91 protein-coding genes, 1 tRNA gene, 1 rRNA gene and 1 riboswitch (2 of these 94 only partly in view) are annotated in these 115,343 nt (G+C 44.7%); of the genes, 52 read left to right on the top strand and 41 right to left on the bottom strand.

What is annotated here, in order from left to right; translation table 11 throughout:
- The 10 genes from HQ29_RS07465 to HQ29_RS07510 form a co-directional block, all read right to left on the bottom strand.
- A protein-coding gene (locus HQ29_RS07465) for a hypothetical protein (RefSeq protein WP_036790101.1) crosses the window boundary here: on the bottom strand, positions 1 to 469 show its 5' portion. 470 nt of this gene lie to the left of the window's left edge; only the first 469 of its 939 coding nucleotides appear in the window; its start codon is at positions 467 to 469; its stop codon lies off the left edge, out of view.
- A gap of 43 nt (positions 470 to 512) precedes the next feature.
- Positions 513 to 977, bottom strand: coding sequence for a YkvA family protein (locus HQ29_RS07470; protein WP_052079515.1), 465 nt, complete (start codon positions 975 to 977; stop codon positions 513 to 515).
- A gap of 43 nt (positions 978 to 1,020) precedes the next feature.
- Positions 1,021 to 1,815, bottom strand: a complete 795-nt coding sequence (radC, locus tag HQ29_RS07475; RefSeq protein ID WP_082226854.1) for a RadC family protein — start codon at positions 1,813 to 1,815, stop codon at positions 1,021 to 1,023.
- Between the two features lie 19 nt (positions 1,816 to 1,834).
- Positions 1,835 to 2,401, bottom strand: coding sequence for an elongation factor P (gene efp, locus HQ29_RS07480; protein WP_036790107.1), 567 nt, complete (start codon positions 2,399 to 2,401; stop codon positions 1,835 to 1,837).
- Positions 2,402 to 2,434: 33 nt separating this feature from the next.
- Positions 2,435 to 4,561 (bottom strand): alpha-L-fucosidase, encoded by a 2,127-nt coding sequence (locus tag HQ29_RS07485; protein WP_235318033.1) that lies wholly within the window; start codon positions 4,559 to 4,561, stop codon positions 2,435 to 2,437.
- A 4-nt stretch (positions 4,562 to 4,565) separates the two neighbouring features.
- Positions 4,566 to 5,682 (bottom strand): peptide chain release factor 2 gene (prfB, locus tag HQ29_RS07490; protein WP_152566507.1). Its coding sequence is split into 2 segments (ribosomal slippage): positions 4,566 to 5,618 and positions 5,620 to 5,682, totalling 1,116 coding nucleotides; the frame shifts between segments, so codons are not numbered across the junction.
- A gap of 80 nt (positions 5,683 to 5,762) precedes the next feature.
- The gene (locus tag HQ29_RS07495) at positions 5,763 to 7,139 is read right to left on the bottom strand and encodes a zinc-dependent metalloproteinase lipoprotein (RefSeq protein ID WP_036868815.1); all 1,377 of its coding nucleotides are present in this window, start codon (positions 7,137 to 7,139) and stop codon (positions 5,763 to 5,765) included.
- Positions 7,140 to 7,949: 810 nt separating this feature from the next.
- On the bottom strand, positions 7,950 to 9,494 hold the full coding sequence (gene rny / locus HQ29_RS07500) for a ribonuclease Y (protein ID WP_152566508.1): 1,545 nt from the start codon (positions 9,492 to 9,494) through the stop codon (positions 7,950 to 7,952).
- Positions 9,495 to 9,608: 114 nt separating this feature from the next.
- A complete protein-coding gene (locus HQ29_RS07505) occupies positions 9,609 to 9,965 on the bottom strand; it encodes a cell division protein ZapA (protein WP_036790122.1) in 357 nt (118 codons plus the stop codon).
- Positions 9,966 to 9,973: 8 nt separating this feature from the next.
- Positions 9,974 to 10,297, bottom strand: a complete 324-nt coding sequence (locus HQ29_RS07510) for a hypothetical protein (RefSeq protein WP_152566509.1) — start codon at positions 10,295 to 10,297, stop codon at positions 9,974 to 9,976.
- Positions 10,298 to 10,377: 80 nt separating this feature from the next.
- Between HQ29_RS07510 and HQ29_RS07515 the strand changes: the two genes are divergently transcribed.
- The 6 genes from HQ29_RS07515 (at position 10,378) to HQ29_RS07540 (ending at position 16,949) form a co-directional block, all read left to right on the top strand.
- The gene (locus HQ29_RS07515; protein WP_152566510.1) at positions 10,378 to 10,593 is read left to right on the top strand and encodes a hypothetical protein; all 216 of its coding nucleotides are present in this window, start codon (positions 10,378 to 10,380) and stop codon (positions 10,591 to 10,593) included.
- A 41-nt stretch (positions 10,594 to 10,634) separates the two neighbouring features.
- Positions 10,635 to 12,281: a diphosphate--fructose-6-phosphate 1-phosphotransferase gene (locus HQ29_RS07520; RefSeq protein ID WP_036869019.1), complete on the top strand. Its 1,647-nt coding sequence runs from the start codon at positions 10,635 to 10,637 to the stop codon at positions 12,279 to 12,281.
- A gap of 356 nt (positions 12,282 to 12,637) precedes the next feature.
- Complete coding sequence (locus HQ29_RS10305; RefSeq protein WP_152566511.1) at positions 12,638 to 13,021, top strand: hypothetical protein; 384 nt, start codon at positions 12,638 to 12,640, stop codon at positions 13,019 to 13,021.
- Positions 13,005 to 13,940 carry a DMT family transporter gene (locus HQ29_RS07530; RefSeq protein WP_052089969.1) on the top strand — a complete coding sequence of 312 codons (936 nt, stop codon included), beginning with the start codon at positions 13,005 to 13,007 and terminating at the stop codon, positions 13,938 to 13,940. Before HQ29_RS10305 ends, HQ29_RS07530 begins: the two co-directional genes overlap by 17 nt.
- Before the next feature lie 113 nt (positions 13,941 to 14,053).
- Positions 14,054 to 15,754, top strand: coding sequence for a glycosyltransferase (locus tag HQ29_RS07535; RefSeq protein ID WP_036869024.1), 1,701 nt, complete (start codon positions 14,054 to 14,056; stop codon positions 15,752 to 15,754).
- Between the two features lie 142 nt (positions 15,755 to 15,896).
- On the top strand, positions 15,897 to 16,949 hold the full coding sequence (locus tag HQ29_RS07540; RefSeq protein ID WP_036844886.1) for an RHS repeat domain-containing protein: 1,053 nt from the start codon (positions 15,897 to 15,899) through the stop codon (positions 16,947 to 16,949).
- 296 nt (positions 16,950 to 17,245) lie between these two features.
- Here HQ29_RS07540 and nadA read toward each other — a convergent pair whose 3' ends face one another.
- Genes nadA through nadB form a run of 3 tightly spaced genes read right to left on the bottom strand, consistent with a single transcriptional unit; the run spans position 17,246 to position 20,667 of the window.
- Positions 17,246 to 18,235, bottom strand: coding sequence for a quinolinate synthase NadA (gene nadA / locus HQ29_RS07545; RefSeq protein ID WP_036868827.1), 990 nt, complete (start codon positions 18,233 to 18,235; stop codon positions 17,246 to 17,248).
- A 9-nt stretch (positions 18,236 to 18,244) separates the two neighbouring features.
- On the bottom strand, positions 18,245 to 19,087 hold the full coding sequence (nadC, locus tag HQ29_RS07550) for a carboxylating nicotinate-nucleotide diphosphorylase (protein ID WP_036790143.1): 843 nt from the start codon (positions 19,085 to 19,087) through the stop codon (positions 18,245 to 18,247).
- Between the two features lie 2 nt (positions 19,088 to 19,089).
- The gene (gene nadB / locus HQ29_RS07555; RefSeq protein ID WP_036868829.1) at positions 19,090 to 20,667 is read right to left on the bottom strand and encodes an L-aspartate oxidase; all 1,578 of its coding nucleotides are present in this window, start codon (positions 20,665 to 20,667) and stop codon (positions 19,090 to 19,092) included.
- 202 nt (positions 20,668 to 20,869) lie between these two features.
- Between nadB and HQ29_RS07560 the strand changes: the two genes are divergently transcribed.
- Positions 20,870 to 22,096 (top strand): NADase-type glycan-binding domain-containing protein, encoded by a 1,227-nt coding sequence (locus HQ29_RS07560; RefSeq protein WP_036868831.1) that lies wholly within the window; start codon positions 20,870 to 20,872, stop codon positions 22,094 to 22,096.
- Between the two features lie 471 nt (positions 22,097 to 22,567).
- Here the strand turns inward: HQ29_RS07560 and gcvT are convergent, their stop codons facing one another.
- Positions 22,568 to 23,656 (bottom strand): glycine cleavage system aminomethyltransferase GcvT, encoded by a 1,089-nt coding sequence (gene gcvT / locus HQ29_RS07565; RefSeq protein ID WP_036864845.1) that lies wholly within the window; start codon positions 23,654 to 23,656, stop codon positions 22,568 to 22,570.
- Between the two features lie 39 nt (positions 23,657 to 23,695).
- The gene (gene pepT / locus HQ29_RS07570) at positions 23,696 to 24,934 is read right to left on the bottom strand and encodes a peptidase T (RefSeq protein ID WP_036790153.1); all 1,239 of its coding nucleotides are present in this window, start codon (positions 24,932 to 24,934) and stop codon (positions 23,696 to 23,698) included.
- A 126-nt stretch (positions 24,935 to 25,060) separates the two neighbouring features.
- Here pepT and HQ29_RS07575 point away from each other — a divergent pair, with 126 nt between their 5' ends.
- From HQ29_RS07575 to HQ29_RS07640, 14 genes are all read left to right on the top strand, one after another.
- Positions 25,061 to 26,215, top strand: a complete 1,155-nt coding sequence (locus HQ29_RS07575; RefSeq protein WP_036868834.1) for an iron-containing alcohol dehydrogenase — start codon at positions 25,061 to 25,063, stop codon at positions 26,213 to 26,215.
- 335 nt (positions 26,216 to 26,550) lie between these two features.
- Complete coding sequence (locus HQ29_RS07580; protein WP_052089973.1) at positions 26,551 to 27,426, top strand: helix-turn-helix transcriptional regulator; 876 nt, start codon at positions 26,551 to 26,553, stop codon at positions 27,424 to 27,426.
- 159 nt (positions 27,427 to 27,585) lie between these two features.
- On the top strand, positions 27,586 to 27,903 hold the full coding sequence (gene rplU / locus HQ29_RS07585; RefSeq protein WP_036790157.1) for a 50S ribosomal protein L21: 318 nt from the start codon (positions 27,586 to 27,588) through the stop codon (positions 27,901 to 27,903).
- 43 nt (positions 27,904 to 27,946) lie between these two features.
- The gene (gene rpmA / locus HQ29_RS07590; RefSeq protein ID WP_036790158.1) at positions 27,947 to 28,198 is read left to right on the top strand and encodes a 50S ribosomal protein L27; all 252 of its coding nucleotides are present in this window, start codon (positions 27,947 to 27,949) and stop codon (positions 28,196 to 28,198) included.
- A gap of 185 nt (positions 28,199 to 28,383) precedes the next feature.
- Positions 28,384 to 28,962, top strand: coding sequence for a C40 family peptidase (locus HQ29_RS07595; RefSeq protein ID WP_052089976.1), 579 nt, complete (start codon positions 28,384 to 28,386; stop codon positions 28,960 to 28,962).
- Positions 28,963 to 28,980: 18 nt separating this feature from the next.
- A complete protein-coding gene (locus HQ29_RS07600) occupies positions 28,981 to 29,658 on the top strand; it encodes an HAD family hydrolase (RefSeq protein WP_036868837.1) in 678 nt (225 codons plus the stop codon).
- Between the two features lie 27 nt (positions 29,659 to 29,685).
- A complete protein-coding gene (locus HQ29_RS07605; protein WP_161781569.1) occupies positions 29,686 to 30,468 on the top strand; it encodes a TrmH family RNA methyltransferase in 783 nt (260 codons plus the stop codon).
- Positions 30,465 to 31,178 (top strand): SAM-dependent methyltransferase, encoded by a 714-nt coding sequence (locus tag HQ29_RS07610; RefSeq protein ID WP_036844927.1) that lies wholly within the window; start codon positions 30,465 to 30,467, stop codon positions 31,176 to 31,178. The genes HQ29_RS07605 and HQ29_RS07610 overlap by 4 nt, the downstream gene beginning before the upstream one ends.
- A gap of 22 nt (positions 31,179 to 31,200) precedes the next feature.
- On the top strand, positions 31,201 to 31,821 hold the full coding sequence (locus HQ29_RS07615) for an L-threonylcarbamoyladenylate synthase (protein ID WP_036790164.1): 621 nt from the start codon (positions 31,201 to 31,203) through the stop codon (positions 31,819 to 31,821).
- A gap of 238 nt (positions 31,822 to 32,059) precedes the next feature.
- On the top strand, positions 32,060 to 33,211 hold the full coding sequence (locus HQ29_RS07620) for a CD0519/CD1768 family membrane protein (protein WP_036790166.1): 1,152 nt from the start codon (positions 32,060 to 32,062) through the stop codon (positions 33,209 to 33,211).
- 1,015 nt (positions 33,212 to 34,226) lie between these two features.
- Positions 34,227 to 35,851 (top strand): 16S ribosomal RNA (locus HQ29_RS07625).
- 166 nt (positions 35,852 to 36,017) lie between these two features.
- Positions 36,018 to 36,091: transfer RNA gene (locus tag HQ29_RS07630), tRNA-Ala, on the top strand.
- Positions 36,092 to 36,596: 505 nt separating this feature from the next.
- Positions 36,597 to 36,779 (top strand): hypothetical protein, encoded by a 183-nt coding sequence (locus HQ29_RS07635; protein ID WP_036868841.1) that lies wholly within the window; start codon positions 36,597 to 36,599, stop codon positions 36,777 to 36,779.
- A 28-nt stretch (positions 36,780 to 36,807) separates the two neighbouring features.
- Positions 36,808 to 37,371 carry a hypothetical protein gene (locus HQ29_RS07640; protein WP_036868843.1) on the top strand — a complete coding sequence of 188 codons (564 nt, stop codon included), beginning with the start codon at positions 36,808 to 36,810 and terminating at the stop codon, positions 37,369 to 37,371.
- Positions 37,372 to 37,600: 229 nt separating this feature from the next.
- On the opposite strand, the gene HQ29_RS10420 is transcribed toward HQ29_RS07640, so the two are convergent.
- Complete coding sequence (locus tag HQ29_RS10420) at positions 37,601 to 37,771, bottom strand: hypothetical protein (RefSeq protein WP_161781570.1); 171 nt, start codon at positions 37,769 to 37,771, stop codon at positions 37,601 to 37,603.
- A gap of 290 nt (positions 37,772 to 38,061) precedes the next feature.
- Here HQ29_RS10420 and HQ29_RS07645 point away from each other — a divergent pair, with 290 nt between their 5' ends.
- Positions 38,062 to 38,481 carry a hypothetical protein gene (locus HQ29_RS07645; protein WP_152566513.1) on the top strand — a complete coding sequence of 140 codons (420 nt, stop codon included), beginning with the start codon at positions 38,062 to 38,064 and terminating at the stop codon, positions 38,479 to 38,481.
- A gap of 272 nt (positions 38,482 to 38,753) precedes the next feature.
- On the opposite strand, the gene HQ29_RS07650 is transcribed toward HQ29_RS07645, so the two are convergent.
- A complete protein-coding gene (locus HQ29_RS07650) occupies positions 38,754 to 39,578 on the bottom strand; it encodes a hypothetical protein (RefSeq protein ID WP_036868847.1) in 825 nt (274 codons plus the stop codon).
- Between the two features lie 308 nt (positions 39,579 to 39,886).
- Between HQ29_RS07650 and hpf the strand changes: the two genes are divergently transcribed.
- The 4 genes from hpf (at position 39,887) to HQ29_RS07670 (ending at position 48,370) form a co-directional block, all read left to right on the top strand.
- A complete protein-coding gene (gene hpf, locus HQ29_RS07655) occupies positions 39,887 to 41,188 on the top strand; it encodes a ribosome hibernation-promoting factor, HPF/YfiA family (protein ID WP_152566514.1) in 1,302 nt (433 codons plus the stop codon).
- A 1,120-nt stretch (positions 41,189 to 42,308) separates the two neighbouring features.
- On the top strand, positions 42,309 to 45,485 hold the full coding sequence (locus HQ29_RS07660) for a SusC/RagA family TonB-linked outer membrane protein (protein WP_052089980.1): 3,177 nt from the start codon (positions 42,309 to 42,311) through the stop codon (positions 45,483 to 45,485).
- A gap of 56 nt (positions 45,486 to 45,541) precedes the next feature.
- Complete coding sequence (locus HQ29_RS07665) at positions 45,542 to 47,428, top strand: RagB/SusD family nutrient uptake outer membrane protein (RefSeq protein ID WP_036868849.1); 1,887 nt, start codon at positions 45,542 to 45,544, stop codon at positions 47,426 to 47,428.
- Between the two features lie 33 nt (positions 47,429 to 47,461).
- Complete coding sequence (locus HQ29_RS07670; protein ID WP_082226855.1) at positions 47,462 to 48,370, top strand: discoidin domain-containing protein; 909 nt, start codon at positions 47,462 to 47,464, stop codon at positions 48,368 to 48,370.
- A 671-nt stretch (positions 48,371 to 49,041) separates the two neighbouring features.
- Here HQ29_RS07670 and cobM read toward each other — a convergent pair.
- From cobM to HQ29_RS07715, 8 genes are all read right to left on the bottom strand, one after another.
- Positions 49,042 to 50,820: a precorrin-4 C(11)-methyltransferase gene (cobM, locus tag HQ29_RS07680; protein WP_036868852.1), complete on the bottom strand. Its 1,779-nt coding sequence runs from the start codon at positions 50,818 to 50,820 to the stop codon at positions 49,042 to 49,044.
- An 8-nt stretch (positions 50,821 to 50,828) separates the two neighbouring features.
- Positions 50,829 to 52,016: a bifunctional cobalt-precorrin-7 (C(5))-methyltransferase/cobalt-precorrin-6B (C(15))-methyltransferase gene (locus HQ29_RS07685; RefSeq protein ID WP_036868854.1), complete on the bottom strand. Its 1,188-nt coding sequence runs from the start codon at positions 52,014 to 52,016 to the stop codon at positions 50,829 to 50,831.
- Positions 52,017 to 52,027: 11 nt separating this feature from the next.
- Positions 52,028 to 53,437, bottom strand: coding sequence for a precorrin-3B C(17)-methyltransferase (cobJ, locus tag HQ29_RS07690; RefSeq protein ID WP_036868856.1), 1,410 nt, complete (start codon positions 53,435 to 53,437; stop codon positions 52,028 to 52,030).
- Between the two features lie 44 nt (positions 53,438 to 53,481).
- A complete protein-coding gene (locus HQ29_RS07695; RefSeq protein ID WP_036868858.1) occupies positions 53,482 to 54,396 on the bottom strand; it encodes a sirohydrochlorin cobaltochelatase in 915 nt (304 codons plus the stop codon).
- Positions 54,397 to 54,400: 4 nt separating this feature from the next.
- Positions 54,401 to 56,275, bottom strand: coding sequence for an amidophosphoribosyltransferase (locus HQ29_RS10425; RefSeq protein ID WP_036868860.1), 1,875 nt, complete (start codon positions 56,273 to 56,275; stop codon positions 54,401 to 54,403).
- Between the two features lie 183 nt (positions 56,276 to 56,458).
- Positions 56,459 to 57,001, bottom strand: a complete 543-nt coding sequence (locus HQ29_RS07705; RefSeq protein WP_036868862.1) for a histidine phosphatase family protein — start codon at positions 56,999 to 57,001, stop codon at positions 56,459 to 56,461.
- Positions 57,002 to 57,036: 35 nt separating this feature from the next.
- A complete protein-coding gene (locus tag HQ29_RS07710) occupies positions 57,037 to 57,456 on the bottom strand; it encodes a hypothetical protein (RefSeq protein WP_081966355.1) in 420 nt (139 codons plus the stop codon).
- Between the two features lie 412 nt (positions 57,457 to 57,868).
- Positions 57,869 to 59,545, bottom strand: a complete 1,677-nt coding sequence (locus HQ29_RS07715) for a hypothetical protein (RefSeq protein WP_036868864.1) — start codon at positions 59,543 to 59,545, stop codon at positions 57,869 to 57,871.
- Between the two features lie 305 nt (positions 59,546 to 59,850).
- Between HQ29_RS07715 and rsmH the strand changes: the two genes are divergently transcribed.
- The 10 genes from rsmH to HQ29_RS07765 all read left to right on the top strand — a co-directional run bounded on the left by rsmH (position 59,851) and on the right by HQ29_RS07765 (position 72,248).
- Complete coding sequence (rsmH, locus tag HQ29_RS07720; protein ID WP_036868865.1) at positions 59,851 to 60,807, top strand: 16S rRNA (cytosine(1402)-N(4))-methyltransferase RsmH; 957 nt, start codon at positions 59,851 to 59,853, stop codon at positions 60,805 to 60,807.
- A 32-nt stretch (positions 60,808 to 60,839) separates the two neighbouring features.
- Entirely contained in the window at positions 60,840 to 61,178 is a 339-nt protein-coding gene (locus HQ29_RS07725; RefSeq protein ID WP_036868868.1) for an FtsL-like putative cell division protein, read from the top strand.
- 27 nt (positions 61,179 to 61,205) lie between these two features.
- Positions 61,206 to 63,446, top strand: a complete 2,241-nt coding sequence (locus HQ29_RS07730; RefSeq protein WP_052089984.1) for a penicillin-binding protein — start codon at positions 61,206 to 61,208, stop codon at positions 63,444 to 63,446.
- Positions 63,447 to 63,509: 63 nt separating this feature from the next.
- Positions 63,510 to 64,967 (top strand): UDP-N-acetylmuramoyl-L-alanyl-D-glutamate--2,6-diaminopimelate ligase, encoded by a 1,458-nt coding sequence (locus tag HQ29_RS07735; protein ID WP_036789270.1) that lies wholly within the window; start codon positions 63,510 to 63,512, stop codon positions 64,965 to 64,967.
- Positions 64,968 to 65,000: 33 nt separating this feature from the next.
- Positions 65,001 to 66,263, top strand: coding sequence for a phospho-N-acetylmuramoyl-pentapeptide-transferase (gene mraY, locus HQ29_RS07740; RefSeq protein WP_036789268.1), 1,263 nt, complete (start codon positions 65,001 to 65,003; stop codon positions 66,261 to 66,263).
- Positions 66,260 to 67,624, top strand: coding sequence for a UDP-N-acetylmuramoyl-L-alanine--D-glutamate ligase (gene murD, locus HQ29_RS07745; protein ID WP_036868871.1), 1,365 nt, complete (start codon positions 66,260 to 66,262; stop codon positions 67,622 to 67,624). The genes mraY and murD overlap by 4 nt, the downstream gene beginning before the upstream one ends.
- 9 nt (positions 67,625 to 67,633) lie before the next feature.
- Positions 67,634 to 68,962 (top strand): FtsW/RodA/SpoVE family cell cycle protein, encoded by a 1,329-nt coding sequence (locus tag HQ29_RS07750; RefSeq protein WP_036868874.1) that lies wholly within the window; start codon positions 67,634 to 67,636, stop codon positions 68,960 to 68,962.
- The gene (gene murG / locus HQ29_RS07755) at positions 68,959 to 70,074 is read left to right on the top strand and encodes an undecaprenyldiphospho-muramoylpentapeptide beta-N-acetylglucosaminyltransferase (RefSeq protein WP_036868877.1); all 1,116 of its coding nucleotides are present in this window, start codon (positions 68,959 to 68,961) and stop codon (positions 70,072 to 70,074) included. The genes HQ29_RS07750 and murG overlap by 4 nt, the downstream gene beginning before the upstream one ends.
- Complete coding sequence (gene murC / locus HQ29_RS07760; protein ID WP_036868879.1) at positions 70,071 to 71,489, top strand: UDP-N-acetylmuramate--L-alanine ligase; 1,419 nt, start codon at positions 70,071 to 70,073, stop codon at positions 71,487 to 71,489. Before murG ends, murC begins: the two co-directional genes overlap by 4 nt.
- Positions 71,490 to 71,495: 6 nt before the next feature.
- Positions 71,496 to 72,248 carry a cell division protein FtsQ/DivIB gene (locus HQ29_RS07765; RefSeq protein ID WP_036789258.1) on the top strand — a complete coding sequence of 251 codons (753 nt, stop codon included), beginning with the start codon at positions 71,496 to 71,498 and terminating at the stop codon, positions 72,246 to 72,248.
- Between the two features lie 3 nt (positions 72,249 to 72,251).
- Here the strand turns inward: HQ29_RS07765 and HQ29_RS07770 are convergent, their stop codons facing one another.
- The 5 genes from HQ29_RS07770 to HQ29_RS07790 form a co-directional block, all read right to left on the bottom strand.
- Positions 72,252 to 74,522, bottom strand: coding sequence for a GH92 family glycosyl hydrolase (locus HQ29_RS07770; RefSeq protein WP_036868881.1), 2,271 nt, complete (start codon positions 74,520 to 74,522; stop codon positions 72,252 to 72,254).
- A 14-nt stretch (positions 74,523 to 74,536) separates the two neighbouring features.
- Positions 74,537 to 75,376 (bottom strand): deoxyribonuclease IV, encoded by an 840-nt coding sequence (nfo, locus tag HQ29_RS07775; RefSeq protein ID WP_036868883.1) that lies wholly within the window; start codon positions 75,374 to 75,376, stop codon positions 74,537 to 74,539.
- Positions 75,377 to 75,519: 143 nt separating this feature from the next.
- The gene (locus HQ29_RS07780; protein WP_036789254.1) at positions 75,520 to 76,059 is read right to left on the bottom strand and encodes a pyruvoyl-dependent arginine decarboxylase; all 540 of its coding nucleotides are present in this window, start codon (positions 76,057 to 76,059) and stop codon (positions 75,520 to 75,522) included.
- 157 nt (positions 76,060 to 76,216) lie between these two features.
- Complete coding sequence (locus HQ29_RS07785; RefSeq protein WP_036868886.1) at positions 76,217 to 76,585, bottom strand: hypothetical protein; 369 nt, start codon at positions 76,583 to 76,585, stop codon at positions 76,217 to 76,219.
- Positions 76,536 to 77,309 carry a Dor-1 like family protein gene (locus tag HQ29_RS07790; RefSeq protein WP_036868888.1) on the bottom strand — a complete coding sequence of 258 codons (774 nt, stop codon included), beginning with the start codon at positions 77,307 to 77,309 and terminating at the stop codon, positions 76,536 to 76,538. Before HQ29_RS07790 ends, HQ29_RS07785 begins: the two co-directional genes overlap by 50 nt.
- Before the next feature lie 260 nt (positions 77,310 to 77,569).
- Between HQ29_RS07790 and HQ29_RS07795 the strand changes: the two genes are divergently transcribed.
- Complete coding sequence (locus HQ29_RS07795; RefSeq protein ID WP_052089986.1) at positions 77,570 to 78,409, top strand: helix-turn-helix domain-containing protein; 840 nt, start codon at positions 77,570 to 77,572, stop codon at positions 78,407 to 78,409.
- Positions 78,410 to 78,559: 150 nt separating this feature from the next.
- Positions 78,560 to 79,174 carry a DUF417 family protein gene (locus HQ29_RS07800; RefSeq protein WP_152566520.1) on the top strand — a complete coding sequence of 205 codons (615 nt, stop codon included), beginning with the start codon at positions 78,560 to 78,562 and terminating at the stop codon, positions 79,172 to 79,174.
- A gap of 346 nt (positions 79,175 to 79,520) precedes the next feature.
- Here HQ29_RS07800 and HQ29_RS07805 read toward each other — a convergent pair whose 3' ends face one another.
- The 7 genes from HQ29_RS07805 to HQ29_RS07835 all read right to left on the bottom strand — a co-directional run bounded on the left by HQ29_RS07805 (position 79,521) and on the right by HQ29_RS07835 (position 85,735).
- Complete coding sequence (locus HQ29_RS07805) at positions 79,521 to 81,011, bottom strand: phytoene desaturase family protein (protein WP_036868893.1); 1,491 nt, start codon at positions 81,009 to 81,011, stop codon at positions 79,521 to 79,523.
- Positions 81,008 to 81,751 carry a tetratricopeptide repeat protein gene (locus HQ29_RS07810; RefSeq protein WP_036868896.1) on the bottom strand — a complete coding sequence of 248 codons (744 nt, stop codon included), beginning with the start codon at positions 81,749 to 81,751 and terminating at the stop codon, positions 81,008 to 81,010. Before HQ29_RS07810 ends, HQ29_RS07805 begins: the two co-directional genes overlap by 4 nt.
- Positions 81,752 to 81,764: 13 nt before the next feature.
- A complete protein-coding gene (locus tag HQ29_RS07815) occupies positions 81,765 to 82,874 on the bottom strand; it encodes a glycosyltransferase (RefSeq protein ID WP_036868898.1) in 1,110 nt (369 codons plus the stop codon).
- Positions 82,871 to 83,488, bottom strand: coding sequence for a lysophospholipid acyltransferase family protein (locus tag HQ29_RS07820; RefSeq protein ID WP_036868901.1), 618 nt, complete (start codon positions 83,486 to 83,488; stop codon positions 82,871 to 82,873). The genes HQ29_RS07815 and HQ29_RS07820 overlap by 4 nt, the downstream gene beginning before the upstream one ends.
- A gap of 1 nt (position 83,489) precedes the next feature.
- Entirely contained in the window at positions 83,490 to 84,128 is a 639-nt protein-coding gene (locus tag HQ29_RS07825) for a carotenoid biosynthesis protein (RefSeq protein WP_082226856.1), read from the bottom strand.
- Positions 84,129 to 84,314: 186 nt separating this feature from the next.
- Positions 84,315 to 84,878, bottom strand: coding sequence for an isopentenyl-diphosphate Delta-isomerase (idi, locus tag HQ29_RS07830; protein WP_036868902.1), 564 nt, complete (start codon positions 84,876 to 84,878; stop codon positions 84,315 to 84,317).
- Positions 84,875 to 85,735 carry a phytoene/squalene synthase family protein gene (locus HQ29_RS07835; protein ID WP_082226857.1) on the bottom strand — a complete coding sequence of 287 codons (861 nt, stop codon included), beginning with the start codon at positions 85,733 to 85,735 and terminating at the stop codon, positions 84,875 to 84,877. The genes idi and HQ29_RS07835 overlap by 4 nt, the downstream gene beginning before the upstream one ends.
- Positions 85,736 to 86,612: 877 nt before the next feature.
- On the opposite strand from HQ29_RS07835, the gene HQ29_RS07845 reads away from it, so the two are divergent.
- The 5 genes from HQ29_RS07845 to HQ29_RS07865 are packed head-to-tail and all read left to right on the top strand — an operon-like array spanning position 86,613 to position 91,841.
- Complete coding sequence (locus HQ29_RS07845; protein WP_052089990.1) at positions 86,613 to 87,560, top strand: pseudouridine synthase; 948 nt, start codon at positions 86,613 to 86,615, stop codon at positions 87,558 to 87,560.
- 29 nt (positions 87,561 to 87,589) lie between these two features.
- Positions 87,590 to 89,572, top strand: coding sequence for a protein-disulfide reductase DsbD family protein (locus HQ29_RS07850; RefSeq protein WP_036868904.1), 1,983 nt, complete (start codon positions 87,590 to 87,592; stop codon positions 89,570 to 89,572).
- Between the two features lie 12 nt (positions 89,573 to 89,584).
- Complete coding sequence (mazG, locus tag HQ29_RS07855) at positions 89,585 to 90,394, top strand: nucleoside triphosphate pyrophosphohydrolase (RefSeq protein ID WP_036845400.1); 810 nt, start codon at positions 89,585 to 89,587, stop codon at positions 90,392 to 90,394.
- Positions 90,395 to 90,419: 25 nt separating this feature from the next.
- Complete coding sequence (locus tag HQ29_RS07860; protein ID WP_036868906.1) at positions 90,420 to 91,235, top strand: ABC transporter ATP-binding protein; 816 nt, start codon at positions 90,420 to 90,422, stop codon at positions 91,233 to 91,235.
- A gap of 15 nt (positions 91,236 to 91,250) precedes the next feature.
- Positions 91,251 to 91,841: a histidine phosphatase family protein gene (locus tag HQ29_RS07865; protein WP_052089992.1), complete on the top strand. Its 591-nt coding sequence runs from the start codon at positions 91,251 to 91,253 to the stop codon at positions 91,839 to 91,841.
- Positions 91,842 to 91,895: 54 nt separating this feature from the next.
- Here HQ29_RS07865 and HQ29_RS07870 read toward each other — a convergent pair whose 3' ends face one another.
- The gene (locus tag HQ29_RS07870; RefSeq protein ID WP_036868909.1) at positions 91,896 to 92,924 is read right to left on the bottom strand and encodes a patatin-like phospholipase family protein; all 1,029 of its coding nucleotides are present in this window, start codon (positions 92,922 to 92,924) and stop codon (positions 91,896 to 91,898) included.
- A gap of 559 nt (positions 92,925 to 93,483) precedes the next feature.
- On the opposite strand from HQ29_RS07870, the gene HQ29_RS09970 reads away from it, so the two are divergent.
- The 7 genes from HQ29_RS09970 (at position 93,484) to HQ29_RS07905 (ending at position 105,305) form a co-directional block, all read left to right on the top strand.
- Positions 93,484 to 94,320 carry a GLPGLI family protein gene (locus HQ29_RS09970; protein ID WP_052089998.1) on the top strand — a complete coding sequence of 279 codons (837 nt, stop codon included), beginning with the start codon at positions 93,484 to 93,486 and terminating at the stop codon, positions 94,318 to 94,320.
- A gap of 36 nt (positions 94,321 to 94,356) precedes the next feature.
- Entirely contained in the window at positions 94,357 to 96,990 is a 2,634-nt protein-coding gene (locus tag HQ29_RS07880) for a carboxypeptidase-like regulatory domain-containing protein (RefSeq protein ID WP_036868912.1), read from the top strand.
- A gap of 436 nt (positions 96,991 to 97,426) precedes the next feature.
- Positions 97,427 to 99,943, top strand: coding sequence for a DNA gyrase subunit A (gene gyrA / locus HQ29_RS07885; protein WP_036868915.1), 2,517 nt, complete (start codon positions 97,427 to 97,429; stop codon positions 99,941 to 99,943).
- Positions 99,944 to 100,031: 88 nt separating this feature from the next.
- Positions 100,032 to 101,252 carry a tetratricopeptide repeat protein gene (locus tag HQ29_RS07890; RefSeq protein ID WP_036868917.1) on the top strand — a complete coding sequence of 407 codons (1,221 nt, stop codon included), beginning with the start codon at positions 100,032 to 100,034 and terminating at the stop codon, positions 101,250 to 101,252.
- 101 nt (positions 101,253 to 101,353) lie between these two features.
- A complete protein-coding gene (locus tag HQ29_RS07895) occupies positions 101,354 to 102,604 on the top strand; it encodes an ABC transporter permease (protein WP_036868919.1) in 1,251 nt (416 codons plus the stop codon).
- A complete protein-coding gene (locus HQ29_RS07900; RefSeq protein WP_036868921.1) occupies positions 102,605 to 104,863 on the top strand; it encodes a GH92 family glycosyl hydrolase in 2,259 nt (752 codons plus the stop codon).
- Positions 104,864 to 104,870: 7 nt separating this feature from the next.
- Positions 104,871 to 105,305 (top strand): GtrA family protein, encoded by a 435-nt coding sequence (locus HQ29_RS07905; RefSeq protein WP_052090000.1) that lies wholly within the window; start codon positions 104,871 to 104,873, stop codon positions 105,303 to 105,305.
- Between the two features lie 35 nt (positions 105,306 to 105,340).
- Here the strand turns inward: HQ29_RS07905 and HQ29_RS07910 are convergent, their stop codons facing one another.
- The 3 genes from HQ29_RS07910 to HQ29_RS07920 form a co-directional block, all read right to left on the bottom strand.
- On the bottom strand, positions 105,341 to 107,335 hold the full coding sequence (locus HQ29_RS07910) for a TonB-dependent receptor plug domain-containing protein (protein WP_161781571.1): 1,995 nt from the start codon (positions 107,333 to 107,335) through the stop codon (positions 105,341 to 105,343).
- Positions 107,336 to 107,658: 323 nt separating this feature from the next.
- Positions 107,659 to 108,627: a DUF4249 family protein gene (locus HQ29_RS07915; RefSeq protein ID WP_036868927.1), complete on the bottom strand. Its 969-nt coding sequence runs from the start codon at positions 108,625 to 108,627 to the stop codon at positions 107,659 to 107,661.
- A 78-nt stretch (positions 108,628 to 108,705) separates the two neighbouring features.
- Complete coding sequence (locus HQ29_RS07920) at positions 108,706 to 109,401, bottom strand: hypothetical protein (RefSeq protein WP_036868928.1); 696 nt, start codon at positions 109,399 to 109,401, stop codon at positions 108,706 to 108,708.
- 2,330 nt (positions 109,402 to 111,731) lie between these two features.
- On the opposite strand from HQ29_RS07920, the gene HQ29_RS07930 reads away from it, so the two are divergent.
- Complete coding sequence (locus HQ29_RS07930; protein WP_036868933.1) at positions 111,732 to 113,693, top strand: DUF4954 family protein; 1,962 nt, start codon at positions 111,732 to 111,734, stop codon at positions 113,691 to 113,693.
- A 111-nt stretch (positions 113,694 to 113,804) separates the two neighbouring features.
- Positions 113,805 to 114,050, top strand: a riboswitch (cobalamin riboswitch).
- Between the two features lie 440 nt (positions 114,051 to 114,490).
- Positions 114,491 to 115,343, top strand: the 5' end (the start) of a protein-coding gene (locus tag HQ29_RS07935) for a TonB-dependent receptor (protein ID WP_161781572.1). It continues 1,547 nt past the right edge of the window; the window shows 853 of its 2,400 coding nt (coding positions 1-853); its start codon is at positions 114,491 to 114,493; its stop codon lies beyond the right edge, outside the window.

Consider the following 115,343-nt stretch of genomic DNA (forward strand, 5'->3'; position numbering starts at 1 on the left):
CAATCTTGGAAGTTTCATGTCCAAGCATATGAGGAATTCTGGTTATGTTTTCTGCAAACTTAACCTCGTATCCCGAATAGACTCCATCTGCTCCTTTTTGCAGCGAAGCGGTGAGATATGGCTTTGTCTCATTGAGCTTTTTTATATTAGGAATGGTTCTTATCTCTACTTTATCCTCTCCTGATCTTACATAACTAAGGGTTGTATGATACTTGATGTCCGGACGAAACAGATCGAGAATATTTGTATTTTCCAATGATAGGTGTCCTTCTTTCCACAATTGTTCTTGCACAAATATCGGAGTATCATCTGAAAAAAGATATTCACGAATCACTACGGATGAGATGTTAAGAGTCTCGGGAGGTGGAACGGGATTTGGGGTCGGATCCGGACCTTTCCCCCCCAAACAACCGGATAAGAGGGAAGTGGCAAACAGCAATCCAACCAGTCTAATAAAGTTTGTGTTCATAGTGCTTTTATGGTTTTTAGATTGGTAATAGTGTAACCAAGTTTTACAAAGAAGACCCTTCGGTTGGGAGGGGATCTGTTATCGTGTCATTCTTAGACTCTCCGGATAAACTCCCTTTTCCTCTCTTACATATTACAAGAGAGTCATAGAATCTCCTGCTTTTCTCTTCTATTTCCGGTGTGAGGTTGTCATTAACCAACTTCAGAACTAAAGTTGCCACGGCAAGGTCATCCGTAAAGCCGAGAATCGGGATCAACATATCCGGAATAATATCTATCGGGAGAATGAAGTATCCTAAAGCTCCGGAGATGTAAATCTTCTTTGCTATGGGAGTAGAAGGTGCTTTCATGACATAGTAAAGCCGTATCATGGGAAGCAAAACACTCTCTCCAACAAGATGTTTCACCTGCAAAAGCTTCTTTCCCCAATCACCTTCCGAGAAGTGAGATGCATAGCTTTTGATATCGCGTAAGCCCTTTATAGCCATCTTTGCATGTGATAGTTTCATAGCTTTTTTGCGTTCTATACACCCCAAAGGTAAGAAAAATCTTCTATAGTAATCCCTCTTCTGCGTAGCTATAATATCCGTAATCAGAGTAGATGAGGTGGTCTAATAACTTAATTCCGATCATTTGGCACGCTTTATTTAAGGATTCTGTGAGTTGGTCATCCGCAGAAGATGGTAGTAGAGATCCGCTGGGATGGTTGTGTACAAGTATGATGCCGGTCGCATTATGGTACAGAGCCTTTTTGAGGATAACCCTTATATCCGCCACCGATTCAGTCATTCCTCCGGTAGATATTTCCAAAGGTGGAATCGTAAGTTTTTGACTGATGTTAAAGCATAATAGCCAAACACTTTCCGTAGCTAAACCAAAGAGGTATCGTTTCATATAGTTATAGACCTTTTGGCTGTCGTTCAATATCTCTTCCTTTGCTCTGTAAAACTCTTTGTCTTTTTCCAGACGCACTCCAAGCTCTAATGCTGCCAATATCTTTGCTAATTTTGCAGGACCTATTCCTCTTATCTTACTGTCCGATACACGTTCGGCGTGGGTTTTATACATGGAATAGAGGTTGTTGTCATGACTCTTCAAGATATTTCGAGCCATCTCTATTACATTTTGCTCTTTTGTCCCCGTATTAAGGATGAGCGCAAGAAGCTCCGTTGTGTCCAGATTTTTTACTCCATATCTGAGGAGTTTTTCTCTTGGACGCTCCTCTTCCAACATCTCTTTTACTTTCAGATGAAGGTTGGTTTTCTCCTGATTAAACATAAGGAATACGCTAAGTGGTAAAAAGAAAATGACATCTGCCTTCGTATTTTGTGTAAAGGCAGATGTCATTTATACTATTGGAGCACTTTTATTCTTTAGCTCTACTTACATACGAGCCGTCACGAGTGTCTATCACAATCTTTTCTCCTTCTGTTATGAATAGAGGAACACGAACCGTAGCACCTGTTTCTACCGTTGCAGGCTTCAGAGCATTTGTTGCGGTATCTCCTTTAACACCGGGTTCTGTGTATGTTATTTCAAGGATAACATGGGGTGGAAGTTCACAGGTTAGTATTGTCTCATTACCTGCATGTACCATAGCTTCTACCATATCTCCTTCTTTCAGAAACTCCACACCGGAAATGGTCTCTCCCGGAATTTGAATCTGCTCAAATGTTTCAGGGTGCATGAAGTTGTATCCCATATCATCCTTATAAAGGTATTGGTATGGTCTGCGTTCGATACGCACTTCTTCCACTTTTACACCTGAGTTCCACGTCTTTTCCAATACTCTTCCGTTGGAAAGGTTTTTGAGCTTTGTACGTACAAAAGCAGGACCCTTGCCCGGTTTAACATGGAGAAATTCTACGATCGTAAAGTACACGCCATCAATGTCAAGGCACATACCATTGCGAAAATCTGCTGTTGTTGCCATTCTTCTAAAGTATTTAATGTTATTATTCTATTTCTATTCCTCAATGATGAGATCAAAGTCAGAGAGAATAATTCTCTCCACGTTGTCCACAATCTCCTTTGCCACAAGTTTTACCTTTTGTCCTTTGACCGGATGGAATTGTACTGTTTGCAGAACCGGATTGTTCTTGATATTGGAAAACTCTCCTTCCAACACTTTTGTGTCATCTATGTACAGAACATAAGAGTGGATATGTCCTCTTCCATCCCTTTGTTGATTTGGTAACAGTCTGAAACCCGAGATTTTATAAGGAGTATCAAGAAGAAGCTCCAAGCTCCTTTCTCCCTTTGGAAAGTGAAGTAGAGAATAGGGCTTGCCGTCGAGGAGTTTTTCTTTTGCCTCTTTCTCTTGTGGCGAAAGTAGTGTTATCCTGCTTGCAGAAAGGTAGAATGTCCGCTCTGCCATATCTCCGCTTGTATGGAAGTCGGAGTCATAGGCAATAGCTTTCACCACACCGTGATCTTGCAATCTGAATGGTTTACTGTACTTAATCCCATTCGAAACGGAGGGAGCGGAGCCGTCCGTTGTATAGTATATCTCCAATCCGGGAGAAGACAAAGAGATAGACACTTCATCATTAAGATCTCTGCGTATAACCGGAATATCCGAAACTATCGCCGGAGCCATATAGGCTTCCACCTTATTGATACAGATAGGACCTCGACTCTCTTCAAACAGAATCTTCAAGCCGTCTGTCTTTATGGAATTGAATCTTAACAGTCTTTTGTAGCCTATTGTAGTGGTCTCTTCTGCAAACGAAACAGGCAGCCAGTTCTCTCCATCTTTATAGAAGACCGAGAACTTACGTACTCTTTGTCCTAATGGGATGTACTCTTGAAGCATAAGTCGGTTAATGGCTTGCTTTGTTGGAAGGAAAAAGACTAGCTCTCCGGAAGAAACGCCATCCGCCGTTGCCCAATAGCTGTCATAGTTATCGTCTAGAACATTAGATGCAGACCATTGCTCTCCTCTTACGTTGCTTGCTTTCGCAGAAGCCTTGCCGAGAAGAAGAGGAGAGGCAAATTCACGGTCGAGTAGAGCTTTCCACTCCATGATGCTTGTACTATCCTTAGGATGAATAGTGCCATTCAGATCAACCGGGAAGTTAAGAAGCAGAGTGGCATTACGCCCGACACTGCCATAATATATATCCATCAGTTTGGCAGGAGACTTCACTTGATGATCCTCTCTTTGGTGATAGAACCATCCCGGACGGATAGAAACATCACACTCTCCGGGAAGCCAATCCTCACCATGTTCCTGTCCGACCATATTTTTACGTCCACCTTCTTCTCCAATGGTCATGGGGCTCCAGTTGGTTGTCCCTGCATAACCTATCTCGTTTCCTATCCAGCGAATATCCGGAACAGTCCCTCCGAATATCATTGCTGTAGGATGAAGCTCGCGGATGATCTTCTTGGCATCTTCGTAGCGGTAGTATGTCTTAGGGTCTATATTCCTGTGCGTATCTGCTCCTCCATACCAACCATCCCCTCCATTGGCTCCATCGAACCAGTACTCGAAGATCGGACCATATCCTGTCAGGAGCTCTCTCATTTGCTCATGGAATATATCCACGTACTCCGACATTCCATAGTGTTTGCTGTTTCGATCCCAAGGAGAGAGGTAGATGCCGAACTTTAGGTCGTATTTCCTGCACGCCTCGGAGAGATCTTTGACCAAGTCTCCTTTCCCATCTTTCCATGGGCTGCTCTTCACACTGTAATCCGTAGTCTTTGTAGGCCAGAGGCAGAAGCCGTCATGGTGTTTTGCCGTCAGCAGTATACCCTTAAAACCGGATGCTTTTATGATTCTTGCCCACTGATCACAGTCGAGACGCTTCGGATTGAACGTCGATGCCGGAGTGTTGCCATAGCCCCACTCCAGATCGTTGAACGTATTGAGTCCGAAGTGGACAAAGGCATAGGTCTCCAGTTTTTGCCACTCCACCTGTTCGGGTTTTGGTATAGGGAATATTGGAGCCGGGGCTTTAACTTTGGCTTGCGGCTGTAAGAGAGAGCAGCCTCCCACGATAGAGGAGAGGGCAATAGCAGCCAAAGAGCCCCATAAAGCCTTCATCGGATGCGAACTATTCTTCTTTTTTATGTCGGATATTTTCATCTTCCTACTTTTCTGTTTGGGCAAACTCCATCAGGTAAGCCTTTATGAAGTCATCTATATCTCCATCCATGACACCACTCACATCCGATGTTTGGTATCCTGTTCTGTGATCCTTCACGCGGCGATCGTCGAATACATAGCTGCGTATCTGCGAACCCCACTCTATTTTCAGCTTAGAGTCTTCTATCTCATTCTGTGCACGACGACGGCGTGCAAGTTCAAGATCGTAGAGCTGACTCTTCAAGAGGCGGATGGCATTCTCTCTATTACCGAGCTGCGAACGGCTTTCGGTATTTTCGATGGCAATCTCCATCGTTTCTCCCGTATCGGGATCTTTGTAGGTATAATGCAGGCGAACGCCGGTTTCTACCTTATTAACGTTCTGTCCTCCTGCACCTCCGCTTCGGAACGTATCCCACGTAATGTCGGAAGGATTGATGTTGATCTCTATACTGTCGTCCACCAACGGAACCACAAATACAGAGGCAAAAGAGGTCATCCGCTTCCCTTGAGCATTATAGGGAGATACGCGCACAAGGCGGTGTACACCGTTTTCGCTTTTGAGATAGCCGTATGCCATTTCGCCTTCTACCTGCAACGTACAGGTTTTTATGCCGGCTTCATCTCCGTCTTGCCAGTTGGTAATGGTAACGCTGTAACCTTTATCCTCACACCATCTCTGGTACATTCTGGCAAGCATGGAAGCCCAATCTTGTCCTTCCGTACCGCCTGCTCCGGAGTTTATCTTCAGTACTGCTCCAAGATGATCCTCCTCTTTTCGCAGCATGTTCTTCAGTTCCAGATCTTCCGTCAGCTTCAGAGCATTGGCGTATGCTTCGTCCACCTCCTCTTCGAAGATGATTCCCTCTTTCAGGTACTCTAAAGAGAGAGCAAGCTCTTCGGTTGCAGTGTCTACCGCATCGAATCCGTTGAGCCAGCCTTTCAGCTCTTTTACTCGTTTCATTACGCTTTCGGCACGTTTTGCATCCTGCCAAAAGACGGGATCTTGCGTGCGAAGCTCTTCTTCTTCTAATTCGATACGCTTCGTATCGACGTCAAAGATACCCCCTTAGCGCATCTCGGCGCTCCAACAAGTTGCTTAGTTGGTCTGTTGTTATCATGTTTATGATAGGTGTTAATACTTAAATTTTCAATTATTTGAACAGCAAAAATAGTAAAAACTTGCCAATACGGGGGAGTTTTACTGTATATGTTCCAAGATATGAACGTCATGTTCAGGACAATCCGATATTCTGGGAGCCTCCATGTCTTGAGGAACGTCTCCTCTTCCCACTCTCACTCCGCCTCTATACTTGGCTCCCGGAATCAACAGACCATGATAGAGAACCTGCCTCACCCGGCTTCTCTGATCGGCGGTAAACCCAAGGTTTCGACAGTAGAAGTAGTCCATTATGTTGAAAGAGGTAAATATACCCTGAAAATCACACTTGTCCCGTTCAAACAGACGCTTGATATGCTCCGGGTTATTTTTATCAAAAGAGGGAGACGAGACATACTCCTGTACCTTCTTTACGTAGTGTTCTCTGTCGTACTGTTGGGTATCCGGGCAGTAATCACTGTCTGTGCAGGGAGGAGGTGGCGGGCTACTTTCTTTATCTTTTTCCGTGAAGGCATGATACAGACCTACATAGTGTCCGAGTTCATGCGCAAGAGTGTTGCCCACATAGGTGGCTATGTGGTTGGAGTTGTATTTAAGAAAATCGCTGTTGATCACGACACTGCTGGCATAAATCCAGTTTTTGCTTGCAATGTAGTTCGTATTGACCTGCGAAAGACCCTTTACGGGATGAGATTCGGGCATATATGGAAGAGTTGCCACTCCCAATGTTACCGTATTGCTGTTCTTTTTTCTTGTGAATTTGAAGATGAATACATTGATGTACGCATTGAAATCCCAGCACATGTCTATCACATTCTGCGTTTTTGTGCCGACAATCTCATCGAATGGTGTCTCCGCTTTGTGCCATACATGTCTCTTGATACCCTTTTCCGGAAGAGGTTTTCCATCAGAATCCACAGATGCCAAAACAAACTCGACATTGTTATCAACGGTGTTTCCTCCCAAAGCTCCCCGATATCTTTCATTGACATGTTTAAGGTACTCTTCAAGTTTTTCTGTTTTTACGGCTGCAACCTCCGGAACATCTTTGTGTGTAAGGAGATGGAAGATAACCGGAATTTTGTATCGTGCACTCGCTTTGTCAAGAGGCAGTCCGGACTGCTTTATCTGCAGGTTATCGGAATATATCCCTGAAGAGACCTTTATTGTTCCTTGGCGCTCTAATGAGGAGTCGAAGGAGTTTACGGATACCGTCAGCACGGTGTTGCCTTGTCCGCTTAGAGGATATAGCTTGATCCAATGAGGTGGCTCTTCTATTTTCCAAGCTCCTTGACTTTTTATGGTTACTCTTTTGGTGTTGCTGTTGAAGTCGAAGTCGATACTTTTTTCGGAGAACGACAAAACTTTATCATTTATTTCGTTTCTGTTTTTCGATCGACACCCTCCAAGCAGAAATATGGATGTCAGGAATAGGAGAGGGAAAAGATATTTTCTCATTATTGCTATGCTTTTGGGTTAGATTTTACAGCGGCAAAGAACGCAAAAAAAAGCCATAGTACAATCTTTGCGATCTGTACGGCAGAAAATATGTTCCGATTTCAGCCTTTTTCCTATTGGAGAGATGACCATTCGCAGGGAGCTTTTATATAAAAACGGATGGGTGCGAGATCATCCTCCGAAAACTCTTGGGAGAGCATTTTAGAGAATCGAGAAAGTTTTCCTTTATTTATATCGTTGGTTGTGAGAGGTATAGTGAAAATCGCGAATTTGGAAAAAATTTTTTCTCAGTCCGTTTGATGAGGCTTTTTCGCGTTAATAAGCATGAAATTTAACGCCTGTCTCTGTAAACGTTTACTAATAAGGAAATCTGCCTTTTCAAGGGCTTTTTAGGGTGAAAATACGTAGTTTGCTGATTATTAGCGTTTTGATGTTTTTGGCTAAACACGTTAATCGAATCCGGTAAACGTATTAAATGAAATCGGTAAACGTGTTCATTGAAAAATTAAATACGTTAAGCCGAAACAATATGCTTGTTTAGTGTTTTGAGTGAACAGGTATCGGAATTTGTGTTAATAAAACGGGGTAAATTTAACAATTCGTTCGTGCTCTGAAAATGACTCCTCCGAGCAAAATAGAGAGCAAGAAAAAAGCGGGAATTTTTCGGGATGGAATATATAAAAATGAGGGACGGGATGACCCACTTGAATGGGATAGAATAAAAAGAGATCCGGCACACTCGAACCCCCGAAAAGGAGAGCCGAATGTGTCGGATCGGTATCATCGGTCGGGCATATAAGCCCGGATCATTTACTTGGCGTAGCTTACGGCTCTGGTTTCGCGGATTACCGTAATCTTTACTTGTCCCGGATAGGTAAGCTCGTCCTGAATCCGCTTTGCGATGTCTGCACTCAACATGTCTGTGTCGGCATCTGTAACCTTATCGGATCCAACGATCACACGAAGCTCTCTACCTGCTTGGATGGCATACGTTTTCACCACTCCCGGATAAGATAGAGCCAGCTCTTCGAGGTCTTTGAGACGCTTGATGTACGCTTCGGCTATCTCTCTGCGTGCTCCCGGACGCGCTCCGGATATGGCGTCGCACACTTGTACGATAGGGGAGAGTAGGGATGTCATCTCTATCTCATCGTGGTGAGCACCTACGGCGTTGCAGATGTCCGGTTTCTCTTTGTACTTCTCGCAGAGCTGCATACCGAGTAGAGCGTGTGGAAGTTCCGGTTCGTCATCGGGCACTTTGCCTATATCGTGTAGCAGACCTGCACGTTTTGCCTTCTTCGGATTCAGCCCCAGCTCGGCAGCCATAATGGCACAGAGGTTGGCTGTTTCGCGAGAGTGTTGCAGAAGATTCTGCCCATAAGAGGAGCGGTACTTCATTTTTCCCACAAGACGGATAAGTTCGGGGTGGAGACCATGTATACCCAAGTCTATCACCGTGCGCTTACCGGTGTCCACTATCTCGTCTTCTATCTGTTTGCGAACCTTGGCTACCACCTCTTCGATACGTGCCGGGTGGATGCGGCCATCCTGAACCAGCTGGTGAAGTACAAGGCGAGCGATTTCACGGCGAACGGGGTCGAAGCAGCTGAGGACTATCGCTTCCGGTGTGTCGTCGACGATGATTTCGACTCCGGTTGCTGCCTCCAATGCTCTGATGTTTCTGCCTTCACGTCCTATTATTCTACCTTTAATCTCATCCGATTCTATGTGAAAGACGGTGATGGAATTTTCGATGGCCGTTTCTGTTGCAAGGCGCTGGATGGATTTTATTACCACTTTCTTCGCTTCCATGTTGGCGGTAAGCTTGGCCTCTTCCATGATATCGTTGATCGTTGCAGAGGCTTGAGTGCGTGCTTCGGCTATTTGAGACTCTACGAGCTTTTCCCTTGCCTGCTCTGCGGTAAGGCCGGCTATGTGTTGGAGTTCCAGTAGCTGTTGTTCTTTGATTTGGGCAAGCTCGTCTTCCTTAGCCGTGAGCCCCTCCATGCGCAACTCCAGATCTCTTCTCAACTGTTCGTTGGATTCGATCTTTCTGTTGAGCTCTTGTTGTCTCTCAGAGAGCTGTTCGTCTCTGTTCTTGAGCTTGCTTTCTATGCTTTGGATCTTGGATTGTCTCTGTGCCACTTCGCGTTCGAGAGCGGCTTTTTGCTTTATGAACTGCTCTTTTACCTCCAGCAGTTTGTTTTTCTTTATGACTTCAGCCTCCTCTTTGGCTTTTTGCAGAAAGTGTTGGCTGCGTGTCCGAGCTGCATCGGAAAGGAACTTCCAAAGCAATACTCCTCCGATGACGAGGATAGCAATACAGATAAGTACAGGAATAACAATATTGTTCATTCTACTCAAATATAAGGGTGTAACACTGTCTCCCTCTGTGGGAAGACCTTTGTAAGTAAATGAACAGGATGAATAAAACAGTGATAAATAGTTGTGCCCCTTTTCCCAATAAATTCAGGCGGTAGTATGACGGTCTTCAAAACTCTCTAAGGAGTGGCGACGAAGCCTGTCGATGATGCTCTCTATCCGTGTTGCCAATGCTGTCTGACTATCTTTCTCGGCTTTGTTCTCCTCTACCAACGTGGCAAAGTGAAGGGCGACAAACAGAAGAAGCTTGGTGTCTGAGATGGTCGGGAACTTCCTTTTGTAGGCATTGATAAAGTGATTGACTTCTGTCTCAGCCTTGCGAAAGAATATTTCTTCCTCTCTCTGAATGTTGAGCGAGATCCGTTCTCCCATTAAAGTGAGATGGATGGTAAACTTGTTTGCAGGTTTATCCACACTGTTTTCACTCTGTTTAGGGACAGACATAGGGAGGCTCAAGGGTTGTTATTATTTATTGTTTTTATGCATTCTGCCACTTTGCCGGACAACTCTCGAAGGTGATCCCTGTAATCCACAAGGTGTGCCACGGATGTGGGACTCTCTTCCAGGTAAGACTCGGCAATGCTGAGTTTTCGCTTGAGATCCTCTGTCTCTTCATCCTGTTTCCGGCACTTTAAGGAGAGAGCTTTATTCTCTATTTGCAACTGACGCATCCGGACAGACAAATCACTATTTTGCCTTAATAGCTGTCCTATCCTCTCCTCAAGTTCTTCAAGCAGTATGTTGTAGTCTTTCAGTACCATTACACGAAAACTCAAACAAAATTAGCAATTTAACCTTGAAGCACCAACTTTTCTCCCATTTTTCTATATCTTTGCTCCGTACAAAGTATTTAGGTATGAATCCGACAGTTCTGAAAAAAATAATGATAGCTGCCTCTGTTCTCGGATTGATGCTGTTACTGGCAGCCGTTGTATGTTATTTCGTTATGGAAGGATGGCGTCAGTTGTTCTTTTCTTTTGCCGGAGCGATTCTGGCGTTGAATATGTTTTTCATCTTTTTCATGGCAAGAACCAACTATCGGAAGCTTGCTCGAAAAGGAGATCAAACGTGATTCTATTTTCAAGACAATATATAAACACAAAGATTTAGATGATTAAGAAAAGTGCATTACAAGTGGCTCGCGCATCTTATATGCCAAAGATGCCTAAGGCACTTAGAGGACAGGTGATTGCCGTAGAGGGCAATGCCACTCAGTCGGTAGCGGATCAGGATGCTATCAAAAACTTATTCCCCAACACTTACGGACTTCCTATTATAGAGTTTCAACCGGCTAAGGAGACGAGAGAATATGCTCCCATCCACACCGGAGTGATTCTGTCGGGCGGACAAGCACCGGGCGGACACAACGTTATAGCCGGTCTCTTTGACGGACTTAAGGCTCTGCATCCGGACAGCAAGCTGTACGGTTTCCTGATGGGACCAAGCGGACTTGTGGAGCACAAGTACATGGAACTCACGGCAGATATCATAGAAGAGTATCGCAATACGGGCGGCTTCGACATTATCGGTTCCGGACGGACTAAGTTGGAGACTAAGGAGCAGTTCGATAAAGGTTTGGAAGTTCTCCAAGAGCTGAATATCGGAGCTTTGGTCATCATCGGAGGAGACGACTCCAATACCAACGCTTGTGTTCTGGCAGAATATTATGCCAAGATAGGAGCCGGTGTACAAGTGATAGGCTGCCCGAAAACGATAGACGGAGACCTTAAGAACGAGCAGATAGAGACTTCCTTCGGGTTCGATACTGCCTGCAAGGTGTACTCCGAAGTGATCGGCAACATCCAAAGAGACTGCAACTCTGCAAGGAAATACTGGCACTTCATCAAGCTGATGGGGCGTTCGGCATCTCACATCACTTTGGAGTGTGCTCTTCAGACGCAGCCCAACTATGTGATTATCTCGGAAGAGGTCGAGGCTAACAACCTTTCGCTCGATGACGTGATCACTCGCATCGCACAGATTGTGGCAGATAGAGCTGCGGCAGGGAACAACTTCGGTACGGTGCTTATCCCTGAAGGGCTTATCGAGTTCGTACCGGCAATGAAAGCACTTATAGCGGAGCTGAACGACTTCCTTGCCGAGAATGCCGTGGAGTACGCACGTATCAAACGTTCGGAGCAACGCAACTATATCATTTCCAAACTCTCTGCAAAGAACGCAGCTGTGTTTGCTTCCCTCCCTCACGATGTGGCACGACAGCTCACGCTCGACAGAGATCCGCACGGCAACGTACAGGTGTCTCTCATCGAAACCGAAAAGCTCGTTGCGGAGATGGTAGGCGCGAAGCTCAAGCAGTGGAAAGAGGACGGGCTTTATGTCGGAAAGTATCTTGCCCAGACGCACTTCTTCGGTTACGAAGGAAGATGTGCCGCTCCGTCCAACTTCGATGCCGATTACTGTTACAGCCTCGGCTACAATGCCGCCTGCCTTATAGGTGAAGGCAAGACCGGATACATGAGTTCGATCTCCAACACCACCGCCCCCGCATCCGAATGGAAAGCAGGAGGAGTGCCCATCACAATGATGATGAACATGGAGCGACGTCATGGCGAGATGAAGCCCGTTATACAGAAAGCTCTCGTGAAGCTCGACGGTGCGCCGTTCAAGACAATGGCTGCGGAGCGTGAGATATGGGCGAAGGAGACACTCTATATCTATCCCGGACCCATCCAGTATTTCGGTCCGACAGAAGTGTGCGACCAGCCTACGAAGACGCTTCAGCTGGAACAGCAAAAATAATGCCCACCATCTGAGACCTTTGCATTTCGCTTAAACGTGTTGAGTGGAAGCGCAGAGATTTATACTATAAATATTAAACCAGAGCGGAGGTCGTGCGATGAATAGCCATCGGCGACCTCCTTTATTTATATATCCCTTTCCCATATTGTTCCCGAGAGATCTCTCCGGAGGGAAATCCCCTTGCGGAGGGAGAAATATTTTCATCCGAACGAAAAAATATCTGCTTGCGGAAGGGAAAATATTTCTGCATATACGAAAAAATATTTCTGCATATACGAAAATTTATTTTTGCATATACGAAAAAATATTTCTGCATATACAGAAATTTATTTACGTGCGCACAGAAAAAAATTTCTATGGGCATGGAAAAAAATTTCTATGGGCATGGAAAAAAATTTCTATGGGCATGGAAAAAAAATTCTATGGGCATGGAAAAAAATTTCTATGGGCATGGAATTTTTACCCCCTGCCGAAGGCGTTTTTTCTGCATAAGTTTCCGCCAAAAGTTTCTACTCTTTTTGCGGAGAGTTTCGAGGGCTCTTGATTCGCTTTGTTTGCAAAACATTGTGCCGGTTCGCTGCCCGGTTTCAGGCTGTCCGATGCCGGACTTGCTCTATTTTGTCGCCACAACCGTCCTCCTTTCTGAAATCTATTGTGTAATTTTGTGCCCGAACCGGATCGTACAAATGCCCGCCGGAACAGGCAAAACAACTCAAGACTCCAATGCTGAAAGAACGTAAAGACATAGCTCCCGCCTCGTTTGGCCCCGAACAGCTCAAAGGACACATGGCAATACTGGGGGCAAACATCATTTTCGGTGTCAATACGGCTGTAACAAAGATGATTCTCCATCCCGGAGCTTTGGATCCGCTCAGTATATCGTTCCTGCGGTTCGGCGGAGCCATGCTGTCGTTTTGGATCCTCTCTCTGTTCCTCCCGAAAGAAAGGGTCGCCCGGAGAGACTACATCTATATCGCGTTGGCATCTCTGTTCGGTGTACTGGGCAACCAGATCGCCTTCCTCGTCGGGCTGCAGCAGACCTCTCCCACGAATGCCGCGATGATCGTCTCTTTGGGCCCTGTCGTGGTACTGATCCTCGCCACGGTCGTGCAGAAAGAACCGCTTACTTTCAGGAAAGGGTTCGGCGTCCTGCTGGGAGCACTGGGGGCTATCCGGCTGGCTCTCATGGGCGGTACGGTGGATTTTTCGTTCGGAGGCGACTCTTTCGGCATACTCCTCCTGTTCGTCGGATCGCTCTTCTATGCCTTCTATCTCACTCTGTTCAAGCGGATCATCATGACCTACTCACCGGTTACGCTGATGAAGTGGATGTTTCTTTTCGCCACGGTCGCTTCCGTACCCTTTTCGGGCGTGAGTCTGCTCCGCAGCGACCTCTTCGGACAGACTGCTTCCTACTACGGCATGCTTGCCTATCTCGTCTTCGGTGCCACGTTTGTGGCTTATCTGCTCATCCCCATAGCACAGCGGAAGATCCGCCCCACGGTCGTGAGCATGTACGGCTACATTCAGCCGATACTCACCATCGGCATCGCCATCTTACTCGGCTTGGACAGCTGGCAGTGGAGCAAGCTCCCCTCCATGGCTATGATCTTTCTGGGAGTCTATCTCGTAACGACAAGTAAAAAACGTATCGCCTGACAGACGGGAAAGAGTCCGCTCCGAGACCACTCTCCTTCCCCTCTTTTATAGGAATATTCAACAATAAAACGTATCTTTGATAAAGGCAAAGTACCAACTAAATGGAAGAAATTATGAAGAATCTTAATAACAACAGCAGAAAAAACTCCCTGTCGGCAAGTTTCGTTTTTGAAACAAGTTGGGAAGTGTGTTACAAAGTCGGAGGCATACATACGGTCCTCTCCACACGTGCTCGCACAATGGTGGAAGAGCACGGAGCCGATAATATATTATTTGTAGGACCTCTGTTCGGAGACGGAGATCTTGCCAAGCGCGAATTTGTTCCTTTTTCTTCCAAAAGAGGTAAGCACGGCAAATGGTTTTCTTGGGCGGAAGAAGCATCCGAAAGGCTGAATCTCCCCATACGGGTCGGGCAGTGGAATGTTCCGGGACAGCCGTTCGTCGCTTTGGTGGATCACTCCGCGCTGTTCGAGCAGAAAGGAATCCTTTACTACGAAGCGTGGGAGAAATACGGCATAGACGGCAATGTCGGCTACGGTGATTATGACGAGAGCTGTCTCTTCTCCACCGCTGCGGCGATGGTGATGAAAGATGCGTACGACCATCTTTTGTCTCAAGAGCAGAAAGCAAACGCCCTGGCGATCTTCAACGAATGGATGACCGGCTTCGGGCTGCTGTATCTCAAGACACATGCTCCTGAAATCAGACGGATATTCATTACTCATGCCACCTCAACGGGACGTTCCATCTGCAGCAATGGCAAACCTTTGTACAGCGAACTGCCTGCATACAATGGCGATCAGATGGCTTGGGAACTCAACATACAGGGTAAACACAATATCGAAAAGGCAGCAGCACACCATGCCGATGGCTTTGGAACGGTGAGCGAAGTAACGGATAAAGAGTGCGCCCAGCTGCTTCAGAAAAAGGCGGATGTGGTACTGCCCAACGGCTTTGAACCGGACTTTGTCCCTGCAACTTCCGCATCGAGAAGTCGCCTTAGAAAGCGTGCCAGAACGCGCTTGATAGAGATAGCATCCAAGCTCTACGGCGAAGAAATACCGGAAGATACTTTTATAGCCATCACCTCAGGGCGAGGAGAGTTTCGCAACAAGGGGTTGGATATGTTTTTGGACGTGATGGGACGGCTTAGCGAACAGCTGCCGGAGGGAGCATCGGTACTTGCTGTGATCCTTGTTCCCGGCTGGATAGAAAGTCCGAGAGCCGATTTGGAATATGCCCTTACCGAGAAAAAGACGCACACCGCCCCCATGCAACACAGATACATAACGCACTGGTTGCATAACCTGCATGCGGATCAGATCGTGAACAAAATAGAGGAGATGAACGGCTACTGGGATAGAAGTGTCAAGGTACTCTATATCCCGTCCTATCTGAACGGACACGACGGTATTCTTAATCTCTCTTACTACGACACCTTGGTCGGTGCCGATCTTTCTCTCTTTCCCTCTTACTACGAACCTTGGGGCTATACACCGCTCGAAAGTCTTGCGTTCGGTGTCCCTTCCATAACCACAGATCTTGCCGGTTTCGGCTCTTGGGTCAATACTCTGTCGGAGGATCAGCCCAAGCTCGATACGGGAGGATGCTTTGTGGCACACAGGGAAGATTATAACTATAATGCCTCTGTGGATCAGATCGTAAGCGCAACGCTCTCTTATCTGAACTGCTTCTACGACAAGAAGACACAGAAGATAGCCAAGTCTGCTCGTACTATTGCCTCTCATGCCGAGTGGAGTAAGTTTTACAAGCACTACTTGGAGCTTTACAGCCGTGTACTAAGCAACGAATGATACAGCCTTATCGAGGCGAAGCGATTTTGTTTTTATTACTTCATGCTCCTGCTTCTATGCTTCATAGGAGTGGGAGCATCTCTGAAAAAAGATGCGCATACCCCGCAACCGGATATTCTTAACAACTAAATACAGATCTATTATGAAGTGGTACAATACGTTGATGGTGAGTCTGCTCTTATCGGCTTTTGGCTTCACTGCCTGCGGAAAAAAATCCTCTGCAACAGAAGAAAAAGCGCAGACAGACTGCGAAAAAGCCGGATATAAAGGTAAAGTGAAAGAGGTGCGAATGTCGAGATATTTCGCCCCGACAGAGGATGAAGAGGATTGGTACACCACTCTCGGTCCTGTGGTTACGATCTTCAACGAAGATGGCAGCCTTAAAGAGGAGAAGTCTTATAGCAATCTTGATGTCGTGATGTACGGCGATTCCCTTGAATATAAAGACGGTAAGCTGGTTCGGAAGGTCTCTCTTTCCGAGTCTTTAGACCCCGAAGAGACACTCTATGCCTATGATAATGCCGGCAACCTGATAGAGAAAAAGACCATAACAAGGGAGATGCCCGAAGAGGAAGGACGGGTTACGGAGCATATCCTCTACTCTTATGACGGAGAAAATCGTCTCATAAAGAAGAGCTCCATCGTATATGAGGGTTACGAAGATCCTTATGCCACCGAGATAAGATACACATACGACGCGGCAGGTCGTAAGATAGAGGAGCATATTCGCTATGCTCTATCGGAGAGTAAACCATTTACGGATGTTATAACATGGAAGTATGATGCAAAGGGGCAACTCTCGGAGAGGTTTTACAAAACCGAAAGATCGGAAGAGTTTGGAAACACTCTCGATCGCTATGAGTATGATGAGCATGGCAACATGACAAAGTCCGTCTGCTTCTCAGATGGAAAAGAGCTTTACTCGTACACCTACAGCTATGTCTACAAGAACGGACGCATCATTGAAAAGACGCAGCAAACCTCCGAAGGGAGTAAGATAGTTAGCTCTTATGATGAGAATGGAAATCCCGTTTGGGAGCAGACTTATGGTTTGGATGGAGTGCTCCTCTCAAGGATAGAGTATGTCTGCGATGCAAAGGGAAATATCATAAAGAGCTCCCTCTTCTCATTGGATGATCGTGGCGTCCTTTGTGAGACAACGAGAGAAGAGTGGATTATTTCCTATTATGAATAGGTTCGTTAAATCTGTTTGACCTTTTTATATTTTATCGCAAACAGATTCAGAGTTCGTAATCGAGGCTTGGTTGGTGAAAATCAAGCCCCGATTTGTTTGGAGCAAAGTTTGGTTTCCATAAAACGAACCTTGATTTTCAAAGTTGAACGGATTCAGCCTATTTTCCGATGCCGTTAAGAAGAGCTTTCAAACAGCTTCAAAACAACTCTTTTGAAGCTTCAACACGAAAGAGAGCCCCGACCTTCATGTACAAGATCCGGGTTCTCTTTTATTTTTATATGCTAAGATCTGTATGATCAGAGACCTAAGCGATCCGATATTTCCAGCATCCTCTGTATCGGTTTTGCTGCTCGCTCTATGACATCGGCAGGGAGAGTTACTTCGGGACACTCGAACTTCAAAGTGTTGTAGAGCTTGTTGAGAGTGTTCAAGCGCATATAGTTGCACTCGTTGCAGGCAGAAAGATTTTCGTCCGACGGCACGGTGATGAACTCTTTACCCGGAGCCTCTTTCTTCATTTGGTGTAAGATGCCGCTCTCGGTAACTATTATGAATGCCTTTTTATCGCTTCGAGAGACAAACTTCAGCAGTGCTGCCGTTGAGCCGATGACATCTGCAAGATCCAGAATATCTTTTTTGCACTCCGGGTGTGCTAGTACGGGTGCATCAGGATAGCTCTCTTTCAGTCTCTTCAGTTCCGTTACGGAAAATCTCTCATGGACGTGGCAACCTCCGTCCCATAGCAGCATCTCTCTTCCGGTAATGCTGTTGATGTATCTGCCAAGGTTGTAGTCGGGTCCGAAGATCAGCTTTGCATCCTTTGGAAAACTCTCCACGATCTGGCGTGCATTGCCCGAAGTAACCACGACATCGGTAAGCGTCTTTATCGCGGCACTTGTATTGACATAAGAGAGGACGGTATGGTCCGGATGTCTCTTGACGAATGTCTCGAACTCGTTTGCCGGACAGCTTTCAGCCAAAGAGCAGTCTGCATTGAGATCCGGCAGGAGTATCTTCTTGTTCGGACAGAGGATTTTGTTGGTCTCAGCCATGAAGTGGACACCGCACATCACTATGATGTCCGCATCCGTACCGGCTGCCACTCTCGCCAAACCGAGGCTGTCTCCCACATAGTCCGCAATGTCCTGAATCTCTCCCTCTGTATAGTAGTGCGCCAGAATGATGGCATTCTTCTGTCTGCACAGCTCTCGGATTTCGCTTTTAACATCTATATCGCCGGGGACAGGCTCATCGACAAAGCCTTTGTAGCTCCACTCTTGTTTCATTTTTACCGATTAAAAGTTCATACTGATGTCCAAAGCACGTACACTGTGCGTGAGGGATCCTACACTTATATAGTCCACGCCGGTCTCGGCAACGGCTGCAATGGTTCCTTCGTTGATATTGCCGGATGCTTCTGTCTTGGCTCTGCCATTGATTATAGCCACTGCCTCTTTCATGGAAGCGGTATCCATGTTGTCCAACATAATCACATCCGCTCCGGCTTCGACGGCTTCCACCACCTGCTCCAGCGTGGATGTTTCGACCTCTATGCGTATCGAAATGGGCGTAACTTTGCGTACCTGCTGCACGGCAGGAGTGATACCGCCTGCAGCCTTGATATGGTTATCTTTCAGCATTGCCATGTCATAAAGCCCCATCCGATGGTTTGTTCCTCCACCGTGTCTTACTGCCATCTTATCCGTTAAACGGTGTCCGGGAACGGTCTTTCTCGTATCCAGCAGTTTGGCGTTGGTGTGTCCGATCAGCTTGACCAACCTGTTTGTGGCTGTGGCGATACCCGACATTCGTTGAAGAAAGTTGAGCATAATGCGTTCGCTTTTTAGCAAGTGATCGTACCTTGCGCGTATTTTGAGTATATCCTCTCCTTTCTTAACCTCGTCTCCATCCTCTACAAGAGGAGTAAACTCTGCTTCTCCAAGATATGCGATGATACGTTCGGCAATTTTCAGACCTGAGATTATTCCGTCCGCTTTTGCCGTAAGAGTTGCTACCTTGTACTCTTCTTGCGCCATGATTGCTTCCGTTGCGATGTCTCCGGAAAAGAGGTCCTCCTCAAATGCGAGAGAGATAAGCTGTTCCAAGTGTTCGTCTTGAATAGAGTTGAAGATCTGCATGATTATACTGATTGATGTGTGATACTGTTTTCTTTGATAATGGTGTGATATGCCTTTTGAGGGGAAAGCGTTTCGGGATAGTCTTGTCTGTAATGTCCGCCACGGCTCTCTTCTCTCAAAAGAGCAGCTTTCGTGATGATGAGTGCTACCTGATGCCGTTTGTACAATAGCCTGCCATGGAATGAGGTGTCCTTGAACGGCTCAAGCTCTTTCAGGCGATCTTCTATCTTTCTGATACCCTCGTTGAGAGCTTCGCCCTTTCTTACAATGCCGACATTCTGCATCATGGTGTTGCCCAAGACACGCATCATGGACTCTCCTTTGGTTTTAAGTTCAAGCTCCATCTGCATAGAATCGAGCGTGAATGGCTGTTGAAGAGCCGAGGTGTCCGGGGTAGGGAGGGGCTGATTGTGGATATGATCCGCAATGCGTTTACCGAAAACGAGACACTCTATAAGGGAGTTGGAGGCGAGTCTATTGGCTCCCATCACCCCCGTAGCGGCTACTTCTCCCACCGCATACAGCCTGCCGATGGAGGAGAGACCGTTCCGGTCTACCTTTATACCGCCTACCGTGTAGTGCGCAGCGGGAGCAACCGGAATTTCGCTACTTAAATCCAGACCGTTTCTTCGGCAATACTGCGTGATGGTAGGGAATCTTTCCGCGATGTGTACGGGGTCGAGATGTTTCAGCGATAGTGTTACGTAGGGCATCTTACTCTCTTGCATCGTGTAGAAGATCTCTCTTGCCACAACGTCTCTTGGGGCCAACTCCGCAAGCTTATGCCTTGTAAGCATGAACCTGTTGCCGGTATGATCCAGAAGATGAGCACCTTCTCCTCTCACGGCTTCACTTACCAGGAAAGAGGAGTTATTGGGTATATAGAGAGCGGTAGGGTGAAATTGTATAAACTCCAAGTCCATCAACTCCGCTCCTTGTTCGTATGCCAATGCCAGTCCGTCTCCTACACTTGTAGAGGGATTGGTGGTAGGATTATAGATTGCAGCCGCTCCTCCCGTGGCGAGAACCACTGCAGATGCAAAGAGAGGTGCGATGAGGTGGTTGGCTTCATCATAACACCACACGCCCCGACAACCACTATCTCCCAAGATAAGGTCTGTTGCCGTATGATGTTCCAAGATGGAGACCTTGCCCTCTTTGAGTATAAGCTCCGTGATAAATGAGGTAACAAGACGCCCCGTAGCATCTCCGCCTGCGTGCAGGATGCGTTTGTGGTTGTGTCCGCCCTCTAATCCCAAAGCAAGATGTCCATTCTCCAGATCGAATTTCATACCCAACTCTATCAGTTCGGCTATTCTATCTGGAGCTTCTTCCGTGAGCAGACGCACGGCTTCCTCGTTACAAAGGCCTCTTCCGGCCTCTAATGTGTCCAATAGATGAGCGTGCCGGCTATCGTTTATATCGGTTACGGCAGCCATTCCACCCTGAGCCATATATGAGTTGCTATCGATCAAAGATGTCTTGGCAAGCAGTCCTATACTTCCTTTATCAGATAAAAGGTAGGCGGTATATAGCCCTGCCAATCCTCCTCCAACTACAATATAGTCGAATGTGTGCATATCTACGTGGTTATTTTACAGGGAGCAAAAGTATGAATAAAAACTCAAGTTTCCCAGCCCGAAAGTGGAATGAGAGTTTCTTCGACTCTGTTTTATATAAAGATTGTTCTATTCTCTCTCCGTCGACAATCTTTTCAAAAGAATTTATTCGTAAATTGCCGCTCCATTCGGAATAAGGAAAACCAATTATTAAAATATCAATATGAAAAGAATCTATCTGCTCTTGGCTCTGCTTCTCTTCGTTCAAGCCACTCCTCCCGAAGTGAAAGAGCTTAACCCTACATCTGTGGAGATTTTGAACCTAAGCTCGCAAGCTGCCAAGGAGTACAGCCAAAAACGGGAAAAAGCACGTGAGATATCGAGCAAGCTGTCGGATAAAGTAACTTACGAAAGCCTCAGCAAGGCAGAAAAGGAGATCCTTGAGAGCTACGACGAAATGGCTTCAGATAACTACTGGGATATACTGGGAGATGGGTGTTCCTGGTACTGCGGAGGAGGTCCTAAAGCAGTAACCGCGTCCAGTACACTCAAACCGCAAGGGAAAGTAAACTATAAAGCTGAAAACGCACATGACCTCAACTATCTGAACGTATGGGCTGAAGGAGCAAAAGGATATGGAATAGGAGAGTATCTGCTATATACTTTTGGGGCAGAGAGTGCGAGAATAACCGAAATAATTGTAGTAAACGGATATGTCAAAAGCGAGGCTGCGTGGAAGGACAATTCGAGGGTAAAGAAACTCAAAGTCTATATCGACAACAAGCCGTATGCGATACTGAACCTGAAAGATGTACGGGGCAGCCAGACATTCACAGTGCCTCCGATAGGAAAGCTAACCGGTAAAGAGGACGAAGATCTGAGCGCTCAGCCGGACTGGACGATAAAGTTTGAGATCTTGGAAGTATATAAAGGCGATAAGTACGATGACGTTGTAATATCCGAGATTTTCTTTGACGGCATAGATGTTCACTGCCTGGCAAAAGGAACGCCGGTATTGATGTCCGACCGGTCGGAAAAGCCTATCGAGGAGCTTAAAGTGGGAGACGATGTGGCTTATTGGGATTCAGCCTCCGGACAGATCAAGAGTGCGAAGGTGGAAAAACTGGAAAAAGCCGTACACCATGCACTGGTAAAATACAGATTTGAAAGTGGCAGAGAGATCATCACAACGCAGGATCACCCTTTCATGCTCAAGGAAAAAGGCTGGGCTTCGCTCCGTCCGCAAAAGTCCGCACAGTATAAAGGTTTTGAAAATATAGGCAAGATAAGAGTGGGCGACCTCTTCTCCATCATGGGCGGAACGGACAGACTCATTGCCATAGACAAGGTCGAGGGAAGCCAAGAGACCTATACTATCTCTAAAATGAGCGCCGGAGGTCATTTCATCGCAAATGGTCTGCTTGTGGGAGTAGAGAGTCTGAAAAATTAGGAAATTACTCTCCGTACAAAACCGGATATAGAAGATCTTCTACTTTTAAGAGGTTCTATTCGAGACAGAAACGCAGTCCTTCGGGCTGCGTTTTTTTGTTTTGAGATTTCTTTTGCCTTATTCTTAAACTCCGGTTATCACTATCAAAAGTGGAGCTAAAAGGGTATAAAAGTTTCTTCAAAGCCGTTCAGAGTTGAAAATCAAGGCTTGATTTTTACGAATCAGGGTTTGATGGATAAAAAGCGAGACTTGATGTTTACACATCGGAGCTTGATTTTGAATTTTGAACAGGTTAAAGGGAAAAAATAAACGGGTTCGGGGGATTTTCTTAATACGTACAGGAAACATTACAATCCCATAAAGAGAAAGAGAGAGTCCGAAACCGGAACTCTCTCCTCCATATTAACCCAAATTTTTAGACAAGCGAAAAACGTAGCCGTCTAAGGGTCTTAGCAAGACCCTAATATCTTATTATTTGCGGAATGGCAGCTTTATCACCTTTGCTTCTATCTGCTTTCCACGAACCACAATGAATATCTTGGAGTCCGGAGCAGTGTAAGCTTTTTCCAAGTAGCCGAGTCCGATACCTTTCTTCAAGGCAGGAGACATGGTGCCGGAAGTAACATGACCTATGATTTTGCCCTCTTCGTTTGCAATCTCATAGCCGTGACGAGGAATACCTTTGCCCACCATTTCAAATCCTGTAAGCTTCTTTTCAGGACCATTGATCTTGGTTGCTTCCAAGATCTCACGTGATGGAAGGTTCTTCTTGTCGTCGGTCAGCTTGGTTACCCAACCGAGTCCGGCTTCGAGCGGATTGGTTGTTTCGTCGATGTCGTTGCCATACAGACAGTAGCCCATCTCCAAACGAAGTGTGTCTCTTGCACCAAGACCGGTAGGCTTGATGCCTGCATCTTTTCCTGCTTCAAAGAGTGCATTCCAGATGGTAACGCCGTTTTCAGGGTAGAAGTATAGTTCAAAACCGCCTGCTCCGGTATAGCCGGTGTTGGAGATGATGACATTCTTCACGCCCGCAAACTCCCCTACTTCAAACGCGTAGAAAGGGATATTGTCAAGGTTTACCGAAGTGAGGCTTTGCAACACAGCCTTTGCCTTTGGTCCCTGTACGGCAAGGATACCGATGTTATCGGATCCGTTTTCGAGGATTACACCGTCCGTAGAGTGCTTTTGCAACCAGGCAAAGTCTTTCTCGATGTTGGAAGCGTTTACGGCAAGCATATACTTGCTCTCTTCGTAATGGTAGAGGATAAAGTCGTCTACAATACCTCCCTTATCGTTTGGCATATAGTTGTACTGCGCTTTGCCTACTGCCACCTTGGAGATGTCATTGCTACAAACATTCTGAAGAAAAGGTAGAGCGTTTGGCCCGGATACCCATAATGCTCCCATGTGAGAGACATCGAACACGCCCATGTTCTCGATAACATTGAGGTGCTCATCGGTAATGCCGCTGTATTCTATGGGCATGTTGAAGCCCGCGAATGGTGCCATCTTGGCGCCCAACGACTCATGAATGGATGTAAATGGGGTTGTTTTCATTTTGTTGTTGTATGTATATAAGTAATTTGTATGTAGTATCTATTTGGTTTGTTCGGCTGCAAGCTTGGCTATTTCGCAAACAACCTCGTAGCTTTTAATGAGCGATGGAATGGGAATAAACTCATATCTGCCGTGGAAGTTGTGTCCACCTGCAAAGATATTGGGGCAGGGCAGTCCCATGAAAGAGAGACGAGAGCCGTCCGTACCGCCTCTGATGGGCTTGATGTTCGGTGTTACTCCCACACGCTGCATCGCTTCGGAGGCAAGATTAACGATCTCCATGCGAGGTTCCACTATCTCACGCATATTATAATATTGGTCTTTCATCGAGAGCGTACACTTGGCTGTCGGGTATCTTTTATTGATTGTCTCCACGGCTTGAGTGAGTTGCTCTTTCATCTTTTCAAACTTCTCTCTGTCGTGATCTCGTATGATGTACTGTACGTTGGCATCTTCCACGCCTCCTTCTATCCCGATAAGGTGAAAGAATCCCTGGTATCCTTCCGTATTGGCAGGCGTGATGGGCGGAAGGAGCGAATTGAGTTCCATCGCCAAGAGGAGAGCGTTCACCATCTTGCCTTTGGCATATCCGGGATGCACATTGACGCCTCGTATGGCAATGGTTGCACCTGCCGCATTGAAGTTTTCATACTCCAACTCTCCTATTTCTCCACCATCGATGGTGTATGCAAAGTCTGCTTTGAACTTCTCTACATCGAAAAAGTCTGCTCCGCGACCGATCTCTTCGTCCGGCGTGAAGCCTACCCGAATGGTACCGTGCTCTATCTCCGGATGCTCTTTGAAGTAGTGAAGCATCTGCATGATGGCTGCCACACCGGCTTTGTCATCGGCTCCCAAGAGAGTGTGTCCGTCCGTAACGATAAGCTCTTGCCCTTTATACCTGTTCATTTCGGGGAACATGGCAGGGGAGAGCAGGATCTGCTCTTTTTCGCAGAGCGTTATGGCTTCTCCCGTGAAGGGGACTATTCTTGGCTTGACATCCTTACCGCTCATGTCGGGAGCCGTATCCATGTGTGCCACAAAGCCTATGGTCGGAACTCCTTTCTTGCTTGTGTTGGCAGGAAGAGAAGCCATGAGGTAGCACTTGTCGTCTAATGAAATGTCTTCCAAACCGAGTGTCTCCAACTCCTCTTTGAGTAGCTTGGCAAGGTCGAACTGCTTCTTGGTGCTGGGGGTATCGTTTGAGGTAGGATCGCTCTTAGTATCTACAGATACATATCTTAAGAAACGCTCCACTATGGGATGATGAGTATTCATAATAATTTGTATTACGGTTTTACTGAACGGTCCAAGTATCTTTTATCGTACAAACATACTAAAAAAAGCATAGACCTGTCATATCTTTTGGCTATATTTGCTAAACACGAAAACATATATTGAACAATGAAGAATTTTTCTTTTCACAATCCTACTCGAATCGTTTTTGGCAAAGACTGTGTAGCCAAATTGAATAAGTTTATACCGGAAAAAGAGCGCGTTTTGGTCTGCTTCGGAGGTGGATCTGTCCGCTCCAATGGAGTCTATAATCAGGTAAAAGCCACTCTGTCGGGATATACGGTCCATGAGTTTTGGGGTATAGAGCCTAATCCATCAGTGGAAACTGTGCGTGCGGCTGTTGCGGAAGGAAAATCTTTTAATGCTACCTGCGTGTTGGCTGTGGGCGGAGGGAGCGTTCTCGATGCTTGTAAGCTGATAGCGGCAGCTCTTACAACGGATGTGGATCCATGGGAGATCACACGAGCCGGAGTATGTAAGACATATCTTCCTTTATATACGGTGCTTACGGTACCCGCAACAGGTTCGGAAATGAACAGTGGTGCGGTGATCTCGAATAAGGGGACAGGGGAGAAGTTTCCCGTCACTTGCGGTTTCCCCGTAGTATCATTCATGGATCCCTCTTTCTGCTTAACGCTGGGGCAGAGACAGCGTGCATGCGGTATTGCAGATGCTTATGTGCATGTCTTGGAACAGTATCTTACTTTTCCGCAAAGCGGTATCATGGACAGAATGGCAGAGGGTGTGCTGAAACAGTTGATAGATATTGCACCGAAATGCGTCAAGGAAGAGTTGGATTATGATACTGCTTCGGAATATATGCTGACGGCAACCATCGCTCTAAATGGATTCCTCGGCATGGGGGTGGTACCGGATTGGGCTACTCATTTTATCGGACATGAGATAACGGCTCTGACTTCTATCACTCATGCCGAAACGCTGACGATGATTTTGCCGCATCTGTGGTATGTTTTGCTTGACCATAAACAGGAAAAGCTGGCTCAGTATGCACGGCGAGTTTGGCATATTACAGATATAAAGGATGAAAGGAAGCTGGCTCTAAGGGCAATAGAGCGTACCGTAAAATTCTTCCGTGATTTAGGTCTAGCAACATCCATGCTTGAAAAAAATGTCGATCCGGAGGTGGAAAATGAAATTATTGAGCGTTTTTATAAAAGAAATACATCTTTGGGAGAAGGTCAAATATGTACTCCCGAACTGATAGAAGCTGTAATAAGACGATCGCAACAGGTGAAATTTTGAGAAGAATCAAGCTGAATAAATATTAAATTATAACCAAAAGTTTTCTTATTCGTGCTTTTTGCGTAATTTTGCCAAGCAGAAATTCTAAAGAGAGACACTATATGTAATTTCAGGAGGGGATGTGGCTGGGAATAAGGATGGTAAAAGCACTGTCCTTCTATTATTACACTAAGTATTGTATAAGAATCAGTCAGTATTGTTCTGTATAATGGGACTTCCTCTCAGCTTGTTAGTTAAATGGAGGAGATCTCAATTAAAAATTTGATATAAAGTTATTACCCGTTTCCGGCTATCTCTATTGGTAATACAGATAACCGGAAAAACAGATGTTTAATATGGTACAAGAAAGATGTGTTCCGGATCTTCAACACCACTTTGAGTGTAAACACTATGAGCAAGAGTATTCCTGCTCTTTTGAGTGTGTAAGCGGAGAGGAAGGTAGTGTATTTTACGTGGATAGAAGCGACTTTTACGGTATCGTCTTCTTAAAGAGTGGTCGCCTGCGCTACTCGGATAGCGAAGAGAATAGTATTTTGTTGACAGAAAATACAATGGTCTTCATAGACAAGGTGGTCTCTTATGCTTTTACATTTGAATCCAATTGTGAATTGTATTATTTGCAATTTTATCGTCCGGCTCGCTTGTGCGAGAACTTTAACATAAGAGCTCTCAAATGTTATGCTCCGACTTCGTATGAAGTGTCTGTGCTGTCGATCGTAGAGCCTCTCAACGTTGCTCTCCAAAGTCTTAAGATGTACAGAGAAGATGGTTTGAAGTGTGGTGTCATAATGGATGCCAAACTTCGAGAAGTGTTCTTCGTTCTGAGATCTTATTATGAGAAAGAACCGTTGGCTTCTTTCCTTGCTCCTCTACTCAGAGAGGAGATCGACTTCAAGGAGTTTGTCTTGACAAACTATCTGCGAGTGAATACGGTACAAGAGCTGGCACAGAAGAAAGGGATCACATTGCGCCTGTTCAACAAGCTGTTTAAGGAAGCATTCAATGCAACTCCTTACCAGTGGATGTTGGAGCAAAAGGGCGAGGTGATAAAAGAACGCCTTTCAAGAAGAGAAGTTCCCTTTACAGATATAATAGAGGAGTTCGGTTTCTCTTCTCCTTCTCACTTTACGGTCTACTGCCGCAAGCAGTTCGGTGAAACGCCTTCAAGACTAAGAAAGAAGCTGATCCGGGAATCGAGAGAGGGGATTTGAGGCTTTCTGTTCCCAATTGTTTGTATGATACGTAAATAATACTTACCTTTGCAGCGAATTTCCCTTGTAGGGTCAGATAAGTAGAACTGTTCTTATGGTGCTTATACCGACCGAATAAGCTCACCCTCAAGGCTGCTAACTATACAATATAATATATAAATGTACGTAATTGTAGAGATGCAGGGCCAGCAGTTCAAAGTAGAACAAGGCCGCAGACTGTTTGTTCACCACATCGCAGATGTAGAAGCTGGTGCAACAGTCGAGTTTGATAAAGTCCTTTTGGTGGATGTCGATGGAGCTGTAAAAGTAGGTGCTCCGCACATAGAAGGCGCTAAGGTTGTATGCGAAGTAATCTCTCCATTGGTAAAGGGAGATAAGGTTCTTGTCTTTAAGAAGAAGAGAAGAAAAGGTTATCGCAGACTTAAAGGTCATCGTCAGCAGTTTACAGAAGTTACTGTAAAGGAAGTGGTGGCATAACGTTTGTCCTATTTTTATACACTTAAAAGAAAGCATTTGAATCATGGCACATAAAAAAGGTGTAGGTAGTTCTAAGAACGGACGTGAGTCGGAAAGTAAACGACTTGGCGTTAAGATTTATGGTGGTCAAACTGTAAAGGCAGGAAATATCATCGTTCGTCAACGTGGTACAAAACATCACCCGGGTAATAATGTGGGCATGGGTAAAGATCACACTCTTTACGCTCTTACTGACGGAGTGGTAGTATTTACTCGTAAGAAAGACGATCGTTCGTTTGTTTCTGTTGCTCAATAAGAGAGTATAGGTAAACTCACGAACTCAAGACCAAATCTCCGGAAACTCTTATCGGAAATGTGAAAGAGAAATGGAGAAGAGGCATATATAAATATCATAATAAGGTCGCTCCCGAAAGAGTGACCTTATTGTGTTTATAGCAAACAGTATTAGCGGTTTTGCTGATATCTTAAAGAGTATCTCCCATGAATCGTAAAGTCTGGCTTTTTATCGTATGTCTGTATATTGTTACCGTGAGCTCTTGTAGAACAACAAAGGCTCCCGTTCAACATGTTACGTTTCCGCCCGAAGTGAGATTGTCTCAGATAGAGGCACGAGAAATGGCAAATCTTGCTCAAGAAATATCTGTAGAGATAGGTATACCGGTTACTCAAGAAGACAATCTGCTGCTTTATGCTTTTATAGCCGATTGGAGAAACGTTCCTTACAGATATGGCAGTGTCGGGAAAAGAGGAACAGACTGTTCCGGTTTCGTGATGAGTCTTTATGAGGCGGTTTATCAAATTCCCATCGGACGAATGTCTGCCGCATCGCTTATGGATAAAACCGTTCCCATAGAAAGAGCCGAACTCAAAGAGGGAGATTTAGTCTTCTTTAATATCAACAACAGAGCCGGAGGTCGAGCATCTCATGTGGGTGTTTATCTGCGCAATGATCTTTTTGTGCATGCAGCCACTAAGACCGGTATCACCATAAGTTCGCTTTCGGAAAGATATTATAGCAGAACCTATTTGGGAGCAGGACGAATCAGAGAGAGAACCTAAAGCCTATACTATCCGGATATGTATCCCAAAGAAGTTTCTACAATACTGTTTGATATGGATGGTGTCCTCTTCGATACCATGCCTGTCCACGTTTCGTCTTGGCTGGAGACTACCAACAATTATGGACTGAAAGCCGAGCCGGAAGAGTTTTACCTGTTTGAAGGTCAGCCGGGAAGAGAAACCATTCGTCATCTATATCTGAGAACATTTCAGACAGAGCCGCCACAGCATCTTGTGGAAGAGATATACAGCTATAAGACTTCTCGCTTTATGGAGAGTGCGGATGTGAATACACTCATTCCGGGGATTACGGATATTTTTGAATTTGCCTCTCAAAAAAGATGGAACATAGGAGTGGTAACCGGAAGTTCTCAGCGAGCCTCTCTTGATAAGTTAAAGCATCATTTTGGAGAATATGTTTCCACCTCCCATATTGTCACAGGAGATGATGTGAAGAGGGGAAAGCCTTCTCCGGAACCATATCAGAAAGGCATGAAGATGTTTGAAGCACTTCCGGAGGAGACTTTGGTTATAGAAAACGCTCCGTTTGGAATCCAGAGTGCATCCTCTGCCGGTGCTTATACAATAGCAGTTGCTACGGGTCCTATACATGATGAAGTGTTAAGAGAGAACGGAGCAGACAGAGTATTCCCCGATATGCCTGCTTTGAAGGAGTGGTTGCAGAGCCACTATTGATCGGAGTACCCATTTATGCAGAATCAGATGAAGCCGATAACGAACAACGAAGTCAAGCTGATATCTTCTCTTCAACACGCTCGATATAGACACCGGCATGGGCTTTTTGTGGCAGAGACATGGAAAGTAATCAAAGAGTTACTGCCTTATTTTGATCTCCATCTCATCGCTTGTCATCCCTCTTATCCTGTTCCGGATTCTGTTTCCCTGCCTTCTTTGGCAGTAAGAGAGATCGATGATGTCCGGCTCAGAAAGTGTTCTTCTCTTCAAACACCGCGGGAGGCTGTTGCGGTATTCTCTTTGCCCTTACAGAAAGAGCTTGATTTTCAAACCCTACCTAAAGGTGTTATCCCTGTTTTAGATCGAATACAAGATCCTGGTAACATGGGCACTATCATCCGTTTGTGCGAGTGGCATGGTTGCTCTACTCTTATTTTGGGAGAGGGATGTGTGGATCCTTTTTCTCCCAAAGTGGTGCAGTCCTCCATGGGAGCTCTTGCAGGGGTAACGCTTTACAGAGATGTTGATCTGCCCGGTTGGATGTCTTTCAATAAAGATAAATCGACATCGGAGATTATTGCTACGGATATGACCGGCACGAGTCTTTACAAGTGGAAGCCGGAAAGGGATACCATCTTTCTCTTATTGGGAAATGAAGGAGGAGGACTCTCCTCCGAACTGAAGCAGTTGGCAGATCATACAATTACAATTCCCCGTTCATCTCGCTCTTTTTCCGCCGAATCTCTCAATGTCGGAGTAGCTTCCGCCATCATATTGTCTCATCTTACGGCACACTCTTCATTATCGTGAAAGGAAAACTTTATCTTATTCCCTCCGCGCTGTCGGAAGTATCATCTTCCCATTATATCCCACCATACAATATCGAGGTGATACGCAGTGTGAAGCACTTTATTGTGGAAAATGCTCGCACGGCAAGGCGTTTCTTGAAGTTTGCACTGCCGGAGCTGAATATCTCCGAGCTGGTTATAGTAGAGATGGACAAGCACAATCCACAAGAAAGCGTTGCAGAGCTGGCAGAACCATTGCTTCAAGGGTATAGTGTCGGACTGCTTTCCGAGGCAGGTTGTCCTGCTGTTGCCGATCCCGGTTCTCGCATAGTGGAGTGGGCACACAAGAAAGGAGTAGAGGTGATACCTTTGGTGGGGCCCTCATCTATCCTGTTGGCACTTATGGGATCCGGCTTTAATGGGCAACGCTTTGCTTTCAAAGGCTATCTCCCGATAGATGATAGAGAAAGAGCATCGGTGTTAAAAGAGATGGAGCGAAGAATATCCAAAGAGGACGAAACCCAGATTTTTATAGAGACTCCATACCGTAACGTAAAATTGATAGAAGAGTTAGTCAGACAGCTTCCGTCACAGCTGCGTTTATGTGTTGCCGTGAATCTGACGGACGATAAACAACAAAAAGTAGTAACAAAAAGCCTTACCGAATGGAAGAAAGAGAAGGATCTCTCCGATTGGTTGCACAAACATCCTGCGATATTCCTTCTTTTTTAATCCTGACGAAAAATAAATCCTTATGTTAGTTAGAGTTTTTGAAGATAATCCCCAAAGCAGTGTTATCGCTCAAGTAGATGAGATTTTGTCTCACGGAGGAGTTGTCATCATGCCCTTGGATGGGCGTTATTGCCTTGTTGGAGATGCACTCCAGCCGCATGCTGTACAGACAATTTGTGATATAAAAGGGCTCATCAAATCCGTCAAAACGCCTTTGACCATTGTTTGTAAAGATCTTTCCCAGGCAAGTACCTATGCCAAGATAGACAACGCCTCTTTTTCCATTATGAGGCAGAATGTTCCTGGAGCATTTACTTTTGTATTGCCGGCGGGGGGAAGTCTGCCTAAGATTTTCAAGCAAAGGAAAGAAGTCGGTGTTCGTATCCCTCAAGGAGGTATCATTAACGCACTTTTTGCTCTCAGGGATGAGCCTCTCATTACGGCTTCTCTACCTTCTGCAAAAGCGGATGAAGATGAAGCATATCTTTACCATCCCGAACTTATAGAAGAGGAGTGGGGAGAAAAGGTGGATTTGATTCTGGATGCAGGAGAGGGAGCAATGGAGAGAACCACCATTGTCAGACTGATGGATCCGGACGAGATAGAGATTATAAGAGAAGGGGCAGGAGAGCTACAACTCTAACCCTAAGTTAAGAACAGATCCATTCTAACTTTTTAGAGGAAGAAAAAAGATATTAAAATTTGCACATCCTTCCGATTGCCGATTGCAAAAATAGTTGTTACTTTGCAGGCGATTTGGAGGATGTTTTTCTTTGGAAACTAAGCTTTTCGTTCACTCGAAAGGCATGCTGCAAATCCTTTACCTTTAGCCGGTAGAATCTTGAATCGAAAAAATATAATACGCTTATCTGAATAAATTTATGAATCCAACTTCCAAAAAGAATTCTCAATTCTTGCGTCACTTTTTAGAGGCAGGGATCTTTCTTTTGCTCTTCTTTGCTGTTTTCGGCTATATAGGCTCTCAGATGGGATTGGCAAATATGCTGAACACCATCATGAACACCTCTTTTCGTCTGCTTATAGATACCGTCTTCTACATCATGGGTATTACCGTATTGAGTGGTGCGCTCGGCAGTTTGTTGGTCGAGTTTCATGTGGTGGACATGCTGGAGCGTGTGCTCCGTCCGTTGATGCGTCCTGTCTACAATCTTCCGGGTGTCTCTGCTTTGGGTGGTATCCTGACATTCCTTTCGGACAATCCGGCTATCATCTCTCTTGCAAAGGATCGTAAGTTTTGCAGATACTTCAAGAAGTATCAGCTCGTATCCTTAACCAACTTCGGTACAGCCTTTGGAATGGGTCTTGTGGTTATTATTTTCATGGCGAGTAAAGGCTATGCATCGGGTGCTTTGGTCGGACTCTTCGGAGCACTTTGTGGTAGTATAATATCCACGCGACTCATGCAACGCTTTACTCTTAAACGGTATCCCGAAATGGACTCGGCGGTAGATCTCGAAGGCACCGAACACGTCGAAGCGGAAGAGAAAAAAGAGAATGCTTTTCTCCGTATGCTCAATGCTATTCTGGATGGAGGTAAGACAGGGGTGGACTTGGGTATCGCTATCATTCCCGGTGTACTCATTATCTCTACTGCGGTAATGATGCTGACAAATGGCCCTGGTGCGGATGGTGCTTTCAATGGAGACGCTTTTGAGGGAGTGGGATTGCTTCCTGCCTTGGCAGACAAAGTGGACTTCCTGTTCAAGTGGCTTTTCGGATTTGAAGACTCACGCCTTATAGCTTTCCCGATAACAACGCTTGGAGCTGTTGGAGCCGCACTTGGATTGGTGCCTAACTTTGCTGAGCAAGGAATATTGGACGGAAACGCCGTGGCGGTCTTCACTGCAATGGGTATGTGTTGGAGTGGTTTCCTAAGCACTCATACAGCCATGCTCGACTCTCTCGGCTACCGCAAGCTCATATCTCAAGCCATTGGAGCTCATGCCATTGGCGGTCTTATAGCAGGCGTTATTGCTCACTGGCTTTTCGTCTTGGTCAGCATGATCTTTTAAGTGGGTTTGTAATCAGTTTTTAATACCCGTATAGAGGCAAAATCGTATCACGATTTTGCCTCTTTTTGTTGGGAGCTTTTATATAAAAATGGAGTTGATAACGGCTCCTCTAAAAGTTTCTTCTTTCATCGTCTTTTGGGATTGCTAAAAATTGGAGTTGCCTTATCTGTTTGTCGATTAGCTTATTACTGAAAATCAATTCTTCTGAACTTTTCTCCTCTCGGACGGATTTAGGGCTTGTTTTTGAGTTAATATGTGTTGAATTTTGAGTGGTTTGATGTAAATATTTTCTAATTTAAGAAGGTGCCGTAAAATCTCTTCTTTTGGTGTCTAAAAATCTAAATCATTAGGAATGAATACTATAAGGAAAATTCTAAACACGTTAATCGAATTCGGTAAACGTGTTTAATGAAATCACTAAACGTGTTTACTGAAAAATTAAACACGTTAAGCCGAAACAATATGCTCGTTTAGCATTTTTGATGACTTTTTCTGGTTAATAAATGTGAGTAAAATAAGGGCGATTTAACATTCTGATCAGCCTCTGAAAACAACCCTTTCGATCAAAATAGAGAGCAAGAAAAAAGTGAGCATTTTTCGGGATGGAATATATAAAAATGAAGTCTCCAAAAACGGATTCAAACCAACTCTTTTTATCGAAAAAAGTGGTTGAAGAAGTTTTTGAAGCAAAATCCTTGCTCTGAAAATAATTTTATGCAATTTATTATCCTATTCTTCTATTTGATAAACAGGTGGTTGGGTGTTTCTTGTGGATATTTTTGCTGCTAAATTACTTGGAGGTATTTGTACGTTCAAGATATTCTTCCTACCTTTGCATTCGCTAACGGGAAATCCCGGTGGCAAAGACAAGATCATAGATATATTGGATACAAGATTTTCAACAAGTAGTACAAGGGAAATATCTCTATGTTAAGTAGAGGACATTACCCGTCAACTATTACCTGGGAAATAGAGTAAGGATACTGAGCATAGGAATAAGTAAAAAAACAAAATGACAAAGAAGAGTTTGATCCTGGCTCAGGATGAACGCTAGCGATAGGCTTAACACATGCAAGTCGAGGGGCAGCATAAAGTCAGCTTGCTGATTTGGATGGCGACCGGCGGATGGGTGCGTAACGCGTATGCAACTTACCTGTCAGAGGGGGATAACCCGGAGAAATTCGGACTAATACCGCATACACNGATGGCGACCGGCGGATGGGTGCGTAACGCGTATGCAACTTACCTGTCAGAGGGGGATAACCCGGAGAAATTCGGACTAATACCGCATATACTTGAGATGCTGCATGGTATTTCAAGGAAATATTTATAGCTGACAGATAGGCATGCGTTCCATTAGCTAGTAGGTGAGGTAACGGCTCACCTAGGCGACGATGGATAGGGGAACTGAGAGGTTAAACCCCCACACTGGTACTGAGACACGGACCAGACTCCTACGGGAGGCAGCAGTGAGGAATATTGGTCAATGGGCGAGAGCCTGAACCAGCCAATTCGCGTGAAGGATGACTGCCCTATGGGTTGTAAACTTCTTTAGTAGGGGATTAAAGTTTGCCTTGCGAGGCAATTTGCAAGTACCCTAAGAATAAGTATCGGCTAACTCCGTGCCAGCAGCCGCGGTAATACGGAGGATACGAGCGTTATCCGGATTTATTGGGTTTAAAGGGTGCGTAGGTTGCTTTTTAAGTCAGTGGTGAAAAGCTGTGGCTCAACCATAGTCTTGCCGTTGAAACTGAGGAGCTTGAGTGTAGATGCTGTAGGCGGAACGCGTAGTGTAGCGGTGAAATGCATAGATATTACGCAGAACTCCGATTGCGAAGGCAGCTTACAAAGTTACAACTGACACTGAAGCACGAGAGCGTGGGTATCAAACAGGATTAGATACCCTGGTAGTCCACGCCGTAAACGATGATTACTAAGAGTATGCGATATAATGTATGTTCTACAGCGAAAGCGTTAAGTAATCCACCTGGGGAGTACGTCGGCAACGATGAAACTCAAAGGAATTGACGGGGGCCCGCACAAGCGGAGGAACATGTGGTTTAATTCGATGATACGCGAGGAACCTTACCCGGGATTGAAATGTGCATGACGTAAATTGGAGACGATTTATACCCTTCGGGGCATGTATGTAGGTGCTGCATGGTTGTCGTCAGCTCGTGCCGTGAGGTGTCGGCTTAAGTGCCATAACGAGCGCAACCCACATTGTCAGTTACTAACAGGTAGAGCTGAGGACTCTGGCGAGACTGCCGGCGTAAGCCGTGAGGAAGGTGTGGATGACGTCAAATCAGCACGGCCCTTACATCCGGGGCGACACACGTGTTACAATGGTGAGGACAAAGGGCAGCTACCTGGCGACAGGGTGCGAATCTCCAAACCTCATCTCAGTTCGGATCGGAGTCTGCAACTCGACTCTGTGAAGCTGGATTCGCTAGTAATCGCGCATCAGCCATGGCGCGGTGAATACGTTCCCGGGCCTTGTACACACCGCCCGTCAAGCCATGGAAGTCGGGAGTACCTGAAGTACGTCACCGCGAGGATCGTACTAGGGTAATACCGGTAACTGGGGCTAAGTCGTAACAAGGTAGCCGTACCGGAAGGTGCGGCTGGAACACCTCCTTTCTGGAGCGAAGTATTCGTGTCTGTTGTTTATATAAAGGACAGATAACTATTACTTGGGTATGACGCAGGTAAGCACACAGATGAATGATTAGTAAGGAGCAGGCATCTTCTACTCCCTTCTACTTAGTTGGTTTTTGTTTCAATATCTCTTTCATATACACACGCTGGGGGATTAGCTCATCTGGCTAGAGCGCGACGCTGGCAGTGTCGAGGTGATCGGTTCGAGTCCGATATCCTCCACAATAAATTTTGATAATCAGGATTATAAGAAAATCGAACACGATGCTAAATGTAAGACGCTTCAAAACGCAGGTTTTTGAGGCGTTTTTTGTTTATAAAAACAGGGACGAGAGCACAACACTCTCGTCCCTGTTCTATAATAGCCCGATCTGGAACTACTATCGTAAACAACCCACTCAAACCCAATCAATTTCAATCCCTACTACTTCGGTGGTGGGGATTGTTGTATATACAACAGAAATCGAAAAAGTCTTAATTTTGTTTTGAAATAGCAAGATTGTTTGCTATCTCTATGGTGTAATAGTAAGAAAGTTACAGCGGTTACTTCTTCTCACCTAAAGCAGAAGAAAATAACTAAAGCAGTCTGATTATGAAGGTAACCATCTCATTCAGATTTGGCAAGCGAAAAGTTACCTTATCGGTACATATTCGCAAGTAAGTCCAACAAAGGTAGGGGCGGCATCCCCTGCCTTTGACTGCTTTAGTCAGTGCAAATATACTAATTATGTCTGAACATCAAAATTGGGGTGGAGCTCGCAAGGGTGCCGGGCGACCTAAAAAAGGTACTAAGTACTACAATTTTATGGCTCTTCCTGAAGTGGATGCTATCCTGTCGTCCTTAAAAGGGAACAAGAGCGAGTATATCAACAAGGCGATACTTTCTTATGCACAAAAGAAAGAAAATTGATTATATTTGCAAAAACACTTATACAACTATGAAACGAATTTTATTTTTGATTATAGCGATTTTCGCTTTTGTGTCTTGCAAAAAAGACGATGTAAAACGTATCAATTTTGATACAAATGCCAAGATCCACATCAAGGAGGCTAAAGGGCTTAGAGCCGAAGAAACAGCACAAACGCTTACATGGGCTGAAATATTGAGAATGCCTGTTGTGCGTTTCGGGTCGATTGACGTAGGGGAAGACCAGCACGGATATATGCGAATAGAACACTATATAGACCTCGAAAAGAATGAGATTGTTCTGCCATCCGATCTTGCAGTTCAAGCCAAGTCTAATGGAACTTACGAAGTGTCTAAAGGCTTCCTATCAGCAAGGGATATGATTATCACTATTAAGAGAGACGCGACCGATAAAGAACAGGAAATAGTAGCCTATATCCCGAACGCTGGGCGTGCCGAATTGATAGCCAAGATAGAGCAGCTATTCAAGGAGGGCAATTCGGAAGAAATATATCGCATTTTTAGAGAGTACTTTAAGGCTCGCAGATGTACAGAGGCAGAGTACAAGGAGCTGAAAGAAAAAGGACTTAATTAGTAGATTTTTACATACTTCCTAAAGGTGGGCTGTCGCACAACGCGGCAGCCCCTTTTATTTTAGTTTTTACCTGTTATTAGGAAGTCGAACGCACCATTATACGCTGTTCCGTTCCACTGCACCTCAATAACACAATATGTGGTTGATTTCGTGATAACTCTTCCTATCAGTTTGTCGTCGCCATTTTGGCAAAGCTGCACGAAGTAGTTAGTGTGCCCGATCGTGTGATCTATCCTGTACCTACCTCTTGCTGTAACCGGCTTGCATCTGTTGCTTTCCCATAGCTTCCGGATTGTAACTCACCGTAGTAGTCCACAGATCCCGAAGCGAGCACGCCCGGCATATCGACCTTTCCTTTCACGCTGAGGAACGGCTCTTCTTCTTGTGCCTCTTTTATCATAACCGAAATTCAATTTTCCGGAAGTTTGTACTGTCGGTTAAGAATACTTGTTCTGAAAAAAAACAAAAGACGGGGCTTATTGTTTTATGAGATTTATATATTTGAGAATCGTTAACTGTAAACAATGAGAAAATCATTATTTACATCAATCGCTTTTGTGGGCATCATGACCACGGGCAGTTGTGTGAAAAGAAACAACCAATACACCATTCGGAAGTATTAAGCAAGTACATACAACAGAATGGACTGTAGAATTATGTTGCAGAATTGCCACAAAAGGGCGGAAGAGTATGCAACAGACTTTTGAAATAATAAATGACAGGAGAGTTATGAATAAGCATTCAATGGCAACCTCATTTGCCTTAATCGGCTTTGGTATTGGAGGTTTTCTTTCCGATTTTTCAACGGTTGGAGTAATGTGTGGATTAGGTTTGGGGCTGCTTGTAGGATATTTTATTGCCGGTCTCACCACGGCAAAAGGGTACATGTTGCAAGAAGACTTTGTCGCAATGGGTAATCTTGCAGGTAAAACATTAGATGAAATCAAAGAAAAGGTTGGTGCCCCCAGAATAATACAAGCCTGTACTGTTGCGGATACAGGGAGAAAAGGGACTCTATGTACTTGGGCAGAAATGCCTTATATTATTATACTGCTATTTGACGAAAACAATATCTGTATTGGTGTAAATAAAGAAATGATAATGGATTGAGGGTCTTTAATCTGTTGTTCAATTCAAAACATTGCAGATCTCTACTATCTTATACCATCTGAGGGCGACTTTACAGATTAGTAACCTCCAGAGATATTTCAGAGAAGAGGATAGATATGAAGATATTCTGCTTTCTTGCAGAGACCTGATAGTTATGATTTAATACCTAAAAAGCCGAAGCATAATTGCTTCGGCTTTTTTTAGTATCATTATTTCACCCAACACTTTTGTTCTAAGGCGTTTTGCCATTGAAACTCTTTATTAAGGTCAAACTATTCCGACAGTTTTTGATTTTCAGTGCCCGAAATAATACGATCAAGCACACTGACAAACTCGTTCAGTCCATCTTCTACGTGGAGTATTTCGGGCTTATATCCGGTATCAAATTTTAGTAACAACGGTTTCCTGTTCGGTATATGGATGAGGACACCATCTTGATAAAGATTGTAGTAGAGCACACTCTCGATCGGTATTGATGCTGTTACATTATTTCGCATTCCGATGAACAATATACGTTCATTAGAGATGAACAACCTCCCAATATCCATAAGAGAGAAGCTTGTAATCTCATTACCGATAAAAGAGATGCTTCCGGCGTGCAGCAAACCACTTTCCCACCGCACTCCCGAATAAGCTATATTATAATGAGTAGTCTTTTCTTCATGAAGCTCCACGCCATATATCACGTGATATGCTGCTTCCCCTTTTCGCAGGTTAAGCCCATGTTGCGAAGCGTCAATGGGCTCCAGTTTATCGTGTTGCAGATCATAGCGTTGGGCAACAGCCCATTGATAGGAGGTGAAAATATCGTAGCCGTTATGCCTTGTCTCGTTCTTGTCGAAAGGGAATGCTTGCTTTACTGCTTCTGCATTCTTAGAGTGTGCTATTTCTTTAGGCATTCCGCACTCTACAAAAATATCTAAAAATGATACGGTTCTATTTTCTTCAAAGATCGACTTTACTTTTTGTATCCACCGCTGTTGCTCTTCTGTGAGGGCGGATGCCGTTGGTTGTGGAGATGTCGAGTTGCCGGATGCAACCTTCACTATTGCTACAAAAAAGATGATGGCAACTACTGCAATGAAAAAGTATAACATAACGAATCAAATTAAACAGTGGATGAGATATAGGCTCTCGTCCGATGTAATAACTCTTTCTACAAGGGCGATTGCCGTAAATAACACATTTTGCCGTCTTATTATTTGGCTTTAAGGATTGTAAATGTATGTATATTAGGTTAATTTTCAAAAAAACTATTCCGGAGGTATTGAGACGAAGCCTTGTCTGTCTTAATTTTTGCTGCACACAGACACTCATCTTATTATCATAACCGATAGCAACAATTCCCTTGCTGTCGGTTATTTTTTTGTCTTCTTTCCAAACTCTTGCTATATTTATTCCTCGCATGGGAGAGTCTTTTCTATTTCCGGGCTATCCTTGTTTGTTCGGCAGCAGAGCCGGTTATTTCAAAGAAGTTTATCTCAGGCAGATTAAGATGGAAGAGTTGTTTCGGTCCTACATAGACTATTTGAGGTATGAGCGCAATGCTTCCGCTCACACCATTCTCGCGTATGAGAGAGATCTTGCGGACTGGTTGGCTTTTCTTGCGGAGCTGTTTGGAGAGGGTGGAGAAGAGCGTTATGCAGATATTTCTTCCAAAGAGGTGCGCAAATGGATGCTGAAGCTCTCCACCTCCAATCTCAAAGCCACGACCATCAAGCGGAAGATCAGTGCCGTCAGAAGCTGGTACTCCTATCTTCGGGTACAGGGAAAGATCGGGCGGAATCCTTGTCTCGGACTTTCCATGCCCAAAGAGGAGCGGAAGCTGCCTGCTTATGTCAGAAGCGAAGTGCTACTGCACCTCATTTCGGATCTGTATGATGTTTATGCTTCCTCTCATCAGCACAAAGATCTCAACACTGCTTTTGTCGTGGATATGCTTTATCAGACCGGATTTCGCAGATCCGAGCTGTGCGGCATTAAGGTCGAAGACATCCATTTGTCGAAGATGGAGATCAAAGTTTTAGGTAAACGGGATAAAGAGAGAATTGTACCTTTTGGTTCTTGTTTGCTAAAAAAAATAGAGTTATATTTGTGTAGAAGGGAAGACATAGCACCTTCGCATCCATATCTCTTGTGTACAGAGAGTGGGGGGAGTATATCTCCCACACAGCTTTATACTATGGTGAGGGGTGCACTTGGGGCTGTTGCCGGACTCACAAAGCGTAGCCCTCACGTTTTGAGGCACTCATTTGCGACGTCGATGCTTAATAACGGATCCGAGTTGCTCAGTATAAAAGAGCTGTTGGGGCATGCCGACCTTTCAACCACAACTATTTATACGCATACTTCTTTTACGGAGTTGCAAAAAATGTATCACGCTCATCCCAGAGCAAAAACAGTAAAGCGTATGAACATTAACATCCAAGCTAACCATTTTGAGCTTAGCACTCAGTTAGAAGCGTTTGCAGAAAAGAAGGTCTCAAAACTTGAACGCTTTTTAGGAGACATCATCAGGGTAGATGTTTTGTTTTCTCTCATAAAACCGGAAACGAATAGTAACAAAGAGGCGAAGGTGCTTGTCGCTGTTCCGAACAGCGAATTGGTGGCGGTGAAGAGTGCAGACTCTTTTGAGCAGGCTTTGACAGAGGCACTGGAAGCAATAGAAAAACAGATAGATAAATATAAACAAACGCATAGACGATAATAGACTCTTTTCATGGTACCGCTTAGAAACGAGAGGCGCGATGCCTTGTCTTTGAAGTGTGTATCTCTCAGTTTGATAGACTGATTGGCTGGCGCAAAACAGCTAAAAGTACAAGATTTTTAATGTATGAGCCCACATTCACCGTTGAGGTAAGTGTGGGCTTTTGTTATGTGCGGGGCTTGAAGAAACAGACTGTTTATCAATCTTTGATGAACCGATTGAAAAAAGACGTTAGTCCTGTTTACATCTTTCTCTGAATCTTATAAGAGTATCCGTTCAGGGCTTGGTTGGTGAAAATTGCCACTTGCTGTCTGCCATTCAAGCCTTGCTTTTGGGAAACCGAGCCGTGTTTTTTGAGAATCAAAGTTTGATCGGAAACATTTTAAGCGTTCAGAGCTGTTTTTATTCACGTATAACAACTTTTACGAATAGGTTTAGAATAGAAATCTGTCTCTTATCCGAGATTGATTTTATATTTTAATCCCATTTTTGCGTCATTAAAAGGATGATTGTGATAACTCTTAATTTTCTCAAAAAACGCCTCTTTTATTCGCAGTAACGAAAATATTGTTTGATGTTTAAGGATGTCGATCGGAAAAGTTGCATTAACATTTCCTATCGTGGAGATGGGTCTTTTACCTCTTATACCGTTTGGAGATGCTGGTTGGGTGGATTGGTGTTTTGGAAACAGGGGCTGAGAAGAGTCTGTTTTGTCTAAGTTTACACCTTTTTGTCGTTGAGGAAATGCCTGCTTTTAAGGGATGAATATCTTTCTTTTTCTTGTCGAAAACAGATGAAAATAGAGGTGTTAATTTTATTAACATGGTTAACATCTATCGTTAACATATAGTATAAGTGTAGGATATATGCGACATAAAGGTGTGTGAAGATTGTTTGAAAGTGTAATGGAGTCTTATTAAAGTTGTTGGTCTTAATAATAATAACTACTTTTGACACGAATATGGGTATGTTCTTTACAGAATAAGTCTATGTTCCACAAAGGATTTAGCTAATGACCGCTCTTTTTTGTTGAGGATTTATTAATAAACAAAAAAGGAGGTGAATTGGAAGTATGTTTAACACAATTATAACAGTTTACCAAAAATCACTTTTTAGAGATATGAAGAAACAATTTCTATCACTATGGCCGTGCAGGATTGCTCTTGCAGGGGCTATATGCTTGGGTGGTTTGAGCATTGCTCCTGTTGCATACGCTGCTCCTAATGGAGATGCTGCCGTAACAACGGAGGCGCAAGCCAATCAAGGAAAAACGATCAAAGGTAAGGTAGTGGACTCTAAGGGAGCACCGCTCGGCGGCGTGCGTGTGCGCGTTGCGGAGATGCCTTCAAAGGGAGCTATTACCAATGCCAAAGGGGAGTTTACGATCAGCGGAGTGGCTGAAAACCAACATCTGATCTTTACTTCTGTCGGTTATCGCAACGAGCGTTTGAGCGTTAGAGGCGTACAGAATGTAAATGTTGTGCTTCAAGAAGACGTCCTTACAGCAGAGGATGTTGTCGTAACAGCGTTTGCCACAGGTCAGAAGAAAGCTTCTCTTGTAGGTTCTGTGCAGACTGTCCGTCCGGCAGAGCTTAAAGTGCCGGCTTCCAACCTTTCTGCATCTTTTGCAGGACGTCTTGCCGGGGTGGTTTCTGTTCAAAGAACAGGAGCTCCGGGTGCCGATGGTGCCGACTTCTGGATTCGTGGTATCTCTTCCGTAAACGCCAGCTCTCCACTTATCATCCTTGATGGTGTGGCGGTGTCAGCGGGAGACCTTAACGCTCTCGACCCTGAAGTTATCGAAGGGTTCTCTATCCTTAAAGATGCTACGGCTACTGCGCTTTACGGTTCTCGTGGTGCAAACGGTGTGGTTATCGTTACCACCAAGACAGGTACAGATCTTCCGAAACCGATTATCAATGTACGTGTGGAGGGATATGTAAATACTCCGACCCGTCTGCCTAAGTTTGTGGATGGCCCTCGCTTTATGGAGCTGTTCAACGAAGCATTGGACAACCTTCCTACCGGTGACGTTAAGTACACACGTGAGAAGATCGAGAACACTCGCGCAGGGGTTAATCCTTACGTTTTCCCTAATGTAATGTGGTACGATGAGCTGTTCAAGACAGCCGCTTTCAACCAAAAGGCAAACTTCAATATACGTGGTGGTGGTAAGAAGCTCGACTATTTCATGTCCGTTACAGCCGACCATCAGACAGGTATGTTGAAGAATAGAAGTTTGGAGCATAGCTCTTTTGATAACTCTCTCAATGTTTATCGTTACGCATTCCAAAACAATATCCGAGTGAACTTTACGGAGACTTCTTCTCTTGCACTCCGTTTGAATGCTCAGATAGGACAGAGCAGAGGTCCGAGAACAGCGATCAACGACATCTTTGGACAGGTAATCAACTCCAACCCGGTAGATTTCCCGATAGCTTATCCTGAGGATGGCGAAACGCTTTATACCAAATGGGGAGCAAGAAAGATCGGTCCTTCAATGATTCCTAACCCTTACGCCACAGCTGTTGCGGGTTATACAGACAACTTCAACTCTACGGTAATCGCTAATCTTGAGTTTACACAAGATCTCAAGATGATCACTCCGGGTCTTAAGTTTACTGCCTTGGCTTCGTTTAAGAACTGGGCTTCCACAAGCACAAGCCGTTTCCGTGATAACAACTATTTCGAGTTGACAGGGTACCAGTTGAATCCAAAGACCGGTGAGTACGACTTTACACTCAACCGTTTGGCTGATGAAGTGAACACAAACTTGAAGTCTGCCGGTGGAAACAACGGAGACCGCCGTTTCTATGCGCACGCTATGTTGCTATGGAATCGCAATTTCGGCGGACACGACATGGGGGCTATGTTCAACTATAACCAGGAAGAGACTGCCAATAACCTCTCTAACGACAACATCTTGCACAACTTGCCACGTCGCAAACAAGGTCTTGCAGGTCGTTTCACATACAGCTACGACAACAGATATGTCTTTGAAGCCAACTTCGGTTTCAATGGTACCGAAAACTTTGCAAAGGGTAAGCGCTTCGGTTTCTTCCCTTCTGTGGCTCTTGGTTACAATGTTTCCGAAGAGAAGTTCTGGGAACCGATCAAGGAGTATATCCCTCTCTTCAAGCTTCGTGGTTCTTATGGTCTTGTGGGTAATGAGGCTATCGGTGGAGACCGTTTCGTATACCTTCCCGATGTGAACCTGCAAGGTGGAGGTCCTTCTTATACTACCGGTTTGGATCAACAGTATGGTTTGACCGGTCCTGATATCAGACGCTTCGGTAATCCTGATATTACTTGGGAAGTCGGAAAGAAAGCAAACGTCGGTATCGACCTTCAAATCCTTAAAGGTCTTCGCCTTAATGTAGACCTCTTCCATGAGTATCGTACCAACGTATTCCAGCAACGTGGAGCTGTTCCAAGCTATATGGGTACGGCGGCAACCAAGATCTATGGTAACCTTGCCGAGATTAGCAACCGTGGTATAGATGCTGCGCTTGACTTCAATAAGAATGTAAGCAAAGACTTCTGGTACAATGTTCGTGGTACATTTACCTTTGCTCGCAACCGTGTAGAGAAGTGGGACGAACCGTTCTTCTTGGAATACCCTCTTCTTTCACAAGTTGGTCGTAGCTTGAATGTCTGGACAGGATATGTTGCAGAGCGTCTGTTCATTGACGATGCTGAGGTTGCAAACAGCCCGGATCAGTCTTCATTTGCCAATGGAGCCAAGGCAGGAGACATTAAGTATAAGGATCTTCCGGATAGAGATGGCAACTACAATGGCCGTATCGACTCTAATGACCGTATGCCTATCGGTTATCCTACAATCCCTGAAATCATTTATGGTCTCGGCTCTAATATGAAATACAAGAATGTGGATTTCGGTATCTTCTTCCAAGGTGTTGCTAATACCTCTATGATGCTATCCGGTTTCCACCCGTTCGGTACACAGTCTAACCGTAACGTATTGCAGTTTATTGCTGATGATCACTGGAGTGCTTCTAACCAAAATATACATGCCGCTTATCCTGAACTTACTAAACAAGATAAAGCTGTCAATACTGCTGTTTCCACTTATTGGTTGCGTGACGCTTCATTCTTGAAGTTAAAAAACATAGAGCTCGGTTATACTTACAAGAATGCAAGACTTTATGTCTCTGCTCAGAACGTTTATACCTTCTCTAAGTTTAAGCATTGGGACCCTGAAATGGGTGGTGGTAATGGTCTAAAGTATCCTACTCAGACTACTATAAACGTGGGTCTTCAAGTGTCATTTAAGTAATTGGCAGAGAGGTGTACATACATATATGATCACAAATACGATTTAGAGAATTAGACATGAAAAAGATATATAACATACTATTGGCTCTGCTTCTTATGGGAGCAATGGGAGCATGTAACTATTTGGACGTGGTTCCGGATGAGACAGCTACCGTAGAAGACTCTTTCAAGAATGCAAAGTCTGCAGAAAAATTCCTTTATTCTTGCTACGGATCTCTTCCAAGACTTTCTGCTACAGTAAGTGGGCTGGACTTCCTTACCGGAGATGAAGTGGTTACATCTTTTGAACACGAGCTTTTTGCAAGATTCCCGAAAGGAACTTATACTGCCAGCGATCCTGTTATCTCCTATTGGAACAGCCTCTTTACCGGTATTCGTTACTGCTACATGCTATTGGACAATATAGATAAGGTACCCGGTATGGAGAAAGACAAAATAGAGGACTACAAGGCACAAGCCGAGTTCCTTATCGGTTTTTATCACTATCTGCTTATTCAAAACTACGGTCCTACCATTATCGTGACTAAGGTGGAAGATCTTAACACAGACGCTAAAGACTTCTTGCCTCGCCGTCCGTTGGATGAGTGTGTTAAGTTTGTTGCAGACAAGTTTGATGCTGCGGCTGCAAAACTTCCTAAGGAACGTACCGGTAGCGAATATGGCTTGGTTACAAGCACAGCGGCTAAAGCTCTCAAGGCTAAGCTCTATGTGATGGTGGCTTCTCCTCTGTTCAATGGTAACTCTAAGTTCTATGCCGATCTTAAGAGCCCTGATGGTACGCAGCTTATGCCTTTGACATTTGATGCAAGCAAGTGGACAAGAGCCGTACAAGCACTTAGAGAAGCCATTGCTCTTGCGGAAGCAGACGGCTTTGAACTCTATGTGGCAAAAGAGGGAGCACTATCCAGCTTGCCTGAACCACAAGATCCTGTCCAACGCTCTTTGCGTTTTGCGATTCTTGATAGAGATAATACCAAAGAGATTATCTGGGGTGATACCAGACAACAAGGCTGGTATGACATCGCAGCTAAATCTGCACCATACCACGGATCAGACAATGCATATTCGGGTGTAGGTGTTACGCTCAACATGATGAAGCGCTTCTACACAGAAAATGGTCTGCCTATCGACCAAGATCCTGAGTTCTTTGCAGAGTCTGATTGGTGGAATCTTATGGACGTTCCTTCGGGTTATGCCAATGCCGAAGGCCGCATTCCTAACTTCCTTTTCAAGCGTGAGCCTCGTCTTTATGCTTGGGTGGCTTTCCAAAATGGCTACTACGAGATAGACAACAAGGACGAAAAAGGAAACTATGCACGTAATCTTCGCAGAGGACAGAATAGTAAGAAGGTTGTGATGAAGATGCTTGCCGGAGAGCCCGGAGGTAGAGGTCCTGTTAACAATCTGCGTAATAACGACTACTGTCCGACACTCTTCTTGAACAAGAAACTGGTTTCTCCTGCCAAGCGTCCGGGTAACAACCCTCAGTTTATCTATCCGTTCATCTCTCTTGCAGATCTTTACCTCCTTATGGCAGAGGCTTCTGTGGAGACAGGAGACCTTACTACCGCAAAGACCTACTTGGATAAGATCCGCACACGTGCCGGTATCCCTACTGTAGATGAAGCTTGGGCAAGAGCAAAAGAGCCGGGCAAAGCCAACTCTCAAGAAGGTCTGCGTGAGATTGTACGCCAAGAACGTATGGTGGAGATGTACCTTCAAGGACAAAACTTCTGGGATATGCGCCGCTGGTTGCTTGCAGAGACCTACTTCTCTCAACAGCCAAAGGGTCTTAACATGAAGGCTGCAACGTTGGAAGATATGTGTCAGGTGATGACTGTGGACGTACAACGTTCATTCGTTTCTCCTCGCAACTATCTCATGCCAATCCCTCAAGGTGAAATCAATAAGAACCGTAACTTGGTTCAAAACGTGGGTTACTAAGATTCTGACCATTAAATAGATAAAGACAATACAATGAAAAGAATAAAAGTAATGATGCTCGCCCTTATGCCTCTACTGGCTTTTGCTTTTGCTTCATGTAAGGACAAGCAAGATATGCCTACGGTAGAGCCTATCAGCATCTCCAATTTAAGATATGAGACAACTCCGGGACAGATAGTGCTTCACTGGGATAAAGTGGAAGAAGCAGGCAAGGACTTGCTCTATGTCAGAGTAAGCTACTTCGACCCTTATACCAATAAGAACACTACCCGTCTTACCAGCAACTACTCCACTTCTTGTGTTATACCCAAGACTTTCAAGGTAGCAGGAGAATATACGTTTACGGTGACTGTGGTGAGCAGTTCGGGTAAAGAAGGTGCAAGTCAGACTCTCAAGGCTACATCTGCTCCCGTAGCACCTGTAACATCATTCTCTACGGAAGCTATTCCATTGACTGTTGCAATGCTTTCTACCAATGCTCAAGAGCCTTCGGAAGGACCTATTGCCAATCTTATTGATGGAAACGATGGCACATATTTCCACTCCAGATGGAGTGCTCCTCAGACTACCGATGCACACTATCTTCAGATAGCTATTCCTCAAGAGCAGAAAGCATTTAAGTTCTGGTACAAGAACCGTAATAATGGCAACGGAAAACCTCAAGACATTATCGTATCCGGTAGTGAGAACGGAGAGGATTGGAGAGAGCTTACTCGCATCAACAGCGGTCTTCCTACCGGTGCTTCTTCTGTTTACGATTCTCAGCCAATAGATGCAGATCCTGCTATTAAGCATCTTCGTCTTACTGTAATGAGAACCAACAGTGGCGCAGCTCCTACGTTCTTCAATATGGCAGAGTTTAAGCTTTACAAGGTTATCTATCAGATCTATGACGCAGAAGCGGAAGCGAAGAAGATTATCGACAGCTACGGTAACAAGTAATACTCCGCAAGAGATTACTATCTAAAGCTATATATGAATGGAGGAGAGTTCCCGACTTGTCGGGGACTCTCCTCTTTTTATGCACTCTTGTCGCTCTCGGATGCTTGGGTGGAAATCTTTTGAGGTAAAGTTCTTTGCCCCAAAGATCCCTTTTCAAAGCTCTCTTTAAGCTGTTCAAAAGGTTCTGTTACCCTGTTCAAAACTTCTCCCAAACGGATTAAATTTTCACGTTCGAGGCTTGGTTCGTAGAAATCGGCACTTGGTTGCTGCTCTTCAAACCTTGACTTCCGGGAATCGTGCCTTGATTTGCAGATCTGTTCCTGCTTAATGGAACCATTTAACGGGATAAGAGAAACTTTTGAATGCTTTCAGTTCATCTTCAATAAAGCATTGCAGCTTCATCGAGACCTTTGCACGCCATCTCATCTACAGAGTTGCTTTCGAGATTCGGGCTTGCTATCAGACGTGAGTACACTTCCGTCCTTCTCGCTCTTCGTGTCTTGTCTCTGAAGTGCTCCGCAAAATCTCTTTTGACAAAGTGTACTTTCCCGAAAAAATAAAAGCCCCTTGAAAAGATCAAGGAGCTTTTATCTCTGTTTTCTATCGGCTTTGTCAAGGAGAGTTTATACTTCCCTGCCGATTGGAAGTGTCTTTATCTGCTCTTTTATCGCTTATGTCCTGAACAGATGTTTGAACTCATCTGCATAAAGTCTCGATAATCCGTGCCGGTTGTCTATGGCTTCTCCAACCACAATCATGGTGGTTAGGGTGAGGTTGTTCTCTTCCACGATTTTTGCCAAGTCTTTCAGCTCTCCCCGGTAGATGCGCTCATCTTTCCACGTAAGTTTGTAGCAGGCAGCCACCGGAGTGGTTGGCGGATAGTGCTCCAGGAGTTGAGCCTGAACATCCTTCACGATGCCGGCACTGAGGAAGATGCACATGGTGCTCTGAGAACGTGCCAGCAGGTGGAGCTTCTCCTTTTCCGGCATCATGGTACGCCCTTCTCCACGAGTGAGGATAATGGTCTGCACCTTTTCCGGAATGGTAAACTGCGATCGAAGAGCCGCTGCCGCCGCTTGGAATGATGAGATTCCCGGTGTGATGTGATACGACATATCGTGGGCATCGAAGAGTGCCATCTGCTCTTGGATGGCGCCATAGATGCAAGGGTCACCCGTATGCAGACGAACCACCAAAAGCCCTTTGTCGTAAAACTCTTTCATGATCTCAAACTGCTCTTCAAGGCTCATCGACGCGGAGCTACGCACTGTGGCTCCCGCTTTGGCATAGTGGGTCAGCTCTATGGGTACGAGACTGCCGGCATAAAGAATAAGATCCGCCTGTTGCAGAAATCTTTTCCCTTTGACCGATACAAGCTCCGGATCTCCCGGACCGGCACCTACAATTTCTATATGACCGGCGCGAACAGATGCTCTATCCTGCGCCAATGCGAATGTGAACTCATTCCCGGCGGAAAGTGCCCCTTTCTGCTTCTCCAACAGTAAAGCTCCTCCCTTTGCAGCCATAATGGATGAGGCTTCCGATACACTCGGTACGGATGTTACCTCTTCTACTTTCTTGGAGGGGTTGGGTACTTCCACACCGTCCAACTCTCTGTCCGAAAAGATATGGAGAGGCGCACCAAAATGCGTGGCAAGCTCGTGCAGCATCGGCTCATCTTTCTTTAGCTCTATGGACGATAGTGATGCAATGGAGAGGGGAGAGTAGCCAAAACCTGTAAGGGCTTCTTCCAGATAGCCGGCTACTCCGGTAGAGGAGCATTGGCGACGGCATCCCATGCCGAGGTGCAATACACTCGGACGATAGTAGATGGCAGGGACAGGCACCTCTCTGTATATCTTCGGTGTGACGGCTATGAACAGCTCGTACTCTTTCCACTCTATATCCGCAATGTTGTAGAAGAGATCTACGTGCGGCGGTTTGGTACGCTCCATGTATGCCGTTCCGCTATCTTTGATGTCGAGTAGAAGGGCTACCCGCTTGTCATTAACAAATAGCGTGATGGGTGCATTCAGGTTGGCTTCGGAGGTTTCTGTCTTCCAACCGTACTTTTTACCTATCGTGTCCAATGCCCATAAGCCGAGACCATCGCTTTGAGTGGTGATCACCTCTTGTGCTCCAAGCACTCGCGCCAAAGCTGTGGAGAGTTCGTTTGCTCCTCCGACATGCCCGGAGAGAACAGATACAACGAACTGCCCCGTGCTGTCTATATTGACAATGGCAGGGTCTGTGTATTTGTCTCTGATATATGGTGCGATAGTCCTGATACAGATACCCATAGCCCCGATGAAGACTAAGGCATCGGATTTGGAAAATAACTCGCCGACATGGGTGAGCGGATGTATCTCCGCGTCGGGATATTCCTTTAGAATGGTTTCGGCAAGGTGTCGGCTACGCTCGGAAACCAGTATGATTGCAATGGATTTCATCTGTCGTCTTATTGTTTAACAGCCCTCATGACTTCTATCGGATTGAAGTCGTCTATCGTGATTCGGGTACTCTGCATCTCTCCGAAGCCGTGTGCCCCGCACGCATCAAGGAACATCTGCCTGCTTTCGGGAGATACGGCGTTGAAGACCAATATGCTGCCCGAAGCCATTTTCGCGGATAATTTCTCTACGATTTTGCTCATCTTGCCCCCGTGTCCACCGATAAAAGCAGCATCCGGAGCAGGTAAAGCATCCGTCTCGGTCTCTGTGAAGTCTCCGATAAACGCATTGATGCCGGGCGTTCCGAACTTTTTTGCATTTTCATGGATGAGCATCCGCCCCTCTTCTCTCTGTTCAAAAGCATAAACCTGAAGGTGTGGAAACTGGAGTTTTGCCTCTATCGAAACGGAGCCGGTACAGAATCCTACATCCCAAAAGACACTCCTTTCCCGAAGCTCCAATGCACTCAGGGAGAGAAGTCGGATAGGCATTTTTGTGATCATCTTGGCTCTACCATTGAGCAGATGAAAGTTCCCTTCATGAAGACCAAACGGTCGGGGACGGGTGTATTGCTTGTGGAGGATGATGTTGTTGGGGAATGCAAACGACTGCGAAGCGATCTCTTCCAAACCATGAGTGGTAACACGCTCCGCTTCGGTATTGCCCAGCAGTTCGCCTACGGATATCTTGTAGTTGTCATATCCATACTCCAGCATCCGTTTGGCTATGGTCTGAGGGGTATGTTCTTTGTTATCCGTGAGTATGCCTATAAGGTCATATCCGAGAATGAGAGCTTCATCGAACTTGTGCCAAGGACGTCCCGTGAGAGAGACAATCTTCATATCCTGATAGGGGAGCAGGAGGCGATGAGCGTGTAGCTGCAAAGAGTTGAAGTAGGGATAGAGATCAATCTCCGCTTCGGGCATTTCTCGCAGAACAGTATTGGCAAATCCGAAGAAGAGCGGATCGCCTGAGGCAAATATCACAACCTCTTCGTGCCGGCGATATGCCTCGAAAACTTGAGAGAGAGGAACTACTATCGGAATCCAACTATACCCTTCGGGCAGGTAGGGATCCATGATCTCTTTATGACGCAATCCGCCCGAAAAGATACTGTTTCGGGCTATACGCTCCCGAAGATGAGGGGAGAGATGCTGCTCTCTATTGTCATCTATGCCAATGATAGTGAACTTCATTTTTTCGTTTATTACACGTCTCGTCCGGGGCGAAGCTGTTCGGCATCGTCGAGAGTCAGGATGGAGTTTACAAGTGTAGCCGCCAGATTGCTTCCGCCTTTGCGTCCCTCCACTATGATTTTAGGGATGGAAGGGAAAGACTTGAGCATGTGTTTCGACTCGCAAACATTCACAAACCCGACCGGAGCACCTATCACCCCGATAGGTGAAGCCTTTCCTTTTCGGATCAGATCGCATAGTTCGATAAGTGCGGTAGGGGCATTGCCGAAAGCGTAGAGCGCATCAGGGTGCTCCTCTACCGCCAATCGGATGCCGGCTTGAGTACGGGTAATGCCTTTCTCCGTAGCCATCTGTGCCACTCTCGGATCGTGCAAATAGCATTTGGCCTCTATACCCAAACGCTCCAATGCTCCCTTTCTGATGCCGGAGACAACCATGGTAACATCCGTGATGATGGTACTTACTTTCTTGGAGATAAAGGCTTCATGAAGCTGCTCTACGGCTTTTTCATCTGTGTAGAGTACTTTCTCCATGTCAAAGTCTGCGGTTGTGTGGATGGAGTGGAGCAGAGCCCACTTGTGATCCAACGGGATATTTTTGTTTGCCAACTCGCTTTCAATGGTCTGAAAACTGCGGATCATGATATCCTGTCCGATCTTATCCGCCTGCATACCTCTGTTGCGATAATAGCCGCGAGGGGTTATCATCTTACCGTCGGCAGATTTATAAGTCTGGGAATTGCCTAACAGAACAAGCGTGAACATATCTATCTCTTCCGGATCAAACGCTTCCAATGTGGTAAGAGTGATATTCTGATCTTCTCTTCCTGCCTGACGGACGTATCCCACAGGCGTTTGAGGATCGCGGTGTTTAAGGAACAGCTCTTTCAGTCGGTACAGTTGCCAATACCTGCCATTACTCTTGGGGTTATAGACGGCAGTGATAAAGTCTGCCATTGCTGCGGCTTCTATTCTCTTCTCAATGGTAGCCCAGGGAGTCATGAGATCGGATAGAGAGATCACGCAAAAGTCATGTCCGATGGGAGCACCCAGCAAAGCAGCCGCTTTTTGAAAGGCACTTATACCGGGTAATACCTCTACCTCGATGTCGCTATCGCGTTCATCTTTCATCTCATATACCAGTGGCGCCATGCCGTAAATACCGGAATCGCCGGAGCTGATCACTACCACCGTCTTGCCTTCTTCGGCAAGATCGAATGCCTGTTCGGCTCGCAACTGCTCTTTCTTCATGCCTGTATCTATACAGACCGTGCCGGGAGAGAGAACAGACTCTATAAACTGAAAATAATATTTGTATCCCACGACCACATCTGCCGTCTTTACGGCATCCAATACAGCCGGTGATATATCTTCTTTACTGCCCGGACCTATCCCGGAGACTACTATTTTTCCTTTCTTCATTCGCTATGCTCTACTGTTCTTAAGGTATCAAACTGAAAGTCTTTCTACTTCATCTTCTTTCCTGTGGAGATATAAAGGCTCTTCTTTTGCATGATTCCGATCTTTCGGTATCGGGAATAGAAGGTGAGAAGTTCAAGGAAACGCTCCTGAACGGCAGGCAGCTCTCCAAGCCCGAAAAGGTGAAGAACCACTTCGTATCCCTCTTCTTCCAACATCTCTTTCCAGTCTTCCGCAATATCGTTCTTGGCATGCTCTCCGGCTACCAGCATAAGCGGTTGAAGGTGTACACGTTTGATGTCCAACCTGCGTAGTTGTGAGAGAGCCTGCTCAAAGTAAGGATAACCTTCGATACAGCCTATGATGTGATTGGGATAACCGAGATCTTTCAGCTTATAATCGAGCATCGCATACTGTGCTGTAGATACATCGTAAGTGCCGTGACCGACCCAAAGATAAACTTCATCCTCTTCTGTCTCAGCCGTCATAGCCTCTATGAGCGCATCATAATCCTCTTCATACGAAAGAAGTGGCGAGCATAGACGAACCTCTTTGAACCTGTCTCGGATCTCCTCGACGTCTATGCAGAGACTCTCCATCTCTACTCCCCAGATGATTGTCGTAGGCTGTACTATGACATGAGTGTATCCCTGATCTGCCAAAAGCCTTAGAGCTTCCGAAGGTAACATCTTCTCCATTCCTCTATCCTTGAGACGCTTCACGATGATACGCGATGTGTACGCCTCGTACATATCTATCATCGGATAGTGAGCCGTAACCATATCATTTATTATATCTATGGTCTTCTCTCTGGTATCCTCATGAGTGGTTCCGAAGTGCGCCATAAGAATAGCCACTTTATCTCCATCCGTTACATGATCGAAGATGTTATCCTCTTCAAAAACCTTGTTCCCGGCTTTCGAGTGAGTCAGTAGTTTTTTATCTTGATTGTTATCTGTCATAGTGTTATCTGTTCTTATAGAAATTGATGTACGCTCTGTTTACCAAAACATTTCCGCCTTTGGTCGGATAGTTACCTGAGAAATACCAGTCGCCCGGATGGTTCGGAACAGCTTCGTGAAGCCCTTCCATGGATTGGAATACCAGCTCGACAGGAATATCTATACCCTCCGGCATCAGGAGCTCAAGCATCTTTGTGTTCAGCTCATCCACAGAGAACGGAGCATAAAGACGCTTCACAAAATTCTGTTCCGTGAGTCTGTTCTCCGCTTCTGCCTTGATGATGTCCGAGTAGATCTCATCCAACACTGCGGTTTGGCCTCTCTCTTCGAGCAGCGCAACAGCTGCACGGAATGCGACGAACTCTTCCAGCCTGCTCATGTCTATACCATAGCAGTCCGGATAACGCACTTGAGGTGCGGATGATACGATTACGATTTTTGTGGGACCGAGACGATGAAGAATGGTGATGATACTCTCCTTTAACGTTGTTCCCCGAACGATGCTGTCGTCGATAACCACCAGCTTATCCTCGTTTCGGTTCAAAGAGCCGTAAGTAATATCGTATACGTGTGCCGCCAACTCCTTTCGGCTTTCGCCCTGAGTGATGAATGTTCTCAGCTTGATATCCTTTACCGCCACCTTCTCAGCCCTTATGCGCTTGTTGAGGATAGTGCTCAGCTCTTCGGATGTAGGGTTGGAGAGCTCTTGGATAGCCTTTAGTTTTTGTTCGTTGAGTACTTTATTCAGACCCTCCACAAGCCCGAAATAAGCCACTTCGGCAGTATTCGGAATAAAGGAGAATACGGCATGATCCAAGTCGTAATCTATACTCTTCATCACCTGTGGAACGAGATTAGCTCCTAACGCCTTGCGCTCTTTATAGATGTCTCTATCGCTACCTCTGGAGAAGTATATGCGTTCAAACGAGCAGGCTGCATTGGGTGCTTGTGGCAGGATCTCGAATATATTGACCTGCTCACCGCTTTTATCTATCGTGATGGCGCTGCCTCTCGGAAGCTCCTTAACCTTATCGAAAGTAAGGTTCATAACGGTTTGGATGACGGCTCTTTCCGATGCAACGACAACGATTTCGTCATCTACATAATAGAAAGCAGGGCGTATCCCCGCAGGGTCTCTCATAACAAAAGATTCTCCGCTTCCTGTCATACCGCACATGGCATACCCGCCTTCCCATAGTGGCGAACACTTTGAGAGCGGATTGCAAAGGTTGATATGGCTTTCTATATGGTCGGTAATGTCCATGCCTTCAAGCCCCATACCCTTGGCGATTCTGTACACTCGCTCTATCTCTCTGTCCAATGCGTGCCCCATCTGTTCTATGACGATGTGAGTGTCGGACATGTTTCTCGGATGCTGTCCTACGGATGTGATGGACTCGAAAATCTTATCCGTGGAGGTGAGATTAAAGTTTCCGCACAAGAGCAGACTCTTTGCTCTCCAGTTGCTACGCCTCATCATCGGATGGACAAAAGCCATACCTCTCTTGCCGGTAGTACTGTATCGAAGGTGTCCCATGTAGCACTCTCCTGCAAAGGGAACATGCTTGGAGATGCTGTCTATACTCTCGAAAAGCTCTTCCGGAGTGGAGTCTATATCTTTTCTGACATCCTCAAACACTTCTGTGATGGCACTACTGCCTTGAGCTCTATGCCTGAAGAAGTACTCTTCACCGGGAGGAGTGTTCAGTTTAACACAAGCCATTCCGGCTCCTTCTTGCCCTCTGTTGTGCTGCTTCTCCATGAGAAGATACATTTTGTTCAGTCCGTAACGCCACGTCCCATATTTCTCATGATAGTAGGAGAGAGGTTTGCGTAGTCTGATGAGGGCGATACCGCACTCGTGCTTCAATGTTTCCATTACGATGTATTGTAGATCTTATTGGTTTGTAAGCCGAAAGACACCTGCCGAAGATGCCTTCAGAGTTTCAAGGTGTAAAGTTACGCAATCGGGAGCGCAAATGAAAATGCTCCCGACCATAGATTGTCCATGGGCGAGAGCATTTCTATCAAGTTTTACAAGCATCTGTTCCCGATGTTTCGCTTAGTGGGAGATGGATATGATCTCACCATGCTTCGGGGTGAGCTTGAATATATCATCGTACCCGATCTGTCCGGTAATGTACTGGGCGGTATTGATGACACCGCCATGGCAGAAACAGATAATGTGGGAGTAGCCTTTCTCTTTGCAGGAAGAGATGAACTCTTCTACCCTTAAAATCATATTCTGGAGAGTCTCTCCATCCGGTATCTCCAACTGATGCCACGTGGCAAACCAGAGATCTTCATTGCCCAGTGCAAGATCCGAAATATCGTACCACGGCCTCATCTCCCAACTTCCGAAGTTAAACTCCATAAGCCGGTCGTCTCTGATGGCATCGCCATATCCGCAGTAGTCTGCAAGCAGTGTCGCCCTGCTCAGAGGGGAAGTAAAAGAGGCATCATACCTGTGTCCGAGAGCATCCAACTTCTGTTTGACCTGCTCGGCTTCGTGTTCAAAGTTTTTGGATACGGGAACATCCGTTTGTCCGTAACAGAGTATGGGGTCTATGCTTAAAGAGGTGTGTCTTATCCAGTCTATTGTCATATTATCGGGGTTTCTGCATCAGGGGGGACGGGGCATCACCCTTTCTTCATTCCGCCAAGGCGTTTAGCTTCACGATAGCTCTCTTTCGGAGCTTCGGTGTTCTTGCCTTTTCTGTTTGCCCCCTTAGTGCCGGAGCTGATCTTTCTTCCTTTCCTTAGTTCTGCGCTTTTCGGAGAAGAGAAGCGTATGCCATCTCTATCGTCCTGCTCGTCCCTGCCAAAACGGACAAATACATCTTGAGAGGAGCGAGCTTTTTCTCTACTTACTTTTCTGAATATGCCTTTTAGGGGAACAGACGAGTGGTCCAAACGCACATCATCATCCACACAGGCTTTGTCGCCGATACCCACTACTTCGTTATTCTTAGTCACCCGACCGGCACGGATGAGCTCTTCTGACTCCTTTCGGGTAAAGTCGTAGTATTCGCTTAGAATACGACTGATACGAATTTCCATAGTATCTTTTTTCTAATACTTTTACGGGCACAAAGATATATTAAAATGTGGAAGTTGAAAATAGTAGTTTTAAGATTATTGCACACTCCTCTCCGCTCTTTTCTGCAAGTCTTTTCATTCTTCTCTTTTCCGTGTTCAAAAGTTGTTCTGAACAGGGATATTTTCTTCCTCTAACGGGTTAAAATTTTCAAACCAAACCTTGACCGGGAGCAATCAAATCTTGATGGCTGCAAATCGAGCCTTGAATCCTGCAAATCAAGTCTTAACTTCTACAAACCGGCTCTTGATTTACAACTGTATAAGGCATCACATCATCTTTTGTAAGTGTATAGTCTGTTTTGTGAACGGATATAAAAGAGGCACCGACTACTGCGGTGCCTCAAAATACAGAATTGTGAAATAGTAGCAAGGATTAAATAGTATAGCAGAAATACCTCCACTCACTCCACGGACAGAGTATATCTCCTACTTTTGCTCTGACACGCCAACGGCCTCTTTGAGCTCCAACGAACAGATGATCAAGGTATGTTTTAGATGTTTTGTAGGTGTAATTGTGGCTTTTACCGCTCTCAATTGCTTGGTCGGAAGCCCAACCGCAACAGAAATGATCCGTCTCCACGTGGTATTCAACAGGAACACCTTCTACTGCAACGGGAGTCCATTCAAACCTTGTATCTCTTGGGTAGTGGCTGAAAATCTGGTAGGGGAATGGGCTTATTTGTTTTGGAACAACACCGCTCCACCAGTTTAGTGTCGGGTCTCCCAATAGTACCAAGCCGTAGAACCAGCCTATTTCCCAGTCTTCATGTTTAGCTCCCAAGCATTTCCACCATTCTACAAAGGCTTCTCCTATTGTCATGCCTTTGCCCATCGGGCCATAGAAGTTTTCAAAGAAGAGCATCGACCCAGACTTTGTACTACCTATTGCAGCCATACCCGGATTGATACCGTTGCCGGGCTTGTCAAAAATGTACCATCCTGCCATATAATCCGGCTGAGTAAACAGGGCACTGCTGCATGCAAAGAGGTTGTAGAAGTTTGCTTGAGGAGGATTTTCGTCTTTGATGTATTTGACTCTTATGTAGTTGTCCTCCTCCTTGAATGGTTCGTTAGGGATAGAAAAACGGTGGAGATAAGGGTTGGAGTGAGCACAAACCTGAGCCCAACCGAAATGTTTAGCCATCTTTGCCTTGTAGGTGTTGGCATTGGTTTCTTTTTTGTCCGTGCAAACGTCGATGTTACTGCTTGGAAGCATCATATCCATAGCACAATCTCCGAATCCTGCCCAGTCGTCATCCACGATGGTCAGACCTTTATTGGATTGTCCTAAGAGTCCTTTTCTAAAGTAGTGATTGCGAGCAAAGTACTGATTTATAAGCCGGGCGTTGTTGCCGTTCATGTCGGGAGTCCATATTCTGCCCACCCATATCTCGGCATCTATATCTCCGGCGTGTATATTGTAGTCTCCATCTTTGTCTTTGTCTTTCCATCTTCCATTGGCATCCATGAAGAAAAGATCACAAGGAAATACCGAGGAGTGACCTCTAGCTTTATGCTCATACCATGCAATGGGAAGATTCCCAACGAATACTACACCTCTGAGAGCTGCTTTTCTCTTTCTGTCTTTTTCGTTTTTCTTTTCTCCCTTGCTTTCTCGCGGATTTTCAATAAATCTCTTTCGGTTTCGGATAATGAATTTTCTTAAATCTGCCGCCGTTCCTCCTTTATATCTATACACATCTGCATAGTACCCGTCGTTTGCAACATCAAGAACGTATTGGTCTATGGAAGATTTAATGTCGGGATATAAGTCGTAGTTGACGACAACGATCATCCTTCCTTTGGTATAAACGTGTGTAGAATACTTGGTGAAGAGCTTCAAACCCGGCCCGAAAGAAGGACGAGGAACTCGCTTAACAAGAGGTTTGTCTAACTTTTCTCTGCGTCTTTTGTAGTTGCCGAATGTTTGGCGTTTGACCTTGATCGTATCGTCAAACTCTATTTCTTGTAGTTGTTTGATGTTACTGTAGTCAATCTTAAACTCTTTGGAGTTTTTCACTGCTTTAAGGTTGAGTTTTTCATTAGCCATAATGGTTTGTTTTATTGATGAATGAATAAATAATATAAATCGCTCGGAGTACTACACTGCTCCGAAAAGCGAATAAAAAGGTTTTGATCGTGCTTTTTACAGAAAGGTATTATCTGTGTCTGTCTCAAAGTTATGAAAATAAGTGGGAAAAATAAAGAAACCTCCGGGTTTTGTATCACACTCGAACGATCGATGAAAAGTGATGAGCTTTTCTTGTGGATTTCTTTCTAAAAACCTGTTTTTTATTTGAACTATAATCTGTACCTTTGATTTCAGCTTTACTCCCAATATTTTGCGTCGAAGAAATGCGTAAAACACCAAACTCCACTCCAAATATCAAGGTAGCGGAAAGCTATCATGTACCGGTGCTTCTGGATGAAACACTGGATGCGTTGAACATAAAACCGGATGGTATCTATGTCGATTGTACATTCGGAGGAGGAGGACACAGCAAAGCCATCGTGGAGCGACTCTCCTCCAAAGGCAGGCTTATTGCTGTGGATCAGGATGCAGATGCCATTCGGAATATCCCGGAGGGAGAAGAGCGAATGCTTTTCGTGCATGGGAATTTCCGGTATCTTCGCCACTATCTCGCTTATATCGGAGTGGAGAAAGTGGATGGCATATTGGCGGATCTGGGTGTCTCTTCTCATCATTTCGATGATCCGGACAGAGGTTTCAGCTTCCGATTTGATGCTCCATTGGATATGCGGATGAATGCTCAACAGAAACAGACCGCTGCGGATCTTCTACTCTCTGCGACGGAAGAGGAGTTGGCTTTCATCTTTAGAAACTATGGAGAGCTGAATCAGCCGTATCGTATAGCCAAGACTATAAAGCAAGCGATTGAGAAAGGTCTGCCTTTACGAACAGTGAACGACCTTATAAGCATACTCTCTCCATCTCTTTTTCGGGAGAACGATAAGAAGAGTCTGGCAAAGCTTTTTCAGGCTCTTCGGATAGAGTTGAACGATGAGATGGGAGCTCTGAAAGATCTGTTGAGGTATTCAAGAGAGCTTCTTGCAGATGATGGACGGATAGCAATAATCACCTATCACTCTCTGGAGGACAGACCGGTGAAGAACTTTTTCCGCTATGGCAACATGGAGGGGACAAGAGAGGTGGATATGTATGGAAATGTACTCTCTCCAATGCGCCCCTTGTTCAAGAAAGCCGTGTTGCCTTCTGCTGAGGAAATAGACAGGAATCCTCGTTCTCGCAGTGCAAAACTGCGTGTAGGTATGCCGAACATAGAGGAGTAGAGACGGTTTCAAGATTTTATAACTGAAAATTTATGAGTAGCAAGAATGGCAAAGAGAACAGATCAAGAAGTACTTTCTTCGGCTTTCTTGATGGAACGTGGGTGGCAAACCGCTGGACTCCACGCACTACGAAGTATGCCATAGCCATCGTTCTCTCTTCTTTTATCTCCATCACCGCATCATATACGTCTATGGGCTTTCAGAGAAGGCTCGAAAAGCTGAAAAAGGAAGTGAAGGAGCTTAAAATGGAGCGAATATCGGTGAACTCTACTCTTGTTCAGAACAGACGCATTACCGTTATAGAGGAGAGAGTGAAGAGTGCCGAACTCGAAATATCCTCTCCGGATACGCCACCCATATATATAGATTAGAGATCTTCAATATAGAGCCCCAGACAGATGAGCGATAGTCCAAAAGAGTTTCGGAACAGGATCCGAGATAAAGAGAGCCGCCCAAAGGTGGCAGGAGGTCGATCAAGTGAAGAAGATAAGATCGTTGTACAGAAGCAACGGAAGAAGTTCTTGAAAAACTTCTATCATCTTTACGCTTGGTTGATGGTCTGTGTGGGCTTCGGAGTCATTGTAAAAGCTCTTGTTGTAACCACAACCGAGCGACAGATCTGGCTGGAGAAAGATAAAATTCACCAGCAACCGGATGTATCGGTACTGCCTACACGGGGAAATATCTACTCGGCAATGAATACTGCCATGGCTGTAAGTGTACCAAGATACAAGGTAAGCATAGACTTTAAGGCTGCCGGATTTAAGGACTCCATATTCAAGGCAAATGTGGACTCTATGGCTTGGTATCTTTCCGGAATATTGGGAGATAAAAGTGTGAGACAGTATAAGGAGTATCTGATGAAGGCTTACACCGAAGGGCGAAAGGGTAAACGTCGTACTCAGCGTATCATTCCGAAAGAGATCTCACACTTGGAACGACAACAGCTTGCTGCAGCTCCATATTTCAATATTCGGAATAGAAACGTCAGTGGAATCATAGATGAACCGGTGATTAGACGAGAGAGACCTTATGGTAATATGGCTTCTCGGACGGTGGGTTTTCTGCGTTCTGAAACAGATTCGACAGGATTGTCGCACGGTAGTAGCGGATTGGAGTTGGAGTACGACTCTCTGTTGTGTGGAGTGCCGGGTATCAATGCCAAAAAAAGAGTAAGCGGACAATGGGTCTATCCGGTAAAGAAAAAACCTGTAAACGGATGCGATATACATACAACCATAGATGTCAATATTCAGGACATAACGGAGCGAGCTCTATTGGAGAAAGTGAAGGAGTTTGATGCTCTATGGGGAACCGCCGTGATTATGGAGGTTGCCACAGGAGAGATAAAGGCAATGTCCAACCTCGACAGAAAGAGCAACGGAGAGTATGCAGAGACTGTCAATCATGCTTTAAGGGATCTTTTGGAACCGGGCTCCACAATTAAAGTGCCTTCCGTAATGGCTGTGTTGGAAGATGGGCACGGATCGCCTGATGATATAATAGATGTAGGTAATGGAACATGGCTTTTCAATAAAAGGGTTGTTCAGGATCACAATAAAGATCGTGGGGGATACGGAGATATTACTTTGGCACAGTCTATCTGGTTCTCTTCCAATGTCGGCGTTGCCAAGGCTGTAACAAGAGGATACGGAAACGACTATAAAGCATTTCGAGACCGACTGGTAAAGATGTCTTTGCTTGAACCGATCTCTCTGGAAATTCCCGGTACGGCAAAACCTTTTATAAAAGAGGCAAAAAATTGGGATAAGACCTCCATCGCATGGATATCTTTCGGGTACGAAACACAGATACCTCCTATATATATGCTTCGTTTTTATAATGGTATAGCCAATAACGGAAGGGTCATGCAGCCGTATCTGGTAAGAAAAATCGTGAGGGATGAAGAGGTCTTGAAGCGTACGGAACCGACCGTTGTAAAGGAGCGTATGGCAAGTGAAAAGACTCTGCGACAGATACAGCAGATGCTCAGAGAAGTGGTAACCGAAGGAACGGCAAAATCTGCTCTGTCTAACTCCGTAGAAATATCCGGAAAGACTGGAACGGCTTATATTTCCGAGGGACGTGGAGGATATGGAAGAGGTAAGAATGTAACTTTTGCCGGGTATTTCCCTTCGTCTGAACCTAAATACAGTATAATTGTGGTGATAAGCAGACCACAAACCAGGCTGGGAGCAGGTGCTGTCTGTGGTCCGGTGGTAAAGTCTATCGCCGAACAGATCCATGCCACTACGATGTATGCGGAACTGAACGATATAACTCCCGACTCTCTGGCTACATTCCGTATGCCGATACATGGTGGAAGAGGCGATGTAGTGGAGAAGGCTTGGAAGTTTGTGATAGATAAGAATAGTATCGAGAAAGCAGATGGAGAGGTTTCCAACTGGATCAAGTATGGAAGAGATAGTTTAGGAAACTCTTTCCCTCAAGAGGTTAATATTGCAGAGGATCGGATGCCTTCTTTAATAGGCATGATGCCAATGGATGCCATTTATCTTGCACAGTCTTGTGGCTTGAAAGTATCCGTAGGCAATCATGGATCTAAAGTGGTGGCACAGTCCATTCCGGCAGGACAGAAAATAAAGCCGGGCGCACAACTCTTCATAAGACTGCATTAGCAGGTCAAGCAGATTTTCTTGAAGTGCTTAGTTTTGAATAATTAAAAGAACAGATACCAATATATGACAATTCAGCAACTATTTAAGGGAATTCCTCATGAGCAATTGGCGGATGTGGGGCATATAGAGATTAAAGGAATACAATCCGACTCAAGAAAGGTAAATTCGGGAGATCTTTTTGTTGCTATCCGTGGAACTATTTCGGATGGACACGACTTTATTTGTCAAGCAGTAGAAAAGGGAGCTGTGGCAATCTTGTGTGAAGAACTTCCCGAATATGATCTGCCGGAAGAGATTGCCATTATCCGCACAGAACATACCGATGTTGTTGTGGGAATGGTAGCTGCCAATTTTTACGGACATCCGTCTGATAAGATAAAGCTGGTAGGAGTTACCGGAACAAATGGAAAGACAACTACTGCGACACTACTGTATGAGGTGTTCAGAAAGTTGGGGTATAAGGTCGGCTTGCTTTCTACGGTTTGTGTCAGAATAGGAGATGAGCAGATAGAAGCTGTTCGTACAACTCCCGATGCTCTTACTCTTCAATACTTCTTGCACAGAATGGTGGAGGAGGGATGTAGCTACGCATTTATGGAGGTCTCTTCTCATGCTGTGGTTCAACACAGAATAGGAGGGACAACATTTGCCGGTGGTATATTTACGAACCTTACGCATGATCATCTGGACTATCACTTGACATTCGATAATTATCTCAGAGCCAAACAGGGATTTTTTGATCAGTTGTCTCAAGATGCGTTTGCCCTGACCAATGTGGATGATAGAAATGGTATGGTGATGGTACAAAATGCCAAAACATCTGTTTATACTTATGGGCTCAAGACCGACTCTACTTTTAAGGGAAAGATCATAGAAAAGCATTTGGATGGTACCGAAATGCTTATGGATGGTACAGAGATTTTTACTCATTTCGTAGGGGATTTCAATGGATATAATCTTATGGCCGTGTATGGTGCAGCAAGACTCTTGGGTGTCGAGAAGGATGTCCTACTTCCCGTTATGAGTAGTCTGATACCGGTTAATGGCAGATTTCAGACCATAATGTCTCCGAGAGGATTTGTGGCCGTTGTAGACTATGCTCACACGCCTGATGCTTTAGAAAATGTGTTACATACGGTTTCCGACTTGGTACAAGGCAAAGGAGAGCTGATTACAGTCGTTGGCTGTGGCGGAAATCGGGATAAAGAGAAGCGTCCTATCATGGCGGCAGTAGGAGCAAAGTGGAGTAGCAAGCTTATCTTGACTTCTGATAATCCGAGAGATGAAGAGCCAATGCAAATTCTTAAAGAGATGGAAAGTGGGCTGCTTCCAAATGAAAAAGCCCAAGTACTGACCATTGAAGATAGAAAGCAGGCTATTAAGACGGCATGTATGTTGGCGAAGAAAGGAGATGTTGTTCTTATCGCCGGTAAGGGACATGAAAATTACCAGGAAATACGTGGCGAAAAGTACCATTTTGATGATGTAGAGGAGGTTCTTGACTGCTATAAATCCATGTAAAGGTCTAATGCTTTATTTCCATTCTTAATCCTTATGCTTACTTATCTGATAGACTATCTGCAATCTTTGCAAGTGCCGGGAATCAATGCTTTTTCTTACGTTACAACTCGTTCCGGTATCGCTTTTGTCTTGGCTTTGTTGCTGGCAACCATCGTTGGGAAAAAAATTATAGCTCGACTTCAACTGCTGCAATTGGGGGAAATCATCCGTCCATTGGACTTAGAGGGAGAAAAGAGTAAGGCAGGAACACCTTCTATGGGAGGGATTATCATCATCGTGTCTCTACTTATACCGGTACTTCTTTTTGCCAAGCTTAATAATGTATACATCATACTGATGATTCTTACCACTCTTTGGCTGGGTGTTTTAGGATTTATAGATGATTATATCAAGCTTGTCAAGAAGAATAAAGAGGGCTTGAGAGGCAGGTATAAAATCATTGCACAAGTAGGACTCGGCACCATCGTTGCCGTTGTTCTATTCATGAGTCCGAGTGTGGTAATTTTGGAAAATCATGAGGTAAGACATCAGGAAACACAGGAGATAACCGTAACCTATAATCTTGTTCCGGAGAAATCCACCACAACAACAATTCCTTTCGTTAAAGAAAACAACTTCGATTATAGCTGGTTTGTTTCTGGTTTTAACCGGCATAAGGAGATGTTGACCTTTCTCATTTTTATTATTGCCTGTATTCTCATTGTAACGGCCGTTTCCAATGGCGCAAATATGACTGATGGATTGGATGGACTTGCAGCAGGGTCTTCTGCTTTTATGGGAATGGCTCTGGGTATTCTCGCTTATGTCTCATCTCACCTCACTTTTGCTGAGTATCTAAATGTCATGTTTATTCCCGGAGCAGAAGAACTGGTGGTATTTGCAGCCGCATTTGTAGGAGCAACGATGGGATTCCTTTGGTACAATTCTTATCCTGCACAAGTATTTATGGGGGATACAGGAAGTCTTACCATCGGAGGTATAATAGCTGTTTATGCAATAGTTATAAGGAAAGAACTTCTTTTGCCCATCCTTTGTGGAATATTTGTTGTAGAAAATCTATCCGTTATATTGCAGAGATATTATTATAAATACACAAAGAAAAAACAAGGAGTGGGTAAGCGGATCTTCAAGATGGCTCCACTACATCATCACTTTCAGAAACCGGGGAACGAGGGGATAGATGCTATAATACAAAAACCTATTACACCTATTCCTGAAGCAAAGATTGTAACAAGATTTTGGCTAATAGGTGCTATACTTGCTATATTAACTATCATAACTTTGAAGTTGAGATGAAGAAGATTGTCGTTTTAGGAGCCGGAGAGAGTGGACTACAAGCTGCTCTTTTAGCGAAAAAGAAGGGATACGAAGTCTTTGTCTCGGATAAGAATAATATACCGACTGAAGTTAAGGAGTCTCTAAACTCTGCTGGAATACTTTTCGAGGAAGGAGGACACACTTGGGAAAATATAAGCGATGCAACAATCGCGGTAAAAAGTCCGGGTATTCCACAAACAGCTCCAATAATTTTACAATTAAGAGAGAATGGATGTGAAGTAATATCAGAAATAGAGTTTGCTGCGCGCCATATGGAGGGCGCAAATTTTATCGCCGTAACCGGAAGCAATGGAAAGACTACGACTACTTCTCTTATTGCTCATGTATTAAGGTCTGCCGGTTGGGATGCTGTCGAATCCGGTAATATTGGTTTTGCCCTTTCCAGATATGCGCAGGAAGATTCCCGAAGAGATATTTATGTGGTAGAGCTTTCCAGCTTTCAATTGGAAGATATGCCGACATTCTCTCCTTATGTTTCTATTATTTTGAATATTACGCCCGATCATCTTGATAGGTATGATTATGATATAGAGAAATATGCCGATGCAAAGGGAAAGGTTTTTTGCAATCTTGCTTCAGATGGTCTTGCTATCTATTTTGGTGAAGATGAGGAGATCAGAAAATTGCTTGTGCGTTATCCGATCTCTTCCGGAATTGCAAAATTTAAGTTTTATACCCAACAACCGGAGGCAGATCTTTACTTTGGCGCATTAAGAGAGGATGATATTTTAGTGGCTTTGCCTCAGGGACGTTTTTCGTTCAAACTATCAGAGTTGAGCCTGAAAGGTGTGCACAACTACTGTAATATAATGGCAGCAATAGCAGCAACTCTGCATGCCGGAGTAGATCTTTTTGCTTTGAAAGAGGCTATGAGAACATTTAAGAGTGTTCCGCATCGTATGGAAGATGCCGGGATTGTAGAGTCTGTTCACTACATCAACGACTCTAAAGCCACCAATATAGATGCAACGAAGTATGCTCTCGGAGCCATGGCAGATAAAGATATCATATTGATACTCGGAGGAACAGACAAAGGTAACGACTATACCACAATAGCAGAGGAGGTAAAAAGAACATCTCTCGGTCTTATATTTATGACAAAGGATTATCAGAAATTGGAGCAACAGTTAGGCTCTCTCGGTATTCCTTATGTGGTATCGGAGGAGGTGCAGCATACTGTCAGAAAGGCACATGAAATGGCAAAAGAGTATGGAGCTCATACCGTTTTGCTCTCTCCTTGTTGTGCAAGTTTTGATCTATTCAAGAATTATGAGGATCGAGGAGATCGTTTTAAGGAGGCTGTAAAAACCTTATTATGAAGTAGAGCTATGACAACACTTGAAACTAAAGATCAATTGCCGGGCACTCATTTTTCTCATCAAAAGAAACTATTTGCCGGGGACAAGACCCTTTGGATGATCATTGCTCTTCTGATGGTCATGTCTCTGTTGAGTGTCTATTCTGCCATTTCCAATGAAGCATTTGCTCATGATTCTTCTGTTTTTGCTCCCATGCTTAAGCATGTTGCTCTTATGATCATGGCGCTCATTGTTTGTGTGGTCTTCTCTCATATTCCAACGAAGTTGTGGCGTAAGTTTGCTCTGTTCGGGCTCATTTTGGGTATAGTTCTACTTCTTCTTACTCAGTTTATGGGCATCGAGCGTAATGGAGGAAAGAGGTGGCTCAGTATCTTAGGTTTTGAGTTCCAAACCTCAGAGGTGGCACGCCTTTGTCTTATCAACTATATTGCTTTCAAGCTTTCTGTCGAAGAGTATGCCAGCAAACGTACCTTTATACATATTGCATTGGCGACCGGAGCTATCTGTATTCCTATTTTTCTTCAGAATATCTCCAGTGGGCTTCTTCTTGGTATGACTGCCTATATTCTCTGCTTCTTGGGAAAGGTACATAAGCGAACCTTCATAAAAGCAACCATAGGAATGTTTGCAGGAGCTGCTTTACTTGTCTGCTTATTGCTAATTCTTCCGATGGATGTTGTAAATAAGATTCCGGGTCGATTTGGTACGGGAAAAGCGCGGATAGAGAGCTTTATTGGTAAGAATGCTACCGAAAAAGAGAACGAAGATGAAGGAAAAGACTTTCAACGGATACAAGCCAATATTGCTATTGTAAAAGGAGGAGTAACAGGTGTTGGGCCTGGAAATAGCGAGTCTCGTCTTGTCTTGCCTCAGCCTTTCTCCGATTTTATATTTGTAATTATCCTCGAAGAGTATGGGCTTATTGCCGGGCTCCTGTGTATCGCTCTTTATATTTGGCTTCTCTTTTATATTGGGAAGCTGGCCAGCAGACTAAAATTGTTCTACCCTAAATTCTTAGTCATAGGGATTGGTATAATTATATGTACTCAAGCTCTCATACACATGATGGTAAATGTAGGAATCATGCCTGTTACAGGACAGACCCTTCCTTTTATCAGCAAAGGAGGATCATCTTATCTTGTAACATCCATCTATTTTGCCCTCATTTTATCTGCAAGTAGAGAGCTTGAAGAGCAACAAGAAGAAGCCATTGCTCAAATGTCCGGGGCAGAAACTCCAATAGCTATTAACACAGAAGTTATACCGGAAGTTCCCATAACTGATGCATCCTATTACGATGACGAAAATACCGGATACCATAAACATAGAAAATCATGAGTAAAGAGCTAAAGAATATCATTATCAGTGGCGGAGGTACAGGAGGACATATCTTTCCGGCTATCTCTATTGCAGACGAAATAAAGAGACGTTATCCCTCTTGTAAGATTCTGTTTGTGGGAGCAAAAGGACGAATGGAAGAGGAAAAAGTTCCCAATGCCGGTTATGAGATACTTCTTCTTCCTATAATGGGATTGCAAAGGAAGAAGGTTTGGAAAAATATCAAAGTGTTTTATCGTCTCCTCAAAAGCCTGAGAATGGTAAGAGGAGCCATCAAAGAGACTAAGCCTCAAGCCGTAATAGGAGTGGGAGGATATGCCAGTGCTCCTACTTTGATCGCAGCCCAACGTCTTGGTATAACAACTTTGGTGCAGGAGCAAAACTCTTATGCCGGAGTTACGAATAAGATTGTTGGAAAGAAAGCAAAGGCTGTCTTTGTCGCTTATGACAATATGAAGAGATTTTTTCCAAAAGCTCCAATACACTTTACAGGGAATCCGATCAGAGCAAGTTTGACGAATCAACTTCCGGCTAAAGAAGTTTGTGCTAAAGCTTTTGGCTTATCTCCTGATAAACCGACACTGCTTATTATTGGAGGCAGCCTTGGAGCATTGAGCGTGAATCAGGGAGTGATAGCAAAGATAGATATGCTTGCCAAACGTACAGACATACAAGTATTGTGGCAGACCGGGGCATCATATTTCAAAAAAGTGGAGGCTGCTCTTAAAGCTCACGGATCTCCTTCTAACATTGTGGCGCGCAAATTTATTTATGAAATGGAGAAGGCCTATGCTTTGGCTACTGTCGTTATTTCAAGAGCCGGGGCAAGTAGCATATCCGAAATTTCGGCATTGGGACTTGCATCTATTTTAGTCCCATCTCCCAATGTTGCAGAAGATCACCAGACACATAACGCCATGGCTTTGGTTCAGAAGAATGCGGCATTGATGGTTAAGGATGCAGACTGCTCAACATCCCTTATCCCTACAGCTCTTTCTCTTTTGGATGACCCCGAAAAATCTCGTACTCTGTCCGAAAATGTTTGTCCATTGGGAAGAGTAAATGCAGCAGAACAAATAGTAGATATTTTGGAAAAAATATTGAGAGGATGAATATAAAAGAGACTTATACTCCAATTTTCTTCATTGGAATAGGAGGAATTGGGATGAGTGCTATTGCACGATATTTTCTTCTTCACGGATTCAAAGTAGGAGGATACGACAGAACAGAGAGCCATATCACACGTGCTCTTGTCGCAGAAGGTGCGGAAGTTTTTTATGATGACAATTCAGACTTTATACCCGAAGCTTTTCGCTCGGAAGATACCTACGTTATCTACACTCCGGCTGTCCCGACTGATGCTTCCGTGATGTCTTATTACAGAAATAAAGGGATCAAATTATACAAACGTTCTCAGGCTTTGGGAGAGATTACGTCTCGTTCTAAGGCTCTTTGCGTTGCCGGAACACATGGCAAGACCACCACTTCTACCATCTTGGCTTGTCTTATGGCAGAAACAGTGATACCATCTGAACATGTCGGTGTGAATGCTTTCCTTGGAGGAATTTCTCTCAACTATAACAGCAATCTTCTCTTGGACGCAGATGCTTCTTTTACAGTTGCCGAGGCAGATGAGTATGACCGATCGTTTCATACCCTTCATCCTCACTATGCCATCATTACATCTACCAGTCCGGATCACTTGGATATCTATGGCACGGAAGAAGCATATTTGGAGGCCTTCTCGCATTTTACTTCCCTTGTTTCGCCTAAGGGAGGGTTAGTCATGCACAAGCATGCAACCTGTACACCTCGCTTACGCGAAGGTGCTCAGTTCTACACCTATGCTAAGAATGAGCAGGCAGATTTTTATAGTAATAATTTACAGTTTAGATCCGGTGAGCTATACTTTGACTTCCATTTCCCCGGAGGTGTTTACCGGGAGATGCACATTGGTGTTCCTATTGAAATCAATGTGGAAAATGCAACGGCAGCCCTCGCGGTAGCTCACTTATGTGGAAAAAGTGAGGCAGAACTCCGTTTGAATCTCTCTTCATTTAAGGGGGTTCATCGCCGATTTGAACGAGTGCTTTCCGGGGGAGAAGGGGGCTTTGTCCTTATTGACGATTATGCACACCATCCCGAAGAGATAGCGGCAAGCATCCGTTCCGTGAGAGTCCTCTATCCTGATAGCAGACTCACGGCAATTTTTCAACCACACCTTTACAGCCGTACCGCAGACTTTTATAAAGAGTTTGCCGAAGCTCTTTCTCAAGAAGCACAAGTTGTTCTCCTTCCCATCTATCCGGCAAGAGAAGAGCCTATGCCCGGAATTACATCCGAACTTATTTTGGAGCATATCTCTCCCAATGTTATTGCGACCTCTTGCTCCAAGTCGGAGTTGACGAAGACATTGGATCGTTTTCCGGCAGATGTCTATCTCATGCTTGGAGCGGGAGATATAGAGTTATTGGTACCGGAGGTTAAAGAATATCTCATCCAAAAACAGAAAAAAGCACTATCTTAGACCTCCATGAAGCAGAGACTCAAGCATATTGTTGTCATACTTGGTGTACTTCTTATGTGCGCTGCATTTGTTGCGTCCTATTTGGTTGCATCTCCTCAAAAATATGAGGATGGCAATAAAATAATCCCAAGTAAAACATCTGTGGAAATCTCTCATGAGGCAGAACAAGCATTCGTAACCCCTGCCGATGTGCTTTCTCTTCTGAATTTGAGCATTAAAGATACCGTGCTTCGCAGTGTAGATACCCGAAAACTCGAACAGGAACTCATAGAAAAAAGCCCATATATCAAGTCTGCAACAGCCTATGTTGCACCTCAGTCTCACTCTTTGCAGATCGAGCTGGAAGAGAGACAGCCTTTGATGGCTCTCTACTACGGAGAGAAGGCATCATATATAGATGCCGAAGGTATTATTTTCCCCAATAGAAAGGGAGCTGCTTACGTTCCCGTGGTTACCGGAAATATTTCGGAGAAAACAGCGCAGACCTATCTTCTCGATCTTGCTCACTATCTTGAGGAGCATAAAAAATGGAGAAACTTCTTCGGCTCTATACACGTCGTTTCAGAGAAAGAGATCTATCTCTATCCCAGAGTAGGGGAGTTTGTATTCTGTATCAGCCCTAAGATAGACTTTGACGAACAGCTTGGCAAGGTCGATATCTTCTACGAAAAGATACTTCCGCGTACCGGAGTGAATAAGTACTCCGTTGTCAACCTTTCGTATAGAAATCAGATCGTTTGCACCAAGAGAGGAGAATAAGTTTTATTGCCTTCTATCTCTCAGCACAAATGTCAATTTTTCAGCACTAAACAGCTCTTTATGTGAGATGATATACCCTTTCCTATAAGGTTTTCCATCTAATAGAATTGCTTCAATGTATTTGGATTGAGGCGATTCTTTTTTTGCTTCTATCGTAAGTGAAGCATGAGGATAGTACTCTTGATCCAGCTCTATAACCACCTCATCGAATCTCGGAGCAGTAAGGGCATATATAGGTGTTCCTGCAGAAACAGGATAGAATCCGAGCATTGAGAAAATAGCCCAAGCGGACATTGTTCCCGTATCATCATTGCCGGGAAGACCGCCCGGTGCTGTCGTAAAATACTTATCCAGCAGAGCGGGAATCATCTCTTGTGTCCTATAAGCATACTTAGGGAAATAGCAGTAGAGATAAGCATTATCAATATCCGGCTCGTTAGCCATGTCATAGTATCCTTTTGCGAAGGTCTCATCCAGTTTTTGGGTAAACACCCTTTCTCCACCCATCATCTTTGCCAGATTTTTGATGTCAAATGGAACGTAGAAGTTATAGTTCCATGCCGATCCTTCGTGGTAGCCGGTATTTTCTTGAAAGTCTCTGCCAATTCTTGGATCGAAAGGTGTCATGAAAGAGCCATCTTGCATTCTTGGTCTGAAGCAGTTGTACTCTTTGGAGAAGAGCTTGGTATAGCTTTTTGCTCTCGCAATAAGGGTTTTGTAAGTCTCTTTGTCCCCCATGGAAAGAGCAAACTGAGCAGCATTAAAGTCTGAGAGATAATACTCCAAAGACTGCGAGACGCAGTTGTCGTGCTTCTTTTGGTTCGGAACATATCCATGTTTGACATACAGATCTATATTTGGACGCACCTTGTTTTCTTTAGAAACATCCAAGGCGGAGCGTTTTATTGCTTCCAATGCCAGATTTGTATCAAAGTTTCTCAGTCCGCGTTGCCATGTGTCGTTGATTACAATGGCTGCAGGATCTCCATCCATTGTGAAAGTCTCACGGCTGTATAGCTCCCACTTCGGAAGATAACGATTCTCTTTGTACATATCCAGCATCACATCAATCATCTCCAGCTGCTTCTTAGGATCCAAAATACAGTAGAGCGGATGCACTGTTCGGAAAGTATCCCATAGGGAGAATACCGTATATCTCTTCTTCCCCTGCGGTAGTGTAATCTTTTCAAGAGTTTCCATCTTGTTGTAAGACCCGGAAACATCCTGCGCAATATTAGGATGGATTAGCGTATGGTAAAGAGCGGAGTAGAATACTATCTTGTCTTTTTCACTGTCTCCTTTTACTCTTATCTTCGATAGCTCTTTATTCCATTTCTTTTGAGCATCGCTCACGATGGTTTCAAAAGAGAGCCCGGCAGGTTGTTCTGCTTCAAGATTTTTCATTGCTTCCTCTTCGCTTACCATAGATACCCCGGTTCGGACAGTGATTGTGGTAGGCTCTTCTACATCGTAAGAGAAGAACACACCTATATTATCTCCGGACATTTCTTGGGTAAAGCCCTCATAAGGTTTGTACTGCCCTGTATATTTATCCCAAGCCAGGTCTATCGGCAAGAAGCGTTGAAGTTTCCAGAAGCCATGTTTTACAGGAGTTCTCTCTATTCTCATCGCAAAATAGAGACGGAATACAGCATCATGGTGATAGCAGAAAGAGCCGACCAACTTACTGCCTGTTATGGTCTGCTGATCCTTAAATCTCGCTATGGCTCCACTCTCATTCGTAAGTCCCTCTCCGAGGTTTAGCAGGATATTTGCTTTCCCGGCAGGGAAATGAAAGCGCGCCATAGAGGTACGTTCTGTCGCTGTAACCTCTGCACGGATGCCATATTTGGCAAGTGTTACGGCATAATATCCCGGTTGGTTCACCTGCTCTTCCATTACCGATCCATACTTTACCGGATCGAATACCAACTCACCGGTTGTCGGCATCAAAAGAAGAGAGCCTAAGTCCGGACATCCTACACCGCTAAGATTTACTTGGGCGAAACCGGTAAGAAAACTATTGTTTGAGCTGAACGGAGTGCTCCACCACATACTGTCCTTTTCAAACTTATTAATTCCCTCTCCGCCCATCACATTGAAAGGTGTGATGTTCATAAGTCCGTGCGGATGCTGTGCTCCCGGATTGGTCGTTCCGTAGTTGGAAGTTCCTATAAGAGTATTAACCCATTTAATAGGTTCTTGTGCTACGACGCCGGATACAAAAAAGCAGCACAGCAGTAGCAGTACAAAATATCTACGACTCTCTTTCATAACTTTTGGTGTCTCTATTCTAATGAACGCAGGTAAGCAATCTCTTCTGCCCAGATGGTATCATCGGGTGTTTCGAGGATAATAGGGATGTTATCCAGTCTCGAATCTTTCATTACATAGGAGTATAAATCCAATCCCATTACTCCTTTGCCCAAGCTGTGGTGTCTGTCCACACGAGTGCCGAGATCCTTCATAGAGTCATTCAGGTGAATGCCTCGAAGATATTGCAAACCGATAGTCTCCTCAAACTCTTTCCACATCGCCTCGTAGGCTTCCTTGTTCCGGATTTCATACCCCGAAGCCAACAGGTGAGCTGTATCCAGACACACTCCTATCCTCTCTTTATTCTCGACATGTTCTATAATGTATGCCAGATGAGAAAATCTGTATCCCATGTTAGAGCCTTGCCCTGCGGTATTTTCCAGAACAGCTATACAGGAAGAGGTCTCAGCCAGAACATCGTTGATGCTATGAGCAATATTCAGCAGGCATTCCTCTTCTGATATTTTGTTCAGATGGCTTCCCGGATGGAAGTTAAGCAGGTTCAGACCCAGCTGCTCACACCGTTGCATCTCATCCAGAAACGCATTTTTGCTTTTCAGTCGCATATCTTCTTCCGGACTGCCCATATTGGTGAGGTAGCTGTTGTGAGGCAATATCTTACTCAGATCAAAGCCATACTCGCTGCATCTCTCCTTGAACAGGTGGATGCTTTTATCTGTAAGAGGGTTTGCCACCCATTGTCTCTGATTTTTGGTGAACAGGGCAAAAGTATTTGCTCCTATCTGATGTGCATTGACCGGAGCATTTTCCACTCCTCCGCTGGCACTTACATGTGCTCCTATATATTTCATTGTTTATTGTCTGTGTTTGAGAATAAGTGCGATTGTAACAAGATCCCCTTGAGAAAACAGAAAAGAGAGACAATACTTTACAGCACGATCTCCCTTTCTTGTGAATTTTATATGTCGATCTTCTTCCCTTACTTGAGAAACCGTTATTTCTTTACTTCAGGCTGGACAAAGTCTATAAAGCAAAGTCCGGCAAGGGCAGTACCATATCTCTTTTCTATGGTGATACCTTCTGTGATAAAGTTTAGTTCGCCAAGATAGTATTGGGAGTAAGTCTTTTCGTGCAGGTCATTTATTACACGGATAAGACGAGCTTCAAGCTCTTCTATACGATACCTTCCGCTCACTTCGCACACAAGACCACCGATCTTTTCGTCAAAGTTTTCATCCTTATACATCCATGCGTACACCACTCCGGCAGAAACAAACTCATCTTGCATACCGTGAGACACGGACATGATGGTTTTCAGCTCCGAGCCGAAAGGAGGAAGGTCTATCTCATCCATTGTTACCAACCTTGCCGTAGCAGGAAGCACGGAAGAGTAAACCATAATGTTAAAGTCTGAAATACCTGCATCGTAAAGCGCCATATGGTATGACCCTGCGTGTAGTTCCAGATCCGATTCTCCACTACCCTTAGTGATGAAGAATGTGTTGGGGATTAAGTTTCCTACAATCTTACTCATCTGTTCTAATCGTGTTATTTCCTTTTCTCTGTTTATCTATCCTAAATACTTTGTGTTCGTGAACATACGCCTGTTCACTCCGCCTTGCAAAGGTACACAATAATATTTATATCTCGAATAGTTGGTTTCGGGAAGAAAGGAAACATCATTCATCCGCTTATCTTTTCACGAAGAAGATCAGATCCGAAACATTTTCATCCTTGGCAGCATCCGGGGCTATAAAAATAGTCGGTTTCGTGATTATCTTTTTGTTTTCCAGCTCCGCAAGCAGATCCCAAAGTATTTCGTGATACATGATGACGATTGCTTGCGACTTGTCTGCAAATCCAAACTCCCTCTGCAACAGCTCTATATCCAAAGATTGATCCAGAAAATCCGCAACACTATCGGCTATCTTCTTCGACTGAAGATAGAGTGAGTTCTTATCGTTTTCCTCAAGGATTGGTACGGTTATATGCCCGGATTCATTGAATAAATTAAACTTGGAAAATACGGCAATGGTGCTCTCTTCCGTGATTTTTCCCATTTTTCTCAAAGTCTCTCAAGAGAAGATCCAGTTGTCGGGTATTTGAGATAAAAGGTCTTATCCTTGAAAAAGCACCCTCACTCCAGTTGATTTTGAGCGAGTAACCCTTGCTTGACAGAGTATTAGTACCGCAGTAAAAATCTCTTTTAGGATAAAGCGTCCAAAACTCACCGCTCCACAAGGGTTCTTTCATGGAGAGTTCTTTTTTTCTGATAGCTCCTCTCTCCTCCAAACACTTCCATACCAGTCCATCAATAACATAAGAGAAAAGGATGCTGTACGAGTTCCGCTCTCTTCCTTCACTCTTCAACAGCTTCACAAAATCGGCAACATCTTTCCCGATTTTACCTGCCAAAGCCTCCGATAGCTCCTTAGAATGGTTGCGCAGTTTGAGGGTTTGCAGGCTGTCCAATATTATTATATTGGTTTGGAATTTGTTTTTGTTGTTTCGGATCAACTTCCAATCTGCAAGCAGTTGCAGCTGACTGTACGTGAACTTAACATTGATCGAATCCAATGCTTTAATGGTGTGAGGCTCTCTTAAAGCGAGAAGTATCTCCCAGTTGTTGTCAAGACGGACAATGTTATTGGGTGTGCCTTTGGAGGTGATGCAGTAAGCAATGCTTTCGTTATGGGTAAACGAGTTGAATCTGCTGTTTTGAGCTTTCATCGTAGCAACCGATAATACCAGTAGTATTACACTTATCCAAAAAGATTTCATCATACCTGTCAAATCCGTTATTTCATAATTTGTACTATTAAGGAAAGGTGAGTAACTCCTTTCATCCGGTTTGCTAAGGTACTTAATATTCCTTTCTATTATACTTTTATGCTCAAATTGTTGTATTCGATATCTATGATTGGGAGCGGGGAGTGCTTATCCGTACAAAATATGTAATATCCGGAACCTTTACGGGAAAAGTTTGTCGGGAGTTGTTATCTTTGCCATCAGAGGTTGGAATATAATATATATCAAGCAGATCTATGTCTCAGTTAATCTCCATACAAGATTTTCCGCCGAATATCCCGGAAAGTAGTTTTACTTCCTCTCTTTACACCATTGTTTTTCTGGAGCAGGGTTCTACATTCATGGTGGATGGTACGGATTACGATGCGGAAGCCAACACGGTGTTATTCCTCTCACCTTACCAGAGTTTGGTATGGTCAAAGCCCCCTGATAGCTATCGACAACTCTCTTTTCATAGCGACTTTTACTGTATCGAGTACCATAAATATGAGGTGGCTTGCAATGGATTGTTGTTCAACAATGCCTATCTGAAACCCTACGTGAGCGTCTCGCCCTCTCTGCTGCACTATCTCTACGAGCTGACAGACCGGATTGCAGAAGAGCAGCACCGGGACAAAGTGGAGCTTCCCTTTACTTCCTCCATCATCAAAACCTATCTCCAGCTTCTGCTTGCCTTGTGCAGCAGGCAGAAAGATGCTTTGGATGGGCAGTTGAACAGTGTTATCGACAGACAGGCACTCCTATTCGAGCAGCTCTTGGAGAAGCATCATCTGGAGGAGAGGAGAGTGCTTTTTTATGCCCATGAAGTGGGTGTTTCTCCCGAAGTATTGAGTAGAAAGAGCAAGCAGGCATTTGGAAAAACTCCCTCGCAATTGATACAGGACCGGGTTATTATCGCCGCCAAAAGGCTTCTTCACCTTACGGACAAGAGCATAAAAGAGATTGCACTGATGCTGAACTTCCAAGACGAGTTTTACTTCAGCCGTTACTTCAAAAAGGCAACAGGGCTTTCGCCGAAGCACTTCAGGGATGAAGTCGGTATCACCATCATTACTCCTCCTCAACCTCCTCACTGAATACCGGAAAATCTTTTTCGTATGGCTTTTTACCGGATGGGTGTCAAATCTATCCATGTTAATATCATGTTTATCCATTCCCTGCGTTGTTCAAAAGCCGGAACTTTGCAGCATAAATAGTAAAATGAATAAGTTGATATGAAAAAGTTGATGGAACAGATCTTTCAGACATCCGGGAAAATTATTCTGAACCTGGAGCGCCCATTCTTTAACTTCATGCGTATATCCATCTTTGTGGTTATGGCGTGGATCGGAGGGCTTAAAGCTTGCCAATACGAAGCCGATGGTATCGTGCACTTTGTAAGCAACAGCCCTTTCATGAGTTTCTTCTACACGAAGTCCAATACTTATGTAGAGAATGATAAAGGAGAGATGGTCAAGGAGTATACACTGCATAAAAATCCGGAGGGGAAGATGGTACAAAAGAATATAGACTGGCACAAGGCTAACGGTACCTATCCTTTCTCTTATGGCCTTGGTACGATGATTGTTCTCATAGGGCTTTTTGTCCTCTTGGGTATTTGGTTTCCTAAGGTCGGACTGATAGGAGGATTACTCACCTTTGGTATGTCCATCGTTACGCTTTCGTTCCTTATAACCACGCCGGAGTCTTGGGTTCCTAATCTGGGTGGAGACTTACCGACGCCCCATTATGGCTTTCCATACTTGTCGGGTGTAGGAAGGCTTGTTATCAAGGATATTATCATGAGTGCCGGCGGACTGCTCGTGGCTTGGGATGCAGCTCGCAGAATCGTGAAACGATAACTTTCAATCTCCGGTTTCTATACCGAAACAGGGTGTGTCATACCGGTATGGCACACCCTGCTTTGTATATCATGGAATACCCGGATATACTCTCTTTTTAGATTAAACGTGTTCGCAAGATTCTTTGAACAGGTATAAAAGATGCTCTTATCCTGTATCTTTTATGGCATCAAGGCGCGATCTGCAGAGATCATGCCTTGATGGGTACTTTTCAAAGCTTGATTTTTGCCATTCAAGTCTTGATGCTTGGTTTTGAATCTGTTTAAGCAGAGTTTTATAGCCGTTAAGACGCTTTTTTATTCCATTATAGACGAATTATCAAAGCCTTGATGGAGACAGAGCCAAACTACTTGCCCTTTTGTTCATTTGCAAATGCTTCTATCCGCCGACAAGCCAAATCCGCACTGATAACAGCCATCGGCAGTCCTGCACCCGGTATCGTGGAAGCTCCTACGTAGAACAGATTGCCCAACTTTTCATCAAAATTCGCCGGTCGGAATCCGCCTATCTGCATCATCTTGTGGGATAGTCCGAGACCGCTACCCTGATAGAGGTTGAACCTCTCCTCCCACTCTTTGGGCGTATAGATGGTACGCGACACCACCATAGAGGGTATATCTTCTCCTATTCTCTTGGAGAAGTCTTCAAGGATGCTGTCCACGATCTCGTCTCTATCGCTCCAATCTTTTTTGTATTGCAGGTTTGGCACGGGACATACAAAGAACAGGCTCTCGCATCCTTCGGGGGCACAGCTGTCGTTGTGCTTGGATATGACATTGACGTAGTAGTATGGCTTTTGCAGCGTATCGGGATCTTTGAGGATATTGTGTGCATACTCCTCATAGTTTGTGCCGAGATAGTAGTTGTGCTGATCGAGCCGGGGCAGCTTTCCTTTAATACCGATGTAGAACGTCAGATAGCCCATGGTCCATTCTTTTTGAGCCAACTTTTGCTCGCTGTACGCTTTTCGGTGCAACACTCTTCCTCTGAACAGAGCGGCGTCTGCGTTGCAAAGAAAAATGTCGGACTCGTATCTGTTGCCCTTTCCGTCTATCACGGCTGTGAGCCTGTCGCCATCGAAAGAGACATCTTTAATCTCTGTATCAAATCGGAATGTGGCTCCTGCCTTTTCCAGCTCCGATACCAGCCCCTGCACGATGTTGTACATCCCTCCTTTTACATTGTAATAGCCATCATGGCAAAACTCTGTGTGGGAGAGAAGGCTGTATATAGCCATGGTATCGAAAGGCGTGCGACCGAGGAAGAACGCTACCAGAGAGATGATCTGACATGCCTCCTTTGAGGAGAAATGCTCTGTAACATGCTGCCAGAATGTTTTGAGAAGAACCGGTATATGGCGTGGATTGACCTGCATCAACGTGGTGATGTAGTCGAACATATTGTCGAAGTTGTTGCGGATGACAATGTCAAATGTGTTTTCAAACAGCGCTTTCGATTTCTTGAGATACCGCCTCATTTTGTTCTCAAAGTCTGGCTCCACTCCCTCGAACTGCTCGGCAAGTCGTTTTATATCCTTGTATAGGTGATAGGTCTTATCATCTCCTCGGAAGTTTACCGAATAGAGCGGATCGAGTTCTACAAATTCAAAAGGCAGCTCTACACCGCACTTGTCCAGAAACTCCTTGAATACATAAGACATACTAAAGAAGCTGGGACCGGTGTCGAAGGTAAAACCATCTTTCCGAATCCGGTTGAGACGTCCTCCCGGCTCGCTATTTTTTTCGATGAAAGATACTTGGAAGCCTCTTTTGGAGAGCAGGAGGCCGCTTGCCAAGCCACCAAGACCTGTGCCTATAATTGTTACTTTCTTATTCATGATATATTGTGCTTTTGTTTGAATTTGGAGTAGAGCTCATCCTTAACCCATTTGAAGTTTGGTTCTGCCATCAATATTTTTTTGTAATACTCGTCTGCGCGTTTGACGTCATCCAGTGCGTCATAGGTTTGGGCTATCTGTATCCAGAGTGCAAGCAGATTCCAGTCTTTGGCTTCTGGATTGCTCTCTTTCTGCGAGAGGTATAGCCGCTCTGCCGTAAGGTAGTGCTTGAGAGCATTGGGCTTGGAACCGCCGAAGAGTGCAGGGCGATAGAAGTCTATATTGCCAAGCTGCACGTATCCGAAAGCATTGTCGGGGTCTTGTTTTACAGATTTTTCGGCAGCCGATATACTCTTTTGTCCCAAGAACGGAGCCTTGAACTTGTTCAGTCCTACCTGGTATCCGAGATAGGCGGACTCGTATGCAAGCATCAGAGCAGGGCGTATCTGCCGGCTCTTGAGCATATTCATTCTCTCTTCCATCCTCTTCATATAGGTTTTGGCAAGGCTGTTTTTCTTATTGCCTATACACCATCCGATGTAGCCGTATTCAAAGTTGAGAAGCTCCAGTTCCTGCTCTGTGTTTTTCTCTTTAATGGCGTGCATCCGGTCTATGACACGCTTCCACGACTCCATATTATTATATATGTATGCGTTGTAGATGCTCTCCTTTTCCGATGCGGATAGCGAAAGAGGAAGAGGGAAGAGCAGCAGGAGGAATAGTAGAGTGAAGTGTTTCATCTGTTTGAGCTGTTTATAGAGTACGACCTTTCCATCTGAACTCCCGGCGTCGCTTATTGATCCACGATTTCAGAATGAATGCTCCAAGCATGATCTGCTGAGGAATGATGAGCAGTATATTGTAGAAGGGAGACTGTCCGGCAGTCAGAGAGACCATCACTCGTGTAAGGATGACGATGCCGATATAGTACAGCGCAAAGATAGGTGAGGATGAGAGCAGAAGTGGAACGATACCAAAGGTGGTTACAGACCAGAACAGCAGAGCCGGGAGATAGGCATTGGCTCCGCCGAAGAAGTAGGTAACGTTCTTGGAAAATCCGTCCAGTGCTCCTTGAAGATCGCTGTACATCTTGCAGTGGATGCTTTTTATTCCGGTAAGACACGCCACTTTGCGCCGTTTTCTCTTGAAATATCGGGCGATCTCAATATCTTCCGCTTTGCTGTGGCGATAGGTATAGTGGGGGAGGAGAGCTTTGTAGGCGTTTCGTCTGAATAGCATGCACTGTCCGTTTGCCGCCGATAGCGATGAAAAGCATGATAGTCTCACAAGCGGCAGAAACAGCAACGTGAGTAGAATGATGTGCATATTGGGCACGGAGACTTTCTCTGCCCATGTCTCCATATCCTGTGTAGGAAAGACGGTGAAGAGGTCTGTCTTTTTCTTCTGACAGTATGCCACGGTTCTGTCTACGAATCCCGGCTCTAAGCGAACATCGGCATCGAGGAAGAGGAAGAAGTCTCCTTCGGCTTCTTTGGCGAGAGAGTGGCAGGCATGATTCTTTCCAAGCCATCCTTCGGGTAGCGATGAGGAGGAGATCAGACGCAGACGGGCATCGTCCCGGCAGTAATGAGAGACGATCTCGGCAGTGTTGTCTTCGGACTGATCGTCCAGTACGATGATCTCTCGGATGCTTTCATCGTTTACTCTTTTAAGGTCGGAGAGAAGGTGTGAGATGTTGTCGGCTTCGTTGCGAGCAGGTATAAGGATGGAGACTTTCCCTCTCTCTGCCTCTCCGATGCGCGGATGTTTGGGCAGAGTTTCGAGGAAGAGCATGTTGAGGGATGCTATCAGGAATCTCAGCAGAGCGAATCCGAAAACGGCGTATGCGATATACTCGATCATTCTTCCGTGTGGAGCTGTCGGGAGAGACAGTCGGCATAAAATCTGTTATACTCTCTTTCCAAAGTGTCGAGGCTCATCTCTCCGGTAAACTCTTCTATATACATCGTTACCGTAGGCTTAGGATGGGAGAGATAATCTATAAGGTTGGCGGAGAAGATCACCTGTACGCTTTCTCTTTTATCTTTTAGGATGCGTTCGATGCCCTTTTGAAAAGAGAACTCGGATAGGTAAAGGGACTGCAGTTTCCCTTGCGGATAGATCAGCAGCATATTCTCTTTCTCTTCGAGCAACCGTGTGGCGTATTCCAGAGAACGGATCACTTCCCTGCTGCCTTTATTGACGGAGAATGCTCCGGTGCGGTTGAAGAAGCGGTAGCGTAGCAGCTGATCTTCCTGCATCATGAAGTAGAATTTTCGCTTGAACACTTTCCGTTTCAGGTACATTGCCCAAAAACCGTCCCACCATCCGATATGATTGGCTATGAGCAATACAGGCAGCTCTCTGTCCGTAAACGTTCCGATGATCTTGGCAGCATGGAATCTTCTCCGGATGAGATACTCCGTGTAGTACTGAAAGAAGGGATAGACGATGGGATGATGTCGGGCTTCGAGCATATTATGCGATAAGAATGATGAGGAAGAACAGGACTTGGATGGTGAAGAGAAACAGTGCCATTCTGTTGCGGACAGTGATATTCATCACGTATCTCAGGGTATGAAACAGCAGAGCAAGCACTCCCCATACGAGATAGTTCTGAACAGGGATTACATCACCGCCCCACGACCACATGTCCATACGTGGTGCCACTTGCTCCATAACCATATCGTAGCCGACCATGAGTATAGATGGCAAGATGATCCAAGAGAGGATGTTTCGTGGCAGGAAGCTTGATATGGCTGCACTCAGATAGAGTAGCAGCACCCAGTTGAGACCGATGAGCAGAGGTGTTTCGGCTATCTTTACCCCCAGTTCACTGCCGTAAGAGTAGCTTCCGAACACATCTCCCGTTGCCACTCCCCATACTTCGACGCCGAAGCTGAGTACTGCTACGATGAGGGAGAAGAGCAGCAGCCCGGATCTTTTAGGGGTTTTGTCGTACAGCCCCAGGAATAGTACGGAGAAGAGCAGAACCCAAGGTGTCATCCCGGTATATAGGGTTCGGGTTTCGGGGTTAGCCAATTGGAGCGCACCGAAGATGTAGAAGATGGCGATGAGAGCCATGATTAGCCAATCTGCTTTTTTATGTTTTTGCATCGGTTGTTATGGTTGCTGAAGTGATTCTAAATATCTTGTTTTTTCTGTTTCGCTTATCGTTCTCGGAAATGGTAATTATCATCCTTCAATTTAGTAATTACCATTTCTCAATTTAGTAATTACCGTTTTTCAGTTTAGTAATTACCATTTTTCAGTTTAGTAATTATCGTTTTTTTTGATTGGTAATTATCCTCTCTCAAAACAGCCCTCTATCTTGTCCGAATGCTCCATGGCTTTTTGGTAAATGATCCTGAACCAAGGGGTGTAAAGATCGGGATGGTTGCGGATGTCCGAGTCTAATGTTTCGTGGGGCAAGTAGTTCCAATCCATGACCTCGTCAGGGTTCGGAACCGGCTCTGTATCGGTTATGTAGGCAAAGACTCGGTCATATTCGTGTTCGGTGAGCCCGTTGTCGAACAATGCAGTATAGGTAAAGTCGAACAGCCGGACAAGTCTCTTCGCTTCCACTTCTATCCCCATCTCTTCCATCATACGCCTGCAAGCGGCATCTTCGTAGCTCTCTTCCAAGAACGGATGCGTACAACAGGCATTGGTCCAAAGCCCTCCGGCGTGATATTTTTCCCGGGCTCTCCGATGCAGAAGCCACTCTTTCCGGGTGTTAAAGACCAGTATGGATACCGCTCTGTGCAGCACTCCCTTGCGGTGTGCTTCCATCTTTTCCATGGTGCCGAGCGTGTTGTCGCCCGCGTCCACAAGGACCACCATATCTGCTGTATTGTTTGAAGTCATAGAATGTTTATTCGGTTTTTGATGATTGCAGAGAGTAAAAGCAGCCCTTTCTGATAGTCCGGGACACGGATCCTTGTCTGAAGAAGTTTGTCCGCAGGGGTTTTCTTTATCTTGTTGAGCAGACCTTTGTAATATTTATATGCGGTGAGGACGGCGAGCCGGGCATCTTCCGGGAGCTTCTGTATGCCTTTGTAGGCTTCGGCAAACTCTTGTTCGATCTCTTTTACAAGCTCCATCTTCGTGGCTTCATCGAAACTCTCTATGCGGAGATTTGGGAAATAAGTGCGCCCCAATCCGAAACAGTCGTCTTTCAGATCCCTGAGAAAGTTGACCTTCTGAAATGCCGAGCCCAACTTCATGGCCGGTTGCTCCAACTCCTTGAACAGCTTCTCGTCCCCCTTGCAAAAGACTTTCAGACACATCAGACCCACGACATCCGCCGAACCGTAGATGTACTTTGCCGTCTCTTCTGCTGTCTTGTACTCCTTCTTTTCGAGATCTGCACGCATACTCGCCAAGAATGCCTGTATGTGTTCTTCCGGAATACCGAACTGCTTTACCGTCAGCTGAAAAGCATAAAGGATAGGATTCGTGCTGATGCCATACTTGTGTGCCAGATGATAAGACTCTTCGAAGAGATCCAACAACTCCTTTTGGTTGTGCTCGTGAAAGGTGTCCACGATCTCATCGGCTATACGAACAAAACCGTAGATGCTGTGTATGGCAGGACGTATATCTTTGGAGAAAAGATTGGAAGCCGAATAGAATGATGTGCTATACATTTTCGTCAGACCACGACTCATTTCAAACGAGCAGATGCGGTACTTACGATAGTTGGAGGCATTGGTTGTCTTCATAGTGTCGGACGTGTTTATACTACAATTGAAAAGGATACCCGAAGACCATATTAAGCCTCTTCTGCAATTCCTTTTTCTCAAAGATATAAAAAAATCATTCCATTTTCATTATACCTTGACCATATCCTGAAAAAGAGTTTTCAAAAGCAAATCTCAGACTAAAAATGTGTTGCCTGAAACAGAGTAGTGTCAAGAGATTTTGGAGACCGATTTTGCTTCTTTTTGACTGCCTTTTGAAAGGCGATTTTTATACATTCCATACATTGGCTTATGGCTCTCTCTATTTTGTTCAGACCCTCTCTTTTCAGAGCAGGACCGAACTGTTAAATCAGAGCCATTCTATTAACACTAATTTTGATAGCTGTTAAGTCAAAACGATAAACGAGCATATTCTTTCGGCTTAACGTGTTTAATTTTTCAATGAACATGTTTAGCGATTTCATTTAATACGTTTACCGGATTCGGTTAACGTGTTTAGAATTTTTGGCTTGTGCGTTGATTGTGAGTGTCTTAGCTGTTTTCTTCGTAAAAAGGTCGTTTTTGTGGCAATTTCTCTATTAGTATATATTTACAGTCAGGTGTGTTAGATTTTACATTGTTTAACCTGAGAGAGGGCGATGAAGCGCACAGAGAAAAAATTTTTTCGGAATTCGAGAAAATCTATATCCGTTTGATACTCTTGCTGTTCCGATTTTTCTACTCTTTCCTGCCTCGCTTCGGGACTCGTCCGAAAGGCTGATTCGGAGATTTTTTGCGAGACCATTTTTATATAAAAACTCCCTCCTAAAATCTCTTCTTCAAGGACACATTTTAGGTATCACATACCAAAGGTGTCAATAGTTTTCTCTATTTTTGTACTCTTAAAATATCGGAGTCTATGAATACACCCGGAGACAAGAGAAAAACACCCACTTTGAAAGGAAATCCTATTCAGGAGACTTATCATGTGCGAGAGGCAATGGAGCTGTTGCCATACCTTGTACACGTTTCTTCTCGTTCTCGTAGCTCTGCCAAACAGCTGCTTTCGGCCAAGCGTGTGTTGGTGAATAGTGAGTACATTTCGCAGGCAACGCATCTGCTTTCTCCGAGAGATGTGGTGCAGATTTCAAGAGTTTCCCGACCGGAGGAGTTCAATCATCCCAAAATCAAAATCCTTTGGGAAGACTCGGACTACGTGGTCATAGAGAAGCTCTACGGGCAGTATACGGTGGACACCACCGGTAAGTATGGAGATCGCACGGCTATCCGCCTGCTTAGCAACCACTACAAGAAGTACGATCCGGATGCAAAGCTCTTTATGGTGAACAGGCTAGACAGAGAGACTTCCGGCATTGTGGTCTTTGCCAAAGGGTTGCAAGCGAAAGAGTTTATCATCTCATCTTGGAACAAGATTGTGCAGGAACAGATCTTTGTTGCCGCAGTGGGAGGCGTGCCTGCCGAGAATAAGATGCAGATCTCTACACTTGCAAGAAACAAAGAGGATAGCTCCAAGAAACAGAAGAGTAAGAGTGAAACCAGAGAGCGAAACGCATCCGTGGTGGAGCTTTCTCTGCTTCGGACAGATGGCGAAAACAGTGTCGTCCGGCTGAATGCCTCTCTCGGACGGATCTTCTCTCTGCGTCAGGTCTTGGCAAACAAAGGATTGGTGATCATGGGAGACAAGAGAAACTCTTCTCCGTTCACGCTTAAAGACAGAATAGCGTTGGAGCAGATCTCATTGGTTTTCACGCATCCCAAAACCGGCAAACGGATCTCTTTGAAACGCTCTTTCCCCACGCATCTGTTCGGTTATCTGAAAAACAGACAGTCCGACAACCAAATATAGACCTATAAATACCGTTCTAAATTATCTTTATGAAAAAAGTATTCCTATTCTTTTCCCTTGCCCTGCTCTTGGTAAATACAGCATTGGGGCAGATGATTACTGATGCCGTAAAGTGGGATATCTCTATCTCGGACATTGCAGACGGCAAGGCGCGTATCTCCTTCACTGCAAAGATGAAGAGTGGATGGCACGTGTACGACATGAATCTACCTGAAGGCGGTCCTTCGTCAACAGAATTTCTGTTTGATACCCTCGCCGGAATGACCCTCTCAGGAGAGGTAGCACCGGACAGAAAGCCGTTGGATGTTTTTGATAAAAACTTCGAGATGAACCTTCGTTGGTATGCCGATGAGGTTACGTTCACGCAAGAGCTAAATGTCGAAGACCCTGAAAACTACAAGGTAAGCGGGGAAGTGTTCTTCATGGCTTGTAATGATGAGAGCTGTTTGCCGCCCGAAAGAGTGGAATTTAACTTTGAAAAAGGTAGTCCGGTAATATCCGGAGCGGAAGGTGAATCTGCCAACATGGAGGCGGCTTCTGCTGAAAAAAGCGAAGATACCGTTATAGGCGACCTGTGGAAGCCGGTTGTGGAAGAGTTGAAATCGTTTGGAGATACCACTCTGTCCAGAACAACGGATACGTCTCTCTGGAGAATATTTATATTTGGATTCCTTGGCGGTCTGGTGGCACTCCTTACGCCATGTGTCTGGCCTATGATACCGATGACCGTGAGCTTCTTCCTCAAAAGAACCAAAGACCGCAAGAAAGCCATCAAAGACGCTATCACTTATGGCCTTTCCATCATCGTTATCTATCTTCTTCTCGGATTGACCATCACTTCAATCTTTGGAGCAAGTGCGCTTAACGACCTTTCGACAAGTGCCGTATTCAATATTATCTTCTTCTTGCTACTGGTTGTGTTTGCGGTTTCGTTCTTCGGAATGTTCGAGCTGACACTTCCACAATCCTGGACCAATAAGCTGGATGCAAAGGCGGATGCCACAACAGGTTTGTTGAGTATCTTCTTCATGTCTTTTACACTTGTGTTGGTCTCTTTCTCTTGTACCGGTCCTATCATCGGGACACTGCTTGTACAGGCTGCCACCATCGGTAATGCCGTAGGACCTGCAGTGGGTATGTTTGGTTTTGCATTGGCGTTGTCCATTCCGTTCGGACTCTTTGCCGTGTTCCCAAATATGCTTCAAAGCATGCCGAAGAGCGGTGGCTGGCTCAACAGCGTAAAGGTTGTTCTTGGTTTCCTTGAACTTGCATTGGCACTTAAGTTCCTTTCCGTGGCAGACCTTGCATACGGTTGGGGCATCCTCGATAGAGAAGTGTTCGTTTCTCTATGGATTATCATCTTCGCCCTTCTTGGTATGTACTTGTTGGGTAAGATCACTCTACCGCACGATTCCGAAGTGAAACGCATATCCGTTCCTCGCCTTCTCATGGCCACCATATCCTTTGCTTTTGCCATGTATATGGTACCCGGCTTGTGGGGTGCACCTCTAAAAGCGGTCAGTGCATTCGCGCCTCCGCTCTACACTCAAGACTTTAATCTTTATGAAGCAGAGGTACATGCAGAGTTTGACGACTACGAAACAGGTATGGCCTATGCGGCTAAACACAATAAGCCGGTAATGATAGACTTTTCCGGTTTCGGTTGTGTGAACTGTCGTAAGATGGAAGCAGCCGTTTGGACAGACCCCAAAGTGAAGAGCGTTATAGATAACGACTATGTTCTCATTACACTTATCGTGGATGACAAAACCAATCTGCCTGAACCGATGATCGTTACCGAAAATGGTAAAGAACGTAAACTCAAGAGCATCGGAGAGAAGTGGAGCTATCTGCAACGCGTTAAGTTCGGAACCAACTCACAGCCTTATTACGTCTTGTTGGACGCTCAAGGCAAACCTCTTGCTCCATCTTACGCATACGATGAAGACGTTGCGAAGTATTTGGATTTCTTGGAATCCGGTAAGCGAGAGTTCAAAGAACGAAACAAGTAATCTTAATGACATATGACTAAACATACTCCCGAAGAGAAGCAGCAAGCTCTCGGACGGGTGCTGAATATTCTCGACATCCTGCGGGCAAAGTGCCCGTGGGATCGGGAACAAACTTATGAGTCTCTCAGGACAAATACGATAGAGGAGGTATTCGAGCTTTCGGATGCGCTCCTTTCTCGTAATATGGCAGAGCTTAAAAAGGAACTCGGAGACGTCTTACTGCATGTCGCTTTCTATGCGAAGATAGGTGAAGAAGACGGTGAGTTCGATATTGTCGAAGTGTGCGACGCTTTGGTGGACAAGTTGATCTTTAGACATCCTCACATCTTCGGGGATAAGAGCGTGGACAACGCTGCTGAAGTGGAGAGCAATTGGGAGAAACTCAAACAGAAAGAAAAGGGTGGAAACAAGACTGTACTCTCCGGCGTGCCTCGAAGTCTGCCTTCCATGATCAAGGCATACAGAATACAGGACAAGGCTCGCAATGTCGGATTCGATTGGAACAATCGTACAGATGTTTTTGCCAAAGTGAAAGAGGAGCTGGCAGAAGTGGAAGAGGCATTCCGTTCATCGGAAGGAAAGCCCTCTGCGGAGCTGGAAGCCGAGGTTGGCGATCTCCTTTTCAGCATCATCAATATGTCTCGTCTGTGGGGACTCAATCCGGACAATGCTCTCGAAGCCACCAATAGAAAGTTTATCCATCGTTTTACTCACATAGAGAAGCAAGCCAAAGCGCATGGCGTGGAGCTTAAAGACCTCTCTTTGGAAGAGATGGATGTCTGGTGGGAAGAGGCAAAGCAGATTCCCGAAACAGAGTCGTAAGCACCTCTTTTAACGTCCTTCCGTCATGTCGAACACTCCACTTTTCTCGCTTAAAGATGTTACCTGTGGCTACAGCACCGGCTTTGAAACCGCAGGAGTATTTCTCTCTTTGGAAGAGGGTGCTTTTGCCGGGATAGTGGGAGCCAATGGTTCGGGCAAGACAACGCTTTTCAAAGGAATTTCCGGCACGCTCCCTCTGAAAAGAGGCACGGTGGAGATCAACGGCAGAGACCTCTCTTCCTTTTCCTTGAAGGATAAAGCCAGAGAGATGGCGATAGTAACGCAGTTTAGAGATCCCGTGGATCTCACAGCACAAGAGTATGTGCTGATGGGGCGACTTCCGTACAGAGACCGCTATCAGTTCTTCGATAAAAAGGAGGATATAGCTTTGGCGGAGCACTACATGGAGCTGACCCAAACCACTCATCTCCGTAACAAGAACATGAAAGAGCTTAGCGGAGGAGAACAACAGATGCTTAGCATCGCTTCTGCACTCGCACAGCAACCCACCGTACTGCTTTTGGACGAACCGACAGCCCACCTCGACATCAGGCATCAGATGGCATTCATGAATCTGTTGCAGGAGTTGAACGAGAGGGAGAAGCTCACCGTCCTTATGATCCTGCACGATCTCTCCATGGCTGCGGAGTATTGCGACTATATCCTGATGATGAAGCGTGGCAGACCTTATGCCCAAGGTCGTCCTCACGATGTGCTTACGTATGAAAATATCGAAGCGGTTTTCGATACCGTTGTAGTGGTCAGCAGCAATCCCGTATCGGGCAAACCTATTATTCTTCCCATATCCGCACGCTATCTCAAAAGTGCGGAGCGATCATAACTGCCAGTACTGAAGATGGAACTCTATATTATCAGACATGGAGAGACCCTCGAAAATGCCCGGAATATATGCCAGGGGCAGCTGGACGGGACACTTTCACCCAAAGGAATAGAAGAAGCAAAAGCGGTGGGGAAGCGAGTGGCGGAGATACCTTTCTCTGCTATCTATACCAGCGATCTGGGTCGGGCGCACCACACGGCAGAGCTTATCCACTCCTTTCATCGGGGTAAGGCTTCTCTCTATTCGGATAAGAGGTTGCGAGAACGCTACTTCGGGTCGTTTCAGGGACAAGCTTTTCCCAAAGACTTTTCCACCTTCGCCCCACCTCCGGAGGCGGAAACACCGGAAGCCATAACGGAAAGACTCTCCGACTTTATCTCCGAAATCAGCCGGCGATACCGGGGAGCGGAGGAGAAAGTCCTGCTTATCTCCCACGGCTTCACCATCAAGGTGCTTTGGTGTCTGCTCAACGGCTCTTCTCTTACCATGTTGGAGAGTACTACGGAGATAGCCAATACATCGTTGGGAATAGTCGAAGTAAAAGACAATGGGTTTATAATAAAAATGTGGAACAATACAGACCATATAAAACAAGAGGAGAGTTGATCTCCTCTTGTCGTTTATGGGGCTCTGCTGTCCTGCTTTTTTGCCGGACGATGCCTACTTATTGGATTTCGGATCGTTGTTGTTGTACCACTTGAGATACTCCTCTGTGTAGGTGATGCCCGACTGCAACAGCTCTTTCTTCTTATCCTCCTTGATCGCAAAGTCCGTAGCCTTCACGCCCAAAGTGTCTATGTAGATGGTTCTTTGCCAGTCGTCGCAGTGAAGGTGCACATTATCCTGCGCATCTATCAGCGTACCCAGCAGAGCCAGAGTATAATCCCAGAAGTTTTTTATCTCCCTTTTCGGAGGCTCTGCCTGGTCTCTAAACATCGCAACTTTCTCCTTGCTGTCGAGACGGAATCCCAATGTCTGTTTGTTATAAACGTACTCTGAGATCTTCCTGCTCCGCTCTTTCAGATTCTCATTTATCTTTTCGTAGTAGTCCGTTCTGTTCCAATTCGATTGGACATACTTGCGTCTGTCGAAGATTTTTACCGGATAGTTGTCCAGCAGACCACCGTCCACATAGAGGTCTCCCCGCATACTCCGCTTGCCGGCAAAGAAGAGAGGGATAGACATGGATATGCGTGCCGCATCCGCTATACAGAATCTCGGGGTGTGTTCATGCGAAAAGATTTCCGAAAAACCTGTGGATAGATTGGCTCCGATAAGATAGATCTCTTTTGTGTTCAACTCTTTAAGCGAGTGTTTCAGATCATCAAAAGTCGCTTCGCTATTGCCCAACTTTTTAGCGATGAGATCTCCAATCCATGAACGGAAAAAGTCTCCTTTGTACCAGCCGAACTCGTTGATCAGTCTGTGGCTATCTTGAATAATGCCCCAAGAATCGTCCATAAAGCTGTTGAAATTAAGGTCCCACAGGATCTTTTTAAGCTCCTTGGGAGTATATCCCACACCGAGCAGAACCGCCACGATAGCTCCTGCGGAAGTCCCGGCAATGCGTTCGATGTTTTGATAAATGCCTTCTCGCTCCAATACTTCAAGAGCTCCCACGTAAGATATTCCTTTTACGCCTCCCCCTTCAAACACTAAATTCTTAAAAAAGTACTCTTTTGACTTCATAGTTACTTGTTGTTCTAAAATTAGATATTACAGTTCCTCACTTGACGGTTGGTCAGCTTTTTTCACTTCTTAAATGTACACACTTTTTATGAATACGCCACTCTTTTTCTTTCTTACCCTGTCTAAAAGATCCGTTTGATACGTTTACTTCTTTCTCTTATCGTATTAAGAAGTATCATTTGAGCTTCGATTGGTGGAAATCAAGGCTTGAGTCCCACATTTCAAGGCTTGAAAACCACACTTCAAGCCTTGATCTCTGCAAACCAAGTCCTGCTTTCCAACATTTTAAGGCTTTAGCCATACTTTTATATAGGATCAATTTGTTTTGTGAGCAGGTTCATTCTTTTTAGGAAGAGCTATTCTGTAATTAAGGAGAGGAATTTTCAGGAAAGCATATTCGGATTATCTCCCGGTATTCTACTATTTGTTCCTCATAAATGTAAGTTGGAGAAAAACATTTGTCAAGGTGTTTGTGGCTTTTATTAGGAATTTTTACGTAACTTGGGGCTGCATGGATTGAATAAATTATTACTCGGAATTAAGAGAAAAGAGATTAACTATGAGAATTTTAACCATATCATTTGCACTACTATTCCTTTTTGGAGGAGTTACTGCTCAAAATCGCCGTCTTTCACGAGCCGTTTGGCCCGATACGTTGGATCTCGCAAAGTTGGAAGTGTTATACGAGTTTTCTCGACCGGAAGCAGCGGATCACTCTGTTATAGAAAAGAGTGAAGATATTCTGATTATCGGGGATAAGGTCTCGGCTTATATGCGTTACGGCTATTACCGTTCCGATTCCGTTTTTATTAAAATGAAGATGGTTGAAGGTCCTCAAGATTTTGTATGGAAGACGACATTCGATTATAACAGGCCATCTCTTAAGACTGCAAAAGTGTATAAATACTACCATAAGAATGAAATGGAAGTAGTGCAGGCTGTAAGTTACAGCCCTTTCTCTTTTGAAGAACCGCTGGGAAAGATCAGCTGGAAGATGCTGGATGGAGAGAAAAACATACTCGGTTACAACTGCAAAAAGGCAGAAGGCACTTTCCGAGGGCGGATCTGGGATGTTTGGTACACAGAAGAGCTGGACGTTGCAGATGGTCCCTGGAAGCTGAACGGGCTGCCGGGATTGATACTGGAAGCTGTGGATAGGACAGGACAACTGGCTTTTCAGGCATTTGGTGTACGGAAGTCCGATGGCGGTATCGTCTACAAGGATAAGTTTTCCAAGCCCGCCAAGACCACTTATCCCAGATTTCAAAAGCAACTCAAAGCATACCACAGCAACCCTGTCGCTTATTATCAGTCTTTACCAAACTCATCTAAAGGTGGCACTTTTGCCAAACAGCCGAAAAAAGATCACGTCTATTTGGAGCTGGAAGATGAGTAAAAGCTCTGAAATATAAGAGTACCAAAATCTTACTTTATGAGATCCCTTTTTCTATTTTCTCTGCTTCTTTTCTCTTGTGGAGCTTTATCTGCGCAGGTCAGAATATCTGGAACGGTTACGGACAATGCGACCGGCAAACCCATTCTTCGGGCTGCGGTAAGGCTTAAAAGGGGCGATGGCACCGGGAAATATAGGACGATAGCCTATACATTCACAAATGAGAAAGGGGAGTATATGCTCTCTCATAAACCGGAATCTGAAGACTATATCTTGGAGTGCGGTTTGTTGGGGTACAACAAAGAGAGCATAAAACCGGACTGGAGGGATAAAAGCTCCATTGAAGTAGACTTCCGGCTTCGCGAAGAGCGTCTTGTGCTGCCGGATGTTACCGTAAAGAGCAACCCGATAAGGCAGAGCGGAGACACCATAACGTACAGCGTCGGACAGATTGCACGCAAAGTGGATCGAACCTTGGAGAGTGTCCTTAAACGTCTGCCCGGTATCAGTGTCGAGCCTTCAGGGGAGATAAAGTATAATGGAAAAGAGATCAGCAAATTCTACATAGAGGATCTGGATCTTCTGGGAGGGCGATATGCTCTTGCAACTAAAAATATCAGACCGGAAGATGTTGCCTCTATTCAAGTGTACGAGAACCACCAACCCATCAGGGTAAAAAAGGATACGGATCCGTCCGACAAGGCTGCTCTCAATATCCGTCTAAAGCAAAAAGCATTCGGTCATTGGTTAGGGATTGCCGAAGCAATAGGTGGATTGAGTGGGAAAAAGGCAGAATACGGAGGTGCTGTTACGGCAATGTCTTTTCATCGGAAGAGTCAAACGCTTTTGGTAGGTAAGGGTAACACTTTCGGGCGAGAGTATGTGGCAGAGCAGACGGACTTCTTAAGCCCCGATGTCGGAAATGTTGCAGCTACTGCCTTTAAGCTACCATACCCAAGACCGCCTGTGGATAAGGAGAGATATGAACGAGGACGCTCCGGTTTTGCATCCGGTAATACGCTCTTCAAAACAGGGACATACACGACCCTAAAGCTGAATGCCCAATACAATGGATCCGATTATGGGTATAAGTCGCAGGAGAAAATCGAGTACATAAGTAAGAAGGGGAAAGAAGCTAACGCTACTCTCACAGAGGATATAGCAGTCTCTTTGCCGGAGCATTCGTCTATGATGGGAGTGGAGTATGATCACAACTCTCCGTCTCTTTACCTCTCATCGGGCACCAAGCTGTTTTGGGGCAGACGAAAAAGCGGGGCAGAAATCAACTCTTCCAAGGGTCTCTATTTCCTCGAAAACAGCAAAGCCAATATCTATAATGTGTACAACACCACGAAGGTAGATAAGAAGTTGGGCGATGGAGTCTTTTCCATCTACTCGACCATCGGCTATAAATCCATGCCCGACTACCTGTTGGAAATCTTTTCAGAGAAAGAAAAGTATGCCGATCAGAAGATAAACGACCGGGATTTGAACTTTAAGATCAGCTCCGGGTGGGCTTGGATCTTCAGGCAGAAGTTTGTTCTGGATCTCTCTGGAGGTATTGCCGCTCACTCTTCCCGTATTCACACCATCGGAGAATACACCAATGGAGATAAAATGGAGAACGACTTTGAGGGGTTTGAAACAGATGCAAGGCTTACTCCGAAAATATCTTTTAATGGTATCAAGAGCAGATTTTCATTCACTTTGCCTTTCCGGTATCGTTTGAGCAATCCGAAGAATAGGTTGGGCAAATCGCTTCCCATGGCTTCCGATTGGGCTGTGGGAGGGAATATGAATGTGCATCTTACCCCTTCTTCTTCTAATACGTGGAGGATAAATGCCGGCTTAAACAAGTCTCTGACAGGGATGAACAGGTATCTCTCCGCTCCAATAATCCGCACTCACAGGTATCTGCATACTTCGGGAACAGGCTTGGATATGTCCGAATGGCGAGGTAACACTTCGCTGACATGGAATTATAAGAATCCGGGCAACGCCTTTTTCCTCAATGCTTCTGCCGGATACTCCATTGTTTTGAAGAACACACTCTCATCTCTTTCTGTGGATGAGAATATGAATGAAGTAGTATCCGTACACTCCCGAAAAGGCTCTACCGACCAGATGTATACGCTTTCGGGAGATATAGGGAAAACATTCTTTGATGCCGGACTGACCTTAAAATTGAACGGAGGAGTTCTACTTAGCCACAACGATGTACTATTCAACAACGAAGTTTTGAACGTAATGTCCGGAAGGGTAAATCTCAGCCCTGAAATCTACTATTTCCCATTAAAAAATCTCTCTTTCCGGTTGGATGCGGATCTTTCTGTTTCCGATATGAAGATATACCAACAGTCGGAGGGTCGGAGAAGACGTTTTGATATGGGAGCAGAGCTTTTCGTGGATTATTCTGTAACCGACCCTTTGCAGCTCTATGGCATTGTCAAGTATCTCGCTCTTACCTCTGAGACAGACCAATTAGAGAACAACTTTGATATTTCCATTGGATTAAGATATAGGAAAGAGTTCTGGGAAATGTGGTTTGAAGGGCGAAATCTGGGACGAGAAAAAGAGCTTGTCCGGCAGTTTTACTCGGATCTCATGATTCGCTCCATGAGATATTCTCTCAGACCGTTTACCTTGGAAGCCGGTATCCGATTCAGTTGGTGATCCCGATTACAGCCCATCGTGGATGTGATAAACACGTTCACAAGTTTCTCCGAATAGCTTTACTTCTTTCTCTTACCGTATTAAGAAGTGCCTTTCAAACTTCGATTTGTGGAAATCAAGGCTTGAATGCCATATTTCAAGCCTTGATGTCTGCAAACCAAGCCCTGCTTCCCAATATTTTAAGGCTTTAGCCATACTTTTATATAGGATCAATCTGTTTTGTGAACAGGTTAAATAGAAAAATGAGAGCAGGAAAAGGGGGCGGATAGGGGAGAATTTAGAAGATTTTAAGAGGCTGTCGTGAGTAGAAAAAAGCGCGTTCTCTGTTGGATTTTTTGTATCTTTACACGATAAACAAAGGGTGGGCTATCTTCGCTGCTCAATATTAAGGAGCGAGACGGTCTGCAAGAATAAAAACAAACACAAGATACAATCAGTGGAGCATATAGACAAAATCATCAAGGTGAATGTTGAAGAGCAGATGAAGTCTGCTTATATAGACTACGCCATGTCCGTGATCGTGAGCCGAGCTTTACCGGATGTGAGAGACGGCTTTAAGCCCGTACATAGAAGAATACTCTATGGGATGAACGAACTCGGAAATACACCCGATAAACCTTATAAGAAGTGTGCCCGTATCGTGGGAGATGTTATGGGTAAGTATCACCCGCATGGAGACTCTTCCATATATATGGCTTTGGTGAGACTTGCTCAAGACTTTTCGGTGCGTTATCAGCTGGTGGATCCTCATGGCAACTTTGGTTCTGTGGATGGTGATTCGCCTGCAGCGATGAGGTATACGGAAGCACGTCTTCACTCTTTGGCGATGCAGATGCTCGCGGATATCAATAAGGATACGGTAGATTTCCAGAACAACTATGACGATAGCAGCAAAGAGCCTTCTGTTTTGCCTACTCGTTTCCCGAATCTTTTGGTGAATGGAGGTCAGGGTATCGCCGTCGGTATGGCTACCAATATGGCTCCTCACAACCTTACAGAGTCTATCAACGGAGCACTTGCCTATATAGAGAAGCGTGGAGACATAACCATAAAGGAGCTGATGGAGCATATCAAAGCTCCCGATTTTCCGACCGGAGGTGTCATCTACGGCTATGACGGAGTGGTGGAAGCCTATGAGACCGGTCGTGGCAGGATAGTGATACGAGGAAAAGCAGAGATAGAGACGGAAGCACAACATGAACAGATCGTGATAAACGAGCTTCCGTACCTTGTGAACAAAGCCGAACTTGTACGACATATATCCGAACTCGCGGCTCAGAAAAAGATAGACGGTATATCGGATATAGCAGATGAGACCAGCAACAAGAACGGTACACGCATCGTAATATCTATAAAGAGGGATGCGAATGCGAATGTTATTCTGAATCAATTATACAAATATACTCCGCTTCAAAGCTCGTTCAGCATCAACAGCATTGCGCTTGTGAATGGTCGTCCGAAGCTATTGACGTTGAAGGATATTATTGGTGAGTTTGTGAAGCATCGCCATGAGGTGGTGATTCGTAGGACTCGCTTCGACCTTAAACGTGCAGAGGACAGACTGCATATCCTTGAAGGTCGTATCATTGCTACCGATAATATAGATGAAGTGGTGGCTATCATCAAGGCTTCTTCCCGTCAGACAGAGGCGATGGAAAGGCTTATGGCTCGCTTTGGTCTGTCTCAAATACAGGCGCGTAATATTGTCGAGATGCGTTTGGGACAGCTTACCGGAATGGAGTTGGAGAAGCTGCATGAGGAGTATGAGGAGATCAAGAAACAGATCGAGTGGTTCAATAAGATATTGACAGACGATGACACTTGCTACGGAGTGATTTCGGATGAGCTGATTGAAGTGCGTGAGAAGTTTGGCGACAACAGACGCTCCATTATAGACTACTCTTCAGGCACTAACTTCAATCCGGAAGATTTCTATGCAGACGAAGAGATGGTAATCACTTTATCTCATCTCGGATATATCAAACGCACTCCGCTTGCGGCATTTCGTCAGCAAGGCAGAGGCGGTGTCGGGGCTAAAGGTTCTGAGACAAGAGATGAAGATTTCGTGGAATATATCTATTCCGCCTCCATGCACGCCACAATGCTCTTCTTTACAGAGAAAGGAAAGTGCTTCTGGCTGCCTGTGTATGAGATTCCGGAAGGTTCTCGACAAGCAAAAGGAAGAGCCGTGCAGAACCTTCTCAATATTGATCCGGACGACAAGATCAGTGCGTGCATAAGAGTAAAGCACCTTACAACGGATGTGGACTTTGTTCGTTCTCACTACATTACCTTTGTGACGCAGAACGGAACAGTACGTAAGACTTCTCTTGAAGCCTTCTCAAGACCAAGGGCAAACGGTATCATTGCCATCAAGCTCGTGGAAGACGATAAGGTGGTATCCGTACTTCTTTCCAATGGAGAGTGTCAGTTCCTGATTGCAAGCAGAAACGGTAAAGCCGTCAGATTCCATGAGGATCATGTGCGACCCTCTCTCGGTCGTAACAGCATAGGGGTAAGAGGTATTCGTCTCGATGATGACGGAGAAGATCATGTGGTTGGGGCGATATGCGTGAAGCATCCTGAGAGCGAGTCTATACTCGTTGTCTCGGAGAACGGATTCGGAAAACGCTCCGTGATAGAAGATTATCGCCAAACCAACAGAGGCACCAAGGGGGTACTCACACTAAAGGTTACACCTAAGACCGGAAAGCTTGTGAGCATGAAGAATGTAACGGATGATAATGATTTGATGATAATCAATAAGTCCGGTATCGTTATTCGGATCTCCGTGGACAGCATTTCGATGCTCAGCCGGAACACTCAAGGCGTCAAGCTGATCAATCTTCAAAGCAATGGCGATGAGATAGCATCCGTTACCGTTGTGGAGGCAGAGAGAGAAGAAGAGTACGAAGAGGCAGACTCCGAAGAGCAGATCGAAACAGAAGAATAAATGTTAAAAAGATAGGGATACAAGATAAATCGCTATATTTGGGCGAAAGAATGTATTCGTTAACCCAGTATCAAAAATTCAATTGATAATGAAAAAGACATTAGTAATAGCCATTTTGAGTGCAGCTTTTGCAATTCCCGCATTGGGACAAGAGAAGGTGGTAAAGCAAGTGCAACGACTTATTAAGTCGGACAAACCTAATATCAAGGAAGCTCGCCAGCTTATCAAGCCGACACTCGAAAATGAAGAAACAAAGAACAGTGCCTTTGCATGGTTTGTTGCCGGAGAGGTAGAGAAAACAGTGGTAGAGGGCGAGAAAGTGAAGATGGCTCTTCAGCAACCATACGACGAGCTTGCATTCTATAATGGATTGAGAGATATGTATGCTCTTTATATGAAAGCCGGCGAACTGGATGCGATGCCAAACGAAAAGGGCAAAGTGAAGAAACGCTATGAGAAAGGTATCAAGTCTGCTCTTCAAGACAATCACGGCTTCTATATCAATGCCGGTTCGTACTATCTCAATCAGCAAAAGAACGCAGAGGCATATCCATTCTTCAAGATCTATATGGATATTAAGAGCCTTCCTATGTTCGAGGATACACCTATTGCCAAGCAGGATAGTGTGAGCATGCAGGTGGCTTTTTTCAAGGCTTTTGCTGCACAGAGCGTAGACCCTAAGTTGGCTATCGAAGAGTACGAAGCTATCAAGGGAGAAGATTATAGAAGAAGCGATGTTTACCAACTCTTGGCTGAAGCATACAAAAAAGCTCAAGACAGCGTAGGTTATCAACGTACCATCCTTGAGGGTGCAAAGATATTCCCGAAGGAAAAGTTCTTTACATTCAACTTGATCAACAGCTATATCCAAAGCGGTAAGAACGATGAGGCGATAGAATATTTGACCAAGGCGATCCAAAACGACCCTCAAAATGTTGAGTTGATCAACGTTCTTGGAAAGGTTTATGACCAAGGTAAGCAAGACTCCGACAAGGCATTGGAGTGCTTCCAAAAGGCATTGTCCATAGATCCTAATCATTCTGAAAGTATCATAGATACAGGTAGAGTATATTACAATAGAGCCGTGGCTCTTAAGGCAAAAACAACAGAATCCGGTGTTTCTCCTGCAGATGCAAAGAAGTATGACGCTGAAGCGATAGAGCTATTCAAGAAAGCACTTCCATACTTTGAGAAAGCGGTAGAACTCGAACCGGATAGCACACAATACCTGATGGCTTTGAGAGGTATCTACTACAACTTGGGTAATGACGCTAAAGTTGCAGAAATCTCTAAGAAATTGGGCGAATAATTTGAATAAAATACTGCTATAAAACAGAAAGCAGCTCTGAATGATATTCCTATTGTTTGGAGCTGCTTTTTTATATCTGTGAAGTCGTAATAGATAAGTAGATGAGCTATCTTACCTCCCTGTTTTCTGCCCGATTTATACGAAAGACAGATGGTCGCGGTATCTCTCCCATAGCTGTGTTATCGGCTATGGGTATAGCTTTGGGGTTAGGAGTGATACTCGTGTCCGGGTTTATCATATCCGGCTTCAAGCATGAATTGGAGAGTAAACTCACGGGAGTAACAGGCTCTGTGCAGATACTCAGCTCGCAGAATGCCTACTCTCAAAATACGATACCTTTTCAGGCTTCTCCTGTCGCACTCTCGTCTCTCTCCGTAAAAGCATCGGAGCTGGACGGCTATGCCACAGGTTTTTGTACTCATACGGGTATCATAAAGGCGGACTCATCTTATGTCGGCATCGCATTTACAGGTGTGGACAGCCTTTTTGTTGCGGAGTCGTTTTATCGTTATGCTCATCCGAAAGAGGTAGAGACAGCTCTGCGAAGTGGAGGATATCCTACTCTTTCTCTCTCGTCAAAGACTCTTGCCCAACTGAATAAGCAACCGGGAGATACGGTTCGTGCATTCTTCCATACCGATATGGGCTTTAAGGTTCGGCCGTTTCGCCTTTTAGAAAGTTTCGATACCGGGCTTCCCGACTTTGACAACTCATTCGGATTGACTCAGATAGATGTCATAAGAGGCATTCTTGAATGGGACCGGAACAGCTACGGAGGGCTTAAAATTGTGGCGTCTTCCGCTTATACCGGAACGGATGTAGAGGCTCATGTTTACAACACAGTACTGGAACAGATCGCACAGAAAGGAGAGCTTATCTCCCTTTTAAGAGCAGAAGACCTCAATCCGGTAATGTTCGGCTGGTTGCAGATTCTGGATACAAACATTCTCATAATCTTCTCTCTTCTGATTTTTGTTGCCGCTACCACGATGGTTTCAGGCATTATAGTCCTTATACTGGATAAGGTTCAGGCTATCTCCACACTCAAAGCAATAGGAATGAGAAACCGGACTCTTCGGAAGATTTTCCACACCGTAGGTCTTCGTATTATACTGTTGGGTGTTTTAGCCGGTAATATCTTTGCTCTTCTTTTAGCTTTTTTGCAGCTTCGCTTTTCTATTCTGAAGCTGGACTCCACACAGTATTATATGTCATACGTTCCGGTAGAGATCAACTGGTACAATCTCATATTGCCAAATATTATTTCTCTTTTGGTGCTGTATCTGATCGTATATCTTCCTACAACAATCATCATCAACATCAAACCCTCAAAGGGCATACGTTTCGACTAAATGAAAACCTCTTGTTTCATATCTCTGCTTCTGCTCTCTGTCTTCTCTTTATCTGTTTTCTCTTGTAATACAGGAGATAGCGTGGAAGAGGTACAACACGATCCCGTAGACTACGTCAATCCATATATGGGGAATATCAGCCATCTGCTTATTCCTACTTATCCTATGGTGCATCTGCCCAACAGCATGATGCGGATGACGCCCAACCGGTCGGACTATACCGATCTTACCTTTGAAGGACTGCCACTCATGCTCACCTCTCACCGTGGAGCGGTGGCATACTCACTCTCTCCGACGCTGGACGAACCACATCTTTCCGTTCGCCCTGTCCTTTATACCTACGACAGAGAGGAGTGTAAGCCGTACAGCTATCAGGTCGCTTTGGAGTTGGGACAAGAGAACATAGAGGTCGGATTCGTTCCATCTCATCAGTCTGCGCTATACACCTTCTTGCTTCCAAAGGATCGAGAAGATATCTATCTCTCTTTGATGTCTCACAGTGGAAGATTTGAGCAGACTTGTGAACACGCCATACAGGGAACGGAAGTGCTTCAGGACAGCATCACGACACTCTATATCTATGCAGAGTTCAACACCAATATCGCAAACTATCAGGGGATAGAAGAGGGGAGACGCTCTGCCGTAGCTCTTACTTTCCACAAACCGGTCGGCAACAAGCTGTGTATGCGTTATGGGGTTTCCTATATCTCTCACGAACAGGCACGGAAAAACTTACAGCGTGAGATCGTCTCCTTTGAGAGTCGTCCGCTTGAAAAGAGAGGACGAGCCATTTGGAACGAAGCATTGGGAAAGATTAAGATCACAGCAGAAAGCGAGAACGAAGCTCGTCTTTTCTATACTTCTCTCTATCGCACATACGAGAGAATGATCAATATTTCAGAGGATGGCTACTACTATTCCGGTGTCGATAAACAAGTGCATCCCGATCACGGCAGTCCGTATTATACGGACGATTGGATCTGGGACACTTACAGAGCCACACACCCTCTGCGTCTGTTGATCGATCCGGTAAAGGAGCTGCAGATGATACGCAGTTTTCTCAGAATGTCCGATGAGGACTCCAATGGTTGGCTTGCGACATTCCCGGAAATAACGGGAGATAGCAGACGGATGAACAGTAACCATGGTGTGGCGGTTTTGGCGGATGCTTATGCCAAAGGACTCAATGATTTCGATCTTGGCAAAGGGTATGAGGCTGCACGCAAAGCGATACAAGAGAAGACTCTTGCTCCTTGGAGCGATAAGCCTGCAGGCGAACTGGATGCGTTTTATAGGCAGCATGGCTACTTCCCGGCACTACCCGAAGGAGTGAAAGAAAGTGCTCCGGAGGTGCATTCATGGGAAAACAGGCAGGCGATTGCCGTAACCTTGGGTACGGCTTATGACTATTGGTGCCTTGGACGGATAGCGGAAATGCTCGGCAAGACAGAGGAAGCGGAAGAGCACTATCGCCTTTCTCTCGGATACGGAAATGTCTTCAATCCTGCCACCAACTTCTTTCACCCCAAAGATCAGAATGGCGACTTTATCATGCCGTTCGACTATACATTTTCCGGAGGACAGGGTGCGCGTGCCTATTATGGCGAGAATAACGGATGGGTGTACCGCTGGGATCTTCCTTTTAATGTGGCAGACCTTATAGACCTGATGGGAGGAAAAGATCGGATGATTGCTGCTCTCGACAGCACATTACAGACTCCGATGACGGGGTGGAAGTTCAACTTTTTCCATCGTCTCCCCGATCACACCGCCAACATAGGGCAGTTCTCCATGTCCAACGAGCCGTCTCTCCATGTTCCTTACCTCTACAACTATGCAGGTCAGCCGTGGAGAACACAAAAACTTATCCGCACCATCATACACGAATGGTTCAGAAACGATCTCATGGGAATGCCGGGAGATGAAGACGGGGGCGGTATGTCTGCTTTCATTGTCTTCTCCATGTTGGGCTTTTATCCTATGCCGGTCGGTCTTCCGGTCTATGTCATAGGTACGCCCATGGTCAAGTATGCCGAAGTCTCTTTGAGTATCGGGAAAAAGCTGGTCATTCATGCCAGAAGTGCCTCCTTGAAGAACAAATACATCAAGAGTGTGCGCCTGAATGGACGTCCGCTTTTGCAGCCATGGTTTACACATGAAGATATAGCCGATGGCGGTACACTTGAGTTTACAATGGGGCCTGAACCCAACTATACATGGGGTACAGAAACTCCTCCGCCATCATTCAAAATGCCGTAAATAAGAGATGGGAAAAACCTTACTTCACAGACCTTTCTTTGCCCAGCTACTCAAGTATAGTGTTGTAGGGGCGTCTAATACTGTCCTAACAGCCGGAGTCATCTGGATTGTTCAGGAAATTCTGATCTGGTCGCCCTCCATAGCCAATGCTTTGGGCTATCTGGCAGGGCTTATCAATGGGTTTATATGGAACAGCCGATGGACTTTCTCCAGCCGGATGAGTGTAAAGAGGCTGGTCTCTTTCGTTTCTATTTTCGGCTTCTGTTACGTCATACAGTTTTTTGCATTCCACTCTTTCAATGCGTGGGAGGCTTGGTGTGATCTTATCAGACTCGTTACGCCGAAATATGTTTTCGTGAATCAGCTGGCATCTATGGGCGTCTTCACGACTTTCAATTTCTTATTGAACAAGTTCATTACTTACTCGCATTATATGAAGTAAGATTCTGTTTGAACCTCTTATAGGAATGGAAAAGACTACCACCATATTCTCCAATTTATAGATGGTATTAAAGGCATTATGCTAAGTTGCTTCCATTGGTTCCTATCCTTGAAGATTATATATGGATTATGACGGTTGAGTACGTTGAATATATTGATTCCTAATTCATGAGAATAGCTTTTTCTCTGCCATTCTATGTTATATCCCAAGTCTATTCTAAAGTATGGAGGCATAGTAAAACTGTTTTTAGGAGTCATTTCTGTTCGTACCGTAGCGTGATACTCTTCGAGGTTAGGTATGGATCGGACACCCTTTTCCCAAAATGGAAGGGTCTCTCCCACATAAGAAGCTATAGGTATGGATGCTCTGTTACCAGATGTCAGATACATGGCTCCATTGATTTTATGTTTTGATCTTGTCCTTTTCCACAGCAAGTATTGTGCTTGTATATTCAAGTTGTGAGTTCGGTCAAACTTAAAGGGAAACTCCTTGTCTTGATTGATTTCGTTGTATTGTCTTGTCGTGCGTGATAGCGTATAGGCTGATGATAGAGACATTCTATCATCTTTGTATTCACCCCATAGCTCTATTCCAAAAGATTCTCCGCGTCCTTGTTTTACATCTTCTTCCCATGAGGGGTTCTTTGATCCAAATTGATTGAGCATACTTTTAAAAGAAACCAAGTTGCTGAGGCTTTTATAATATCCACCAATCGTAAAATAGAGCTTCTTTGTCCCTGCAAATCCTCCGATGTAGAGTTGTTGTGATCGTTCTGGCCCAAATCGTTTGGTTGCAGGAACAATCAAGTTCAATGCCCATCCAACAGGAAGTCCCTCCAATACATGGTGGTGTTGGGTATTGAGGTCATAGGTTGCTTCTATACCAATACTTTGGGCTAAAAACAGGGATGTGTGAAGACGAGCTTCAATATTCTGAAAGGAGACTCCATCCTTGAGTTTGTAGTGGTTGTATCTTAATCCCCCTTTTGCTTTATATGCTCCGGGTTTATCGTATTGCACTTCTGTATAGAGGGCAGTTGTATTATAGTTGAAAGTTTTACCTTTCTCTGTCTTTATAAATTTAGCATCCGTGGAAGAGTGAAGTTGAGGTGTTACCTTATGTATGGCATGGTCTATCCCGGCAAGGGCAGAAATAGATCTCTTATTGTAGTAAAACTGTTGTCTGAAAGTTGTCTCTTCTTTTTCTCCTCCCATCCATATTGTAGATGCAAACCTCTCCTTTGTATTGATCTTTCTCAGTTGGCTGTTTTCAAAAAGAGTTTTATATGCTATGGTACGAGCTTGAAGATATTGGGAAATATCAAATGTCCATTGTAACCTATATGATCTGTTTTCCCATCCCATATACATATTTTCAAACTCATTGTTATCACTTTTCGCTGTTTCCAGATCAAAAGAGTCATGGCTGCCATATATACTTGTTTCTAAGCTATTTTTATTGTTGATACTCCAATGCAACTTTGCATAGTAGTCGTAAACTTGAGGGTTGTAGTCTCCTTCTAATTTAGAACTCTTTTTATACAAGAGATATTCTCCCCTTAAAAGGGAGTATCTTCCGGCAATCTGATAGGAAAGTTTGTCTTTGATCAAATAGCCTTCAAGGGCACCTCCTGCTATAAATGGAGAGATAGAAAAACTTCCCTTGTATTTATTTTTAGAAGGGATACGGCTCTCTATTTGAAGAAGAGCAGAGAGTAGATCTCCGGAAGCTACGGTAATACCTCCCATTTGGAATGTTGATTTTTCAACTATATCTGAGGGGAAAGTGGAGACGATCCCAAATAGATGAGTTGGAGCAATAATAGGTACTCCATCCAGTTCTACTCTATTATTTCCATTTCCTCCTCCACGCACAAAGAAACCTAATCCCCCCTCTATACCTTGAGATACTCCGGGAAGTATCTGCATGTATCGCATCACATCGATCTCTCCGGTGAGAGTAGCAATATTTTTGGCTTGTACAGGTTTATAAGAAAAAGAGTTATTCCCCCTTTTCAGACGTCTTCCCAAGACTGTTACATCATCAATATTGTGAGATATCAAAGATAGAAACAGGAGATTTTCTTTTTGCGTATGTAGCTCTTCTTTCGTTGTTATATAGCCCGGAAGGTGTAATGAGACTTTTATTGGTTTCCCGGATGTTGGTATGGAAAGATCAAAATAGCCCAAAGAATCTGTGAGAGCTACAAGTCTTTTCTTATGTACAATGCTTACTCTGGAGAGAGGAGTTTGCTTTTCCTTGTCTAAAACTCTTCCTTTATATGTTTGGGAGAAAACAGTAAAAGAATACAGTGTGCAGAAGAATAGGGTGCACAGAAACAGGAAGATTGTTCTCATGATTTAGGACTATGGTATTCTGCTTGGAAATAAAAGTAGGAAGATTGATAGTAAGCCCCAAATATTCCAAGTCCGTTCTCTATATTTGAAAAGATTTCTTGTTCATCAAAGATATAGGAGAAATCATATTCATTCTCATAGAAGCTCTTTTTCTCTATAATGCTTTTAAGGTAATTGTCATATTCTGCCGAAGCATATCGGAAGACAATGAAGGAGAAATCGCGTCCGGGTATCTGTACAGAGAATTGATATGGCTTTTGTGAAGAGATTTCCGGATTCGGAATCACTCTTATATACTGCTTATATGCCGGAGTTGTTCCATATTTGGTAAATTCTATACTATTCCCTGATTGATTAAAGCGATCTGCATCTTTATGAGAAGTTCCTATTGCGGGATAGATCATTTTTATATCGGGGTCTTGTTCTACCTTTGGTCTATTGGTCAAATACTTAAGATCTGTGAGGCTGGATTTAAGAGAAAATATCCAATATGGATTGGTCGCTTCCCTGCATACATATATTGCCGTACTTCTTTCCATCAAGACTGCTGTACCACTTTTAGGTTCTGTTATTTTTCCTTCTTTAGGCATAGAGGTCTTTGCCCGTATGGTATGAGGATAGCCCGGCACATCTGCTTCTATGGAATATTCTTTGCCGGGAGTGGGTCGGAAGTTTAAGCTCCATGCTCCATATCCCGACTTGGAAAATCTCCCCACATCAGTACCCTCTTCATAAAGTCTTATCGTTGCCTCCTCCACTTCGTTGTGGTGCCAGCCGGACTTTCCCTTTATCGGTTTGCTCCATGTTAGAGAGAGTGTCTGCCGGTCGGAGTTATTCAATATGCAGGATAGTGCTACTTTTTCCTCTCCAATGTTTTTCCCGAGTTCTATATCTTCTATACAGGAATTGAAAAGGGATATGATAAGGATAATAAGTACAAGAAAATATTTGATAGGTCGTTTCATAAGTCTATTTATTAGAGAAGCGGACATGAAGAGAGGACACGAACGAGCAGGCTCTCTCTCGTGTCCTTTTTATCTCTTTTACAGCAGACGTATCTGTGTCGTGGCTTTCATCTTTCTTCCTTCCACTGTTTCCATCTCAATGATAAAGGTTACATCCATCGGTACTTCCGGAGGAGTAGATTTAAGACACAGTCTCATTTCGGGGGAGGCCATCGGACCCATAGACAGCCATTGGTCTATGTTTGTTATCTTTTCTTCGTCCGAATATCCCCAAAGCAGACTTTTGCTTTTGTAGGAAACTATTTGCTTCGGATTAAGCCTGTCTATATAGAAGTATTGTTTAAGTTCGGTACCCGAAGGTTGTCCAAAGAGCGTTGTTTCAGCCTTTATGCTAAGGCTCTTTATCCCGGTAACCCTGTAGTTCCAGTCTTCCAATAGTGTAGTCAGTGTTCTCCCATCTATACGTTTTCGGGGGGAACTGTTTACATAATCATCCCTAAGTTGCCTTTCCAAGGGGATAATGTGGGAGGCAAGATCGCTTTCGAAATGAACCGACGCATTGTTTAACATCAAGTTATACCCCTCGTGATATTGTAGCGATGTTGCCTTCATCATTTTTATAAATTCTGGAAGCAGAGGTAGATTATCCGATCCGGTCATTATACTAAGAATGAACTTCTTTGCCTCTACCTGTCCATCTTGTATGGTATCTATAAAAGTCCACGTATCATTGCCCTTAATCTTTTCGGTCTTGTACTGGAGCGAGCTTGCCAATATATGCTTGCACTCTCTTGGATAGAAGATTAAATGNGCCCTTAATCTTTTCGGTCTTGTACTGGAGCGAGCTTGCCAATATATGCTTGCACTCTCTTGGATAGAAGATTAAATGGACATCAGGGGCGGTGGTAGGTTCCTTGAAGCAAGAGGTCGCAATCAGTGTCAACAGTACAAACGTCAATAAGGGAGATATCTGTTTTATTGGTTTTTTCATATCAATTGAATCTAAAATTGTGTATGATTTTCTTGTCAAACTTATATATTTACTCATCAGATGCCTGCCAGTAGTCATCTTACTTTTGGTATATTATTTCCTTTACAGCAAACGTATCTGTGTCGTGGCTTTCATCTTTCTTCCTTCCACTGTTTCCATCTCAATGATAAAGGTTACATCCGTCGGTACTTCCGGAGGAGTAGATCTAAGACAGAGTCTCATTTCGGGGGAGGCCATTGGATTCATAGAGAGCCATTGGTCTATGTTCGTTATCTTTTCTTCGTCCGAATATCCCCAGAGCAGATTTTTGCTTTTGTAGGAAACTATTTGCTTAGGATCAAGTCTGTCTATATGGAAGTATTGTTTAAGTTCTTCACCTGCAGGCTGCCCAAAGAGCGTTGTTTCTGCCTTTATGCTAAGGCTCTTTATTCCGGTAACTCTGTAGTTCCAGTCCCTTAATAGCGTTGCCATCTTCCCATCTATACGTTTTCGGGGGAGACTGTTTATGTAGTCATCTCTGAGTTGTCTTTCCAAGGGGATAATATGGGAGGCAAGATCGCTTTCTGCGTTAACTGATGGGTCTTTTAACATGAAGTTGTACCACTCGTAGTATCGTAGGGGAGTCGATTCTTTTTCTTTTGTGTACTTTGGAAGCAGAGGTAGATTATCCGATCCGGTCATTATACTAAGAATGAATTTCTTTGCCTCTACCTGTCCATCCTGTATGGTATCTGTAAAGGTCCACGTATCATTGCCCTTAATCTTTTCGGTCTTGTACTGGAGCGAGCTTGCCAATATATGCTTGCACTCTCTTGGATAGAAGATTAAANTGCCCTTAATCTTTTCGGTCTTGTACTGGAGCGAGCTTGCCAATATATGCTTGCACTCTCTTGGATAGAAGATTAAATGGACATCAGGGGCAGTGGTAGGCTCCTTGAAGCAAGAGGTCGCAATCAGTGTCAACAATAAAAACGACAATAAGGATGATATCTGTTTTATTGGTTTTTTCATATCAATCAAATCTAAAGTTGTGTATGATTTTCTTGTTAAACTTATATAATCTCTTCGGCCGCTTGCCGGTAATCATCTTCGCTTGTTTCACATTCACTATTATTATCTCTTCGCATCTTTTACAAGAGACAAATCAAAGTCTTTGTCCGTCTTTAGGTTACTACAACCAACTGAGAGAACTGTGCAAATCAGTAATGAAAATAACTTCTTTGTGATCATAATAGTAGTGATATATGTGATAATAAGAAATTTATTGTCAATTTCTGTTTGGCTTATCGTGGATAAAGGTACTAATAAAACTTTAATATCAAAGATGTCTGTTTTTCCGTTGATCTGTTTTGATGTATAGGTTTTTTCATGTAATAAAAAGATAGCTTTTATAAGATTGTGTTTTTATATATTCCATCCCGAAAAACACCTCCAAAACCCCAATTGATTTTTTCGCTCTTTCTTCTCGTTTTGAGAGGGTGAGCGAAATGTTAATTTGGGGTCTTTTTGTTTACATTTATTGGCTGTATTATTGAGAAAAAAGAGTGAACGTACTAAACGTTTCGGCTTAACGTGTTTAATTTTTCAGTAAACACGTTTATTGATTTCATTAAACACGTTTACCGGATTCACTTAACACGTTTAGAAATTTTATTTATAGTGTTGATAGTGAGATTTTTACCTGTTTTTGAGCGCAAGATGATGTTTTTTAGGAGCTTTTCTTTATTAGGAAATGTTTACACGAGATCGGGATAAAATTCACCTCTATTAACGCGAAAAAGGGCGATGAAACGGACGAAGGAAAAATTTTTTCCGAATTTGAGATTTTTAGTATCTGATTGTTATTCATCTGTTTATGATTTTATCTCCTCTTTTCTGACGAGCAGGCAAAAATTTTTTCGCCCTGTCCGGAAAGTTTTTCGAGCCTTCATTTTTATATAAAAGTTCCTCTGAGGTTCCTTTTTATTCAGGATCTGGATGAGTAGTTTTTTGTACTTTACATTCCGCTTTAATATCTTTGTTGCAGGACTGCCAAACCATTTTTCGGAGAGTCTTACCGATGAAGAGTATCGGTAAAACAGGTGCTCCGAACAAGATATAAACAGAGAAAGCTATGAGGCATCTTACACAGAGTGAGATAGAAGTGCTGTTGCGGAATGGATGTACTTCGGAGGATTGGGATAAGATTACGGTATCGGAGAACTTTTTGCCGGATCGCTGTCGGAATGTAACCTTTATCGGGGAGTGTCGGATAGGGGATCTGTCCGGGTTTAGATCTTCCGAACATGGTTTCCATATCCCGAATGGTATCCGCAATGCCCTTATTCACGACTGCACCATAGGAGACAGAGTCTGTATAGAAAACGTGCATGAGTGTATCTCCAAGTACGATATAGGTAATGATGTAACGATAAAGAATGTCAATATCATAGCCATGAAAGGGGAGAGCTCTTTCGGGAACGGCTTGCCTGTGAGTGTGCTCAGGGAAACGGGAGGAACGGAGGTGATTTTGTGTGATCTGCTCACCTCCCACACGGCTTACCTGATGGCGGTGACGGCAACGAGAGACAGTCTGCTTCGCAGCCGGCTTCACGAGCTGTTCGCAACCTATGCAGCACAACGGCGGAGCGGTAGAGGGAAGATAGAAGATGGTGTCCGGATCAAGCATACGGGGAGTATCCTGAATGCCCGCATCGGAGCCGGAGCAGTGATAGAAGGTGCCACGTATGTGGAGGAGTGCAGTGTGAACAGCAGACCGGATGCACCCGTCTATATCGGACACAATGTTATGGCAAAAGAGTTCATAGCCTCTTCGGGTTCGAGTATGAGCGGAGGGGCCACGATACAACGCTGTTTCATAGGGCAGAGTACCCGGATAGATCACCTTTATTCCGCACATGACTCTCTTTTCTTTGCCAATTGTCAGCTCGAAAATGGCGAGTCGTGCGCTGTGTTTGCAGGGCCTTACACGGTCTCTATGCACAAGAGCAGTCTGCTTATAGCCGGGCATGTCTCTTTCCTTAATGCCGGTTCGGGCTCCAACCAGAGCAATCACTTGTATAAGCTTGGTCCTATTCATCAGGGCGTGATAGAGCGTGGATCCAAAACGACGAGCGACTCTTACATCCTTTGGCCATCGCGTATAGGTCCTTTCAGTCTCATTATGGGACGGCACGTGCACCACGTCGATACGTCAGACTTCCCCTTTTCTTATGTGATAGAGAACAACGATGAGACCTATCTTGTTCCCGGTGCCAACCTTAGAAGTGTGGGTACAATCCGCGATGCAAAGAAGTGGCCTGCACGAGACAGACGGGAACAGGAGGGGAGGTTGGACTGTATCAACTTTAATCTTCTCAGTCCGTACACCATTTCTAAAATGGTGAATGGTCATCGGAAACTGAGCGAACTGAGAAGCTACATCGGTGAGCATGGCAAGACCTATATATATAGGAATATAAATATTCGCTCGGCTGCTCTGGAAAAAGGGCTCGAAGCTTATCGCATGGGTATTGTAAAGTTTATCGGAAACTCCCTTATACAACGGTTGCAGGAGCGTATCCCGAAAAATGGAGCGGAGGTAGATGAGGTGCTGAAGCCGGATCATGATACCGGGCTGGGCGAATGGGTGGATCTTTGCGGACTGATAGCTCCTCAAAGATTGGTGCAGGAGATATTGGAAAATATTCGCAGTGGTCTCTATAAAACGCCTGCGGATCTCAATAGGGCTTTTGAGCATCTGCACGCTTCCTATTATGATCTGGAGTGGGACTGGTCTTACAATCTGCTCAGAGAGTGGTACGGACTCTCGGGAAAGGAGGTGCTCACCGTGCCGTTCCTGATAAAAGTGGTGGAGGAGTGGATGCAGGCGGTTCTCTCTTTGGATAGAATGCTCTATGCGGATGCCTGTAAAGAGTACAATATCGCTTCACGCATATATTTCTCTTCTGTCCCGGATGCCGAAAGAGGGGAGAGCAGCGTGGAGGATAACCCTTTTGTGCAGGAAGTATTAGACCATATACGGCGAAAAGAAGCTTTGGGAAACGAGACCATCCAACGGCTTAAATCCTTGTGAATAGTAGTGTAAATGCTCTATGAACCCTCTTTATATCCTTCTTTTAGTGAGGAAAAACAGTGTGTTGGATAAAAAAGAAGGAGAGGGGTTGCAGAATTAAAATATCTATCGTATATTTGCAACGTAGATGGTTCAATTGGGAACTCTCAATTGATTAAAAGGGAATCCGGTGAGAATCCGGAACAGTACCCGCTGCTGTAATCTACTTGATGTTTTATCTTCGGATAGCATCACAGTTTGCAGAGAAACCACTGGTAGATGCCTGAAACGTAAAGACGTTCGAGACGAGGCTATCTCTGGGAAGGATGCGAATGGAGTGTAGAGAGTCAGAAGACCTGCCTTTTACGACTGATGGACACCTGCGGGAGACGGGCATACATCAAACAAAGACATAGTTACGCATAAGAAACAGTAGTTTTTTGTTTGATAATGTTAGTGTTGGTCCCCGATAGGCTGTGGTTAGTCCGTCGGGGATAATTTTTTATATACGCACACGTAATTCATATATACACCATTGATGGACCAACACTAACGGTCATTCAATTATTTTTCTACTTCTTTAGTCGCGGGTGCCTACAACAAGTGTGATACTCCTTGTAGGCCCCCTTTTTTTAGTCGTTAATTATTTGTACGTGTAGTTGGTTCTTTTGACAGGAAGGAGCAGCTCGTAAAGAAGAGGTTTATACCTCGAAAACAGAATAAGAGAAGGTCGAGGATTTGGCACCACAACGCCTAATCCCGGCTTCTCTTAGTTTGCAGGATTGCGTGTGGGTGTATGGTTTGGTATGAATGACAGTATGACAAAAAGATATTTGGCTTTGGCGTTACCGGTGCTGGTCGCTATTTTTTTTGCTTTACCTCTTTTGGCGCAGGGTAAATCCATAGCTCTGCACGGTGTGGTGTATCTTGATGGTAATCCTACGAAGGGTATAGATGTCCGGCTTGAACCTGTGGGAAAACAGGTGAAGACCAATAAATCCGGCAGATATATCTTCTCTCCTGTCGTTCCCGGTACTTATACCGTTGTGGCTCAACTGCCCGGAGGAGATAGGGAAAAAGCTGTGGTAACCGTAGGGCAGACCAATAAACTGCAACACTTCTACTTCAACACCAAGACAGGAGTATTGGGAGAGGTTGCCGTTACTGCTGTTCGCAAGACGGATCGTTTGAGATTGGATCCCATAAAAACCGAGGTGATAGATGTCTCTCAATTCCACGAAAAGGCAACGAATATCCAGAATCTTCTTAATGCAAGTCCCGGAGTGCGTCTTCGTAATACGGGAGATGTCGGGGCAAGAAATGAGATCACCATCAATGGTTTCAGTGGCAGGTCTATAAAACTGATGCGGGACGGTATCCCGATAGACTACCTCGGCTCCAGCTTCGGACTCACAAAAATTCCGGTCAATGCCGTAGAGCGCATAGAGGTTTATAAGGGTGTGCTACCAACCGAAATAGGGATAGATGCCCTCGGAGGGGCTATCAATCTGGTCAGTAAGACCCCTCAAAGCTCGGAAGTCGAGTTGTCTTATAATATAGGTAGCTTTGGTTCCAATATTGCGACTCTTAATGCCATGAGAAGAATGGGCAGGCATATCTCCGTTGGAGTGTATGCTTTCGGCAATTTGGCTAAGAATGACTATCCGGTAA

The organism is Porphyromonas canoris, from assembly GCF_000765975.1.
Taxonomy (GTDB): Bacteria; Bacteroidota; Bacteroidia; order Bacteroidales; family Porphyromonadaceae; genus Porphyromonas_A; species Porphyromonas_A canoris.

Bases quoted from the DNA above. Each gene is read 5' to 3' on its own strand.
- HQ29_RS07615 (WP_036790164.1), top strand. From the start codon at position 31,201: ATGTTAGTTAGAGTTTTTGAAGATAATCCCCAAAGCAGTGTTATCGCT.
- HQ29_RS07670 (WP_082226855.1), top strand. From the start codon at position 47,462: ATGAAAAGAATAAAAGTAATGATGCTCGCCCTTATGCCTCTACTGGCT.
- murD (WP_036868871.1), top strand. From the start codon at position 66,260: ATGAAGAAGATTGTCGTTTTAGGAGCCGGAGAGAGTGGACTACAAGCT.
- nadB (WP_036868829.1), bottom strand. From the start codon at position 20,667: ATGCACACATTCGACTATATTGTAGTTGGAGGAGGATTGGCAGGGCTA.
- HQ29_RS07845 (WP_052089990.1), top strand. From the start codon at position 86,613: ATGAATACACCCGGAGACAAGAGAAAAACACCCACTTTGAAAGGAAAT.
- HQ29_RS07620 (WP_036790166.1), top strand. From the start codon at position 32,060: ATGAATCCAACTTCCAAAAAGAATTCTCAATTCTTGCGTCACTTTTTA.
- nadC (WP_036790143.1), bottom strand. From the start codon at position 19,087: ATGCAGATCTTCAACTCTATTCAAGACGAACACTTGGAACAGCTTATC.
- nfo (WP_036868883.1), bottom strand. From the start codon at position 75,376: ATGAAATATATAGGAGCACATGTAAGTGCCAGCGGAGGAGTGGAAAAT.
- idi (WP_036868902.1), bottom strand. From the start codon at position 84,878: ATGACTTCAAACAATACAGCAGATATGGTGGTCCTTGTGGACGCGGGC.
- HQ29_RS07535 (WP_036869024.1), top strand. From the start codon at position 14,054: ATGAAGAATCTTAATAACAACAGCAGAAAAAACTCCCTGTCGGCAAGT.
- HQ29_RS07815 (WP_036868898.1), bottom strand. From the start codon at position 82,874: ATGATCGAGTATATCGCATACGCCGTTTTCGGATTCGCTCTGCTGAGA.
- HQ29_RS07575 (WP_036868834.1), top strand. From the start codon at position 25,061: ATGAAGAATTTTTCTTTTCACAATCCTACTCGAATCGTTTTTGGCAAA.
- HQ29_RS07530 (WP_052089969.1), top strand. From the start codon at position 13,005: ATGCTGAAAGAACGTAAAGACATAGCTCCCGCCTCGTTTGGCCCCGAA.
- HQ29_RS07750 (WP_036868874.1), top strand. From the start codon at position 67,634: ATGACAACACTTGAAACTAAAGATCAATTGCCGGGCACTCATTTTTCT.
- gcvT (WP_036864845.1), bottom strand. From the start codon at position 23,656: ATGAAAACAACCCCATTTACATCCATTCATGAGTCGTTGGGCGCCAAG.
- HQ29_RS10425 (WP_036868860.1), bottom strand. From the start codon at position 56,275: ATGGAAACATTGAAGCACGAGTGCGGTATCGCCCTCATCAGACTACGC.
- HQ29_RS07560 (WP_036868831.1), top strand. From the start codon at position 20,870: ATGAAAAGAATCTATCTGCTCTTGGCTCTGCTTCTCTTCGTTCAAGCC.
- mraY (WP_036789268.1), top strand. From the start codon at position 65,001: ATGCTTACTTATCTGATAGACTATCTGCAATCTTTGCAAGTGCCGGGA.
- HQ29_RS07835 (WP_082226857.1), bottom strand. From the start codon at position 85,735: ATGAAGACAACCAATGCCTCCAACTATCGTAAGTACCGCATCTGCTCG.
- HQ29_RS07930 (WP_036868933.1), top strand. From the start codon at position 111,732: ATGAGGCATCTTACACAGAGTGAGATAGAAGTGCTGTTGCGGAATGGA.
- HQ29_RS07880 (WP_036868912.1), top strand. From the start codon at position 94,357: ATGAGATCCCTTTTTCTATTTTCTCTGCTTCTTTTCTCTTGTGGAGCT.
- rny (WP_152566508.1), bottom strand. From the start codon at position 9,494: ATGAACAATATTGTTATTCCTGTACTTATCTGTATTGCTATCCTCGTC.
- HQ29_RS07860 (WP_036868906.1), top strand. From the start codon at position 90,420: ATGTCGAACACTCCACTTTTCTCGCTTAAAGATGTTACCTGTGGCTAC.
- HQ29_RS07785 (WP_036868886.1), bottom strand. From the start codon at position 76,585: ATGGGAAAAATCACGGAAGAGAGCACCATTGCCGTATTTTCCAAGTTT.
- HQ29_RS10420 (WP_161781570.1), bottom strand. From the start codon at position 37,771: ATGATAAAAGAGGCACAAGAAGAAGAGCCGTTCCTCAGCGTGAAAGGA.
- HQ29_RS07645 (WP_152566513.1), top strand. From the start codon at position 38,062: ATGCAACAGACTTTTGAAATAATAAATGACAGGAGAGTTATGAATAAG.
- HQ29_RS09970 (WP_052089998.1), top strand. From the start codon at position 93,484: ATGAGAATTTTAACCATATCATTTGCACTACTATTCCTTTTTGGAGGA.
- HQ29_RS07765 (WP_036789258.1), top strand. From the start codon at position 71,496: ATGAAGCAGAGACTCAAGCATATTGTTGTCATACTTGGTGTACTTCTT.
- mazG (WP_036845400.1), top strand. From the start codon at position 89,585: ATGACTAAACATACTCCCGAAGAGAAGCAGCAAGCTCTCGGACGGGTG.
- HQ29_RS07780 (WP_036789254.1), bottom strand. From the start codon at position 76,059: ATGAGTAAGATTGTAGGAAACTTAATCCCCAACACATTCTTCATCACT.
- HQ29_RS07915 (WP_036868927.1), bottom strand. From the start codon at position 108,627: ATGAAACGACCTATCAAATATTTTCTTGTACTTATTATCCTTATCATA.
- HQ29_RS07895 (WP_036868919.1), top strand. From the start codon at position 101,354: ATGAGCTATCTTACCTCCCTGTTTTCTGCCCGATTTATACGAAAGACA.
- HQ29_RS07725 (WP_036868868.1), top strand. From the start codon at position 60,840: ATGAGTAGCAAGAATGGCAAAGAGAACAGATCAAGAAGTACTTTCTTC.
- HQ29_RS07685 (WP_036868854.1), bottom strand. From the start codon at position 52,016: ATGAAGTTCACTATCATTGGCATAGATGACAATAGAGAGCAGCATCTC.
- murG (WP_036868877.1), top strand. From the start codon at position 68,959: ATGAGTAAAGAGCTAAAGAATATCATTATCAGTGGCGGAGGTACAGGA.
- HQ29_RS07660 (WP_052089980.1), top strand. From the start codon at position 42,309: ATGAAGAAACAATTTCTATCACTATGGCCGTGCAGGATTGCTCTTGCA.
- murC (WP_036868879.1), top strand. From the start codon at position 70,071: ATGAATATAAAAGAGACTTATACTCCAATTTTCTTCATTGGAATAGGA.
- HQ29_RS07770 (WP_036868881.1), bottom strand. From the start codon at position 74,522: ATGAAAGAGAGTCGTAGATATTTTGTACTGCTACTGCTGTGCTGCTTT.
- HQ29_RS07795 (WP_052089986.1), top strand. From the start codon at position 77,570: ATGTCTCAGTTAATCTCCATACAAGATTTTCCGCCGAATATCCCGGAA.
- efp (WP_036790107.1), bottom strand. From the start codon at position 2,401: ATGGCAACAACAGCAGATTTTCGCAATGGTATGTGCCTTGACATTGAT.
- HQ29_RS07825 (WP_082226856.1), bottom strand. From the start codon at position 84,128: ATGCAAAAACATAAAAAAGCAGATTGGCTAATCATGGCTCTCATCGCC.
- HQ29_RS07635 (WP_036868841.1), top strand. From the start codon at position 36,597: ATGTCTGAACATCAAAATTGGGGTGGAGCTCGCAAGGGTGCCGGGCGA.
- HQ29_RS07820 (WP_036868901.1), bottom strand. From the start codon at position 83,488: ATGCTCGAAGCCCGACATCATCCCATCGTCTATCCCTTCTTTCAGTAC.
- HQ29_RS07580 (WP_052089973.1), top strand. From the start codon at position 26,551: ATGGTACAAGAAAGATGTGTTCCGGATCTTCAACACCACTTTGAGTGT.
- HQ29_RS07595 (WP_052089976.1), top strand. From the start codon at position 28,384: ATGAATCGTAAAGTCTGGCTTTTTATCGTATGTCTGTATATTGTTACC.
- HQ29_RS07865 (WP_052089992.1), top strand. From the start codon at position 91,251: ATGGAACTCTATATTATCAGACATGGAGAGACCCTCGAAAATGCCCGG.
- rpmA (WP_036790158.1), top strand. From the start codon at position 27,947: ATGGCACATAAAAAAGGTGTAGGTAGTTCTAAGAACGGACGTGAGTCG.
- HQ29_RS07485 (WP_235318033.1), bottom strand. From the start codon at position 4,561: ATGAAAATATCCGACATAAAAAAGAAGAATAGTTCGCATCCGATGAAG.
- HQ29_RS07470 (WP_052079515.1), bottom strand. From the start codon at position 977: ATGAAACTATCACATGCAAAGATGGCTATAAAGGGCTTACGCGATATC.
- nadA (WP_036868827.1), bottom strand. From the start codon at position 18,235: ATGAAACAAGAGTGGAGCTACAAAGGCTTTGTCGATGAGCCTGTCCCC.
- HQ29_RS07540 (WP_036844886.1), top strand. From the start codon at position 15,897: ATGAAGTGGTACAATACGTTGATGGTGAGTCTGCTCTTATCGGCTTTT.
- HQ29_RS07605 (WP_161781569.1), top strand. From the start codon at position 29,686: ATGAAGCCGATAACGAACAACGAAGTCAAGCTGATATCTTCTCTTCAA.
- HQ29_RS07640 (WP_036868843.1), top strand. From the start codon at position 36,808: ATGAAACGAATTTTATTTTTGATTATAGCGATTTTCGCTTTTGTGTCT.
- HQ29_RS07515 (WP_152566510.1), top strand. From the start codon at position 10,378: ATGAATCCGACAGTTCTGAAAAAAATAATGATAGCTGCCTCTGTTCTC.
- HQ29_RS07810 (WP_036868896.1), bottom strand. From the start codon at position 81,751: ATGAAACACTTCACTCTACTATTCCTCCTGCTGCTCTTCCCTCTTCCT.
- HQ29_RS07665 (WP_036868849.1), top strand. From the start codon at position 45,542: ATGAAAAAGATATATAACATACTATTGGCTCTGCTTCTTATGGGAGCA.
- HQ29_RS07800 (WP_152566520.1), top strand. From the start codon at position 78,560: ATGGAACAGATCTTTCAGACATCCGGGAAAATTATTCTGAACCTGGAG.
- pepT (WP_036790153.1), bottom strand. From the start codon at position 24,934: ATGAATACTCATCATCCCATAGTGGAGCGTTTCTTAAGATATGTATCT.
- HQ29_RS10305 (WP_152566511.1), top strand. From the start codon at position 12,638: ATGGGCATGGAAAAAAATTTCTATGGGCATGGAAAAAAATTTCTATGG.
- hpf (WP_152566514.1), top strand. From the start codon at position 39,887: ATGGGAGAGTCTTTTCTATTTCCGGGCTATCCTTGTTTGTTCGGCAGC.
- cobJ (WP_036868856.1), bottom strand. From the start codon at position 53,437: ATGAAGAAAGGAAAAATAGTAGTCTCCGGGATAGGTCCGGGCAGTAAA.
- HQ29_RS07870 (WP_036868909.1), bottom strand. From the start codon at position 92,924: ATGAAGTCAAAAGAGTACTTTTTTAAGAATTTAGTGTTTGAAGGGGGA.
- HQ29_RS07790 (WP_036868888.1), bottom strand. From the start codon at position 77,309: ATGATGAAATCTTTTTGGATAAGTGTAATACTACTGGTATTATCGGTT.
- HQ29_RS07495 (WP_036868815.1), bottom strand. From the start codon at position 7,139: ATGAGAAAATATCTTTTCCCTCTCCTATTCCTGACATCCATATTTCTG.
- HQ29_RS07715 (WP_036868864.1), bottom strand. From the start codon at position 59,545: ATGGCTAATGAAAAACTCAACCTTAAAGCAGTGAAAAACTCCAAAGAG.
- HQ29_RS07905 (WP_052090000.1), top strand. From the start codon at position 104,871: ATGGGAAAAACCTTACTTCACAGACCTTTCTTTGCCCAGCTACTCAAG.
- HQ29_RS07650 (WP_036868847.1), bottom strand. From the start codon at position 39,578: ATGTTATACTTTTTCATTGCAGTAGTTGCCATCATCTTTTTTGTAGCA.
- cobM (WP_036868852.1), bottom strand. From the start codon at position 50,820: ATGAAATCCATTGCAATCATACTGGTTTCCGAGCGTAGCCGACACCTT.
- radC (WP_082226854.1), bottom strand. From the start codon at position 1,815: ATGACATCTGCCTTTACACAAAATACGAAGGCAGATGTCATTTTCTTT.
- HQ29_RS07850 (WP_036868904.1), top strand. From the start codon at position 87,590: ATGAAAAAAGTATTCCTATTCTTTTCCCTTGCCCTGCTCTTGGTAAAT.
- HQ29_RS07730 (WP_052089984.1), top strand. From the start codon at position 61,206: ATGAGCGATAGTCCAAAAGAGTTTCGGAACAGGATCCGAGATAAAGAG.
- HQ29_RS07710 (WP_081966355.1), bottom strand. From the start codon at position 57,456: ATGGAAATTCGTATCAGTCGTATTCTAAGCGAATACTACGACTTTACC.
- HQ29_RS07600 (WP_036868837.1), top strand. From the start codon at position 28,981: ATGTATCCCAAAGAAGTTTCTACAATACTGTTTGATATGGATGGTGTC.
- HQ29_RS07805 (WP_036868893.1), bottom strand. From the start codon at position 81,011: ATGAATAAGAAAGTAACAATTATAGGCACAGGTCTTGGTGGCTTGGCA.
- HQ29_RS07695 (WP_036868858.1), bottom strand. From the start codon at position 54,396: ATGACAGATAACAATCAAGATAAAAAACTACTGACTCACTCGAAAGCC.
- HQ29_RS07735 (WP_036789270.1), top strand. From the start codon at position 63,510: ATGACAATTCAGCAACTATTTAAGGGAATTCCTCATGAGCAATTGGCG.
- HQ29_RS07705 (WP_036868862.1), bottom strand. From the start codon at position 57,001: ATGACAATAGACTGGATAAGACACACCTCTTTAAGCATAGACCCCATA.
- HQ29_RS07900 (WP_036868921.1), top strand. From the start codon at position 102,605: ATGAAAACCTCTTGTTTCATATCTCTGCTTCTGCTCTCTGTCTTCTCT.
- HQ29_RS07890 (WP_036868917.1), top strand. From the start codon at position 100,032: ATGAAAAAGACATTAGTAATAGCCATTTTGAGTGCAGCTTTTGCAATT.
- HQ29_RS07505 (WP_036790122.1), bottom strand. From the start codon at position 9,965: ATGTCTGTCCCTAAACAGAGTGAAAACAGTGTGGATAAACCTGCAAAC.
- rsmH (WP_036868865.1), top strand. From the start codon at position 59,851: ATGCGTAAAACACCAAACTCCACTCCAAATATCAAGGTAGCGGAAAGC.
- rplU (WP_036790157.1), top strand. From the start codon at position 27,586: ATGTACGTAATTGTAGAGATGCAGGGCCAGCAGTTCAAAGTAGAACAA.